Source organism: Paenibacillus swuensis (genome assembly GCF_001644605.1).
GTDB classification, from domain to species: domain Bacteria; phylum Bacillota; class Bacilli; order Paenibacillales; family DY6; genus Paenibacillus_N; species Paenibacillus_N swuensis.
Window position 1 is genome coordinate 1,101,544 of sequence record NZ_CP011388.1, and the last position, 115,343, is coordinate 1,216,886.

The 115,343-nt window shown below is 50.1% G+C and carries 79 protein-coding genes, 2 pseudogenes and 1 riboswitch (1 of these 82 running past the window's edge); of the genes and pseudogenes, 47 read left to right on the top strand and 34 right to left on the bottom strand.

Annotated features, from left to right (window positions below):
• Window positions 1-72: 72 nt before the first annotated feature.
• The 4 genes from SY83_RS04695 (at window position 73) to SY83_RS23625 (ending at window position 8,058) form a co-directional block, all read left to right on the top strand.
• Complete coding sequence (locus SY83_RS04695) at window positions 73-2,472, top strand: ArnT family glycosyltransferase (protein WP_082882725.1); 2,400 nt, start codon at window positions 73-75, stop codon at window positions 2,470-2,472.
• 22 nt (window positions 2,473-2,494) lie between these two features.
• The gene (locus SY83_RS04700; protein WP_068604710.1) at window positions 2,495-3,499 is read left to right on the top strand and encodes a glycosyltransferase family 2 protein; all 1,005 of its coding nucleotides are present in this window, start codon (window positions 2,495-2,497) and stop codon (window positions 3,497-3,499) included.
• Entirely contained in the window at window positions 3,492-3,872 is a 381-nt protein-coding gene (locus SY83_RS04705; RefSeq protein WP_068604712.1) for a GtrA family protein, read from the top strand. The genes SY83_RS04700 and SY83_RS04705 overlap by 8 nt, the downstream gene beginning before the upstream one ends.
• 241 nt (window positions 3,873-4,113) lie before the next feature.
• On the top strand, window positions 4,114-8,058 hold the full coding sequence (locus tag SY83_RS23625; protein WP_068604713.1) for a S8 family serine peptidase: 3,945 nt from the start codon (window positions 4,114-4,116) through the stop codon (window positions 8,056-8,058).
• Window positions 8,059-8,365: 307 nt separating this feature from the next.
• Here SY83_RS23625 and SY83_RS04715 read toward each other — a convergent pair whose 3' ends face one another.
• Window positions 8,366-9,274: a transposase gene (locus SY83_RS04715; protein WP_082882325.1), complete on the bottom strand. Its 909-nt coding sequence runs from the start codon at window positions 9,272-9,274 to the stop codon at window positions 8,366-8,368.
• A gap of 284 nt (window positions 9,275-9,558) precedes the next feature.
• On the opposite strand from SY83_RS04715, the gene SY83_RS04720 reads away from it, so the two are divergent.
• From SY83_RS04720 to SY83_RS04730, 3 genes are all read left to right on the top strand, one after another.
• Complete coding sequence (locus SY83_RS04720) at window positions 9,559-11,322, top strand: sensor histidine kinase (RefSeq protein ID WP_068604717.1); 1,764 nt, start codon at window positions 9,559-9,561, stop codon at window positions 11,320-11,322.
• The gene (locus SY83_RS04725; RefSeq protein WP_068604719.1) at window positions 11,322-12,959 is read left to right on the top strand and encodes a response regulator transcription factor; all 1,638 of its coding nucleotides are present in this window, start codon (window positions 11,322-11,324) and stop codon (window positions 12,957-12,959) included. Before SY83_RS04720 ends, SY83_RS04725 begins: the two co-directional genes overlap by 1 nt.
• Before the next feature lie 104 nt (window positions 12,960-13,063).
• The gene (locus SY83_RS04730) at window positions 13,064-14,776 is read left to right on the top strand and encodes an extracellular solute-binding protein (protein ID WP_068604721.1); all 1,713 of its coding nucleotides are present in this window, start codon (window positions 13,064-13,066) and stop codon (window positions 14,774-14,776) included.
• A gap of 62 nt (window positions 14,777-14,838) precedes the next feature.
• Here SY83_RS04730 and SY83_RS04735 read toward each other — a convergent pair whose 3' ends face one another.
• A complete protein-coding gene (locus tag SY83_RS04735) occupies window positions 14,839-15,717 on the bottom strand; it encodes a carbohydrate ABC transporter permease (RefSeq protein ID WP_068604723.1) in 879 nt (292 codons plus the stop codon).
• Between the two features lie 18 nt (window positions 15,718-15,735).
• Window positions 15,736-16,644 (bottom strand): ABC transporter permease, encoded by a 909-nt coding sequence (locus SY83_RS04740; RefSeq protein ID WP_068604724.1) that lies wholly within the window; start codon window positions 16,642-16,644, stop codon window positions 15,736-15,738.
• 272 nt (window positions 16,645-16,916) lie between these two features.
• On the opposite strand from SY83_RS04740, the gene SY83_RS04745 reads away from it, so the two are divergent.
• Complete coding sequence (locus SY83_RS04745) at window positions 16,917-17,684, top strand: stalk domain-containing protein (protein ID WP_068604727.1); 768 nt, start codon at window positions 16,917-16,919, stop codon at window positions 17,682-17,684.
• Window positions 17,685-17,858: 174 nt separating this feature from the next.
• On the opposite strand, the gene SY83_RS23010 is transcribed toward SY83_RS04745, so the two are convergent.
• From SY83_RS23010 to SY83_RS04765, 5 genes are all read right to left on the bottom strand, one after another.
• Window positions 17,859-18,008 carry a hypothetical protein gene (locus tag SY83_RS23010; RefSeq protein WP_157279786.1) on the bottom strand — a complete coding sequence of 50 codons (150 nt, stop codon included), beginning with the start codon at window positions 18,006-18,008 and terminating at the stop codon, window positions 17,859-17,861.
• Between the two features lie 167 nt (window positions 18,009-18,175).
• Entirely contained in the window at window positions 18,176-20,407 is a 2,232-nt protein-coding gene (locus SY83_RS04750; RefSeq protein WP_068604729.1) for a hypothetical protein, read from the bottom strand.
• A gap of 134 nt (window positions 20,408-20,541) precedes the next feature.
• The gene (locus SY83_RS04755; protein WP_068604731.1) at window positions 20,542-21,360 is read right to left on the bottom strand and encodes a carbohydrate ABC transporter permease; all 819 of its coding nucleotides are present in this window, start codon (window positions 21,358-21,360) and stop codon (window positions 20,542-20,544) included.
• Window positions 21,360-22,241, bottom strand: coding sequence for a carbohydrate ABC transporter permease (locus SY83_RS04760; RefSeq protein WP_068604733.1), 882 nt, complete (start codon window positions 22,239-22,241; stop codon window positions 21,360-21,362). The genes SY83_RS04755 and SY83_RS04760 overlap by 1 nt, the downstream gene beginning before the upstream one ends.
• A 76-nt stretch (window positions 22,242-22,317) precedes the next feature.
• On the bottom strand, window positions 22,318-23,673 hold the full coding sequence (locus tag SY83_RS04765; RefSeq protein ID WP_068604736.1) for an ABC transporter substrate-binding protein: 1,356 nt from the start codon (window positions 23,671-23,673) through the stop codon (window positions 22,318-22,320).
• 189 nt (window positions 23,674-23,862) lie between these two features.
• Here SY83_RS04765 and SY83_RS04770 point away from each other — a divergent pair, with 189 nt between their 5' ends.
• Both SY83_RS04770 and SY83_RS04775 read left to right on the top strand, forming a co-directional pair.
• The gene (locus tag SY83_RS04770; protein ID WP_068604738.1) at window positions 23,863-25,680 is read left to right on the top strand and encodes a sensor histidine kinase; all 1,818 of its coding nucleotides are present in this window, start codon (window positions 23,863-23,865) and stop codon (window positions 25,678-25,680) included.
• A 15-nt stretch (window positions 25,681-25,695) separates the two neighbouring features.
• Window positions 25,696-27,306 carry a response regulator gene (locus tag SY83_RS04775; RefSeq protein WP_068604740.1) on the top strand — a complete coding sequence of 537 codons (1,611 nt, stop codon included), beginning with the start codon at window positions 25,696-25,698 and terminating at the stop codon, window positions 27,304-27,306.
• A 55-nt stretch (window positions 27,307-27,361) separates the two neighbouring features.
• On the opposite strand, the gene SY83_RS04780 is transcribed toward SY83_RS04775, so the two are convergent.
• Window positions 27,362-29,827 (bottom strand): beta-mannosidase, encoded by a 2,466-nt coding sequence (locus SY83_RS04780; protein WP_068604742.1) that lies wholly within the window; start codon window positions 29,825-29,827, stop codon window positions 27,362-27,364.
• Window positions 29,828-29,969: 142 nt separating this feature from the next.
• On the opposite strand from SY83_RS04780, the gene SY83_RS04785 reads away from it, so the two are divergent.
• The 5 genes and pseudogenes from SY83_RS04785 to SY83_RS04800 all read left to right on the top strand — a co-directional run bounded on the left by SY83_RS04785 (window position 29,970) and on the right by SY83_RS04800 (window position 36,806).
• Window positions 29,970-30,863, top strand: a complete 894-nt coding sequence (locus SY83_RS04785; protein WP_068604745.1) for a helix-turn-helix domain-containing protein — start codon at window positions 29,970-29,972, stop codon at window positions 30,861-30,863.
• Between the two features lie 187 nt (window positions 30,864-31,050).
• A riboswitch (cyclic di-GMP riboswitch) is annotated at window positions 31,051-31,144 on the top strand.
• An 83-nt stretch (window positions 31,145-31,227) separates the two neighbouring features.
• Window positions 31,228-31,401: pseudogene (locus SY83_RS23755) on the top strand (hypothetical protein); the annotation flags it as partial.
• A gap of 51 nt (window positions 31,402-31,452) precedes the next feature.
• Window positions 31,453-34,401, top strand: coding sequence for an S-layer homology domain-containing protein (locus tag SY83_RS04790; protein ID WP_231891379.1), 2,949 nt, complete (start codon window positions 31,453-31,455; stop codon window positions 34,399-34,401).
• A gap of 124 nt (window positions 34,402-34,525) precedes the next feature.
• The gene (locus SY83_RS04795; protein ID WP_197479975.1) at window positions 34,526-36,367 is read left to right on the top strand and encodes a stalk domain-containing protein; all 1,842 of its coding nucleotides are present in this window, start codon (window positions 34,526-34,528) and stop codon (window positions 36,365-36,367) included.
• 223 nt (window positions 36,368-36,590) lie between these two features.
• The gene (locus SY83_RS04800) at window positions 36,591-36,806 is read left to right on the top strand and encodes a hypothetical protein (RefSeq protein WP_068604751.1); all 216 of its coding nucleotides are present in this window, start codon (window positions 36,591-36,593) and stop codon (window positions 36,804-36,806) included.
• Window positions 36,807-36,926: 120 nt separating this feature from the next.
• On the opposite strand, the gene SY83_RS04805 is transcribed toward SY83_RS04800, so the two are convergent.
• From SY83_RS04805 to SY83_RS04815, 3 genes are all read right to left on the bottom strand, one after another.
• Window positions 36,927-37,247 carry a hypothetical protein gene (locus SY83_RS04805; protein WP_068604753.1) on the bottom strand — a complete coding sequence of 107 codons (321 nt, stop codon included), beginning with the start codon at window positions 37,245-37,247 and terminating at the stop codon, window positions 36,927-36,929.
• Between the two features lie 100 nt (window positions 37,248-37,347).
• Window positions 37,348-39,054: a proline--tRNA ligase gene (locus tag SY83_RS04810; protein ID WP_068604755.1), complete on the bottom strand. Its 1,707-nt coding sequence runs from the start codon at window positions 39,052-39,054 to the stop codon at window positions 37,348-37,350.
• Between the two features lie 322 nt (window positions 39,055-39,376).
• Entirely contained in the window at window positions 39,377-39,658 is a 282-nt protein-coding gene (locus tag SY83_RS04815) for a hypothetical protein (protein ID WP_068604757.1), read from the bottom strand.
• 292 nt (window positions 39,659-39,950) lie between these two features.
• On the opposite strand from SY83_RS04815, the gene SY83_RS04820 reads away from it, so the two are divergent.
• The gene (locus SY83_RS04820; protein WP_068604759.1) at window positions 39,951-40,979 is read left to right on the top strand and encodes a glycoside hydrolase family protein; all 1,029 of its coding nucleotides are present in this window, start codon (window positions 39,951-39,953) and stop codon (window positions 40,977-40,979) included.
• Window positions 40,980-41,059: 80 nt separating this feature from the next.
• Here the strand turns inward: SY83_RS04820 and SY83_RS04825 are convergent, their stop codons facing one another.
• Both SY83_RS04825 and SY83_RS04830 read right to left on the bottom strand, forming a co-directional pair.
• Window positions 41,060-42,769: a cache domain-containing sensor histidine kinase gene (locus SY83_RS04825; protein WP_197479976.1), complete on the bottom strand. Its 1,710-nt coding sequence runs from the start codon at window positions 42,767-42,769 to the stop codon at window positions 41,060-41,062.
• A gap of 101 nt (window positions 42,770-42,870) precedes the next feature.
• Window positions 42,871-44,490 carry a response regulator gene (locus SY83_RS04830; RefSeq protein ID WP_082882330.1) on the bottom strand — a complete coding sequence of 540 codons (1,620 nt, stop codon included), beginning with the start codon at window positions 44,488-44,490 and terminating at the stop codon, window positions 42,871-42,873.
• A 292-nt stretch (window positions 44,491-44,782) separates the two neighbouring features.
• Here SY83_RS04830 and SY83_RS04835 point away from each other — a divergent pair, with 292 nt between their 5' ends.
• The 3 genes from SY83_RS04835 to SY83_RS04845 are packed head-to-tail and all read left to right on the top strand — an operon-like array spanning window position 44,783 to window position 48,188.
• Window positions 44,783-45,673: an ABC transporter permease gene (locus SY83_RS04835; protein ID WP_231891380.1), complete on the top strand. Its 891-nt coding sequence runs from the start codon at window positions 44,783-44,785 to the stop codon at window positions 45,671-45,673.
• 9 nt (window positions 45,674-45,682) lie between these two features.
• Window positions 45,683-46,552 carry a carbohydrate ABC transporter permease gene (locus tag SY83_RS04840; protein ID WP_068604764.1) on the top strand — a complete coding sequence of 290 codons (870 nt, stop codon included), beginning with the start codon at window positions 45,683-45,685 and terminating at the stop codon, window positions 46,550-46,552.
• A 49-nt stretch (window positions 46,553-46,601) separates the two neighbouring features.
• Window positions 46,602-48,188, top strand: coding sequence for an extracellular solute-binding protein (locus SY83_RS04845; RefSeq protein WP_068604766.1), 1,587 nt, complete (start codon window positions 46,602-46,604; stop codon window positions 48,186-48,188).
• 103 nt (window positions 48,189-48,291) lie between these two features.
• On the opposite strand, the gene SY83_RS04850 is transcribed toward SY83_RS04845, so the two are convergent.
• Complete coding sequence (locus tag SY83_RS04850; protein ID WP_068604768.1) at window positions 48,292-48,975, bottom strand: hypothetical protein; 684 nt, start codon at window positions 48,973-48,975, stop codon at window positions 48,292-48,294.
• Window positions 48,976-49,136: 161 nt separating this feature from the next.
• Between SY83_RS04850 and SY83_RS04855 the strand changes: the two genes are divergently transcribed.
• Window positions 49,137-49,565, top strand: a complete 429-nt coding sequence (locus tag SY83_RS04855) for a hypothetical protein (RefSeq protein ID WP_068604770.1) — start codon at window positions 49,137-49,139, stop codon at window positions 49,563-49,565.
• 50 nt (window positions 49,566-49,615) lie between these two features.
• On the opposite strand, the gene SY83_RS04860 is transcribed toward SY83_RS04855, so the two are convergent.
• The gene (locus SY83_RS04860; protein ID WP_068604772.1) at window positions 49,616-52,300 is read right to left on the bottom strand and encodes an RICIN domain-containing protein; all 2,685 of its coding nucleotides are present in this window, start codon (window positions 52,298-52,300) and stop codon (window positions 49,616-49,618) included.
• A gap of 308 nt (window positions 52,301-52,608) precedes the next feature.
• Between SY83_RS04860 and SY83_RS04865 the strand changes: the two genes are divergently transcribed.
• The 11 genes from SY83_RS04865 to SY83_RS04915 all read left to right on the top strand — a co-directional run bounded on the left by SY83_RS04865 (window position 52,609) and on the right by SY83_RS04915 (window position 71,222).
• Window positions 52,609-53,700 carry an SGNH/GDSL hydrolase family protein gene (locus SY83_RS04865; RefSeq protein ID WP_068604773.1) on the top strand — a complete coding sequence of 364 codons (1,092 nt, stop codon included), beginning with the start codon at window positions 52,609-52,611 and terminating at the stop codon, window positions 53,698-53,700.
• Between the two features lie 32 nt (window positions 53,701-53,732).
• Window positions 53,733-55,898 carry a cadherin-like beta sandwich domain-containing protein gene (locus tag SY83_RS04870; RefSeq protein WP_068604775.1) on the top strand — a complete coding sequence of 722 codons (2,166 nt, stop codon included), beginning with the start codon at window positions 53,733-53,735 and terminating at the stop codon, window positions 55,896-55,898.
• Between the two features lie 49 nt (window positions 55,899-55,947).
• Window positions 55,948-60,417 carry an S-layer homology domain-containing protein gene (locus tag SY83_RS04875; RefSeq protein ID WP_068604778.1) on the top strand — a complete coding sequence of 1,490 codons (4,470 nt, stop codon included), beginning with the start codon at window positions 55,948-55,950 and terminating at the stop codon, window positions 60,415-60,417.
• Window positions 60,418-60,552: 135 nt separating this feature from the next.
• The gene (locus SY83_RS04880) at window positions 60,553-62,316 is read left to right on the top strand and encodes a sensor histidine kinase (RefSeq protein ID WP_068604781.1); all 1,764 of its coding nucleotides are present in this window, start codon (window positions 60,553-60,555) and stop codon (window positions 62,314-62,316) included.
• Window positions 62,291-63,721, top strand: a complete 1,431-nt coding sequence (locus SY83_RS04885) for a response regulator transcription factor (protein WP_068604783.1) — start codon at window positions 62,291-62,293, stop codon at window positions 63,719-63,721. The genes SY83_RS04880 and SY83_RS04885 overlap by 26 nt, the downstream gene beginning before the upstream one ends.
• Before the next feature lie 147 nt (window positions 63,722-63,868).
• On the top strand, window positions 63,869-65,602 hold the full coding sequence (locus SY83_RS04890) for a type 2 periplasmic-binding domain-containing protein (RefSeq protein WP_197479977.1): 1,734 nt from the start codon (window positions 63,869-63,871) through the stop codon (window positions 65,600-65,602).
• Window positions 65,603-65,703: 101 nt separating this feature from the next.
• Window positions 65,704-66,594 carry an ABC transporter permease gene (locus tag SY83_RS04895; protein WP_068610904.1) on the top strand — a complete coding sequence of 297 codons (891 nt, stop codon included), beginning with the start codon at window positions 65,704-65,706 and terminating at the stop codon, window positions 66,592-66,594.
• A 15-nt stretch (window positions 66,595-66,609) separates the two neighbouring features.
• Window positions 66,610-67,494 carry a carbohydrate ABC transporter permease gene (locus tag SY83_RS04900; RefSeq protein WP_068604787.1) on the top strand — a complete coding sequence of 295 codons (885 nt, stop codon included), beginning with the start codon at window positions 66,610-66,612 and terminating at the stop codon, window positions 67,492-67,494.
• Window positions 67,495-67,525: 31 nt separating this feature from the next.
• On the top strand, window positions 67,526-68,485 hold the full coding sequence (gene rbsK / locus SY83_RS04905; protein WP_157279787.1) for a ribokinase: 960 nt from the start codon (window positions 67,526-67,528) through the stop codon (window positions 68,483-68,485).
• Window positions 68,486-68,554: 69 nt separating this feature from the next.
• A complete protein-coding gene (gene deoC, locus SY83_RS04910; protein WP_068604790.1) occupies window positions 68,555-69,367 on the top strand; it encodes a deoxyribose-phosphate aldolase in 813 nt (270 codons plus the stop codon).
• Window positions 69,368-69,380: 13 nt separating this feature from the next.
• On the top strand, window positions 69,381-71,222 hold the full coding sequence (locus SY83_RS04915) for a cellulase N-terminal Ig-like domain-containing protein (RefSeq protein ID WP_068604792.1): 1,842 nt from the start codon (window positions 69,381-69,383) through the stop codon (window positions 71,220-71,222).
• 519 nt (window positions 71,223-71,741) lie between these two features.
• Here the strand turns inward: SY83_RS04915 and SY83_RS04920 are convergent.
• On the bottom strand, window positions 71,742-72,110 hold the full coding sequence (locus tag SY83_RS04920) for an ArsR/SmtB family transcription factor (RefSeq protein WP_068604794.1): 369 nt from the start codon (window positions 72,108-72,110) through the stop codon (window positions 71,742-71,744).
• Window positions 72,107-72,550, bottom strand: a complete 444-nt coding sequence (locus SY83_RS04925) for an SRPBCC family protein (RefSeq protein ID WP_068604796.1) — start codon at window positions 72,548-72,550, stop codon at window positions 72,107-72,109. Before SY83_RS04925 ends, SY83_RS04920 begins: the two co-directional genes overlap by 4 nt.
• 193 nt (window positions 72,551-72,743) lie before the next feature.
• Between SY83_RS04925 and SY83_RS04930 the strand changes: the two genes are divergently transcribed.
• Entirely contained in the window at window positions 72,744-74,756 is a 2,013-nt protein-coding gene (locus tag SY83_RS04930; protein ID WP_068604799.1) for a Na+/H+ antiporter, read from the top strand.
• A gap of 149 nt (window positions 74,757-74,905) precedes the next feature.
• On the opposite strand, the gene SY83_RS04935 is transcribed toward SY83_RS04930, so the two are convergent.
• Window positions 74,906-75,265 (bottom strand): GIY-YIG nuclease family protein, encoded by a 360-nt coding sequence (locus SY83_RS04935; RefSeq protein WP_068604801.1) that lies wholly within the window; start codon window positions 75,263-75,265, stop codon window positions 74,906-74,908.
• Window positions 75,266-75,304: 39 nt separating this feature from the next.
• On the bottom strand, window positions 75,305-76,060 hold the full coding sequence (locus SY83_RS04940; RefSeq protein ID WP_068604803.1) for a DUF2087 domain-containing protein: 756 nt from the start codon (window positions 76,058-76,060) through the stop codon (window positions 75,305-75,307).
• Window positions 76,061-76,318: 258 nt separating this feature from the next.
• Between SY83_RS04940 and SY83_RS04945 the strand changes: the two are divergent.
• The 5 genes and pseudogenes from SY83_RS04945 to SY83_RS04965 form a co-directional block, all read left to right on the top strand.
• Window positions 76,319-76,498: pseudogene (locus SY83_RS04945) on the top strand (dioxygenase); the annotation flags it as partial.
• 58 nt (window positions 76,499-76,556) lie between these two features.
• Window positions 76,557-77,528 (top strand): zinc-dependent alcohol dehydrogenase, encoded by a 972-nt coding sequence (locus SY83_RS04950; RefSeq protein WP_068604807.1) that lies wholly within the window; start codon window positions 76,557-76,559, stop codon window positions 77,526-77,528.
• 17 nt (window positions 77,529-77,545) lie between these two features.
• Window positions 77,546-78,427 carry a sugar phosphate isomerase/epimerase family protein gene (locus tag SY83_RS04955; protein ID WP_068604809.1) on the top strand — a complete coding sequence of 294 codons (882 nt, stop codon included), beginning with the start codon at window positions 77,546-77,548 and terminating at the stop codon, window positions 78,425-78,427.
• Between the two features lie 26 nt (window positions 78,428-78,453).
• A complete protein-coding gene (locus tag SY83_RS04960; RefSeq protein WP_068604811.1) occupies window positions 78,454-79,482 on the top strand; it encodes a zinc-dependent alcohol dehydrogenase in 1,029 nt (342 codons plus the stop codon).
• 13 nt (window positions 79,483-79,495) lie between these two features.
• The gene (locus SY83_RS04965; protein ID WP_068604813.1) at window positions 79,496-80,677 is read left to right on the top strand and encodes a glycoside hydrolase family 130 protein; all 1,182 of its coding nucleotides are present in this window, start codon (window positions 79,496-79,498) and stop codon (window positions 80,675-80,677) included.
• 47 nt (window positions 80,678-80,724) lie between these two features.
• On the opposite strand, the gene SY83_RS04970 is transcribed toward SY83_RS04965, so the two are convergent.
• Window positions 80,725-83,088: a helix-turn-helix domain-containing protein gene (locus tag SY83_RS04970; RefSeq protein ID WP_231891381.1), complete on the bottom strand. Its 2,364-nt coding sequence runs from the start codon at window positions 83,086-83,088 to the stop codon at window positions 80,725-80,727.
• A gap of 270 nt (window positions 83,089-83,358) precedes the next feature.
• Between SY83_RS04970 and SY83_RS04975 the strand changes: the two genes are divergently transcribed.
• From SY83_RS04975 to SY83_RS04990, 4 genes are all read left to right on the top strand, one after another.
• Window positions 83,359-84,327, top strand: coding sequence for an ABC transporter permease (locus SY83_RS04975; protein ID WP_068604817.1), 969 nt, complete (start codon window positions 83,359-83,361; stop codon window positions 84,325-84,327).
• Window positions 84,328-84,347: 20 nt separating this feature from the next.
• Window positions 84,348-85,229 (top strand): carbohydrate ABC transporter permease, encoded by an 882-nt coding sequence (locus SY83_RS04980; RefSeq protein ID WP_068604819.1) that lies wholly within the window; start codon window positions 84,348-84,350, stop codon window positions 85,227-85,229.
• Between the two features lie 41 nt (window positions 85,230-85,270).
• Window positions 85,271-86,842: an extracellular solute-binding protein gene (locus tag SY83_RS04985; protein ID WP_068604821.1), complete on the top strand. Its 1,572-nt coding sequence runs from the start codon at window positions 85,271-85,273 to the stop codon at window positions 86,840-86,842.
• A 72-nt stretch (window positions 86,843-86,914) separates the two neighbouring features.
• Window positions 86,915-87,331, top strand: coding sequence for a GNAT family N-acetyltransferase (locus SY83_RS04990; RefSeq protein ID WP_068604822.1), 417 nt, complete (start codon window positions 86,915-86,917; stop codon window positions 87,329-87,331).
• A 4-nt stretch (window positions 87,332-87,335) separates the two neighbouring features.
• Here SY83_RS04990 and SY83_RS04995 read toward each other — a convergent pair whose 3' ends face one another.
• Window positions 87,336-89,180, bottom strand: coding sequence for an ABC transporter ATP-binding protein (locus SY83_RS04995; protein ID WP_068604823.1), 1,845 nt, complete (start codon window positions 89,178-89,180; stop codon window positions 87,336-87,338).
• 6 nt (window positions 89,181-89,186) lie between these two features.
• A complete protein-coding gene (locus SY83_RS05000) occupies window positions 89,187-90,965 on the bottom strand; it encodes an ABC transporter ATP-binding protein (RefSeq protein WP_068604824.1) in 1,779 nt (592 codons plus the stop codon).
• A 237-nt stretch (window positions 90,966-91,202) separates the two neighbouring features.
• On the opposite strand from SY83_RS05000, the gene SY83_RS05005 reads away from it, so the two are divergent.
• Entirely contained in the window at window positions 91,203-91,667 is a 465-nt protein-coding gene (locus tag SY83_RS05005) for a hypothetical protein (RefSeq protein ID WP_197479978.1), read from the top strand.
• Between the two features lie 81 nt (window positions 91,668-91,748).
• Here the strand turns inward: SY83_RS05005 and SY83_RS05010 are convergent, their stop codons facing one another.
• The 3 genes from SY83_RS05010 to SY83_RS05020 all read right to left on the bottom strand — a co-directional run bounded on the left by SY83_RS05010 (window position 91,749) and on the right by SY83_RS05020 (window position 100,047).
• Window positions 91,749-93,077 carry an MFS transporter gene (locus tag SY83_RS05010; protein ID WP_082882335.1) on the bottom strand — a complete coding sequence of 443 codons (1,329 nt, stop codon included), beginning with the start codon at window positions 93,075-93,077 and terminating at the stop codon, window positions 91,749-91,751.
• Between the two features lie 571 nt (window positions 93,078-93,648).
• Complete coding sequence (locus SY83_RS05015) at window positions 93,649-97,041, bottom strand: CBM96 family carbohydrate-binding protein (RefSeq protein WP_197479979.1); 3,393 nt, start codon at window positions 97,039-97,041, stop codon at window positions 93,649-93,651.
• 63 nt (window positions 97,042-97,104) lie between these two features.
• Window positions 97,105-100,047 carry a polysaccharide lyase 8 family protein gene (locus SY83_RS05020; RefSeq protein WP_068604830.1) on the bottom strand — a complete coding sequence of 981 codons (2,943 nt, stop codon included), beginning with the start codon at window positions 100,045-100,047 and terminating at the stop codon, window positions 97,105-97,107.
• Window positions 100,048-100,335: 288 nt separating this feature from the next.
• On the opposite strand from SY83_RS05020, the gene SY83_RS05025 reads away from it, so the two are divergent.
• Window positions 100,336-100,878, top strand: a complete 543-nt coding sequence (locus SY83_RS05025) for a general stress protein (RefSeq protein ID WP_068604831.1) — start codon at window positions 100,336-100,338, stop codon at window positions 100,876-100,878.
• Between the two features lie 597 nt (window positions 100,879-101,475).
• Here SY83_RS05025 and SY83_RS05030 read toward each other — a convergent pair.
• The gene (locus SY83_RS05030; protein WP_068604190.1) at window positions 101,476-102,756 is read right to left on the bottom strand and encodes an IS110 family RNA-guided transposase; all 1,281 of its coding nucleotides are present in this window, start codon (window positions 102,754-102,756) and stop codon (window positions 101,476-101,478) included.
• Between the two features lie 800 nt (window positions 102,757-103,556).
• Window positions 103,557-104,276, bottom strand: coding sequence for a 3-ketoacyl-ACP reductase (locus SY83_RS05035; RefSeq protein ID WP_068604835.1), 720 nt, complete (start codon window positions 104,274-104,276; stop codon window positions 103,557-103,559).
• Window positions 104,277-104,412: 136 nt separating this feature from the next.
• Here SY83_RS05035 and SY83_RS05040 point away from each other — a divergent pair, with 136 nt between their 5' ends.
• From SY83_RS05040 to SY83_RS22605, 3 genes are all read left to right on the top strand, one after another.
• Complete coding sequence (locus tag SY83_RS05040; protein ID WP_068604836.1) at window positions 104,413-105,162, top strand: EcsC family protein; 750 nt, start codon at window positions 104,413-104,415, stop codon at window positions 105,160-105,162.
• 86 nt (window positions 105,163-105,248) lie between these two features.
• Complete coding sequence (locus tag SY83_RS05045) at window positions 105,249-105,584, top strand: ArsR/SmtB family transcription factor (RefSeq protein ID WP_068604837.1); 336 nt, start codon at window positions 105,249-105,251, stop codon at window positions 105,582-105,584.
• Window positions 105,585-105,674: 90 nt separating this feature from the next.
• Entirely contained in the window at window positions 105,675-106,625 is a 951-nt protein-coding gene (locus tag SY83_RS22605; RefSeq protein ID WP_082882336.1) for an SRPBCC family protein, read from the top strand.
• 468 nt (window positions 106,626-107,093) lie between these two features.
• Here SY83_RS22605 and SY83_RS05055 read toward each other — a convergent pair whose 3' ends face one another.
• On the bottom strand, window positions 107,094-109,220 hold the full coding sequence (locus tag SY83_RS05055; protein ID WP_068604839.1) for an alpha-galactosidase: 2,127 nt from the start codon (window positions 109,218-109,220) through the stop codon (window positions 107,094-107,096).
• Between the two features lie 111 nt (window positions 109,221-109,331).
• Between SY83_RS05055 and SY83_RS05060 the strand changes: the two genes are divergently transcribed.
• Window positions 109,332-110,192, top strand: coding sequence for an AraC family transcriptional regulator (locus SY83_RS05060; protein WP_231891431.1), 861 nt, complete (start codon window positions 109,332-109,334; stop codon window positions 110,190-110,192).
• Between the two features lie 42 nt (window positions 110,193-110,234).
• Here the strand turns inward: SY83_RS05060 and eutC are convergent, their stop codons facing one another.
• The 5 genes from eutC to SY83_RS05085 all read right to left on the bottom strand — a co-directional run.
• Entirely contained in the window at window positions 110,235-110,927 is a 693-nt protein-coding gene (eutC, locus tag SY83_RS05065; RefSeq protein ID WP_231891382.1) for an ethanolamine ammonia-lyase subunit EutC, read from the bottom strand.
• Window positions 110,911-112,302, bottom strand: a complete 1,392-nt coding sequence (locus tag SY83_RS05070) for an ethanolamine ammonia-lyase subunit EutB (RefSeq protein ID WP_068604846.1) — start codon at window positions 112,300-112,302, stop codon at window positions 110,911-110,913. The genes eutC and SY83_RS05070 overlap by 17 nt, the downstream gene beginning before the upstream one ends.
• Before the next feature lie 26 nt (window positions 112,303-112,328).
• Window positions 112,329-114,086, bottom strand: coding sequence for a sensor histidine kinase (locus tag SY83_RS05075; protein WP_068604848.1), 1,758 nt, complete (start codon window positions 114,084-114,086; stop codon window positions 112,329-112,331).
• Window positions 114,087-114,090: 4 nt separating this feature from the next.
• Window positions 114,091-114,915 (bottom strand): response regulator transcription factor, encoded by an 825-nt coding sequence (locus SY83_RS05080; RefSeq protein WP_068604849.1) that lies wholly within the window; start codon window positions 114,913-114,915, stop codon window positions 114,091-114,093.
• An 84-nt stretch (window positions 114,916-114,999) separates the two neighbouring features.
• Window positions 115,000-115,343, bottom strand: partial view of an extracellular solute-binding protein gene (locus SY83_RS05085; RefSeq protein WP_407944614.1) — the 3' end only. The gene runs 1,303 nt beyond the window's last position; 344 of the gene's 1,647 nt are visible here — the last part of the coding sequence; its start codon lies off the right edge, out of view — the gene reads right to left on this strand; the stop codon is at window positions 115,000-115,002.

Sequence of the window (115,343 nt, forward strand, 5' to 3'; positions counted from 1 at the left end):
GTTCAGGGAGAGGGCGCACAATAGGTCCATCGCAAACTTGTTCCAATTAAAGGAGTGTATATTCGAGTGAAACTGATTCTTTTCCAAAATATTCGCATAGACCGTTGGCTAGCAGGCATCGCCTTACTGGCGTTGTTCCTGAACGGCTACAACATCTGGGCGGAACAATACGCCAATGCTTATTACACGATGACGGTCGGAAGCATGCTGCAAAGCTGGAGCAACTTCTTCTTCGGCGCGTTGGATTCCGCGGGTTCCGTTACCGTGGATAAGCCTCCGCTCACGTTCTGGATTCAAGGGGCTTTCGCGAAGGTGTTTGGGTTGTATGGGTGGAGTGTTATTTTGCCCCAGGCGCTGGCGGGTGTCGGTTCGGTACTGTTGATTTATGGGTTGGTCAAGCCCGGCTTTGGCGTAAAGGCTGCAAGAATCGGTTCGCTGGTGTTCGCGCTGACGCCGATTGCCGTTGCGGTTGCCCGGACGAATAACATTGACAGCATGCTCGTGTTTACGCTGTTGCTTGCGACCTGGCTGTTGTTCCGGGGAGCGCGGGAAGGCCGGGCGGGTCTGTTGATAGCGGCGTTCGGCGTGGTCGGGCTGGCGTTTAATATGAAAATGCTGCAAGCGTATATGGTGTTGCCGGCGTTCTACGGATTTTATTTACTTGCGGTGCGGATGCAGTGGCGTAAAAAGCTTGGCGTGTTGGCAGGCGCAACGGCCATGTTAGCCGTGGTTTCATTGTCTTGGGCCGTTGTGGTGGATTCCATCCCGGCGGACAACCGTCCTTATATCGGGAGCAGCGAAACGAACTCTGTGCTCGAGTTGGCATTCGGCTATAACGGGTTATCCCGGTTAACGGGAGATCAAGGACCGGGGAACGGACCGGTCGGGGGGCCAATGAACGGTCAGCGGATGGACGGGCAGGTGGGAACGGTTGCAGGTACGGGTGCGGGAACAGCAATGCCCGATGCCGCTGCACAAGAAGCACCCAGCGCGGTCGGCAACGGCACACTCCCCGAACTTAACGGGGTGCTCCCGGGCGCCTTACCCGGAGGGTTTGGAGGCGAAGGGTTCCCAGGCGGAGCCGGGGGCATGGGAGGCATGTTCGGTACAGGTGAGAAGGGACCTCTGAGATTGTTCCAGTCCGCTCTGTCCGGTCAGGCCAGCTGGCTCATTCCGTTCGCGCTGACCGCAAGTGTGATCTTGCTTGCCGGTATGCGCAGACGCCGTTTGACGCAGCAACATATCGAAACCCTGTTCTGGTTGGCTTGGTTGTTGCCGTGCGCGGCATTCTTCAGTATCGCAGGCTTCTTTCATCATTATTACCTGATTATGTTGGCACCGCCGATCGCCGTGTTAACCGGCGCGGGATGGACTCGACTTTACGAAACTTACCGCGCGGAAGGCCGCGGATGGCAAACCTGGTTGTTGCCTGGAGCCGTAGCCGGCACCGCCGTGTTTCAGTGGTATGTGATGCAGCCGTTTAATAAAACAATTGGCCAAGGTTGGTCCATTGGGGTGCTGTTGACAGGGATAATCACAGCCGTGATGCTGGCGGGCTTCAAGCAGCAAGAAGAGAAATGGATGAAGACCGCCGCATGGGCAGGATTATTGGTGCTGTTGGTTGGTCCTCTATATTGGGCGGCAACCCCGATCACATACGGACAGAACAGCATGCTGCCCCAAGCGGGTCCCGGCGGTGCCGAGATGAGTTTTGGCGGAGGCCGCGGCGGTGCTATGCCAGCTATGGGAATGAGCGGCGGCACCGCGGGCCAGGGGGGATCCTCGAACGGAGACTTGCCGGCCTTCCCCGAAGGCATGGATGCCGGCGATTTGCCGGCACAGCCCAATGGCAAGATATCGGGCGATCTGCCCGCATTGCCCAACGGCTCGAAGCCGGACAACATGCCGGCATTGCCCAACGGCATGACACCGGACAATCTGCCTCCCTTACCTGAGGGGATAACGCCTCAAGAAATGATGGAGATGTTCCGGAACGGTGCAGGCATGGGCGGTATGCCTGGCGGCATGCCGGGCATGAATCAAGAAGGCGTCGACGAGAAGACGCTTGCTTTCTTGCAGGAGAGCAATACGGGTGAAACGTACCTTTTTGCAACAACAGACTATACCACAGCTGCGCCGTACATCATCGATGAGAATGAGAAAGTCATCTCGATGGGCGGGTTTTCCGGTCAGGATCCCGTCTATACCCCGGAGAAGCTTGAAGCGATGGTGAAGGCGGGCGAGTTGAAATATTTCCTCCTTGGCGGAGGCGGTATGCGGGGAGGAAGCGGCGAGGTGACCGCGTGGATTCAGAAGCATGGCAAGGTAGTGCCTACGGGGGCATGGAAGAGCGGAGAATCCGCGGCGGACAACACATCCAATACGTCCAGCACATTCAACCGTCTACAAGACGCTCCATTAATGAACCGGATGTTTGGGGAAGCGATACTATATGAAGTGATTTTGCCATAGATAAAGACTGGAGGAGAGAACGATGAGGGAAGGTGTGCAATATTCGGTCATTATTCCCATGTACAACGAAGAGGCAGTCATCGAGGAAACGTACCGCCGATTGGCGCAAGTGATGAGGGAGACCGGTGAAAGGCATGAACTGATTTTCGTCAATGACGGCAGCCGCGATCGCTGTGCGGAGCAGATCCGGTCGATTTCCGAAAGGGACAGCAACGTGAAACTGATTGAGTTTTCCCGGAATTTCGGGCATCAGATTGCAATTACCGCAGGAATGGACTACGCGGAGGGGGATGCGGTTATTATTATCGACGCCGATCTGCAGGACCCGCCGGAAATCATCCACGAGATGATTGCGAAGTGGCAGGAGGGCTACGAGGTAATTTATGCCCAGCGGGTGCAGCGAAACGGAGAAACCTGGTTCAAAAAAATATCCGCGGCCTGTTTTTACCGCATATTAAAACTTTCGACAGATATCGACATCCCCGTGGATACGGGGGACTTTCGCTTAATGGACCGCAAGGTGGTAAGCCAGATGAAACGCATTACAGAAAATAATCGTTACGTGCGAGGCTTGGTCAGTTGGGTAGGCTTTAGTCAGACGGCTGTCTATTATGTGCGGGACGAACGGCTAGCCGGCGAAACGAAATACCCGTTGAAGCGGATGTTGAAGTTATGTATGGACGGCATTCTGTCGTTCTCTTACAAACCTTTGAAACTAGCCGTGTATGCGGGGGCGCTATTGTCCGGTTCGGGTTTCATCTACCTGATGTACGTACTGTTTATGACCCTCTTCACGGATTCGACCAGCCCCGGATGGCCTTCCATCATGTCCGTAAACTTGATATTCAACGGGTTTATCTTGCTCATTCTTGGCATTTTGGGTGAGTATGTAGGCCGGATCTATGATGAGTCCAAGGGGCGTCCGTTATATATCGTGCGGGATACGCTTGGGTTGAATACCGAACAGTCCGCACGCTCCGCGCACTCCGCGCACTCGGGCAGCACCAGAGAGATTGTTTATGACTAACCGTTGGACGCCTTTGCTGAAGTTCGGACTGGTAGGTGTACTAAATACAGCGGTGGACTTCCTTGTGTTCGCGGGACTCTCCGCAGCTGGGGTTGGCGTCTTGCCGGCACAATGGATCTCTTATGGCAGCGGTGTGGCGAACAGTTACATTTGGAACCGAAAGTGGACGTTTAGAGAGCAGGTAAGCGGAAGCGTAAGTGAGTTCGTGAAATTTATTTTGCTCAATCTAATGACATTGGTGATCGTAAGTTTATTGCTCTGGGGGATGATTCATGGGATGGGCTTCAGCCTTTATTTGGCCAAAATCCTTGCAACCCTTTTAAGTGTGATAATTAATTATATAGGCAGCCGAACCTTTATATTTCGAGCCTAAGGATTAGTGTGAAGCGTTCAGGACCTTCGTCCCTCGGCGACAGTCTGTCTAAAGTCCCTGAAGTATCAATAATTTTCCTAAAATCAGCAGAATTCGACATAGATCAGCCCTTAATATGCTTAGGCGTGTAAGGGCCTTTTTGCTCATTCAAATCGCTAGCAATTATAGTACATTATGGAATAACTCTGATAGATTTATAGACTTTGTAAAGGTGTTCACTTTAGCTTAGGAGGGACTATTGTTGAGAAATCGTAAACGGTTAAGCAGAACAGTATTGCCAGGCATGTTATCGCTCAGCGTCATGTTCTCGGGTATAAGCGTGGGGGCGGCGGCCGAGCCTTTGGATGTCAAAGCTTTGGAATCACGGTTACCTTCAAGCGCAACACTCCTGAAATCCTTGCAAAGTCCCAATCTCCAGCAAAACAGCAAGCCTGCGGCAAGCGCGAAGAAGTCGGCGGCGGGAAGTGCGAGTCCGTTTAAAGTACGGTCTGTCGGCGGAGAAGCCGTAGAGGCGTCTCCAGCGTTGACCGGTGTTCAAAATTATGTGCCGAAATCCGGGAGCGCATCGACCATTACGGTTATCGTTGAACTTCAAGCGAGACCGCTGGCTGTGCAAGACGCTCTGGTGAAGCAGGGCCGCGCCTTGCAGAAGAGCAATCATAAAGCGGTCATCGATAAGGAACAGGCGTTATTCAAGGCTTCCGCCGCGAAGACGCTTGGTATTAAGACCAGACATACATATTCGCGGGTGTTTAACGGGTTCTCGGTGACCCTGCCCGCCAATCAGGTAGAACAGCTGACGACGCTTCCGGGCGTTAAAGCGGTCTATCCTTCAAGGACAATGAAGGTCGACCCGATCGATACGGTCGATCCGCTGATGAATGACAGCGCGCCGCACATCGGTGTCGGCAGCTACTATAACACCGGCTTCGACGGCAGCGGTGTGAAGGTCGGTGTCATCGACACCGGTATCGACTATCGCCATCCGAGCCTGAAAGACGCGTACCGCGGCGGCTTCGACTTTGTCGACGAGGACAGCGATCCGATGGAGACGCCGCCCGATCCGAACGATCCGGAGGCGGCGACCTCCCACGGCACGCACGTATCCGGCACGGTGCTCGGGCGGGGCAACCCGGAGAACCCGAACGGTGCGACCGGTTGGGTTCGCGGCGTAGCACCGGGCGCGGATTTGTACGCGTACCGGGTGCTGGGTCCGGGCGGCTCGGGGTCGGAGGAAGACGTCATCGCGGCCGTGGAACAATCGGTTGCGGACGGCCTGGACGTCATCAACCTGTCGCTAGGCTCCGACGCGAACGACCAGAACGCGGCGGATTCCATCGCGCTGAACAACGCGGTGCTCGCGGGGTTGGTTGTCGTGACGTCGAACGGGAACAACGGTCCGGGCGACTTTACGACAGGCTCGCCGGCGGCTTCGGAGCTGGCGATTTCCGTAGGCGCATCGACGCCGCCGGGTAATGTGGGATTGGCTACCGGCGCGTCGACGGTGACATCCAACACATATTATGACTTGCGCGTGATGGCTTATAATTCGGCGGGTGACTATAAAGAGTTGGAAGGCACGCCGCTTGAGCTCGTTTATGCCGGGCTCGGCACAACCGCGGAGTTTCAGGGCAAGGATGTCACCGGCAAAATCGCGTTCATTAAACGAGGCGATATCGCCTTCGTGGACAAAATCGCGAACGCCAAAGCAGCCGGCGCTGCAGCCGCAATCATCTTCAACCGGGATGACCTAAACGGACACGCGGGAGTGTTGCTGGAGGATTCCCTGAACTTCATTCCGACGTTCGACATGAAGGGAACGGACGGACGGGCGTTGCTTGCCGCTTTGGAAGCTTCTGGCAGCGGCACCTTCTCCTTGACCGGCTTCAGCTCTTATGCGGATCCGGGCGATCTGATGGCGGACTTCTCCTCCCGCGGGCCTTCCTTGCCGGGCTTGGAAATCAAGCCGGATATCTCTGCGCCGGGGGTATCGATTCGTTCATCCATTCCTTCCTATGACGGAAACTATACCTATGCCTATGAATACTTACAAGGCACTTCGATGGCTGCTCCGCATATCGCGGGGGCTGCGGCGCTTGCGCTGGACAAGCAGCCGGAGCTGTTGCCGGATGAGATTAAATCACTGCTGATGAATACAGCGAACAAGCTCGTAGATGGTTCGGGTACACGTTACAGCCACATGGTACAGGGCGCGGGACGCGTGAACCTGAACACAGCAATTGAAGCGTCTGCCATCGCCATGGTACGGGAAGCCAACAACGCGGTGCGCGGCGGCGAGCTTACGCCGTACCACACGGGAAGTATTTCGTTCGGCAAAGTCGGGGTGGGGGATAGCGTATATCGGACCATCGATGTGAAGAATATCTCTGGTACCCCAGCCAGCTACAACGTAACCACGAAGTGGTACGACAAGGAAGCAGGCGTACTGTCGAGCAGCAAGTCAACCGTTGCTGTGGCAGCCGGCGAGACGGCCTCGTTCGATGTGGCTTTGGCCGTGGATGCGGCAACAGCGACGGGCCGGTATGAAGGCGAGGTTACATTGACCGGCGCGAATGGAACGCTGAATGTACCCGTGGCGGTATATGTTGGCGAAGTCGACTTGCCGGACACCGTGTCTGATCTATCGCTGACGCCGGATGTGTTCTCTCCGAATAAAGACGGGGCGATCGATACTTCGGATGTGGCATTTAAGGTGAATTTGCGGAACACCTATGTATCCCTTGATGTGTTTGACTACGTGAGCGGACAATGGCAAGGATATATTACCGAAGAAGCGGGAGGCATTCCGCCGGGCAGTTATATCGTTCCGGATTGGGACGGCACCATCTCGGATTACACGGATGTGTTTACGGTAAATGACGGATTGTACGCGTTGGCGCCATTTTACAGCGACGAAGGCGGCGATTACCTGTTAGAGGATCAAGCGGTACCTTTCGTCACGGATACGCATGTGCCTAAATCCACCCTGGAGGAAGGGCTGGAGGTTGAAGACGGTATCGGAACGATCAAGGGCGCCGTTCAGGAAGACTTGCTGGTTGATGTGTTCGGGGATTACTCGGGCATCGGCGTAGCAGCTCTGTATGAGAAAGACGGCGACTGGGTGCAGGCGGACGGAACGATTGCGGCAAACGGCGCGTTTACGATTAAAGTGCCGGTAGGCTTGAATTCGACGCCGATCGAAGTTTACGTTTACGATTCGGCAGGCAACGGTACGATTTCGCCGGCTTATGTGGTGGATAACGTGAGCACGCAGAAGACCAGCCTGACTGTAGCGCCATCCAAACCGGAAGTAGCGGTGAAGGAAGGGTTTGACGTTAGTGTTGATTTTGCTCAGGTAAAAGATTTGTATTCCGCGCAGTTCAGCCTGACGTACAGCTCGGCGTTGACCAAAGGCGCCGTGGCGAACAGCGTGACCCTGTCCACGTATCAGCAAGCGAATCACCCGGCATCGGGACTGATCGTGCGTGAGAAAGTCGTGAAGCTGGCGGGCGGATTGGTGCGGTCCGATTATATCGTGTCGCTGTCCGGGGATATCGGCGGCTTTAGCGGCAGCGGGTCTCTGGCATCCTATCCGTTCAGTGCAACGAAGACGGGTAAATACGATTTGGCTTTGTCGAATGTGCGGTTGCTGAACAGCAACGGTCAGGAGATTGAAGCAGGCACCCTAACGGGCGGTACGGTGAATGTGGTAACCAAGAAATACGTGGTTTCCGGCAAGCTGACGGCGGAAGCCTTCGGTTTCGGCGTAGCTTACGATAAGGTATGGTACCAGGGTGCGGACGGCGTAGTGGCTTCGAAAGTGGAAGCATGGGACGCCCAAGGCAAACTGGCAGGAACCGGGATCGTGAACGCGGACGGGACGTATAGCATCTCGTTGGCAGCGGGAACCTACACAATCAAGGCTTCGGTACCGGGGCATATCGCCAAGAGCATGAAGGTTGGGGTGAGCGCGGCGAAGACCCTCCATTTCGGCGTATTGACGGCGGGGGATGTGAACGGGGACAGCATCGTGGACCTCAAGGACCTCAACCAAGCCAACAAGGCGATGGGCAAAATAGCTCCATGGACCACCTACCAAGCAGCGTCCGCGGATATCAATCGCGACAACAAGGTGGATGCGGTGGATACGAACTACATTTTGGACAACTACGGCAGTGTGAAGTAAAAAATTAGCAGTAGGAAGAGCCGCGTTTGCGTGGCTCTTTTTGCTTTTAGACCGAAACTTTCATGACGAATAGGCGTCTAAAAAATAGGTGTTCGTGATACTTATTTGAACTGGAATGCTGGGTTATCCCGAAGGCTCAGTGGTGTAATCGAAGACTGGAATGCTGGGTTATCCCGAACGCTCAGTGGCGTGGTGTGGTGCGGTGATGTGGTGTGATCGAAGAAGGCAATGAAATGATATATTCGAAAAATAAGGGTTGATGTATTTAGAGAAGTAAAGATGAAATTCAAAAATGTTTGTCCGTGGGTCAGGCGACCTGTACATGTAAGCACATCGGTTTGCGTGAAATGAGTTGTTTATAGGTAACAGCAGGTGTACCGATGAACAGCTTAAATAATTTCGATACCGCACGGTTCGGTTTAAATGAATGATTGATACGATAGGAGATTTCATCCAGATACGATTGCAAATGCTTGTCGCTTACCCCGTAATATCGCTCGTTTATTCGAACAGGAACAGAATCACAGATGATATTTAATGTGTCGCAAGCGTTCTCCTTTCTTGAACCATAATGAATAAAAGGAACTCGGACAGAATGACTGACATGATTCTCAATGAAGTTGGAATAATCCCAATAACTAAGTTCTTTGTTAGGATGATGTTTCGGTATAAAAACATGCTTCAGCTTAATATAGGCAACTTCACCAAAGTTAAGAGTGGCCCCTCCAACAAATGGCTGCTCATTGCGCATCGTCTTAAAGCCTTTAATATGGAAATTGCACGGATTGTACGCAGCTGAAATCACTTCGACAAGTCCGCTGAGCAGCTGCTCTGCATCTCCTTGCTGAATGGCATGGCGAAGTTTATGAAGGATCAACCAAGCCGTCTTATAAGTGACTTCAATAATGGTTGATAGCTGCACCGCGTTGATTGAAGCTGAAGGGTTAGCAATGAGAAACAAAGCCTGAAACCACTTATGCAGCAAAGTACGGCTTCCTTGCATAATCGTTCCCACGAGAAGGGAAGCTTGATACTTGCAGTTTCGGCATTCATACAGGGGTAGACGACGCGTAGTAATGACATGAGCATCAGGGGAATCGCAGCGCGGACAACGGTAACCGTTAGGCCACTTGGTGGAGATCAGGATAGAAAGACAAGAAGCCTCATCATGATACTTATGTCTAAATTGATCGAAAGTTACTTCATTAGTAGACATAATCCTCACTTCACTCCCCCTCACCAATATAAGAACAAATGTTCTTTATATGTAATATAATACCAAATAAATATTATTACCTCAAGTGTTATTTTTAAAAAGAACGGATAAAAAATTTACCTGATTCTTCGGGATAACCCAGCATCGGCGCTGAATTTCATTTAATACTTGGCAGTTGAGCATGCAACATGATACGCGGTCACCCATCCTGAAAGGCATAAATAGAGGTTATTTTAATGAGAAAAAAGTATAAATTTAGAGGAACGAAACGGGGGGAGTTACATATGGGTTCCAGAATTACGATTTTCACTAAAGTGATCGTGTTACTGCTCGTGCTGCTGGTTCCGATTGTATGTCTGTACGGCTATTCTCACAAGGTCAGCATCAAGGTCATCCAGGAAGAAATAGAGTCATCCAGCGTCAATAAGTTATCGTTTCTTGTCAGCCAGGTGGAGACCTCCATGGATCAGTTGTCCAGCTCCTCGCTGTTGTTAATCGAAGATCCTGATGTAAGAGTTTTTCAGACGATGTATCTGGATAACAAGCTGCTTAATCTCGATACGATAACGGTAATGAATCGGCTGAAAGATAAATTAAGCATGGTTAGTTCCTCCAGCAGCTGGAATAATACGATGTCGGTCTATTCCACCTCAATGAAGCAAGTCATATCAACCGATGCGGGCCAAACATTTGATTCGGACTATATCCGGAAATATACGAAACCAGATTGGCAGGTACAGACAGCGAAGATAAACGGCTCAACCCAATATAAGTTCGCCTGGCGCACAGTTGAGCCTGTATCACCCATTCCCCGAACAGGGAAAGTAAAGTTTATGTTTGAAGTGAAATTTTCCGGGGAAAATCTGATTCGGCTGCTGGATCAATACAAGGAGGGTGGTAAAGGCGACCCGTTCTTCTTCAACCCCCGGGACGGCGTTATTTCCAACAGTAGCAGCGACCAGGACTTAATCGTTCAATTGACTCGGAAATGGCGGGAAGATCAGAAGCTCGCTTCCGGTAAGCAAGTGATGTTATTGGATGGACAGCGATATCTGGTCTCCTTTGTCAAATCGGATAAAATGGGTTGGTATTTGATTGATTATGTGCCGTTGCAGGAGATTTTGTCCCCGATTACCAAATCAAAGGATTTGTTTATTTATTCCACGATTCTGCTGTTAACGTTAAGCGTTCTTGCGACTTTTCTTTTGTACAGTCAAGTGCAGGTTCCGATCCGTTCGCTTATGCGCGGTGTGCAGCAATTAAAGAAAGGGAACTACGCAGTCCGCATTCGGACTAGGCATGGAAATGAGTTCGGATTCCTGGTGGAACGGTTTAATGAGCTGGCGGAACAAATCCAAGAGCTGATCGAGAAAGTGTATGAAGAGAAAATAAGGTCGCGTGAAGCGGTTCTGAAGCAGCTTCAGTCGCAAATCAACCCTCACTTTCTGTATAACTGTCTTGCGTACATCCACAGTATGGCTAAATTAAACGAGAACGCTGCTATTTCCGCCATGGTTCATCATTTAGGCAAGTATTACCGTTATACAACTCGGTTAGAGAAGGATGAGGCGGGACTGGAGGAGGAAATCCAGCTTGTGCTCAACTATCTGGAAATTCAAAAGCTGAGGATGCCGAGGATACAGTATACACTGGAACTGCCGGAAGGCATGAAGCCTCTTCTGGTACCGCGCCTGCTTATTCAGCCGTTGATTGAAAACGCTGTCATTCACGGTATCGAACTTAACCCGGCAGGAGGTAGAATCAGGATTTCAGGTACTTTGGATGCCCATGAATATACACTCGTTGTGGAAGATGACGGAATCGAATTGTCTCAGGAGCAATTATTACGGTTAAGAAACAGGCTGAACCGGCCGCTGGATGACCAGATGGGCTGCGGGGTGTGGAATGTGCATCAACGACTTTTATACCGTTACGGTGCCCCTTCAGGTTTAGAGTTCGACAACTCCTCTTTAGGCGGCCTAAAAACGACGATTCGTTGGAACCGGGTTCCCATGCAGGAAATATTCAGGTTAGAGGGGGTCATGTAATGTACTCGTTGTTAATTGTAGATGATGAAGTCCATCTGGTAGACAGTCTGGCCGATACCGTGCATTGGGAGAAAATTAATGTTACGAAAGTGTATAAAGCTTATTCCGCTTATGAAGCCATGGAACGGTTACATCATACTCCGATCGACGTCGTTCTCACGGACATCCGCATGCCCGGAATGAACGGACTGGAACTAGCGGAGCAAATCCAATCCAGATGGAACACAACGAAATGCATTCTGCTCACGGGTCACGCGGATTTCGATTATGCCCAACAGGCTGTGCAGCATCAGGCTGCGGAGTACCTTCTGAAGCCGGTAAGCGATGAAGAAGCTTTGGATTCCGTTCAAAGAGTCCTAACTCGTCTGAAGCTGCAATGGGAGGAGATTTCCTCTTATCATAATGCCATGCAAACATTGAGGGATCATCTTCCTGTTCTTCGTGCGGGACTGCTGAATGAATTGCTGCAAGGGAGGAAGATGAACGGGCAGTCATTAGCCGGAAAGCTCCGTATGTATGATTTAAAAATCCAACCAGGGGAGAACGCCATTCTTATGTTGGTTCGATTGGAAGAGGAGTTTGTGAACTATGACTATTCAAGTGTTTCCTTAGTTCAGTATGCGGTAGGAAATATAGCGGAAGAACAATTCGGCTCTGAGTATCGATTATGGATGTGCAAAGATCCGCATGATTATTTAGTCTGTCTGGTAACCTCTGCTAACTCGGAATCCATTTCAATAGATCAGCTGCAATCAGCCGTGCAAAGCCACGCCGTTGCAGTGCAGAACCATATTAAAACTTATCTGAAAGGCTTCGCTACCTTACATGTAAGCCGTGTGCTTTCATTTCCGGAAGAGCTGAGCCATACTTACGATTTATCGGTTTCCGCGATCCGGCGGAAAGCAGGCAGCGCTTCCGACTTATTTATCGCAGGCTCCGCCCGGGAAGAAAGAGCGCCGTTTACGCTAAAGATCCTGTATGAGCCTCCGACACTGCACCATCTGCTGGAAATGGGACGATGGAATGACCTGCAAACGAAATTAAACAAGATTTATGAAGAGCTTGAGCAATGCTGTTCGCATTCACAGGATCATTTGCTGGAAGCACTGTTCTGCATTTCTAATAGTTTTGCTTATATTGTACATAAGAATGGGCAGAAGTTGTCTGAATATATCGGCCAAGATTTTGAAACGCTGCTGGACCACAGTTCCTTTCGCTCCGTCTCCCAGATGAGGGATTGGTCTGCCCGGGTATTGGAAAGGCTGAAGCTGGAAACAGAGGACGAAACCAAGTGGAACCGGATGTCCGTTGTTAAACAAGTGCAGCGGTTTGTTGAAGAACAATTGTCCCATGATGTGTCTTTACAGACGATTGCGGAACATGTATTTCTTCACCCTGTTTATTTATCTAAAGTGTATAAACTGGAGACCGGCGAAAGTGTAAGTGATTATATTTACAGAGTAAGAATGGAGAAGGCTGCTTATCTGCTGATTCACAGTGATAAGAAAATATATGAAATCACCGCTGAGATGGGTTATCAGAACCCGCAGTATTTCATCAAGCTGTTTCGGAAGCAGTACGGATCGACCCCTCAGGAGTACCGCGAAATGCAATTACCGCGTCTTCCGTCACAATAAGCTATAAGAATGCCATTCATCTTCAGGAGATGACATTCCCGCATTGGATTGTTATCGCTTACAATTTTAGTGAAGTCATCCATCACCTAATAGGGGGAAAGCCAATGCGGTATCATAACAGATTCGTACTTACGATGATTGCGGTCATTCTGTTGCTGGTTTCAGTCATCGGATGCTCGCAATCCAGCGAGGAAGTGAAAGACGGCAAAGCAGGCACCAATGAAACGGCGGGAAACAATAACTCAACCGGGAAAGAAACAGACGGGCTTCCCATGAGTAACGGCAAGTACGACCCTCCCGTTACCATCACAACTGTTCGTGGAGTAGGCGGGGATTTGACGTTTAAAAACGGGGAGAAAATAGAGAACAACGTGCATCTGAAGTGGGCTAAGGAGAAGCTTGGCATCGATATTAAATACTTATGGACCGTAACAGACACGAATGATGCCTTTAAGACGAAGCTCCGGCTGTCCCTATCCGCTAATCAGAAAATGCCGGATATTGTAGCGCTGCGCTCGGACGTAGATAAAGATATGATTGATTCCGGTAAATTCATGGAGGTGGGCGAGCTCTTTGACCGATATGCTTCCCAAACCTGGAAAGACGCTATGAACGAGGATCCGAGCGTATGGTATCCATATATGCGTGACGGCAAGCGGTACGGGATCCCGATTCTGGATTATGCTTACAACGCAGATCCGGTGCTTTGGATTCGGGAAGACTGGTTGAAGAAATTAAACCTGACTGCGCCGAAGACGATTGAGGATATGGAGCGCATTATGGAAGCTTTCACAAACCAGGATCCGGACGGTAACGGAGTAAAGGATACGGTTGGACTTACAATCGGATTTAAAAATTGGGTCAACACGTGGATGAGCGACGCGGGGTGGGTATTTGGCGCCTATGGTGCGATGCCGAACCAGTGGAATGAAAAGCCGGATGGAACGCTGGAATACGGTTCGGTCAGCACCGAGGCTAAAGCCGGTTTAGCCAAGCTGCGTGAATGGATGGAAAAAGGTCTTATTCCGAAAGAAGCGGGTCTATTCGATGAAACCAAAGCGACTGAGCTGTTCACGGCAGGGAAGGCAGGTATGGTTGCCGGTCCGCACTGGATGCCTTGGTGGCCCTTGGAAGATGTGAAGAAGAACGTGAAAGGCGCGGAATACAAAGCTTATCCGATTCCTTCGGGACCGGATGGAAAAGCAGGAAGGCACGATACGGCCAGCCGAAACGGTGTAGTCTTGATCAATAAGGATATGAAAAATCCTGAAGTGTTCTTTACCTACCAGAACTACCTGTTTGAGCATTACGCCAATCCTGCAGCCGGCTCCGAATTTGAGAATGGGATGGCCAAAGGATACGATTGGGACGAAGTCAACGGAAAAGTGGTTGTAGGCGGCGAGGTTCCGGGAGGTGCGGTTCCCGTTAATAAATACACGCTTACCTTTGACGGCGCCCGAATTCCTTCCCTGTCCATGAAGACATTGGCGAAGCTGGCCAACGGAGAAGAAGCGGTAACCCCTTATGAAAAAACAACCAAGGCAGCTTCACCTGCCACCGTATTGGAGGCTGCCAGAATTGTCCTGGATCAGAAGGCCATTGTCATGCCTCAGAAGTTTGTAGGGGCACCTACGGAAACGATGATGGCCAAAAACGAGCTCCTTCAAAAAATGGAGAAGGAAACGTTCAGTAAAATCATCTACGGCAAAGTTCCATTAGAGGAATTCGATAAGTTCGTCAAAGAATGGAACTCCGCAGGCGGAGAGAAAGTGACGAAAGAAGTAAATGATTGGTATGCAACTGTAACCAGTAAATAAAATGGGAAAGCAGAAAAGAAGCCCGGGCCATAACGCCCGGGCTTAAGTTTGCTCAGCATCCGTTATTCTTTAACGGCACCCAATACCATTCCTTTAACGAAGTATTTCTGAAGAAACGGATACACGAGAAGCACGGGCAGGGCGCCGATAAATATTTGAGCCGCTCTTACGGTCCGTTGAGCGATATTCTCCAAATCGGAAGGATCCACGTTTACTTTGCTGAAATCCTGCTGCACAATGATCGTCTGCAGGAATGTGGCCAACGGATAGTTTTGATAGTCGGTCATATAGAGCATTCCTGAAAACCAGTCGTTCCAGTGGCCCACCATCGTAAACAAAGACAAGGTTGCGATGGCCGGCATAGAAATGGGCAGATAGATCATAAACAAGGTGCGAAATTGGGTAGCTCCGTCGATTAAAGCGGCTTCCTCCAGCTCTTTCGGTACATTACGAAAGAAATTCAGCATAAGGATCATATTCCACACGTTCACAAGGCCGGGAAGAATCAATGCCCACAACGAATTCATCAACCCAAGTTTCTGAATGAGAATGTAGGATGGGACCATACCGCCCGCAAACAGCATCGTAAAGACGAAAAACCAAGAGTATATGCTCCGGCCGCGGAACGAGGATTCGTCCTTGGAGAGCGGGTATGCTGCCAGAAAGATAACAATCATTCCAAGCGCCGTACCGAGCACCGTACGTTTGACGGATATCCATAAAGCCGTAATGAAATTGTCGTTGCCCAATGTTTTGACATAAGCTTCAAACGTGAAATTTACGGGCCATAAACTAACCAGATTCGCGCTTGCCGCAGCTTTTCCGCTTAGAGAAACGGCAAGGACGTGGATTAGAGGCAGGATACACAACAGCGCCAAAATTCCGAGAAAGATATAATTGAACACACTGAAAATACGGTAGGGCAATGTTTTATGATACATCGAATATTCCTCCTCCGGTTAGAAAATACGGTAATTCGCCATTTTATAAGCTAATCTGTAAGAAAGGATAATGAGGCCCATGCCGATTACCGATTTGAACAAACCGACAGCAGCGCCAAAACTCATTTCTCCGTTTAAAATAGCCATGCGGTACACATACGTATCAATAATATCGCCCTTATCATAAACAAGTGAATTATAGAGATTGAAAATCTGATCGAATCCTGCGTTCAGAATATTGCCCAGCGACAACGTCCCAACCACCACGATTATCGGGAGCAGGGAAGGCAGAGTGATATGGAGCGTTTGTTTTAATCGCGCCGCGCCGTCCACTTCAGCCGCTTCATAGAGAGAAGGATTAATGCCCGCCAGGGAGGCCAGAAAAATGATGGTGGAGAAGCCAAATTCCTTCCAGACATCGCTCACAACGACCGTAATTCTGAACCAGTTGCCGTCCCCTAGGAAAAATATAGGCTCCACCCCGAACAAGAAGCCAAGCGCTTTGTTGACGATTCCGCCATCCGGAGAAAGCATGTCGAGCAGGATGCCTCCCAGAATGACCCAGGATAAAAAATGCGGCAAATAGACCAGGGTCTGCAGTACTTTCTTATAAGCTAGCTTACGCACTTCATTTAGCAGGATGGCGAACACTAAGGGAATAACTAAACCTGAGGCAATTTTGAGAGCGGCAATGATGACGGTGTTCAGGATGACCTGCTTGCTGTCCGGTCTTTCAAACATGTATTGAAAGTGATCCAGACCGACCCACGGCGAATTCGAGAAACCGGTCCACGGCTTGTACTCCTGAAAAGCCATAATGATACCGCCCATCGGCAAATAGGCGAAGATCAGCGTCATGATGACAGCGGGCAGCAGCATTACGTGGAACGGCCAGGTTTTTTTGAGATTCCATGTGCGTTTGTACATCGATTACGACCTCCTTTATATCTATTTTGATTCATTATAAAATGCAGCTCCGTCCTAGGGGTATGGCGGGTTGAAAAGGGCGATGGCATTTTTATAGCTTCCTGACTTTTAACAGCTGCGTCTGCTACTCTTGTGAGGAATTCCTTGGAACTAATACCGGCATAACAAAAAGAGCCACGCATTGCATGGCTCTTTTTTGCTTCTAGACCGAAACTTTCATGATGAATAGGCGTCTAAAAAATAACTACAAGATTAGGCGGTGTTTTGCTACTATGGCAAGAAAACTCAAGGTAAAGTGGATCGTAATGATAATCATCTCTGTTTTGTCACTAATGCTGTTAAGTATTAATGTTATGAACGGAGCCAGTTACTTAAAACAGATTCAAGCACATATCATTAACGTCAAATATGTTATAAATGGAGAAGAGAGAACCATGGGGGATGAATATACTTCTCTTACCTACAATAACCGTTTATACGTTCCCATTCGTTTTGTTGCTGATACCCTGGGGGCTAGGACCTTATATGATAACACTACTAAAGAGGTTAAGATTGCTAACATCCATACTCAACAAATATTCAATACAACGAATCGAAAGCATGCGAGTTCTAACCATTTTGAAATAGGCTTATTTAGTGGCAAAAACCAATATACACGCGATGAGATCCCATCCATATGGTCAGAAGTTGAATATGTGGGTAGCGGCGAGATCAAGATTGAACACGGGTATCCGCTGCTGTCTTATTACATTAAGGATAAAGATGGAGCTATACAACATGAATTTACAGCACCTATGAAGATGACATCTACCTTTAAACAGAGAGATAAGCAACTACGGTTTTTTCCTGAATCTTTAATCAAGAACTATCTGATAAATAGAGATTTGCTGTTAAATCGTTCTTCAACTCAACAAGAGGTAAGCGATTTTAGACTTGATCCAGGTCATTATGTCGTCGGAGCAGAAGCTGATTTTATCATAAGCGGTTCAAAAGAAACCACAACACTTCAAACTGAAATAAACATAACAGTTGTTGAGTAGGTTTCGTTTACAAATAAAAGAGACAGTATAATACTGTCCCTCGCTTAGTTCGATGTATCTAGTTCAAGTTTATCTACACGTTCATTTAGTTGATCATAATCAACTTCCAATAAACGCAGTCTACGGTCAACCTTGTTGAAGTTGTTATTAGTTTCTCTGCGGAAATCGTAAAATTCATTTTTTAAGATCGTCAACGGACGTCTTTAACTCGTTTATATCCTTTTTTATGTGAAGTACTGCGTCTTGAGTCGTCGTAGCCTTTGCGTCAAGAGTTTCAAGCGCCTTTAATACAGCACTCATGAATTCACGTTCGTTCATTTCCATTCGATCAACCTCCTGATTATATTATAATATCATGCTAAGCGCCCAGACGGTGGCTCAATCCTTCTAAATAATGAATAAAAATTGCTCCCCTCGCGGCAACAGTTTTATAATCTCAACTGTCTACCGTATGGGGAGTCTATCAGTCATCAGCCCGGAGCGCGCTCTTATTACGGAGTTACCTTCACACTCGTAGCAGAGCTTATCGACTTATTTAACCACAGCAACAATTGTCCGTTACTCACGACAGCTTCGTAATCCACGCCTGCCGTCAGGGCTACGTTGTTGAGTGACACTGCAGCGCTGCCCGCGTTCCAGTTGGTAATCTTGAAAGCGGGGTTCTTCTGCGTCTGACCGGCAACCGGCGTGATCGTGAAATTCGTTTCCGTTGCGCCGGTGCGGTTGAACTCGATGGTTTTGTCCGGATAGTAAGTGCCGGTATATGCGCTGTTCCCATTGTTCATCGTGATGGTGCCTGGCTTCAGCCAAGCGCTGGTATGATTGCGCATCGCCGCATAATCATTGGAAGCGGAGAGACCGATTAAGGACGTATACTCCCGATATTTCCTGCCATTGCCGTCCGTCTTGTAGTTGGAGGACCAGTTCGTCCCTGAATTGTACTGCCCCAAGCCGAACATGGATGTATGAGCCGGAACGCCGGGGAACACAGCGAATGTGCTGTTATAGTCCGGGCTTCCGTCCGCTCGCTTCGCCCACCATATTTCCTTGTTGATCGGGAAGTGGCCGAACTTCCATTTCATATCATGCCATGACATCTCCACATCCAGGTTGAGTCCGGCGGATACGCCTTTATCCACATAGTCCGACGTATGCTCGTTATTCCAAACCGCATACGCATCCAGATTGTTCAGATGTCCCACGGTGATCCATTGCTTCCAGTTATGCAGCGTTGGCAAGTACTGCGAGTCGAACGTCTTCGTGCCGCTCGCCTGATACGTATTGTTGAAGCCGCTCATTGTCGACTTCGTGAAGTTCAATAAATTACCTTCCAAGTTAGTGAAGGAGGAGACAGTATCTGCAATATACGTTTCCGGGTACTGCGCGCCTTTACCGTTCGTAATCACCATCGGTTCCGACAGCTCGAAGCCCTTGTTGCTCCAGTTTCCGTCCAGCTTCGGCTTGAAGTAAATATGCCGCGTTCCGGTTCCGTCCGGATAGATGGTCCAGTACTCATCGACTTCCGGATACTGTCCGTTGTTGTTCCCCACAGAGCTTAAGTCCGAAGGATTCGCGGAAGATCCCAGAACTTCATAGTTGGGATTAATCAGGGTGTATTTCCAGTGAATTTTTTTGCGAACCGCCGTGTCCTCCAGAATATTCACCGTGGTCCAGCGCCGCGTCCGATCCGACATCGGCTCGAAGCACCCCAGCAAGCCGTTCGTTGCCCAAGATTCCACGAATTCATAGCTGAACGCCGTCTTGTCATCCAACTGCCACATCGGCACATAATTCGCCTGATCCCAGAATACTAGCTTCCGATCCTGATTGCGGTAAGCGAACTTGTCCCCGAACGTTACTACAACGGCTTCGCCCGCATAACCGCCCCAATTGTATTCGCGTTTCGTTGCTTTGAAGCCTGTGCCCACATCGCTCTGATCGTCGTGCGGCTTGTTCACCGCACGCAGGTTATCGTACTTAACGGTAACGCCGTTGCCATCCCGGACCAGAGGCATTACATAGAATTCGGAGCCTGCGGCGTTCCAATCCTTCGACGGAGCCAGTTCCACCCAGTCTTCTACATACTGACCGCTGATGGTGGCGCCGATTCGCAGGTAATAATGGAAGAAGCCCGTATTGTTATTACGTATAATGCGCAGCTTCTTGGCATGATTCTTCGTGGGCAGCGAATATTTGCCGTCCAGCGCCACGTCATAGCGGTCACTGTTGTTTAACGTGTAGCCGGGATCGGTCGGATTCGCCGTAAGCCCGGTGTTGTCGCGGACGTTATTGACCCCGTTCTGGCGATCCAGCACTTCGGCATGAATCGAGCCGTTCCAGTTATAGATGTTGATTGCGGTCCAATTGTTGTAATCCGGGGCATTGTTCGTCTTCTTCACGAGCGCAAGTCCGATAGGAACTTCCAGGTTCGCATCCACCTCCGCATAAAAGTGGCCGGATACCGCTTTGGTGTTATAGACACCGAACGTGGAGTTGCTGTTCGTATTCGTAATATTGAGGCCGCCGTTCGACACATTAAACGAACCGCCGGAATTCCCGTACAAGTAAAAGCTCTGGTAAGATCCCGTGGTGTTGAAAGCATCATTCAGTTGAACCGTCCCGTTCTCCGCGGAAGCTGGCGATCCCTGCCAAACCAAGACAGCGCTTACACAAAACAGAGCCACAAATGCGTTTCTAAGGCTCCATGCATACTTCTTCTTCATTAATTCATCCTCCTAATCATTAACTACATTTATAATCGCCTTGCAAACAACCAAGCACCCCCTTGAATTAGTATAAAAAAAGAGACACAGAAACGTATATGCAGCTCTTGTGTCTCCCCATTGCGTAAGTTTGCTTATCCCTTTACGGCACCGGCCATAATGCCCTTCGTAATCTGCTCGGAGAAGAGCAGGTAGATCGCGACGGACGGAATACTGATTAACGTCAGCACGGCGAATTGAGCGCCATAATTGCTGGAGTATTGTCCTTGAAATTGAATAATCGAGAACGGAAGTGTCTTCAGCGACTCCGATGAGATAAAAGTCAGCGGATTAATATAATCGCTCCAGCTGGCTAGAAACACCATGACGCTAATCGCGGCAATTGCCGGTTTACACAACGGGATGACGACCTTCATGACCAGACCGAAGATGTTCAAGCCGTCGATAACAGCCACTTCTTCCATCTCGCGGGGCAGGCTGACCAGGAAGCCGGTCAGGATGAACGTGGAAATAGGGATGTTGAACGCGATACCCGGTAAGATGAGGGACCAGTAGGTGTCGAGTAAGCCGATATTTTTGAAAATAAGAAAATTCGCCAGTAACGTCGTTTGCACCGGAATAATCATCCCGATCAGGATGATGCCGAGCACGACGCCTCTCCACTTCCAATACATGCGTGTGAAGGCGTAAGCCATGAAGATCGAGATCAGTGTAGTCATAACGATGGTAACCGCGGTGACAAGAACGCTGTTCAGGAAGAATTGCGGCACTTTCCCATGGGTCAACGCGTCGCTGTAATTCTTCCAATGGAACGGATCCGGCCACTTCAGAATGCTGGAACCGAAGAATTCGCTGCTGGGCAGGAAAGAGAAGTTAAACAGCCACAGTAAGGGGAAGATCTGAAGGACCGCGATGATGGCGATGGTGCCCCATATTCCTAGTTTTCGCAGCATCACGCTTCACCCTCTTCCGATTTCATCATTTTGTTCATGGCAAAAGTAACCAACAGACAGATAACAACGAAGGTAATCGAAACCGCGTTCCCGTATCCGTACCGATTCAAGCTGAACGCTTCCTCATACATGTAAGTCAGAGGCATATGGGTAGACTTGAACGGACCGCCGTTCGTCATAAGCTTTGTAATATCGAACATCTTCAAGCTCGCGATGACGGCAAGAATCACATTCACTTTAATAATAGGCTTCAGCATAGGCAGGTCAATCAGCGTATGAATCTGGAAATTGCTTGCGCCGTCCAGCTTGGCCGCTTCATGCAGATCCGCGGGAATGCCCTTGAGGCCGGTGTAATACAGCAGGAATGCGTAACCGAAGCCGCACCACATGGAGACGAGAATAATACACCAGATGGCGGTCTTGGGGTCGCCCAGCCAATCATGCTGCCAGGATTCCAGACCGACGATATCGAGCAGATGGTTCAACAATCCGAATTGTGTGGAGAAGATGCTGCTCCATACCATGGAACCGACAACGACGCCGATAATTGTAGGCAGGAAGTAGACGGCGCGGATCGCTTTCTCGCCGCGGCCAAGATATTGGGCGAACATGCCCGCCGCAATCGCGATGGGATGCTGTATGAAGATCAAGGCGAGCATCATGAGCAGCGCGTTCCATAAGGAATGATAGAAATCGCCGTCGCGAATGAGTTCCTTGTAATTATCCAAACCGATGAACGTATAAGGCTGTAACAAATCATAATTGGTGAAGGAATAGAATGCGCTATAAATCAGCGGAATTAAGATAAAACAGGCGAAGAACAGCAAGCCCGGCATGATGAATAACGTAATGATCAGCTTGTTGGAAAGCATCTTGGTCATCTCTACAACTCCTAACCCCGATAAGGAACGGGATTCTCCTGTAACCAGGAGAGTCCCGCGCTATCGTTCTTTATATTTATTTGGCCGCGTTCTTCTCGGCTGCTTGATCTAACGCTTTCTGGAACTCTTCCGGTGTCGAAGCTCCCGCAAGAAGCTTCATCAGCGCATTGTAGTAATCCTTCTGGTTATCTCCTGCCAACGTGTTCTGGATAATATCGCTGGTGGACGTCGCCGAGGAGAAGATGGTTGTAAAATCCTTCTGAAGGTTGTTCTCTTTCCCCGTGAAGAACTGATCATACTTCTGCGTAGGAATCGCCGTGCCTTGCTGCCAGGCCGTCTTCGCCCAATTGTCAGGCAGGAATACCCATTTCAGGAACGCTTTCGCTTCTTCGAGATGCTTGGACTTGTTGGAGATGGAATAGCCGCCTCCGAACCATAGCGCTGTATCGGTCGCTTTCGCTTTAGCCGAACCCGGGAACGCGAAGGCTCCGAACGAATCGCGCATTTCTTGCGGAATATTCTCATCCACCGCCATACCCATTTCCCATTCGCCGATTAGGAACATCGCGGCCTTGCCCTGCGCGAACATATTCTTAGCTGTGTCGTAATCGTTGTTCAGGAAGCCGGCGCCGAAGTATTCTTTCTTGGCCATCTCCTGGTACGTCTTCGCCGCTTCAATAACGGATGGATCCATGAATGTTCCTGTACGATCCAGACCTTTCTTGGCCACATCGAATGTGCCTGCCGCGCGCTGCAGCATCAGGTCGAACGTGATGGCCGGTTCCCATTGCTCTTTGCCCGCCATGGCGATCGGCACAATCTTCTTCGCTTTCAGCTTGTCCGCTACAACTGTCAGTTCATCCAGCGTTGTAGGAACCGTCAAACCGTTGTCTTCAAAAATCTTCTTGTTGTACATCACCGCCCAGAAATCAGCGTTCTTCGGAATGCCGTACAACTTGCCCCCACGGGTGAAGCGCTCCAGCGCGCCCGGTACGAAGCCGCCGTCCTTGTAGTCGTTCAAATCCAGCTCCGCCAAGGAGTTGTTGTTGATCATCGGCTCCATGAAAGCGTTGTCGCCCCACGAGTTGAAAATATCCGGCAACGTGTTGGATGCGTTGTAGAGCTTAATTTTGTCCCGATAAGGATCGGTTTGCGCGGTTTCTACCACAATCTTGATGTGCGGATTCTCTTTCATATACTGATCAATAATCGTTTGCTCCAGAAGTCCCAGCCCGCTTGTGCGATCCGGTGTGTTGCTGAAGAACTTGAGGGTAACGTCTTCCTTGGTCGCTTCTGTCGTCGTGTTGTTCTTGTTCGTATTCGGCTCTGCGCCCTTGTTGTTCGCCCCTGTATTGCTGTTTGAATTACATGCTGTAAAGAGTAAGACGGAAGCCATCGCTACGGAAAGTAGAGCCCCTTTATTCCACTTCATGAACGGCATCTCCTTAACATTCTATATTTGTATTTTCTAAGTCTGTCTTAACTGTAATGCTTAATGCGTCTGGTGATAAGGTGGCAAAACAACGAAAAGGTGTTTATTCCTCCAATCCCCATTGTGAGAAACGGTGATGAAGTTTATGATGCTAAATATAGACATCCTTAAGGAAATGAGCTGGATTTATTGAAGAGATTCTATGAGAAGCTCTCCGTTCGTTATAAGTTGCTGGTCCTGATCGCGGGACTGTGTTTCCTGATTATAAGCGCATTCGGCTACTGGGCTTACCGCATCGCCACCAGCGAGGTCATCCGGAACAATGAGCAGACGGACGCCAATCTGCTGGAACAGACGATGATTCATCTGGACTTCGTCGCGCAGGATGTCATTAACGCCTCGAATTTCTTCATCTTGTCCAAAGATCTGCACAAGAACCTGACTAGCGGAACGAAAGGCCAAGAGGACATTAATTACTTGCATCATCGGAACAATCTGTCCGAATCCATCATGCAGATGTTGAATTCGAGACACTATATTAAATCGTTGATTATATATTCGGATGCTATACAGCCGATCACCTACAGTAACTATTCGATGAACCCGATTATGCCCTATGAACAGTTTAAAGAGACGGATTACTATCGGCAAGCGAAATCCCAGCCCGGGAACATGTTCTGGGGCACATATGAAAGCGCTGTCGGCGTGTTTCCCGACCGGCGCAACGGCGAGCTCTTGTTGATGGGGATGTTAATGAACGGCTTTACGGGTCTTAGCGACGGCTTTATCGTCTTCGGTCTGGACGTCAGAGAACTGATTCCGGAACGGACGATGAACGGGATGAAGATTTACATAGCCAACGAATACGGGGAAATTTTGTCGGATTCCGAAGGGAAAGAGACGGGGAACGAGATGAGTTCTTTGCCTTATTTTGCCGATAAGAGTCTTGAGGAGTTGAACCGGAACGGGTGGAAGCCAGGGGCGAAAGATTGGATCATTTCCCATGCGCAATCGTCGTTCTCGGGATGGCATCTGGTCATTGTGCAGCCGCATGCGAACCTGGTATCCAAGTTGGGACACATTAAGACGATTACGGTGCTGACCATTGCCATCGCGCTCACGCTGAGCCTGCTTATATCGTGGTACATCTCCAGCTTCACTACACAACCGATTCTGCGGATTCTGAATTCCATTCGCCACTTTCAGCGGGGGGACTTTGAACAGAGTGTGGAAGTCCGCGGCAATGATGAATTCGCGCAGCTCGGCAGCGGCTACAATACGATGGTCGGCAACATCCGGACGCTGATTCATGAGCAGTATGACAGCAGGCTGAAGCTGAAGGAATCGGAACTGGCGCTGCTTCAATCGCAGATCAACCCTCATTTCCTCTATAATACGCTGAATACGATGAGCTATATGGCGCAGAGCGAGGGCAGTCCCAAGATTGCGGAGATGCTTTACTCGCTAAGCTCCTTATTCCGCATCAGCCTGAGCGACGGCGCTGAATGGATCTCATTGGAGAAGGAATTCGAATTAATGAGCAGTTACCTGTTTCTTCAACAAGAGCGATTTCCCGATCAATTCCAGTATGAAGTGCGTTTATCACCGGAAGCGGCTGGAATTCTCATTCCTAAACTGGTGTTGCAGCCTTTTGTCGAAAACGCGTTGATTCACGGCATTCAGCCTTCCGAGCACTCCGGTTTCATCCAGATTCATGCGGAGTTGGACGGGGAAAAGGTGCGCGTGCAGATTACGGATAACGGGGTCGGTATGGATTCGTCCAGACTTAATGGCGAGGTCGACGAGGTTGGTGGGAAGTTGGGGAATGCAGGCGCCGGGAATGCTGGAGGGCACCCTCCGCGCACCGGTTATGCGATTCGGAATGTGAGACAGCGGCTGGCTCTGTATTACGGTGATCAAGCCAAGATTCATCTGATGAGCAGGGAACATCAAGGGACACAGGTAACCGTTGAATTTCCGGCAAATTCACAAAGACTGAATTCTTAATGGAGGTGAAGATTCATGTACACCATACTCATCGTTGAAGACGAACCGCATATTCGTAAAGGAATTATCTCCATGGTGGACTGGTCTTCCTTGCAGGTAACGGTAATCGGGGAGGCCGGTAACGGAGCGGATGCGCTGGCTCTGATGGAGCAGCAAGCTCCGGATCTGTTGTTGACCGACATTGAGATGCCCCGGATGAACGGACTGGAGTTAATCCGGACAACACAGGAACGGGGATGGAACATTACGCCGCTTATTCTGTCGGGACACGATCAGTTTCACTACACGAAGCAAGCGCTGAAACTTGGAATTTCCGATTATATATTGAAGCCGTGCCGACCCGGGGAAATTCAGGAGGTCATCTCCAATGCCATCTTGAACAGACAACAGCGCTCTAATGAACAGGAGAATATCTCTCTCCTCAAGAAGAACTGGGTTCAGGGCCTGCCCTACATGAAAAACCAGGTGTTATCGCGATGGTTCCAGCATGCGAGCAACCCTGTTGAGGATCGCCCCAGGCAGGCTGCGCAATTGGAGATGAAGCTGCGGAGCGAGAAGTTGACCCTGTTCCTCCTCCGCTTCGATTCCAGCTCGTTCGCCAATCCGAACTATTCCGAATCCGATGCCGAGTTGATTCGGTTTGCGGCTTGTAACATTTTGCAGGAGGTTGTCCCGGCTGAATTTATGCCTTATTGCGAGATTGTTCGTGTTGGCGATGATATTGCGATTGTCGGCAACGTGGAGTCTGTGTCCGGTAATGTCCTATCGATGGCGTTTCTGCAAGAAAAGCTCGAGTCGCTGCAAAAGCTGTTGCAATCGTACTTGAAGGTCTCCCTGTCCATCGGCATAAGCGCATCCGTACATCCTCTGGACACATTGCATATCGCATTCCAGGAAGCTTGCGAAGCTCTGCGGCAGAAGTTCTTTCGGGGAAGCGGCGGGATCTATTTCTGGGAGCAACATAAGGATACGCCTGTGCAGGTCGCGCCGAATCGGAAGACGGAGCTTGCCTTGCATGAGAATAAGCTGCTGGAACAGCTGCGGGCGGGAAAGTTCAGCGAGGCCATAGACGAGATGGATGAATGGCTGGCCTTGCTCCAACAGCTGGAGGACACTTCCGCGGTGCAGCTGCATACGATGTCTCTACTTACGAAGATGAGCGATATTGTGGACCAGCCGGAGCATCAAGCGGAGTGGGGGAATACATCCGCGGCGTTAATCAGCCGTTATTCCGCGCTGGAGAGCTTCGATGATGTAGCCAAGCTGATCTCCGAGATGATCAGGCAGTTGGTGGATATGCTGCACATGGGCAAGCCTCTGCATAAATCCGTTGTGCTGGCGAAGCAATATATGGAGGCGAATTACCGGCATAACCTCACGGTCGAGTCTGTCAGCAAAGAAATCTTCGTGTCGCCGAATTATCTGAGCACCTTATTCAAGCAGGAGATGGGCATTCGGTTTCTGGATTATCTGCATCAATACCGGATTCAACAAGCGAAGGCGCTGCTGCTCGATACGGATATGAAGATCTATCATGTCGCGAAGTCATGCGGCTATAACGATGAGAAACATTTTACGAAGATGTTCAAAAAGTGGACGGGCGTCAATCCCTCGGAGTTTAAATAAACGCAAAGAAGAGCAGGGCGCATGCCCTGCTCTTCTTGCTTTCAATTGCACTATTTTAGTAGCTGTCTTCCAAACTGCGAAGCTTTAGCTGGGCCTTGAACATGTCCAGCGTGAGCGGCTCGGACAGGGTAGATTTTAATGCCACAACCTTGCGGCATACGCCCCCGGTCAGATGGAAGTAGTTATCGCTGAACACAGCATCGGACTTCTCCATCTCGAGCTCCACGAACATCGCGAACACGTCGGATAGAACCGTGACCTCGAAGGCGTCCGCGGTCTCTTCCACGGTCGCTTGCAGGCTGGCAGGCAACAGCTCGAAGTGCTTCGCCGGCAGGAAAATCGTACATCCGTCGCTGACATACCCCTCGTCCGTAACCAGCGTGTACTCCAGATAATGTCTGCGCTTCTTCTCGTCGGAATCCAGCTCCGCCGCGAAGTCCAGCTCTGCCAAGGATACAGTGGTTAAGGCTGGAACGTCCGCCGCCGCCTGACCTTCGCGAATGACCTTCGACGCTCGGTCCTTCAGACTCCAGTGGACCTTACCCTTGAACGGGTTCAACGACTCGTTGCTGACATGAAGCGATGCGGTAACGCCTTCTTCCCATGCGGAGAGCAACACGGGCGCGAAGAACTTGCGAGCCGCATAGTGTAACGCCTTCCAACGGCCGTAAGAATCGATACTAGCCCAGGAAGTCACCGGCCAGGAGTCATTCAACTGCCAGTACACGGCCCCCATGCAACGTCCTCTGTGTCTTCTCCAGTGTTCCACGCCGTAACGCACGCCTTCGGCCTGAATGAGCTGAGATACGTAAGGGAACGATTGGAAATCCTTAGGAAACTTGAAGTATTGAGACAAGTAATACACCGTCGGTTCAATGCCGGAAGGATGCTTCTGATGATCTTCCATGACGTAGGAATACACATTGTGATCCTCCGGAAGGGCAAAGGTATCGATCGTCTTCATGCTCGGGAACGCCTGCAATCCGAACTCCGACATGAACCTCGGGAACCGGTTACGGAAATCGGTGAACGGTTTGCGTCCATGCCAGATGCTCCAGTCATGCATATCGCCGTAATTCTCATCATTCGGCTTCTCGAAGCTGCCAAAGGAAGAGGGGGAAGCAAGCCAGTAGAATGTATTCGGGTCAATTTCCCTAGCAAGCTCTGGAAGAACGACCTCGAACTGCTTGATATAATCCGCCTTGAGCTTCAGACTCTGGTTAATATCCCAATCTACCCATGCCCATTCCATCTCATTGTTTCCGCACCACAGACCCAACGAGGCATGGTGGCGGATGCGCTTCATATTCTGAATCGTCTCTTGAACGATGTTCTCCTTGAATTCTTCCGTGAAGTCGTACACCGCGCACGCATACAGATGATCTTGCCATACGATTAAGCCGTACTCGTCGCACAGATCATAGAAGTAATCCTCGGCGTAATAGCCGCCGCCCCAGACGCGAATGCAGTTGTTGTTGGCGGCAACGCAATCCTGGATCAGGCGCTCGGTCTTCTCCCGATTCGTGCGGGCGATAATCTGATCTTCGGGAATATAATTGCCGCCCATGGCGAAAATATCATGCCCGTTCACACAGATGGAGAAGGAACGGCCCCACTGATCATCCTGTTGGGTTACGGTCATCGTGCGAAGTCCGATACGCATATGCCTGCGGCCAAGCTCCAGTTCCCCGCTCATCAGCACCACCTCCAGCTCATACAGCGGCTGCGCGCCGAAGCCGTTCGGCCACCATAGCTCCGGCTTCGTTACCTGTAGCCCGATATGTTCGGTCGCTTGCGCGTCTTCCTGACGGGCCATCAATATCTCCCCGGCTGGGGTGCGCAATGTAACGTTTAACGTGTAATCTTCCTTGGTCCAAGCATCGATACCGACGCGGATATCCAGGTCCACGGCATCTTCCCCATGCTTCTGCGTAACGTATACTTCGTCCAACGCCGCGATACTTTGGCCGATCAGACTGACATTGCGCCAGATGCCCATATCCGGCAGACAAGGACCCCAGTCCCAACCGAACATATAATGCGCTTTACGAATGTACTGGAAGCCCTCAATCCCGTTTACGGACCAGATCGGGTTCTCTTTATATTTACGCCGAACGTACTCTGTAGGGGAACGGAATACGATAAGAAGGTCGTTCTCGCCAGCTGCGACAAAATCTTTCACATCGAACTCATACGTTCTGTGCATGTTGTCTGTCTTCGCCAGAAGTCGGCCGTTCAGGTGAAGCTCGGCAAGCGTGTCCAAGCCCTCGAAACGAAGAAACACCCGATCATGCTTCAACAGTTCACTGTTTACTTCAAAAATCCGGCTATATTCATAATCGTAATCCGACAGCTTGGCCGCACGGATGTCATTATCTCGGTAATAAGGATCCTCCATTAAGCCGGCGTTCAAAAGATCATAATAGACGGAACCCGGCACGGTCGCGGGTATCCAGGCGTCTTCACATACTCTTCGCATTTTCCATGTGCCTTTCAAATCGATGGTTGTTACAGCAGTCATGTTTGTACCTCGCTCACTTATGTGTAATTTAAATATCTATAAGTTATTGTATAGAACAAAATGAGAGAATACTTGTGTTTATACGTCATCGATTATGTGGTATTTTGACATTAGTATGGAGTGTATGGAGGAGGATGTTGCTTTGGAGATCTATAAGTTTGTGGCGGACACGCAGCTTGGAGTGGGGGTGGAATCGCTCTTCTTCACCGTGCAATCCTTACATCATGCGTCGCCGTTGCATTGCCATGATTATTATGAAATCTTCCTGGTGATTGAAGGGGAAGCGATTCACTGTGTGAACGGGGCGAGGGAGCCGATTAGCCAAGGCGCGATGGTGTTCATGCGGCCCGAAGATATACACGCCTATGACTGGGCTGGCGAGCAGGATTGCCGTTTCATTAATATCATCTTCAGACAGGAAGCGATGGAGAACGCGTTCGCTTTTCTGGGGAAGGCGTTTAACCGGGAACTGCTGCTGAATTGCACAGTGCCGCCGACCGTATATGTGACGCTATTGGAGCAGGAGCATATTACGGGCCGGTTGGACCGGATGGGGGTATATCGGGGAAGGGACGAGAAGGCGCTAGAAGTATTGCTCCGAGGGTTATTGATTGATTTGTTGGTTACCCATTTCGGAAAATTCCAGATCGGTCCGGATGAGAGGCTGCCGAGCTGGCTGGAAGCACTGTTGGTTCAAATGCAACGCGAAGATAACTTTACGGCGGGGCTGCCCCGCATGTACGAGTTGTCCAACCGAAGTCCCGGCCACCTCAATCGTGTATTTCGACAGCTGCTCCACACGACACCGGTTGAATATATTAATCAGCTGAAACTTAACTACACGAAGCATCTCCTTGCGACCACATCCCTGAGCGTGACAGATATCGCGCTGACCGCCGGATTTAATAACCTCAGCCACTACCATCATCTGTTCCGCAGAGTGTTCCATCGCACGCCCATGGAATTCCGCGCTGAGCAGCCGGAGGCTGAACGAGTGCGGGTGGATATGAATAGGGACGACAATGTCGTCACATGAGACTTTTGTATTACCTATATGTCGGAGTATATCTAGTTAATAGAATTTAGGTATATTCATCCCTGCTAATAGTCTTGATATAGCAAGAATATCATCGGAATGTGTCAAAACTTGAGACTTTTTTCCTTGTTTATCACGTAGGTCTATGCTATATTTTGGATGTAATATATAACTATTTTCCTTATACATACGAAAAAGGCAAACCTGTCGAAAGGCGGGGACGCAAAGCCGCGGGTCTACAGCTCAAAAATCATTTGAGTCATGACAGCCGGGTTGCCAGAGTGTATTTTAGGTGCATTCGGCATTCGCCTATGGCGTAATGTCTTTTTTTATGGCTAAGGGGACAGAAAAAGGGAGGACCATCATGGTCTGGAGAAAAAGCAGCAAGAAAGTAATCTTTACTTTGTTCCTAATTCTATCTCTAGTAATTTCTAATGTAGGGATCGTTTACGGACAGAGCGCACAAGGAGCAACCGATGTATCCAACAGCTGGGCTAAAGATTCACTGTCCCGTTGGTTAGATCAAGGGTTAATTACCGCGGATGCAAGCAAGAAGGTGAGGCCCGACAGCAAGGTAACCAGGGCGGAAATGGCAGCCTTGATTAACAGGGCGTATGGATTTACAGAACAGTCTCAAGAAGATTTCAAGGACGTTTCTCCAAAGAAATGGTATTATGCCGAGATTGCCAAAGCGAAATCAGCTGGATACCTATCGGGTAATCAGGACGGCTCATTCAAGCCCGATTCTGTTGTTACAAGACAAGAAGCGGCTAAGATGATAAGCGATCTGATGAAGTTGGATGTTGCGAAAGCAGAGGGCGCTTTAAACGGTTTTAAAGATGCGGACCGGATTCCTAATTGGAGCAAGCCTGCTTTACAAGCAGTTAAATCAGCAGGTTATATGAGCGGTTATACCGACCAAACGATTCGACCAGCCACCCCAATTACACGTGCCGAAGCCGTGGTGATGTTAGATAAAGCTGTCGGTACGATCATATCTTCCAATGGAGTTACAGGCCCGGAAACGGAAAAAACCATTAAAGGGAATGTAACCATTACCAAAGCAGGGACCACGCTACAAAACACGGTCATTGAAGGGGATTTGAACTTAACTGCCGGTATCGGACAGGGCGAAGTTTCGCTTGATCATGTTACAGTGAAAGGCAGAACCATTATAGCCGGCGGTGGAGAGAATAGTATCATTGTTACTGATTCTTCCTTGAATGTGGCGATCGTAGATAAGTTTAGAGGTAAAGTCAGATTGTTAGCTAAAGGCAACACCGTTATTCAAAATACGATCGTAAATTCTGCGGTTAAGTTGGAATCTGAAGTAAAAGACAATAGCAAGGGCTTTGTTAATGTCGAATTCAGGAATAAAGTGAAGGGAGAAAGTGTTCAGCTTCAGGGGTATTTTACTAAAGTTACTGTAGTAACGAAGGTGACCGTCGAGGTTCTTGAAAGAACGGAAATCGGTAACCTTGAACTGGCATCCGGTGCGGGGGAAAGTACTGTAACGGTCAAGGAAAGTGCGACATTAATGAAAGTAGTATTGAACGCGGCCGTAACTATTAAGGGCAGCGGTACAATTAAATTTGTTCTTGTTCATGTTAACGGAACAACTATTGAGCAAAAGGTAGAGGCTTATGAGTTGGGTAGCGCAACCATTACGATTACTATTAATGGTACTGTAGTTGTTAAAACTCCGGGAGCTCCAGGAACTCCTATAACACCGGGAACTCCGGGAACAAGCGTGCCGCCTCAAACTACGATCCCGAACCCGAACCCGAACCCGAACCCGAATCCGAACCCGGACCCGGAAGAAGAACTGACGGATTTGCCGGAAGCTGAAGGTATATTTATAGTCGGGGATAATGCTTACTCCTATATCGGTGAGGAAACGAATTACTCTGATCTTCAAATTTTCCTTTATGACGCTGTAACTGATAGTGTGTATGAGACCACTTACTCAACTGCTTACGGCCCTATCGGGGAGTTTCCAATTAATGAAGGTTCGATCCCGAATGCGGAATACATAGCCAGTCTGGAGAACGAAGACTATTATGCTCTGTATGATGTTCCTATGCTGGGAAGCGTATCGGTAAATGATGTTGTGTATGGTCATGTATTCTATGGCGGATTGGAAAAGTTAAGCTATAAAATTAATGATTACAACGTTAACGATTTGTCAGCTCAACAGTCTGCCAGCGCAAAACCTTTGGCTCATGGAGATCAAATGACCATGTTCTTCGGAGAGAACTTAACGTTAGTAGCATTATGGAATGCATCTGAAAACAAATGGGAATTACATTCCATCAGCAGTGGAAGTGTAAGCGCACCACTGAATGTGAAGGCGTTAACCGTAACCGACACTGATATTAATGTAACTTGGAATGCCGTACCTGATGCGGATTATTACTATATTTATTACAGTAATGCATTGAACGGTACCTATGCACCTGTACTAGACAAGCAAGGTGAGAAGGCAAGAATTACAGGAACTAGTTATCTGGACACAAGCAATCTTCCTAATACTCAACGATATTATAAGGTAACAGCTGTGATAGATGCTCTTCATCTCGAATCTGCAGAGAGCAAAGTCGCTTTTGCGACCACATATCATAACAAGCACACAGCTCTAAATTTCACTGTAACTGACAGTGTGCAGGATCCTATTCTTCCAGTAATCTATATGACGGATCGAGCGGGTCAGAAGGTATACTCTTTAAATTACGAAACGAAAGAACTAAAATCACTTGCAGTTAGCCTGCCGCCGGAAAGCATTACTTACGCTAACGGTGAGCTGTTTGTGGCACTGCTGAAAATGCCGCACTCTTACGTAGCATCGGTGGAAAGCGGCGCCATTGCAATTATCAATGCAGGAAACTTAACGGTTACTAAAACCATTGATATTAATTTGGATCCATATGACCTGGCGGTAGATCGTAACGGTTATATTTATGTATCATCTGGTTCGGATCAATGGACGGATCTGAAATCATATTCAAGAGTAGGGTTTGGGGTAGGAACAAGCGGAATCCGCCATCAAAGTTATATCCTGATGCATCCGACATTAGATAAGATTTATGCCATTAATACCGATACGTCTCCTCGTGATATCAGAGCATACAACCTTAACACAGACGGCACATTTGTAGAGCCGGCGTATCCGGGCGGCTATGATTCTCCTTATCACGGAGATCATACCATGACGGTATTCATGAAACTCTCTCCGGACGGAAAGTATTTGTTCAACGGAGCAGGAACTATTTTCCAAACCGTTAGCAGCAAGGCAGATGACATGAAATTTGTAACGAAGCTAACCGCTGGGTTTAGCGATGTTGCTTTCGATATCCCGAATAATCAATTTTTCACTATCAGCAACACCAACGTGGGTGTATATAATTACAACGAATTGAAGCAAACCGGAATCTATCACACAGATGGAATGGGTAGCGGATTATTCGAGGCGAAGAGTCAGTTGATCGCCATTACCACCCTTGGTGGAAAGACAATCGTAGAGTATATCAATAAGAAATAGATTGGGTATGTAGTACAATTAGGCACATTGGGTAAGGACCCGATGTGCCGTTTTTTATAAAATTAAGAAGGGTGCGATATTCACTATGAAGAAATGGCTTATGCTTCTATTGTTAGTAGCATTCATGACGCCCGTTACATCCGTGTTAGCGGAGACAAACCAGCGGGTTTACAGCTTCAAAGACGAGATTACAACAGTAAATATTCCTATGAAAAGTATATCTTCATATCGTTTACTGGACAATTATATTGCTTATGAGAAAATGGAAGATAATACGACCCACATCTATGTGACCAATTTAAATACCGGAGAAATCAATAAGCTTACTTCAGTCAAGAGTTTTAAGGGTATTCCGGTATTATCGCAAACACCTCAAGGAATTATGGTCTTATGGTCTGAACAGAGGGGCAGCGAACAAGGAAATTTATTTGCTTATGACATTAAGAGTCAGACAACTAAATCTCTGCTTAAAGGAACTTTTTCACAGCTCACGGCGGATGGTTCATTGATTGCCTGGACGAATATGGATACTGGCAATATTCATACTTATGACATAGTGTCCGGGGTTAATGAAACCATAGCGAAAGGTTCATACCCACAGATTAAAAAAGGAATTATCGTATACAGAAATGACCAAGGGCAACTGACAGTTTACCTATCGCAAACGAAAGAGACAAAGTTGATCATGAGTAGTCATATTGAGTCTTTTGCATTCACGGGCAGATATATTTTGGTTAGAGAGCGTATTAACCAAACAAATTCATTTCAACTTTATGATTTACAAGATTTTAGACAATTCGGAAATAACTTAAATGCAGATGAGAAAGTTCATAAAACTTATCTTTATGCAGATGACAGTTTCGGGGTGTGGGTTAAGGAAACGGCTTCCGGCAATGCCGAAGTTACCGGAGCGGATCTGATATTTAGGGGAGTTTTCCCTATCGCTATGAAACCCACTCCTGCCAGAAATATACTAGGTATACAAAAGGATGTGCTGTATTTCCTTGATGCTAAAGATAATTTAGTTAAGAGAACGATCATGCCTCCCTCCAACCGTACCGTCAGGGATGCGGAACCTATCAGTGTAATGATTAACGGTAAGATCGCTGACCTACATCATCCTTCATTGCTCATTAACGAAAATTATTACGTTGATGCTGCCGCAGTACTTGAGCAATTAGGATACAAGGTTAACTGGGATAAAGGAATCAATCAGCTTCGCGCTGAAGGGAACGGAAAATCAGTTGTTATTACAGCGGACCAGAATTCAATTATGGCGGGCAGTGATCGGATACCGCTAGAATCTTCACCTGTGGTCCGTTCTGAAGTATTGTACATTCCAATTGAAGTCATAAACCGGATGGGCGATAAGAAAGTTAGCGTAAACAAAGATAAAAGTACGAAGGTGAATACAATTTATATTCGTCCATATGATACAGCAGATACTCTGTATTTCGAAAACGGCAGGATTAAGTATAAAGGTCAGCTTGCAAACGGAATAAGACAAGGCACAGGTGCCTCGTATAACGAGGAGAACGGCGGCAGGGATTATAACGGAGAGTGGCTTGCCGATAAAATGCATGGAGAGGGAATCATGTACAGCTGGTCAGGTAAATCAATTTTTTTCAAAGGCAAAATGGAGAATGGACTTCAGTTGGAAGGGATCGAATACTATCCAGGCACCCAAACTCCTCGTTTTGAAGGTAAGTACAGAAGAGGACTTCCGTGGGAAGGAAGGGGGCTGAATTTATTTCCAGATGGCACAGCCTTTGCTTATCATTTAAAGAGCGGTGCAAAGAATGGCAATGCTGTACTTTACAATTCCGACGGAACGATCAATCGGTTGTTAGTTTATAAGAATGACATCGCAATTCAGGGTACATTCTATAAAAATGGTAAAGTTGTGTATAAAGGTATAACGGACGAATATGGTGAACCGATCAGTAAGGTAAATGTGAAGAAATAACGAGTCTGTAAAATACTTTGTGTAAACTCCCAAATCTATAAGATATGTAGATTTGGGAGAGCGCAATGGAATGAAGACAGAGAAGAACGCTCAAGACTTTTAAAGTGTTAATGACATGTTCCATAAAGACCTTTACTCCCAACAACAGGAAAAAAGCTTGCTTTATAAGCAAACTTAATATATCCTAATTATGGAAGTAAACAACCCTAAGGAGGTGAATCGAATGGAACAGATGTGTATGAACATGATGATGAACATGTGTATGGAAGACACCATGAGCAAGATGAAATGCATGAAAATGATGATGGACAACATGCAAGAAATGAACATGATGGACAGCATGGACATGGAGATGATGATGTCCAAGATGCAACAGTGTGATGAAATGATGACGCAAATGATGACGATGATGAATGGAATGAAGCAATCCACAATGTAAAGTCGGAAGCTTTACATCGGGCTGCATAACAGTTCACTGAGTGCAGGAATTGAGCTTTAGAACTTAATTTATACGTCCTTATTGGCGGGTCAAGCAGTCCACTGCATACCGGCCTTTTTTTTATTTATACTGTGCCAGTTTCTTCCCTACATTAACCCTCTGTACTTTCAAGGCCAGCCATTGTTCCTGTAACTGACGTCCGTGATCTACACTTTTGGGTTGTTTCATATCTTGGAACAGCTCCAACATTTGTTGGTTAATCCGTGCGTAGGACTCCTGCAGAGCAGCAAGCACCTGACTGACTCTCACTTCGAGCAATATGCTATCGGCATGGTTCAACTTCTCCAGCAAACTGTGCTGCCAGACCGTATCCCCGATCGACCCTGCAAAATTATATAAGTCCAAGTAGTCGTTTACCCAAGCCTGCTTCAAGTGATCCATACAAGCCACTCCTGTCCATCCAACAATTCGATTTATCTTTATACCAAGTATTATACTCGGAATAGTGAGTTAATCAATACTTTTTTTGTTTTTTGTGAATTTAATTTTCAAATACGCTCAAAACTTCTTCCACAGACAAACGCCTCTTCACCCCGTCGGCGCGCTCGACAAGCTCCACAAATCCTTCGCCCGCATCCTTGCCCACAATGATCCGATATGGCAATCCGATGAGATCGGAATCTTTAAATTTGACACCAGGCCGCTCATCTCGGTCATCCATCAGAACTTCAATGCCCTTGTCTTGCAAAAGCAGGTATAGATGCTCGGCAAGCTGCATCTGGGTCGTGTCTTTGACGGATATCGGGATGATATGGACCTGATACGGAGCTACGGACGAGGGCCATTTCATGCCCTGATCGTCATGATGTTGCTCAACCAAGGCTGATAACATCCGCGAAACACCTATGCCGTAACAGCCCATGATCATGACTTGTTCTTTTCCCTGTGGATCCAGGAAGGTGGCCTGTAACTTTTCACTGTACTTTTTGCCCAACTTAAAAATATGACCGATCTCTATCCCCCGATGAAACACAAGCGTCCCATCATTACATACCGGGCAAAGGTCACCTTCCGAAACGTTTCGGAAATCGCCTGTATCCATCATAGTGAAGTCTCGGCCCGGCACGATATGCTTCAAGTGGGTATCCGCCTGGTTCGCCCCCGTAATGCCCGTACGCATATTGGCCACTTGCTCATCCACCAGCACACGAATCTGCAACTGATAGGGTCCGGCAAATCCGACAGGGGCACCGGTTACCTGCTTAACCGTCTGCGCATCGGCCATTTGAAACGTCACCGCGTTAAGATAGTTAATGACCTTAATTTCGTTTAAGTCCTGATCTCCCCGGATCAAAATAGCTACAGGCTGCTCATCTTCCAGATAGATTAAGGTTTTGATGATATCCGTTGCTTGTATATGCAAGTGATTCGTTAAATCCTGGATCGTGCGAATACCCGGCGTATGAATGTGTTCAGGTGTCGGAAGTGTATCGGTTGCGGATTGGGAGTTTTCCATTCTAACAGGTGCTTTGGAGACGGCTTTTTCCAGATTAGCCGCATAGTCACAGCAAGTGCACGATGCAATGGTATCCTCGCCAATATCCGCAAGAGCCATAAATTCATGCGTCCCGCCTTCGCCGCCAATCGTGCCCGCATCGGCTTCCACAGCACGGAATCGGAGTCCGCAGCGTTGGAATATACGTTGGTAGGTTTCAAACATTGTATTATAGGTACGATTTAATCCATCCCAGTCGGTGTCAAAAGAATAAGCATCCTTCATCAAAAACTCCCGGCCGCGTAACAACCCGAAGCGTGGGCGACGTTCATACCTGAACTTGGTTTGAATTTGATAAAGATTCACTGGAAGTTTTCGATAGGAGTTGATTTCTTGCCGGATCAATGTCGTAATGACCTCTTCATGGGTTGGCCCCAAGGTAAACTCGCGCTGGTGTCGGTCTTGCAGACGAACCAATTCGGGTCCATACAGATCGTATCGTCCGGATTCTTTCCACAGCTCCGCAGGTTGCATGGCGGGCATAAGTAACTCCTGCGCACCGGATCGATCCATTTCTTCTCGTACAATCTGTTCCAATTTTCGTAGAACTCGCAAACCTAACGGCAAATACGTATAAATTCCTGCAGCTAGTTGTCGGATGAAGCCTGCACGTAATAATAATTGATGGCTGACCGTATCTGCTTCGGCCGGTATTTCACGTAAAGTGGGCAATAGGAGCGTGCTTTGTCGCATGGGTCAACCTCACCTTCTTCTAATGTTCTGTAAATAACGCAAAAAACGCACTCGTAGGGACGAATGCGTCGTGGTACCACCCTGATTCAGATCTGCACATAACAAATGCGGCAAATCGCTTATTAGATAACGGAGTTCATCCGACAGAGGTGTGCTCTGCAGCTCGCAAGGTAGGGGCTCCATTCATAAGGTTGAGAAACCTTGCAACCATGGGTTTCTTCTCTGGGCAACCTGTTGTTGAATAAAGCGGCCTTGGTCTTTGCTTCCGATATGAGGTTCCCATTAATTTACACCAAAGGTGGGTTCCAGTCAATCATGGCTTTTATTTCTCAACTTTAGCACGTAGCCTACTTAAATCCTCCCGAACCAGCTGAAACTCCTCTTGAATTTCACGGAATACTTTCAACAGCGTGTAACCGAGTCCAATTAATATCAACCCTATGAGGGGAAACACGGTTTGTTTTGCAATGATTCTCATAAACACACTCAAATCTGTATCCGATGAAACGTTGCGCGGAACGAATTGATACAAGCCATAAAGCAGTAACACCACACCAATGAATATAATGATAAAGGACAACACCCGAGATTTCTCCAAAACCATAACAAGCCTCCCCCTCGGTCGAACTGGTTACACATATCTATTATGCAACTGATTATGCAAGAGGCATCCCGCAAAGGTTTGTAACATACAGGCGGTGTACCATCTAGAAAGCTTTCTCCAATTACGACGAGATTGAGATGGATTGGGGAGCTTGCGGCTACAATAACAGGAATTTTTAGTTTCCGCAAGACTAAAATCATCCTAATTCTCCCGTACTTCTGAATCTTGTTGCTGTATACTCCTGGAGCTATGATCAGAGTAAGTTCGAATAACAGAAAGTGAGGGTACATCTATGTCCAATCCAATTTTTAAGAACATTCAACCAGCACCCAGAGATGGCGGCTTTCGCATGGAGAACTATTATATTTGGTGCGGGTCCGTCATACAAGGCGAAGACGGCAAGTATCATATGTTCGCTTCCCGATGGGCCAAGGAGCTTGGCTTCGACTGGCAGTGGCTATTTAACTGTGAGATTGTAAGGGCTGTCAGCGATACACCTGAAGGACCCTATGAATTCGCTGAAGTGGTGCTCGGCAGACGCGATAAGCGGTTATTTGACGGTATGAATCAGCATAATCCATCTATTAAGTATTGGAATGGCACGTACTATCTGTATTATTTTGGAACCACTTATGGGGGGCCAGTACCTGAAGCGGGAGAGCCTATCTCAATAGAACGAGCTACCGAGGTTTGGAATCGAAAGCGTATCGGGCTTGCGACGAGCAAGTCTGTGTTCGGTCCCTGGACTCGCATGGATACACCGCTTCTTGAACCCAGAATGCCAGGGTATTGGGACTGTACAATTACGACGAATCCGTCTGCAGCTATTTTGCCGGACGGAACGACGTATATGATTTATAAATCTCGCGAATATGTGGGCTCAACTCTCCAATTAGGTATTGTGAAAGCGCCGCATCCTGCAGGTCCGTTTGAGAGAATCAGTGATCAGCCCATCTTTAGATTTGAAAATCCAGACTTTCACGTTGAGGATCCATTCCTCTGGGTGGAAGACGGACGTTTCCATGTCATCATGAAAGATGATTACAAGAATAACAGCGGCGGTATTACGGGGGAATGGGGGGCAGGCGTGTACGCTACGAGTGAAGACTGCCTAACGTGGCATATTCATCCGGAGCCTATCTCTTATACACGAAACGTCGCTTGGGACGACGGCAAGACCAGCTCACAGAGCAATCTGGAGCGGCCTAATTTGCTATTCCATGAGGGAAAGCCGACGCATCTCTTTGTGGCAACGGGTAATGGAGGCGAGCCATGGGAATTCGACGGGGTGACGTGGAACATGGTTATTCCGTTAAAATAAACGTGTGGAGTAAGCAGTTGTAAATTGCGGCAATAGAAAAGCCAAAGAAATTCCTCCTTGAGGAGTTTCTTTGGCTTTGTTTAATTTATTTGTCTCCCTTTCATATGAAGCGTAATCGCGGTGCCTTCACCAAGTTCCGACTGAACGCTGAGTCCATAGGGTTCTCCGCAATACAGGCGGATGCGTTCATGTACATTGAACAATCCGTATCCGCCAGCTTCTTCATCACCGGAAGGCTGCGGCGTAGGCATAAGCCGCCATTGTACATCGCTTGGAATGCCGGGACCATTATCCGCGATGGTGATGAACAAATCGCCGTCACTCCCGTGCCTGATGGCCAGCTTGATCCAGCCGGGTGAAGGATCGCGCCGTTTGCGGATGCCATGCATAAGCGCATTTTCGATAATGGGCTGAAGCGTCAGCTTCGGAATGAGCATAGCTTCCGCACCCTCTTCCACTTCAAGCTGAAACTCAAAGGCATTCTCGAATCGGGAGCGTTGAATGTCGAGGTATGCCACGGACAGCTTGACTTCATCCCTTATGGATACGAAATCTTTGCCTTTATTCAGGGTTAAGCGGAAATAGGTGGTGAGCGCCTTGATCATGGCACTGATATCTTTCGATCCGCTGCGGATCGCCATCCAGTTGATCGTTTCCAGCGTATTATACAGAAAGTGCGGGTTGATTTGCGCTTGGAGCGCTTTTAGCTGAGCCTCGCGCTCCTGGATGCGGCTCCGATAGGTTTCCTCCGCCATCGTATTGGTCGTTTGCACAAGCTCCAGAATGTTCTGCTCGAGCAGACGGAAATCGCGGAAGCCGAAGCGAATGCGGTCGTTTAATCGTTCCACGCCATCCCGGCGGATGATACGAATCAGATCTTTGACTCTGCGGCTGATGCTTTCGGCGATTAAACCGAGGCTCAGCACAATGAGCAGCAGAAATACGATGAACGTTGCAGCCATGACAATAATGGCGGAAGTGCGGGTCAGATTGCGGCTTTCGGCATTGATTCCCGAGACGGGAACCTCCGAAACAATTGTCCAGCCGGTACCGGTGATTTTGGCAAACTGAACGTAATAGTCTTGATTGTTTATCTCTTTTTTGAAGAAGCCTTCGTTTTTCCCGGCCGTTTCCTCCTTAAACTCCTTATCCATTCGCTGTTGACCCAAGCGCCTCAAATCCTTATCCCCAATGATGGCCCCTTCTTCATTCAGTACGTAAGTGGTGCCCCCCATATCATCCTGCAGGTGGGAAATGCTGTCCTGAAGGGTCTGTTGGTTCAAGTCCACCATCAAGACCCCGACAATGTTGTCATAATCCAATGGATCGCGAATAATACGGGCGGCGGTAATCACATCCGTGGTAAGGGTATCTGCCGTCGTTTGCGGATACGCGCTTTTCCAAAGAATGTCCCCGTTCTTCCGGACCACCTCATCATACCAAGGCTGATGCTGCAACCTATTCAGTGAGAAGAAATGGATGTTCTCGTTGGAAAACGGTAGCTGCGGATCGATAAAGATCCGGATCCGAGCAATGTCGGGATATTCCGAGAAACTGTTAATATAGTCGACTAAATGAATGAAATCTTGCAGATGTTGGTACGCTTCGTAATCCTTATGCAGCTTTAAATACTCGTGCAGCCTTGGTTTGGCGAAGAAACTATCCGACGCGCGCGCTGCATTGTTAACGTAATAGGAGATATTGACGGCAGCTTGATGCAGCGTGCGAAGGTTGGATTCGTTCATTTCCTGCTCATTGACTTGCACGGATTTGTTGTAATAAACCACCATCGTAATCACACCCGGAATGAAGATTAGGAGGAGGTAAAACAGAATTAACCGGGTTAGGATGCCTCTTTTCCGAAAAGGATTAAACAGGTTTCTCCACATCGTTATCTAATCGACTCGCGGTATTCGGATGGAGTCACTCCTGTGTATTTTTTGAACAGCTTCGTAAAATAACTGCTGTCAGCGTAGCCGATGGCGCTGCTAACCTCGTAAAGCTTGTTGCGCGGATCGCCGAGAAGCTCCTTGGCTTTCTCCATCTTCACTCTGCTCGTATAATCGTGAATGGTCTCTCCGGTTTCTTGTTTAAACAGCAGGCAAATATACGTCGAGGTCAGATAGATGCGGGAAGCCAAGTCATTTAACGAAATCATCATATGCATATTATCCTGAATGATGGATTTCACATGCTCAACGACATTGCTCGACTTCGTCTCGCGTTTCTGACGAATTTGCTCTGTCAATTCTTCCAGGCAAGTCATGAGATAAATTTGCATCTCACTTACGGTTTCGAGCTGTAGCAGTTTCTCCCACAACCGGTTGCCGCGCTCGCCCGAGAAACCGGATCCTTCGATTTCCAACTGCGAAGCGACCTGTCCGCCGATGATCGCGATCTGCAGACAAATGCGGTGGCATTGCGGAAGGTCATACGTTTGGTTGTTGGAGATCATATCGAATAGCTGACGAAGCCAGTCCCTGATCTTGTTGGGGTCCGCCGCTTTCAGCATGGAACTTAACTTCTCCGATTCCGCAGCATCCATCCATAAATCGGGCAAGCTCGTCCGTTCCAGACTCTCCATCGTTATAATCTGGTTCTTGCCCAGGTACAGTTTGAGATTAGCTGCATCCGAAGCAAGCTGATAGGAATGGGGCACTTGCCGCAATCCTTGCACAATACTGCCGACACCGATCGTTAAGCTAAGCTTTAGCAGCTCAAGAACGGTTGACTTTAACGTTTCGATGACGTGGAACAGCGTCTCTTCTTCCATCTCGGACCGCACATGGAGTAAACAGACGAATTGCCCGGTTTGAGCTTCGAACACATAACCTCCTAATGTCTTGTCCACAATTTCCTGACATATATTGAGCACGGCAAAGGTACTTAACTGTTTGTCGCGTTCCGATCTGCCCGAATAGTAAGTATCGTAGTCATCAATATGCAAGGCAAGTAGACAGTAGGATGCGTTGAGCGGCAAATTCATTTCCAGAAATGCCAGCTGCTGCGCAATCGCTTCAGCATTAGGGAATCCGCTTCTTATAAGGGTGTAAAGGAATTTCTCCCGAAGCAGAGGAAAGCTCTGCCGTAATTTCACATTCATTTGCTGAAATAATTCAACCTGCGCTCTTTCACTTTCTACCTGGGACGTAATCTTATAGAGAACTTGGGTCAATTCGTCAAAATCGATGGGTTTCAAAAGGTAATCGATGGCCTCCAGTTTCATGGCCGATTTCAAATAATCAATATCGTCAAATCCGCTGAAAAATACAATTTTGATCTTCTTGTCGAATTTTTTAATCTCTTCGGCAAGCGTAATTCCGTCCATAAACGGCATTTTTACATCGGTCAGCACGATATCCGGATGCAATTCGAGGATCATTGGGAGAGCGCTTTCACCGTCATTGGCCAGTCCGATTACTTCTATCTGATGCGTCTGCCAATCGAAAAACTCTTTCAACCCCAAACGTGTAGAAGACTCATCATCAACAATCATTAACTTTAACTTCACGCTCGATTCCTCCTGAAGAATGTATAGAAAAACACCGGGAATTAGAAGATTTTCACTCTAACGGAAAGCGTTTGGCCCATCTATAATCGAATTCAAGGGGAAAGTTGATCACATTATAGCACATGGCCTATCAACCGGGGAGGGAAAATAGATGAACACGACGGGGGAGCAGAAAATAAGTGTGAAAGTAAAACACGTGTAAGTAATTAGCTGATGAAGGAGCTGAATGCACTTGCAAGGTTACACGATTGCCGCAAAAGGAACTAAAACTCAGAGCCGAATGCGTTCATTCATGAAATATGTCAATCGAAAAAAGTATTTATACTTGCTGCTTGTTCCCGTTCTCGCATATTACGCCGTTTTCCACTACGCTCCCATGTATGGGATCGTCATGGCTTTCCAGAATTACAACATGTTCCAAGGTGTATTCGGGAGCGAGTGGGTGGGTTTGTCGGTTATCGAAGAAGTCATCCATTCGAATGGGTTCTGGCTGTCGGTGCGAAATACGCTGTTTCTTAATCTGACCTCATTAATCATTGTGTTTCCGGCTCCGATCATTCTCGCGATTCTCCTCAATGAAGTGATTCGCGAGCGTTGGAAAAGGGTCATCCAGTCGGCCGTTTATTTGCCGCATTTCATATCATGGATTGTCCTCAGCGGCATCTTAATTCTGATGTTGTCTGAGAAAGGAATGATTAATCAATTTCTGGGGATTTTCGGAATCCCGGCTACTTCCTACTTATCGCACTCGTCGTCCTGGATTGTCGTCTATGTATTATCGGATATCTGGAAAGAGATCGGTTGGAGCTCGATCATTTACTTAGCCGCCATCGCAAGTTTGGACCCGTCGATCTATGAGGCTGCCAAAGTGGACGGCGCGAGTAAATGGAAACAAGTCTGGCATATCACGTTGCCGGGCATCAAGCCGACGATCATCTTGTTACTCATTCTGAATATCGGGCAGATGGTGTCGATCGGTTTTGAAAAGCCCTTCATGCTGGGCAACGCGATGGTATCCAATGTCGCGGACGTGATCAGTACGCACGTCTACACGAACGGGGTCACCAATACGAGGTACAGTTACTCCACCGCTGTCGGCATGTTTCAATCGGTTATTAATCTCATATTAATCGTTTCAGCGAATCAACTCAGCAAGAAGCTGACTAAAGAATCAATATGGTAGGTGAATCTTATGAAATTAAGCCGGTCTGATCAAGTGTATCAAGGTATTGTTCTAGTTCTTCTGTCTCTGCTGGCCCTTGTTTGTGTCATTCCCTTCATCCATGTCACAGCACTGTCCTTTAGCGGCATGGAAGCCATTGTGGACGGCAAAGTCTCATTCCTGCCGGTAGATTTTCAGCTGGATACGTACAAGCTCGTCTTGCAGGACCAAGCGATGCTTCGCTCCATTGGATTTACGGCCTTTGTGACGGTTCTCGGAACAGCGATCTCTTTATTTGTAACCATTTGCGCGGCCTATCCGCTGTCCAAATCCGACTTAAAGGGGAGAACGGTTTTCCTGCAGATCATCATATTCACGATGATGTTCAGCGGAGGGATGATTCCCACTTACTTGATCGTTAAATCGCTCGGACTCATCGATTCGGTGTGGGCGCTGATCCTGCCGGGACTCATTAATACCTTCTTCATGCTGATTGTGAAAACCTATTTCACCTCAACGATCCCGGATAGCGTGGAAGAGTCAGCCATGATTGACGGTTGTAATGAAATTCGAATGTTAATCAGCATCATTCTGCCGATGTCGATGCCGATTATTGCCACAATTGGCTTGTACTACGCGGTTCAATACTGGAATATGTTTTTCGCCGCGCTGCTTTACATTAATGATCCCGATAAGTTTACGCTGCAATTAAAGCTGAGACAGCTGCTCATCTTGGATCAGAACAGCGCCTCCATGAATCCGGAGGAACTGGGCCGTCAAGTGAGTGAATCCATCAAGTCGGCGACCATTATTATTACGGCCGTTCCCATTCTGCTTGTGTACCCGTGGCTGCAAAAACATTTTGTCAAAGGGGTGATGCTTGGCGCAGTGAAAGGTTAGGAAGGTTCAAGGGGAAATGGTGTACTATGAAATGAAGGGGAGATCGTATATGAAAAAAATGATGCGTTTGACGGTTCTATCACTTGTTACTTTACTCTCTTTAAGCGGTTTGATCGGCTGTTCGTCCAATTCCGCGGAAACGACAACTTCGAATAAACAGGAAACGGCAAAGGAAAGCACGGAAAAGACGACAAAGACGTCAAAGCTAAGGGTTGAGCTTCTTGATTTCGGCGATCTTCCGGCTTCGGAGGGAACGATCGATAATAACCGTTGGACGAAGTATGTAAAGGAAGAAGCTCTGAAATTCGGTGTGGATGTCGAGTTTCTAGTCGTACCCCGCAATCAGGAATCAGATAAAATTAATGTTCTTATGGCGAGCGGATCAGCTCCTGATCTGATTATGACTTACGACCGCAACCTGTTTCTAAATTATGCGAAGATGGGCGGATTGACCGACCTGACGCCTTATATGGACAAGGAAGGCGCGAATATTAAGAAGTATTTCGGGGATGAGTTCCTGAAATACGGTCAAGTGGATGGCAAGCAATTTTCCATTCCGGCAAGACGCGCTTCTTATGCCACCAACGGAGCGTTTATCCGCAAGGACTGGCTGGACCAATTAAAGCTGCCGGTGCCGCAAACGATTGAGGAATTTTACAATACACTGAAAGCGTTTAAAGATAATGCGGAGGCGCTGGGCACCAAGGATGTCATACCTATGGGGATGATTCCGCTGGGCGGCACCTATAATGGGATGAATGTCGCGCTTGAAGCGTTCGCGAAAACGCCGACGGATGAGGAAATTGCTTCTGTGCCGATCTTCCTGCGCGAAGGTGCGCTTGACGGCCTCAAGTTCATGAATAAGCTGTATCACGAAGGACTATTGAATAAGGAATTCGGTCTGGACAGTAACGGGCAGAAAATTAAAGAGCAGTATGCAAACAACCAGGTGGGGTTTGTCGCGAACCATTCTTCCTACCCATGGCTGGATCTTAGCATAAGCACACTTCGCAGTAAGGCGCCTGAAGCTGATTATGTGGCATTCCCTGGCGTCAAGAACAAGAGCGGCGAGATCGTGATGCAGCAGGGTCTTGAAATCGGTTTCTACAACATGGTTCCAAAAACATCCAAAAACCCGGAAGCCGCAGTCAAATATTTGGACTGGTTCGTGAATGAAGGCGGCAGCAAGCTGTTTTACGGATTTGAAGGTGAACACTATGAGATGAAAGACGGCAAAATGGTCGTTATAGATCCTGCTCACAATGCGAAAACGTTGAAGTTGGGCGGTTGGTTAGCGACGGTTTATAATATGACAGCGGACAAAGATCCGGCAAAACAGCGTGAATTGCTCAAAAATCGGATTACCGGCAAGGACGGCGAGTCCTACCTCGCAGGCATCCAGACTTTTGAGAAAGCGGGCAAGCGGCAAGTTGTCTTTAACGCTGTTCCTGACATGCAGATCAAATATGGAACAGCGCTTACCAAACTTACCAATGACTCGTTGACCCAGATCATGATGGCTACCCCTGATAAAGTGGAAAGCCAGTATAAGAAATTCGTGGACGAATATATGAGCGCGGGCGGGAAAGACGTGATGGACGAAGCGAAAAGGCTGTATGCTGAGATGAAGAAATAAGCAGATGCAAGGCGGGCGGATGAATGTATCCGCCCGTGTTTTTTGCTTTTTTTGACTAAAGTTTAGAACCCGGTGTCGGCGGCGAATGCCAAGTAACAGATTTCTAGATCGTCCACTGATCATGGACCACGCCCGTCAAATACCACACACCTTCACGCTGCTGATAGAATAACCGCAAGCTGCCCCAATCCATCCCGTCCACCTTCGGATCAAACCCGTTGAAATGATACTCCACCATAATCGCATCCGCGTAGATGCCGGGTTCACGGGAGTTATCCAAGGTGTTGCCTTTGCCGATGACTTGGTTATATCCCGTTGTCTCAGCTTGAGCGTAGTCGTGCGGGTAGATAAATTTCTCTGCATATTGTGCAAAAGAAAGCATAATCGGCTCCCCGGAACCGTCATGTGTGCCCCAAGTCAACTTGGCGGGATCTTTGAATTGTTTCTCCAGTTGGTCCGGCTTCAGGACCACATCCTTGGCAGTGTCGATATGAGCGTAAGGAGAGAAGCGTACTCCGGTTTCTGGATGAACAAAGGCTGCGATAGCTTTCCAATCTTGATCGCGAATGGCCTCGATGACTTTGGTTGTTTGCTCGCCAATGGTTTCTTGGGCCTCTGCCGGCGTCAGCGCAGCACCGTTAATTGGCGAGGAACCTTCAGACACCGCGTTGTTGTCGGGTGGAGCGCTTGTGTCCGCCGATTTATTTTGACCGCAGCCTGTAAGGAAACTAATCGTAATCACCAATGAGACCAAGAACAAACCTAATGTTGCCGACCGAATCTTCATCACACTTCACTCCTCAGGTGACATTGATACTGTTAGAGACGGCGTATATGGTAAAAAGTTGCAGATTAAGGATGGGTTAAAGTACCAAAGTGGTCAACTCAACTACTTGCTATAATGTTAGGGCTATATCATTTTGTGCGAAAAGGGAGCGTTTCACTTCAATGGTTACAGTTAAAGATGCGGAACAGTACTTAAGAAAACAAATAGGTGAACATACGGATGACATCCAGTTCATATGGGAGGCTTTCAAAGCATTCGGCAAACAGCCGGTTGAAGGGGAAGAAGAGATTGCCTTGTTAGTGGAGTGCGGTGTATATGATTTTACAGGGAAAGCGCAGTTTCACTTCAATTTTACGAGACAATTTACCGTTTATGAGGGTGAGGAGTATGTGGGGATGGAGCAGTTGCATGCTTTGTTTCTTTTTGAAGCTAAGGAAACGCTGGAGTCTCTGAAGATGTGTAAATGGTTTTTTAGTAATGAGGGGACCGATGTGGAGGAATTCTACACGGAGATTGAGAATGCGGAGGAATTTAAATTGGCGATGAAAGGGCAGCCGATCTCATTCCAGCTTTATCAAGATGAGGTGTGATAATAATATAAAGCTGTACCCGGCACGGTGTCCGAGTACAGCCCTACTCCTCAATTCTGCTTCGTCAAAATCCACCGTTGCCAAGGATGACCGAAGTCTGTCCATTGCTGCGCATCGACATCATCGGACAAAGAGCCGTCGCCGATTTCCAATGATCGTTGGGTGTATTTGTTTGTTATTTTGTAGCTGCCATCCGATTGTTCATCTATAAACCAAGCTTGGTTCGATTGATTGTTGCCGTATCCCCAAAGGGTGACGGGCGCGCCGTCAATCGCATCCCATGTGCCGTCGAGCGACTTATTGTTGTAAACGTTGATTATCTTATAGCTGCCATCCGGCAATTTGGTAATTGTCCATTGCTGATTAGACTGTCCGGGTACATACGTCCATTGTTTCACAGGTACGCCGTCCGTAAAATCCCAACCGACATCGAGCGCTTTGTTGCTGTTCTTATTCTGGATCGCATAGACGCCGTCTTCAAGCGGTCCGCCGCCTGAACCGCCTGTGCCGTTCGGCTGGCCGTAAACGAATCCGTTGCCGGCGAATCCGATGAATATGCGTCCAAACATATCTTTATCCGCTTCCATAGCCGTAACAGCATCATAGAGTCCTAACGGATAGGTTGCAAGCTTCTCCCAGTTCGCGGCTTGGTCCGTGGAACGCCACACACCGAAATCCCCGTTCACTTTACCCGTAATGTAGAAAGCAGGATAACCTCCGGCTGAAGCCGCTTTCCCGAAGGCGAAATTAGCCACATCTTTGAGCTCGCTGAGTTCAGTCCAATTTAACCCGCCGTCCGTGGAACGCCACATGGAGAACTCCGCTCCGTCCTGATGCCCGAACGTTAAGTACAAATGTCCTGCTTTGCCGGGAACAGCTTTCAACTGAGCGTTGAAATATCCCAATGCCCAGCCTTTAGGAATGGTTGAATTAATCAAAGTCCAATTTTCGCCGCCGTTGGTGCTTCGGTAGATTCCTTGGCTCTGGTGATAAAGATAGAACGTGTTATCGTTGACGGAATCCGCAGCCAATACCTGCCTGTGCAGATAGTTGGCAAAATGGGAACCGCCGTTATACTTCCCTTCGTTATCCACCATGCTTTCGGTGCCGGGCAGGATGACTTGTGTCCAGGATTGCCCTTTATTTTTGCTGAAATGAAGGGCTCTGTTGTAAGTAGGCAACCATACAAGATTGTTAATATTGTTAGAAGCTACGGCAATATTCCCGAATTTCAGATCGGCCGGATGCGTGCCGCTTGTAATGGAGCCGAATAAACTCCAGGTTGACCCGCCGTCTTCGGAATAACCGCTCTGATTGGATAATCCGTCTTCTGTACAACAATACCGGTGGTCATTGGCTGCCGTAACGATAAAGCTCGGCGTGTCATAGGCATAATCCAGATCCCAGCCGGAATTAAACCGTGAAGTCGGCTTATGAACGGATGGATACTGATCCAGCTGTTCATGACGGAATATGGCGCGGTCCCAGAAAGCAGATACCGGTTTACCGCCCGCAGGGGCGACCATATCGTTCGAGACCAGTTCCTCGATGCCGTTGTTAACCGACGTCCAGTTTAAATCGCCGTCATTAATATCGGTCGTCGTCCATACCCCGATGCCTTGTGCAAACCATAGGCGATCCGGAACTACAGGATCGAAGACAATGGATCCGACGGACATATAGTTTTCCTCGGTCCATCCAAGCCACGGTATGTCAGATGCCGTTCGCGATTTACTTGGATAAGACCAGGAACCCGAAGCTCCACCGTTCGTGGAGCGGGCGGTGTCCGCACCGGAGGTGAACGCGAATATCTTGTTGGAGTTGGCCGGTTGAACGGCAACATCCACATAATAGCTTCCGTTCGGGGAGACGTTGGTCCACACCCCCGCTTTAAACTTCCACACACTTCCGGCCGCTAGATACAAGGTGCCGTCATTCGCGATGGACAAGTCCTCGAACACGCTGGTGTCCGCCGGTCCGGTGCCGCCGGTAATCTTGCTCCAATTGGCTCCGGCATCGATGCTGCGGTAGAACCCTTTTTTGTACACAGTCGCGTAGATCACTTTAGTTTTCACCACGCTGCCTGACGATAATGTGCCGCCGCTTGGATCGAATATAACTTGACCCGCGCCGTAATCACTCTCACCCGAGCGGGGTACAGCCGTCACCTCGGACCACGCGTTACCGCCGTCCTCTGTCCTCAGCAGTCCGTTCGCAATGGAACCGTAGTAAACGATATTAGCGTTGGCCGGATCGACAGCCAGTCGTTCTCCCTGCTGCCTGCCGTTGCCGTTAGGATTGGAAGCCGCCGTCAGGTTGCCGCGATACCAGTTCTCCCCACGGTCCCATGATTTATAGACACTGTTGTTGTACGCCATATACGCCGTATTGTCATTTCCCGGAGCTCCCACAATACTTAGGACGCCCGTCATACCGTAGGGGCTCTCATCTTGCATAGATTCCGAGGTTACAACCTGTTTCCAGGAAGTGCGGTCCGCGTTTAACCGATAGGCTCCGCCCACATCTGTTCTTACATAGACCACGTTACCCCAAGGGTGCGCATCCACGCCTGTTACCCAGCCGCCTGCGCCTGTTTTTAGCGTTTTCCAATCATATTGCGATGAAATATCCGTAGTAGCTGCAGAAGCGGAAGGATTTCCAGGAGCCCACAGCGCGGCGAGCATTATCAAGACAACAGCCAGCCAAATTCGGTTTGCATACTTCATAATCGACATCAGTTACCTCCCGTATAGTGGAATGTGAAGTCAAGACAGGGGTTAAAGCGTTTTCATTTCAATTGTCAAAATCATTCATTCTCCCCTCTCCGCCCCGGAATGATCTCGGTTTCACTTCGACCCTAGGTTAGCATGACCGGTAACCTGTTGGGAACTTGGAAAAGCGTCAGAAACGACATGAATCTAATCATATGCAGGAGAGGCAAGAGATGACGCAAGCAAGGGGTACTCATGACAGACTTGCATGGTTGCGGACTTGTAAACGCTTTACACTATTACCAAACCTAGATTAGGAGGATCGGAAAGCGATGAATGTCATAGAGCAACGCAGCCGGTTACAGGCGACCTTAAGGGGTCTCCGGGAAGGTAAGCTGAAAGTGGGATTTCTGGGCACATCCATTACGGATGCCCGCGTCAATCATAATTGGCCGGAAGCCGTGATGCGATGGTTCAGCACTGCATATCCCCATGTGAAATTCCAGATCGAGAATGCGGCAATCGCCGGTACGGGAAGCGAGCTTGCCGTGTTTCGGGCGAAGAGAGATATCACGGATCAGGCGTGCGATCTAGTATTTGTGGAGTACGCGGTGAATGACCCTGCGGATTCCGGCGAACGACGAATTAAAGTCAGGGAAAGCTTGTTGCGTCAGCTCATGAAATCAGATTGCGACATTGTTCTTGTCTACACGTTCCATCAATCCATGTATGGCGATATGGCCAAAGGGAATGTTCCGGATACGGTGGCTGAATTTGAGAGGCTTGCCGAACATTACCGGTTGAATACGGTGTGGATGTCTCTGCATGCGATCCAGCAAGTAAAATTCGGACTCATGCGATGGGAAGAATGGCTGCCTGACGGGCTGCATCCGACGGAACGAGGGAGCTTGGCTTATGCGGAAAGCGTCATTGAATTCCTGAAACAGGCGCTGCGGTCCGAGGAATCGTACAGGCTTCCCGCCGCTCGCGAAGGTAAGACCACGGAGCCTTTAATTCCGGGCGTGTGGGAAGAGATTCACCTGCTGCCGCTTGAACAGCTTTCCACGGAAGGCCCATGGCTGCTGCGGAACTGGCCGCAGCTGCCCTGGATCCATGAGCTTCTGGAAACTTCGGCGATCGGCGCTAAGGTTACGATCCCTTTTGAAGGGAGGGGAATTGCACTCGGATTCGACTTTGGCTTCTATTCTGCGGAGTTCAGGTATGCGCTGGATGGCGGGGAATGGCTTTACAGTAACCGGGAACGTCCATATTGGTACCCGGACACCGGACTGTTTATCGTAAACACGTTGTTCGACGATCTGCCGGTTGGTCCGCATGAATTGTCTGTTGAAGTGATCCACGGCGACAGCGAGAACTGTAAAGGAACCCGGTTCCGATTGGCCTTTGCAGCCGAAATCCGATAGGAACTATGAAATTTGAAGGAGGAGTTGAGAAGATGCACAAAAGGATTTTGAAAGCGTTACCTAAGTGGATGGTATTTACTTTGCTTGTCACAACCCTAGTTGGCGGATTTTCTTTAGGCGCAGTACAACCTGCTCTTGCGAACGCGTTGTCCGTCGACAGCGCTGACTTGTGGACCGTCAACAACGGTGCGGACATCTCCGCATCGAACGGATGGCAGAAGATCACTATACCTAATCCCGATCTGGATTGGCAGACCCAATTGGGCTTCAATGCGCGTACGATTGAAGCGGGCAAGACCTATAAACTCTCGTTTGAAGCCTATGCGGATCAGGAAAAGGCCGTGGTGCTCCAATCATACAAAGGGTATGAGTGGAAGGGCTACAATCCGTTCACAGTGACTGCGCAACCCACTACTTATCATATTGACCTTTCCTATCCGGAGGCTGTGGGCGAATTGACACTGAAGCTCCAGATCGGACATCTGAACACCTTGTATATTCGCAATGTTCAACTTACGGACCCTTCTTCTCAGCCGCCGTTATCCTCGAATGCGGACCTGACGGATATTCAGTTGGACGGCGTTAATCTGCAGGGATTTGAGCCAAGTAAAGTCAATTACCGGTTTACAATGCCGGAAGGGGTCACCACCGTTCCTGCCGTAACGGGCAATGTTTATGATTCGAAGGCTTCTGCGGAGATTGAGCAGGCACCGGCTATCCCGGGTACTGCCAAGATTAAAGTAACGGCTGAAGACGGCGTGACGGTAAAACGTTATGAAGTCCGGTTCGAGGAAGCTACGACATACCTGGTCAATAGTACATTTGACGATGAGCCAGCCGGCACCGAACCAGATGGTTGGGAGAACTTGGGCGGTGGTTCGGTATCCGTTTACGAAAGTGCCGATGCGAATATTTACAATCGCGGTGATGCCGGGAACAAGGTGCTGAAGACATTCCATAGCGGATGGGGTGCCAACGGGATGAAGAAGGTGTTCGCACCCCAATCCGGTACGGTCACGCTGGAATACAAGTTCATGGATACGAAGCCCGGCGCGGCATCCGTGCTGCGTGTGAAGGACAGTGTCACAGGCAAGGAAGCGCTGAACGTGATGCAGTTCTTCAATCTCAAGTTTAATATGGACGCCGAGAATGTGGATGCTGTGTTTCTATCCGGGTACACACCGGAAAGCTGGGTGACCGTGAAGCTGGTGATGCAAGTTCAAACCAAGAAATTTAATTTGTATTTGAATGATGCGTTAAAGCTGGAGAACCAGACATTCAAGGATCCTACGGTATCCGCAGTGGATACGCTCACCTTCGAGCACGTGTCATGGGCGAATTCAGAGGATGCGACCTCCGTCGCTCATCAGGCCCATACCTATCTGGACGATATTCTGCTGAATGCGGGTCCTGTTCCGGCGACCGCGCTAGCTAACGGTGACTTTAGCGGGACTGATCTCGCTCCATGGATACCCGGAGGGGGTATTGTGGCGGAGAACATCGGAGGGCATGCTTCCATTCGGGTTGCGGCAAACGCCGCCGATGGCCGATTGGAGCAGGCAGGGTTGAAACTCAAGGCGGACGTTGACTACAACCTGCGCTTCCAGATGCGCTCTTCCACTGCCGGCGCAATGACGGTTAAGCTGCTGAATGGCAGCGGTGCCGTGCTTGATTCGGAGACGATTCATGCGGGATCTGCCGCGCCAACGGTGTACACGCTGCCGTTCAAGGCGGAAGGGAATGCGACAGCCCTCGGTAACGCAAAGCTCGTATTTGAATTTCAGGCTGCGGATGACACACCGGACGACTACGTCCTCGGAAATATTAGCTTGTTGCCTGCGGAAGCCGCGCCACCGGAACTTAACAAGACGGCCTATTTCTCGGTATCGGATGCGAAAGCAGAACCCTTGAAATCGAATCGGATTTCTGTAAAGAAGGTTCGCATTCGCGCCGCGATGAACAATGAGTCATTCGTTACCCGCAGCGGTGTCATGGTCATCGGCCTGTATAACGCGCAGAATCAACTCATTCGCCAAGTGTATGGCGGTAAATCCCTCACTTCGGGAGCCGGCACCCGCTTATCCGCCGTCTTCACGATGCCTGCGGATGCCCATGGATATTCGGTGCGAATCGGGGTGTGGGATACGTATTCCAGCAAGAATGAACTGTCTTCTGTTAGGCGGATTTCAATAGATTAAACAACGCTTTGAACATGTCAAAGCCAGAACCGGAAAGGATTGTGACAATATGAGCAGAAGCTTCAAATGGACCAGAGTATGGCTCTCGGTCGCTGTAATTACTTCCATGCTGTGCACGGGCTTGACCGCTCCTGTACCCGGAGGCGCATCAGGTATAGCCCAGGCAGCAACGGGGGGCGCGGCTACAACAGCCGAAGCGGCAAAGCCATGGATTTGGAACAATATCGACTTTCAGGGCATGGGCTGGGTGACAGGGGTTGCGGTACAGGAGTATCCCCCTTATTCGCTCTATGTCCGTACGGATGTAGGGGGAGCGTTTCGGTATGACCGGGACAAAGAAGAATGGATTTCCATTACGGATATGTTCGGCATGGACGACCGCGGTCACTATGAAGTGGAAAGTATAAACGTGGGTCCGGACCCGGCTAATCCGGGTGTAGTCTATATGGCTTCCTCGGGTACCGAACAGGAAGGCATCATCTACAAGTCGTCCGATTTCGGTGCCACATGGACCAACCTGGATGTGCCCGAGCACGTTCATATCGGGGGGAATCAGATGTACAGGATGAACACGGGCGAGCGGCTGACCGTGGATCCGAACAACAGCGATGTCATTTATTACGCATCCCGTGAAGACGGCGTCTGGAAGAGAGCCGCAGACGGAACGTGGAGCCAGCTGGGAGGCGGCTTGCCAACGAACACGGATACGGCTGCAGAGGATATCGGCACAACCTTTGTTGTGATGGATAAGAACGGAGGTGTTACGCCTCAAGGATTGACGAGTATATTCTACGTTGGTGTTTACGATGACGGTGTATACAAGACGACCGACGGCGGCAAAACGTTTGTGAAGCTTACGGCCGGAACCGCATTCTATGAGAAACAGCCGATGCAGGCGATTACACATGAAGACGGCACGCTGTTTGTCAACAGCGGTCTGCTCCAGAACGGCACGAATACGACCCATGGATTGATTCAGACCGCAGCGCGGAAAGAAACGGCGTTAAGAATTGCCTACGATACGGCGACGAATGATTTCGCCTTAAAGCAAATTCGCGGACTGGACATCGACCCATCGAATCCCGACAAGATCGTTGCCCAGACGGACGCCAATGATGAGACAGGGCTGCTGTTGATCAGTGAAGACAAAGGAGTTACCTGGACAACGAAGCGTGAAGTGATTGACTTTACGAAGGATCCGGCCTTTATCCCTTCCTGGTGGTCACACGGATCACGCGGACCGCTGGTGATTGACCCTGCAAACCCCAATGCGGTGTGGACCTTAAACGGATTCGGCGTGTTCCGGATTGAAGATATTACCGCACCGCAGCCTAAATTCGGATTTGTCATGAAGGGGCTGGAGGAGCTCGTCAGTAATTTTCTGCGTGTCGCTCCTTACTATGGCGGATATGATGTGCACGGCAGTGTGATGGATATGGGGGGCTTCTCGATTCGGGACCGCAAGGCGAATGTGCCGAGCCGGTTAGTTAATCAGAAATACGCCGGACCTCCTACCTGGGGAATTACATTGAATCAGATTTCAGGGATGGATTACAGCTATCAGAAACCGGAGAACATGGTTTATGTCGGATGGCACCAATTCAGTTATTATATGCAAAAAGATCTCTACTTCGGCACCACATCCGACGGCGGTCGCACTTGGACGGAGAGCCGTTTACCAAACTACGGTCTTAGCGGCGGACCGATCGCGATGTCTGCAACCGACCCCGACCGTCTTGTCTGGTCTCCGTCCGAGGGTTACGTGAAATACAGCACGGACCGCGGAGCGACGTGGCAGGATGCCTCTTCCGCATTCACCGCGGGGAATCAGATGGGTAAGTTGTATGAACGCATCACGCCTTGGTGGAGCCAGACTCAGAACCTTGCTTCGGACAAGGTGAACGGTTCCAAGTTCTATCTGTTCACGGAACGCAATGCGAGCACGGCAGAATTATTCATGAGCAGCGACTACGGACAAACGTGGCAGAAGACGTATACAGGTTTCGTGTCGACGGCCACGCTGCCAAGCGGGGAAATCGACATTACCGAGCCGAATCCGGACAACAAGGTAAACGCGGGGGCTTTGCCGTTTACGAATGTACGGGTGAACCCGGTGAGGGAAGGCGACGTGTTTCTTGCGGTGAAGCCGATGGATTCGCATGATGAGAGAGCCCACATCTACCGGCCGTTATGGCGTTCCACGGATGCAACCGTCAGTGATTTCAAGACGGTGCCGAACGTTCAAGCCGCCATTGATGTGAGTTTCGGCAAGGGAGATTCGCCGGATATGCCTTATATCTATATTTTTGGTAAAGCGAACGGAGATGAGGATTCCGGTGTTTACGTGTCCAAAGATGACGGTAATACCTGGACGCGTCTGACCAATCCCGAAACGCAGCAGTTCGGAATCACTTCAGGTATTGAAGCGGATATGCGCTACAAGAACAGAGTCTACCTGTCGACAGACGGCCGCGGTGTTTTCTATGGTGAGCCTGAAGGGCTTCCGCAGATTGACATCACAGCAATTCAATCGGAGCAGGTGAAAACCGGCACCGCTTATGAAGGATTGGTATTGGAACCGGGTGCGAATGTAAGCATTCAAGCTGAAGCTAACGCCGCAGCGGGGTCTACGATAGAAGGCGTGGAATTCTATAACGGCTCGCAGCGAATCGGCGAGGATGTAACGGCACCTTGGTCATTGGATATGACCAATGCGGCAGCCGGCGACTACCGAATTACAGCGCGGGCTCTGGATCAGGAAGGCAGAGAACAACATTCCTCAGCCCGCTATTTCAGGGTTATCCAAGATATCGAGACCGGTTCCGTAACGTTCTCGAACGGGGAAGCCGCGCCATTGACGGCATTACCGGCAGGCGAATGGCTGGGTGCGGAAGCCGATATTAAGAACAATGCTTCCGTAAACCGCGAGATTACGATGGAAATGGTGTTGGAAGATGCGAAGGGGAAGGAAGTGGACGAGGTTTCCCTGACACAGTCTGTGGAACCGGGCCAAAGCGCGCCGTACGGGACGGGGCTGGAGTTGCCTGAAGTAACGGCAGGCCACAAGGTTCGCGTGTACGTATGGTCAGGCGAGGAGCGTCCTCAGGGATTGGCGCCGGCCGCAACAATCGCTTCAGCGGTTGTGCCGGAAGGACCAAAGGAGCCGAAGCCGGAAGAGCCAAAACCGGAGCAGCCAAAGCCGGAAGAGCCGAAACCGGAGCAGCCGAAACCGGAGCAGCCGAAGCCGGAAGAGCCAAAGCCGGAGCAGCCAAAGCCGGAAGAGCCGAAAACGGGCGGGTCCGGAGGTAACGGAACGGTCGGTCCGGTGACGGGCACAACCCCGTCAAGCGGAGAAACGCTTAACGGAACAGTTATCCAAGCAGCGACACCTGTCGTGACAGGCAAGGCAGCCGAAGTCGAGTTGACAGCCGATATCATGCTGAAAGCGATCGAGGAAGCCGCAAAAGCAGCGGACGGTTCAATTACCATTCGAATTCCTGCTGTGGCTAACGCGAATTCCGTCCTTCTCTCCATCCCGGAGCAGGTGTGGGTCAAGGCACTGGAGAACAACATTGCCCGGATCCGCATTGAAACGCAATGGGCGGTCATGAGTATCCGCACAGACGCGATTCAGGTCGACGGGAAGGGCGGATCAGAACCCATTCGGTTCTCCGTCGGTGTCACAGACTCAGCAGGTAAAGCCGCAGAGGCGGCCCAAGGCCGCACACTCTATGCCTTTACAGCAGAAGCCGATGGCCGCAATATTACACAATTCAATGGCTTCAAACCGGTTATAATTACCCTGAATGAAAGCTTGAAACCGGGAGATTCGGCGGATAAAGCTGTAGTGCTCTATGTGAAGGAGAACGGCGAAACTGAAATTATGAAAAGCACGATTGTGAATGCATCCAAAGGCACCGTGCAATTCGCTGTATCCCACTTCAGCGCGTTCACGTTGGCGATTCAACCTGTTTCCTTTACGGATGTATCAGACACACACTGGGCAATCCGTAATATTAACCGATTGACAGTCAGGGGAATTACTGCGGGAACCGGGAACGCGGCATTCCAGCCGAACCAAGCCGTTACCCGATATGAATTCGTACGCATGTTAACCGAAGCTTTAGAATTGAAAGGGAAGCAAACAACAGCTTCCTTCCCGGATGTGAAAACAGGCGCGTGGTACTCGGAATCGGTATCCGCTGCTGCGTCACTCGGTTTAATCTCCGGATACTCTGACGGCACATTCCGCGGAGAAGACCCGGTAACCCGGGAAGAGATGGCCGCATTCCTATGGAGATCCGTTGACTCGGCGGAGCGCAAGCTTCCTTCCGCAAGCACGGACCAAGCGTACAAAGACACAACGGACATCAGCCGGTTTGCCGAGACGGCCGTTAGCGGGCTGTCGAAAGCCGGAATTCTGAGCGGAGATGCGAACAGTCTGTTCCATCCGAAGAAATCCGCATCCAGAGCGGAAGCGACAGCGATCATCGACCGTCTCATGCAGATCGAAGACTAAAGGATTACACAGGCAAGGGAGTATAAACTGCGGTTTATGCTCCTTTTTTGTCATTGCGGTTCAGGCGGGGCTGCTATATACTTTTTCCATAATCTTGTTATTAAACGCTTTCATATCAACAGGCGGAGGAAAGCCATGACAGAGCCCCAACTTAAGTCGGGAATGCTGCATTCACTGAAAACCAGATTGATCGGAATTCTGGTGCTCAGCACGTTAATACCGGTGTTGCTCATCGGGTCTGTCTCTTACTACTCTATCTACTATTTGTTGCAAAATAAAGTCGAAAAAGGCATCCGTTATAACCTCCAACAGGAGAAGGAAAGTCTGGTTTCTATACTGGAAAATCTGGATTACGCGTCCAGGCAGCTTGCTTTTGAAGGGCAGATCGGCACTGATTTAAGAAGCTTTCTTGTGACCACGGACCCTTCCGAGAAGCTGGGACTGACCCGGAATATCGAGAAATATATGGATCTGGTCGGCTATACGAATCCTAATCTTGGCTTTATAGCGTATTACCTGCCCCGGGAGCAGACGTTTCTGTTTGACAATCAATTTGTGAAAGAAGCCGTTGATTTTCAAGCTGTTTCCAAGCTGTCCGCCAAAAATGACATTACTTATTACGGTCCGCACCCTTCCCTAATCGGAAAGTCGCATCCCGTATTGTCGATTTTGCGTCCGATTAAAGATTTTGAACCCGAATCCAGTATAGGCATCTATGTTGAGACGAACTTCAAGTTTCTCACATCCATGTTTAAGGGCACGCCCTACGGAATGCCTGTTTCCCATATCGTTGTGAATGCGGAAGGGCGAACGGTCTATACGGAAAATGATCAAGTCTACCCGTTGGGGGAAACGGTGAGCAGCATGCCGGAAAGCCACTATACCAAGTACAAGGATTACTATGTATTCGGCTCGAATAACGAACAGGGCTGGAAGCTGTTGATAACCGTAGATCCCGCTCATTATTCTTCCGAAATCCGTTCCTGGCTCCTTCGGTATATATTGCTGGCGCTCCTCTCCCTCTTGTGCACGCTGGTGCTTGGCTGGTTCTATTGGAGGGCAATTTACCGGCCGCTGCTGAAAGTAAAGAAAGAGATGCAAGGCATTGGCTTGAACAGTCTCGATAACAAAATACAGTTTACACAAATCCGCGAATTTGACGATTTGCTGCTTAAATTTGACCTGATGCGAGGACGGATCGCGGAATTGCTGCAGGAAGTGGAGAATAAAGAGCGGAACAAGCGCTTGCTGGAAGTGGAGAAGCTTCTGTACCAGATGAATCCTCATTTCATTCACAACACCATCAATACGGCCCAATGGCTTGCGATGATTAACGGGCAGGATGAGATAGTGAAATTGCTGGCGACGTTCTCGAGGCTGCTTAACTACAATATGGGCAAAGAGGGCGGGTTGGTTCCGGTGCGCGATGAAATCCATGCCCTGAAGGATTATGTGACACTGCAACAGATCCGGTATGATCATAAATTTAAAGTGGAATTCAGTATTAATGAACTTATGGAGGATGTACAGATCCCCCGATTCTTACTGCAGCCCCTGGTAGAAAATGCGATGTATCACGGGTTCAGGCATTCGGACGGCACCATCCGGGTTATCGTGCAGCCTCTCGGGGAAAATCGGGTGGAGCTGAAAGTGGAAGACAACGGAGCGGGGATGACGCAGGAGGAAATTCAACGGCTTTTTGAGAATAATGATCAGAAACGCAAGTCCGGTCTCGGTATCGGATTAAGCTTCGTAAACAATATCGTCCAGGTCACCTACGGAACTACCTATAAACTGGAAGTCAAGAGCAAGCTGGGTGAAGGAACCGAGATGAAACTGGTATTGCCGGTACGTGTCAAAGAGGAGGAGCCGTATGTTAAAAGTATTGGTGGTCGATGATGAACACCTTGTGCGTAAAGGGCTGATTCACATTATGCCGTGGGAGAAGTTCGGGTTAGCTGTAATCGGGGAATGCGATAACGGCGAGTCTGCCCTTGAATTCATGGAGCAGCAGGAACCGGATCTGTTATTCACGGATCTGACGATGCCGGTTATGGACGGCTTTGAATTGTTGAATGAAGTTGGACTACGGTATCCGAGGGTGCGGACCGTGGTTCTGACGTGTCATGCCGATTTCCAGTTCGTTCAGCAGGCGCTCCGTTTAGGGGCGATTGATTATGTGTTGAAGACGCAGCTGGAGAAAGACGCGCAAGAGGAGGTGCTTCGGCGCATCCGTCAGCGTATCGGACAGGACCAGCAGACGGAGAGCATCCGTGTTACCGCCGGAGCGCCCGGCGAACATTCCGCATGGGGTTTGCTGTTATGCCGTATGGGCAATCAGCAGCATCCTCCCGGTCGTCCGGAAGCTGCGGTTCCGGCGTCGGAATTTCCATGGGACGAGGGAGCCGCATATATAGAACTCACACCTGGGCATTTCTTCGCCGCCTTTTCCGGGGATGCGGATTCAAATCTATTGTTAAAGCGCGTGAATCCCCAGCATTGGATCGCCGTACTTGTGAGGGATATCGCGGGTTTCCAGGTAAATGGTCTTCATAAGTGGCTTCTTCGGTATGCGGAAACCCGGCTATTCTACGATTATTCCTCATCGGAACGAGCTGTGAAGTGCTCCCCGGAACACGACGGCGCCATGCCGGCCGCCAGGGAAGAAGAGTGGCTGACATTGGAGCAGCGGTGGCGTTCTTACCGATGGCTGGAGCATGAGGGGGAATTTCAGGCCTGGATCTCCGCCGTGGGCGAGGTAAAGCCTCCCCAAGAACGATTGCGCAAGTGTATAGGCGAATCTTTCAATGCATGGAATCATATCCGGGAGCTTCGGGAATCCCCTTCGCTGCAAACGGAGAATACAAAGTGGACCTTCTGGGAAGGCATGAGAAAGAGCTTAAGCGAAATCCGGGATATTCTGAGCACAAGCCGCCGAAGAACGGACTGTTCGCCGGATGTCTTCGTCAGTATTCTGAAATCACTGGAGATCATTAGTAAGGATTTGTGCAGAACGATGGACCAGAGTGAAGTGGCGGGAAGGGTTGGCCTCAGCCGAGGGTATTTCAGTAAAGTGTTTAAAGAGGTTGTCGGACTTCCCTTTCAGGAAGTGCTCCGGCTTGAACGGATTCGGAGAGCTAAGGAATTGTTGATGCACCCGGATCAATGGCCGATTTATAAAATCGCGGAAGAAACAGGGTTTCAGGATGACGCCTATTTCAGCCGGTTATTCCGCAACGAAACCGGCATGCTGCCGACCGAGTATCGCACACAAATCATAGCGGAAAAGCGATCCGCACCATAGATTGAAGAGGAGACCTGAATTCTGTCATCTGAGGCTGAAAGCCATGATGGAATTCAGGTCTTTTGCAGACGAACGATAATGTTCAGCGATGGTTCCCTGGCTTACAATGAAGACGTAAACCAATAGATGGAGAAAGAAGGGGAAAGCATGAAAAGTACGAAAACAGCCGCGGCTGCTGCTTTACTGGTCGCAGCGATGTTAACCGTTACAGCATGTTCAGACAATAGCAACACTACCAATGAAGCGAAGAACGCCGCGTCAACCAATACACAAACGAATGAGAATGCTCCGAAGAAAGCAGTCGAGGAACAGCCGGCGGATCCGTTGGGCGCCTATGCGGAAGCCCTGACGATTTCAACCATTGCCGAGACGAACCCGGAAGATAAGTTCCCGGAAGGCGACAGCTATGAAGATAACGCCTACAAGCGGTTTTTGGAAAAGACTTTGAACGTAAAGGTGAACTACAAATGGACGGCTCCGGTAGGCGATTCCTATAACAATAAGTTTAACCTGATGATTCAGAGTAATGACCTGCCCGATGTATTCGTCGTCCGGGCTCAAGGCTCCACACCGGCGAAGGTGTTCTTGAACCGGTTGGCGGAGAACGGCATGCTCGAGGACTTGTCCTCCGTATATGAGAGCTATGCGGCAGAAGGCGTGAAGGATGTGTACAATTCCACGAACGGCGAAGCGTTAAAGGAAGCCACATATGATGGGAAATTGCTTGCATTGCCATTGGTCGGGGAAACGGACAGCGCGGCTCCCGTCATATGGGTGCGTCAGGATTGGCTGGATAAGCTGAAATTACCAGCGCCAACGACACTCGCGGATTTGGAGACCGTAGCCAAAGCGTTTATGGAGCAAGATCCGAACGGCAACGGCAAGCCGGACGAAGTAGGGTTGCCTACATCCGGTAAAGAAATGTTGTCCGACGGGCAGCCGATGGGGCTGGACACCTTCTTCTGGAATGAGAAGTCCTACCCTAAGTATTGGGTAGAAGGTGCGGACGGCGCGTTGGTTTACGGAGGCGTGCAACCCGAGACGAAAGTAGCGCTAGGTAAATTGGCAGCGATGTATAAAGCCAAGATCATCGACAAAGAGTTCGCGTTACGGGATCGTAACATGGCGTCCGAGAATCTGATCGGCGGCACGGCGGGACTGATGCTGGGTCAATGGTGGGCGCCGTTCTGGCCGCTTGGCGACGCAATGAAGAGCGATGCCAATTCGAATTGGAAGGCTTACACCTTGAAGGATGCCGAAGGAATTACTAAAGCGGGCTCGAGCTACCAGACTCAAGGTTACCTTGTCGTGCGTAAAGGATATGAGCATCCTGAGGTCATTCTGAAAGCTATGAATATCATTGATAAATCCAGTTCAGGGGAATACGAAGAAATCAACCAGCTGGACATGGGTACTTACAAAGACGGCTTTAAACGGGATGTATACGGAATCGGCGGCGATATCGGGTACAAAGATACCGTGATGAGAACCGTGAAGAAGTTCAGAGAGATTATGGCGGGCAAGGCCGGTAAAGATCTTCTGGATCCGGAAGAAACCAAGATCTATGAACAGATTGAACGGGATACCGCGGCGCCGAAGAAGGATATGAACGATTATATTCAAAAGGTTGCTTGGCTTGACGGGATCGGCGCAATCGCCGACGCAAAGCTGGATATGCAATTTAACAAGTTCGGGGACAGTACGCCGACCATGGATCAGAAGTGGACCTCGCTGAATGATTTGCAGACACAGGCTTTCCTGAAAATCATTATGGGCAAGGAGCAAGTCGATTACTTCGATACGTTCGTTAAAGACTGGATGGCTAAGGGCGGCGAACAGATTACGAAGGAAGTAAACGAGAAATACGCATCGATGAAATAATGAGTTCTATAGATGACCGGTGCCGAACCTTGCGCTTGGCCCGGTTTTTCTATCTCCAGGAGTAAAGTGAAAGAAAGGAGGGACCGGCTGTGTTATCAAGAATGGCCCGATCCCATACGTTCCATTATGTTCTAATGCTGATGCCCGCACTAATTCTTGTCACCTTGTTCAATATTTATCCGATGTCAGGCATCGTGCTCGCTTTTAAACATTTTAACCCGACAGAAGGAATTTGGGGCTCGCCTTGGGCAGGCTTGGATCACTTTGAGTCGATTGTCCAAAGCTCGGAGAGTAAACAAATTCTGAAGAATACCCTGGTCATTTCCGTACTCAAAATGATCACCATGCTCATCGTTCCTGTTGTATTCGCCTTGTTGCTGAATGAGGTGCGTATTCACTGGCTCAAGCGTTCCGTGCAAACCATCGTCTACTTGCCTCACTTTCTGTCGTGGGTTGTCATCGCGGGAATTATGCGGGAAGCGTTGGGGCTGGACGGTGTCGTCAACAGCATGCTGCAAGCCTGGTTCGGTCTGGAGGCGCAGATGTTCCTCGGTAGCAATGTGTGGTTCCGCCCGATTCTGATCCTCAGTAATGTATGGAAAGAGTTCGGTTTCTCGACCATTATCTATTTAGCGGCATTAACAAGTATTAATCCAGCTCTATATGAGGCCGCTGATATCGACGGTGCCAACCGGTTTCAGAAGATGAAACACATTACCATTCCTGGGATTTCCATGACGATTGTATTGTTAGCTACGTTAAGTCTGCAAGGCATTCTGAATGCCGGGTTTGATCAGGTGTTTAACCTGTACAACGTGCTTGTGTACGAGACGGCGGATATTATCGATACTTATATTTACAGATCGGGACTGGTTTCCTTTCAATATGAAGCGGCAACCGCCATCGGATTTATTAATTCCGTCATTTCCATGCTATTGATTATCATTACGTACTGGTTGGCTTACCGATTTGCCAAATACCGTATTTTTTAAGGAGGGAGATTCCCCATGGTACGTTCCCATACTTTAGGCTCCCGCATGTTTGACGGGTCGTTAATCTTCTTCATGATACTCATTAGTGTATTATCTATTGCTCCGTTGCTTCACACAATGGCGCTTTCCTTTAGCGAGCCTGTTAAAGCCAGCAGCGGTAATGTCGGACTGTGGCCGCAAGGACTTCATTTCGGCGCGTACGGCAAAGTGTTCGAAGACAAGCAGTTTTTCGTATCCCTGTGGGTTTCGATTCAACGCGTGGTCGTCTCTACGGCGCTTGCTCTGGTGGTCACACTCATGATGGCTTATCCTCTTTCCAGGGAATCAAGGGAATTTAAAGGCCGCAACGTGTTCATGTGGATCTTTCTGTTCGTGATGATGTTTAACGGAGGGTTAATTCCGAACTATCTGGCGATCAAATCCCTTAACCTACTGGATCAATTCTGGGTATTGATTCTGCCGGGGTTGGCGAATGTGTTCAATGCGATTCTGGTCATGAACTTTCTGCGTAATTTGCCCAAAGAACTGGATGAATGCTCCAACATTGACGGAGCCGGTCCGTGGCGCAAATTATTCTGGATTTATACACCGTTATGCCTGCCTGTACTTGCGACTATCACGTTATTTAACATCGTAGGTACGTGGAATGAATATTTCTCCGCCATGATCTATATTTCCAGCAAGGAGTTACTGCCTCTGCAAACCTACTTGCAGCAGATGGTGGTCCAGATTGACCCAACCCGGATGGATGCCGCGACCATGGGGCGCATTGCGGATTACCAAGGCGTTACCCTGGAGTCGGCCAAAATTATCGTATCCATTATTCCCATCATTGCAGTCTATCCTTTCATGCAAAAATATTTCATATCCGGCATCACACTCGGTTCGGTGAAGGAATGATATTAGCGGAATTTGAAGGGAGGATGAGGATTTGGCTCGTATATGTGTTATCGGCAGCTTGAACGTGGATATATTCATGGGCGTGGAACAATTTCCAAGGGCCGGGGAGAACGTCGTGGCCTCCTCCTTCCAGGTATTTACCGGGGGAGGGAAGGGCGCCAATCAGGCTTACGCATTGGGCAGGCTGGGAGCGGAAGTCACGATGGTCGGTAAGGTGGGGGATCAATTTTACGGGCTGAACTATCTTCAAGTGTTAAAAGAATCCCGGATCAATTGCGATTACATCGGCATTGAGCCCGATATGTATTCAGGAATCGGTGTTGTAGCGGTCAACCAATCAGGTGAAAACAGCATCTACGTGTACCCGGGAGCGAACGGGAAAGTGGACATAGCGTATCTGGAGGGTTGCTGGGACGCGATCGAAGAACACGAGTTGTTCCTCTTTCAACTCGAGATTCCGCTGGAAGCAACGCTCTACGCGATGGAGAAGCTGCGGGGAAGCGGGAAGCGCATTATCTTTGATCCGGCGCCGGCGGGACCCTTGCCTGACGCTATTTACGCCCGCGTAGATTACATTACTCCCAATCAGTCGGAACTAGAAGCTCTGTCGGGGATGTTGATCCAGGAGGAGAAGGATTTTGCCGTTGCGGCTAATATCCTGTTGGCTAAGGGCGCAACAACCGTCATTGCTAAAGCAGGTGCGCGGGGCGCTTATATTGTGACGGGGGAAGAAGTGACCCATGTTCCCGGGTTCCGGGTCAACACGGTTGATACTACCGCGGCGGGCGATTCATTTAATGCCGGGTTGGCTTACGCCTTGGCCGAAGGCATGGATTTAACGCAGAGCGTAAGGTTTGCTAATGCAGTAGCAGCGTTGGCTACAACCGCGATGGGTGCGCAGCAAGCGATGCCTTTGTTGCACGAAGTTGAGGAATTAATGAGTGAAAGTGAAACGGACTCAAGTAGGAGCAGGGTTGGGCATAGGTTATAGGTTGAATGAGATATTATGAACATAGGTAATAGGTAGGATCAATTATTTTGAACATTGGAGGTTGTGTCCGTGAATAGATACTTGGATCATGCTGTGTTGAAACCTGAAATGACCTTTAGCAAAGCGAGGGAAGCAATTCAGTCCGGGATTGATCATAAGGTGAAAACGGTGTGTGTAAGACCTTGTGATTTGGAATTGGCCGTATCCATGTGTGAAGGAACGGAGACACAAGTATGTGTGGTGCTTGGCTTCCCCCACGGAACCGGCTTATCCGCTGTAAAAGCGCTTGAGGCTGAACTCTACGCGAATCAGGGCGCTCATGAAATCGATATGGTCATCAATTACGGACAGGTCCGGTCAGGGCTTTGGGATTTCGTGGAGAGTGATGTGCGGGCGGTTTCGGATGTTACGCGGGCAAGAGGCCTTGTGCTCAAAGTGATTCTGGAAACCGCTGTGTTGACGCCGGCTGAAATTCTTACGGCAACTGAACTTTGTGCCGCGAGCGGGGCGGATTATGTGAAAACTTCTACCGGATTTAACGGGGGAGGGGCTACAGAAGAAGCCATCAATCTCATGTTGAAAGCTTCTCGCGGCAGGATTAAGGTGAAAGCCTCCGGTGGAATTCGCGATGCGGAGACGGCGTCCAAATATATTGAACTGGGCTGTGAACGGCTTGGTGTGAACTATACGTCTACTCCGGCGATCTGCGGCAGGGAATCTTCGGCTGCAACGACTTGCGATGGTGAAGCATCTGCTAAGGAGACTAGTGGTGGAGAGGCATTTGCTGAGACGGGTGATGGTGAAGCATGTGTTACGGTGACTTGCGGTGAAGACGCATCCGCAGCGGCGGCCGTAAGTACGCCGAAGTCATCAGAGTACTAGTGAGGTGTGTCATATGAGTGCTGCTGGCCTGTTGTATTCCCAGATCGGATATGACCTGTATGATCCGAAACGCGCGCTCGTTCGAAGCGGCGATCGAAATCAACTTTCCGAACACAAGCGGTTTCGGCTAAAGTTAGCCGAATCGAATTACCTTGCGCTGGAAGGCCCTGTCCGCTATTGGGGAGAGTTATGGGGAAGTCATTGGTGGGAGATTGATTTCACCTCTATTAATACCCCCGGGGAGTATATACTTGATGTTGGCGGCGGACGGACAGAAGGTAGTCGAGGGACACGGGAGATGCAAGAGACTCAAGAGATTCGAGAGATTCAAGGGACCCGAGAGATTCGAGAGAATGGAGAGATTCGAGAGATTCCTGGGATTCAAGATATCCAAGCGACTCAAGGGACCCGAGAGACTCATCCCGTATTATGGAGCAGTGAGCCTTTCTCCATAGGGGATCACGTCTTATGGGATGCCTCCGTCGTTACCGTAGGGATTGAGCAGATGGAAGCCAGGGCATTGCTTGCGCGCAACGGTATCGGCTGGAAAGACTGCGGCTCCGAGTTTCGCGAAAGTAATTCTCACGCTGCCACCATCATCGGACTGTGCGATTTGTTAAGCAACGGCTATACGTGGATGTCGGGAGATGAGACGCGCAGGCTTAAACAACAACTGGTTCAAGGCTGCGATTATCTTGCTATATGTCAGGATAAGGCCGAGCAACTGGGGCTTGGGGAAGGGGCCGTGGTGCATGAGCTGCCAAATCATATGATGGTGATTCCCGGTTCGGTCATTCAATGCTCCATTGCTTTTAGCTATACCTCCAGATTGTTAAGCGATACCGATCCGGAACGAAGCGGCTTGTATTTGGAACGTGCGCGCCGCGCCTACCGATACATACGTGAGGAAGCTAAACCGTTTACCGGCGGAGGGTTCTCCTCGTGGAATCACGGGGCTGAGGAAGGATTTATTCCGCCTGATGAGTGGATGACGCGTGATTTACTGTTGATGATGTGGGCAGGTGTGGAGCTGTGGATGAACGGGGGTTCACCGGCATATCAAGAGGACGTTGCCGGATGGGCGCGCCAAGTGATGGAGCGTCAAATTACTCCAGATTGCGCTGAGGGAGGACTGTACGGGCATTTCCGGACTTTCACATCAGCCTCCTTCACAGAAAAAACATTCATCCACCACCATGTCGGTCATGACACCGGCGGGGTATTTCCACTATACATCACTCCTTTTCTCGACATCTCGGTCAAATGGTATTATCATACCGATGCGGCGCTCTGGAAAGAAACCATACGCCGGTTCGCCTACGGCTATTTCCTGCCCGCTTGCAAACAAAATCCGTTTCATATCCTCCCCATGGGATATTTTCACGGGGAAGGCTTGTTGAACTTTGCGGGACCTTGGCATGGATTTAACGTATCCTTAGCCTTTGCGGCAACATTGGCCGTTCGGTTGGAAATGAACTTGGGCGATGTGCGGTTCCGGGAGATTGCCGTGGGCAATGTGCAATGGATTGCCGGATTAAACGCCGGGTTAACTTCAGAATCATTCGGTAGCTGCGTGCGGTGGAAGGATGACATTGAACCGGGCTTGGCCGTGCCGTACAGCCAGATTTACGGTGTGGGCCGGCGCTATACGGGGGTGTGGGCGGATATCAAAGGCTCCATCCCGAACGGTTTCAGCGTCAATCCGCAATTTAGGCTTGAAGTGAAGCCCAGCCAGGCGACGGACGGCCCTCATCAATTCACCGATGAAGACTGGATCCCGCATGGCGCCGGCTGGGTGAGCGCGGTGACTTACCTTCGATACGTTAAGTTTTTTCATTCGTATGCTCCTGTGTAAAAGAAAAGAGATTTCATGCATTCGGGCAAAATAAAAACGAATTTCCCTCAAAGGCAGCCGAGACGCTAGCGTCACAAAACCTATGAGGGAAATTCGTTTTTTATATCTGTAGTTACTTAATAAGTGCCATGTTTAGCGAATATGAGCATCATAGAGTTATACGGTGAATGAGCTCGTGCTGAGTGAACGGGATAACCCCGCATTGCCGGGTGAGGGGATATATCATGTGCATCACGGCTGAGTGAACGGGATAACCCCGCATTGCCGGGTGAGGGGTTATCCTGTGTGCAACCCAGCTGATTGAAGGGGATAACCCCGCATTGCCGGGCGAGAGGATAGCCGATGTGTAGCGCAACTGAGTGAACGGGATAACCCGGCATAGCCGGGCGAGAGGATAGCCCGAGTGCATCACGGCTGAGTGAACGGGATAACCCCGCATTGCCAGGTGAGGGGATAACCCTCGAGCATCACGGCTGAGTGAACGGGATAACCACCCCTCGGCCGCGCCGGCACGTAGGCTCAATCGACCGCCCGCGGGCCGCGCGGCTCCAAGACATCTTCGTCCGCATCGTCGGACTCGACCAACTGCCGCAGCACGCTCAGGCGGTTCGTCCAGAAGCGCTCGTAGTAATCGAGCCAGCGCCTCAGCTCTTGCAACGGCTCCGCCTCGAGCCGGTAGCGCGTCTCGCGCCCCGCTTTGCGTTCGCGCACAAGCCCGGCCTCCGACAGCACCCGCAGGTGCTTCGACACGGCCGTGCGGCTCATCGCGAACGGCGCGCTTAGCGCTGACACGGTCAGCTCGTCCGACTCGGCGAGCAGACTCAGCAGTTGGCGCCGCGTCGGGTCGGCCACCGCCTGAAACACATCGTGTTTCGGCGCCGCGCTCACGCCTCGCCCTCAACCAACTTCCTCAAAGCCGGCAACACACTGGAACTCCAGCCGCCGTTCATCCGCTCGCGAATGGCCGCATGAGTCATGCCGTGCTGCTCAACCACATCTTCGCTCCAACCCGAGTGAATCAACGTAAACTCGGTTAATTCCGAATCTGCTCCGGTCATCTTTTTCAATTCAAACGTAACGGTCCAGTACTCTCCCCAAGTGAAAGCCAATCGGCTAGGCGGATCCAGCTCTGTTACCTTGCACTGGGAAACTTCAAAAGGGGAATGCAATACAAACGCATGTCCCAATTCCGGCTTAAAATCGTTGGGCATAAACCACGCTTCAATGCCTTCCGAGGTAGAAACCGCCTCCCAAACCTTAGCAATTGGCGCTTTATAAACCTCAACAATTTTAATATCCGGTATAGTTAAGTTTTGTGATTCTGACATGGTTAATCTCCTCCAAATTAGCTCCTGTGGCAAGCAAGTTTTCACTATTATATGAAACCATTTGGTTTCATGTCAAGAGAACTTCACCCTGCTATGACTAACTTTCCCCAAAACGTTTAAAACTGTAGAGATAAGATTAATAAACCCTACAGTTAAACGCAGGTTCTGAGCCTGATGAAAGAGGTTGCCGCAGATGGAGTTATTTCTTGCCGTATTGTTGTTGCTGACGTTGGTCGGCGTTTCGAATATTTTGAACCGGTTGGTACCGTTCGTTCCCGTGCCCTTATTTCAGATCGCGCTGGGGATGTTCGTTGCGGTTATTCCCTCGGGGATGCATGAACTGGAGCTGGATCCGCATCTGTTCTTTGTGCTCTTTGTAGCGCCTCTTCTCTTCAAGGATGGCAAAAGAACCCCCCGCGACGAGCTCTGGAAACTGCGTTCCCCGATTCTGTTCCTCTCGCTCGGGCTCGTGCTGGCGACGGTCATCATCGGCGGCTACGCCATCCACGCCATGATTCCGTCGATTCCGCTGCCGGCGGCCTTCGCCTTGGCCGCGATCCTGTCCCCGACCGACCCCGTCGCCGTGGGCGCCTTGGCCGGCCGCATCCATCTCCCTAAGCGCATCCTGCGGTTGCTTGAGGGAGAAGCGCTGATGAACGACGCCTCGGGTCTCGTCGCGTTCAAATTCGCCGTCGCGGCGACGGTGACCGGCGTGTTCTCCGCATCCAATGCGGCGTTCAGCTTCCTGGTCATTGCCGCGGGCGGGCTGCTCAGCGGGGTGATTCTGTCCTTCCTCATCATCTGGTTGCGCGTGTTCATCCGCCATTGGGGGATGGAAGACGTGACGATGCATATGCTGATTCAGATTCTCACCCCGTTCGCGATCTTCCTGATCTCCGAGCATTTTGGCGTGTCGGGTATCCTGGCCGTGGTGGCCGGGGGGATTGTGCACGCCGTGGAGCGGGATCGGACGGAGTCGGCGCAGGTGAAGCTGCAGATTGTGTCAGCCTCCACCTGGGCGGTCATGCTGTTCCTGCTGAACGGCTTGGTCTTCGTCATCCTGGGGCTGCAGATTCCCGCGGTGGCGGAAGTGATTTTTGAAGCGGAGCAATTTAATAATGTGCAGGTTATCGGTTATATTTTGGCCATATCCGCGGGCTTGATTCTCTTGAGGTTCGTGTGGGTGTATCTGTACGCGCTTGTTGCGGATCGGGAGGACACCAAAAACCGGCTGCACTCTTCTGTCCTCGTTTCCCTGTCCGGGGTGAGGGGGGCGGTAACGTTGGCGGGCGCCTTCTCCATTCCTTTCATTCTGCAAGACGGTTCGCCGTTTCCGGAACGGGAGTTGCTGATCTTTCTGGCGGCGGGCGTCATTCTGGTTTCATTGCTGGTGGCGAGTATCGTGTTACCGTTGGTTGCACACAAAGCGCCCTCGGGCGGGTTAACGCCGGAAGAGCGTGAGAAGCAGGGCAAGCTGACCATCATGAGGGCTGCGGCCGAAACGATCCGGCTGGAGATGAATGAAGGAAACCGGGCTGCGACGCGTTCGGTCGTATCGAGCTATCACCGGCAGCTGTTGGAGGTGGAATCCGAAGGCGGCGGTCTCGATCAAGGCAAAGAGCTAAGGGACATGACCCGAAAAGTGCACCTGCTGGGGATCAAAATAGAGCGCAAAGCTCTCGTAGACGCCTTCACCGAAGGGAAGATCAGCGCGGAAGGGATGAAACGGTACCAGTTCGTGCTGGACCAGACGCAGTGGGTGTTATCGAACCGGTGGCGGTTTCTTTCGGGGGCGGCGCGGTACACGTGGAACCGGATTCGGGATGTGCTGTTCAGCAAAGGGACCGGCGGCGGACTGGGCGCACAGGATGTGAGCGAGATGAATCAACTCCGAATCCTAACGGCCAAGGCGGCCATCGCGGAGCTCAAAAAAATCGTCAGCGACCAGAACAAAGACGCCGCGCATACCGTGATTTCGCATTACCAGGACGTGTTGGAGCGGCTGAAAGTGGCCGGTGGGCCGAGAGAGGAAGATACGATTCTGCGGCAAAAGAAAGAGATCCAACTTCGCGCCATCCAAGTCGAGCGCGATGAAATCCAGCGATTGTACGAGGAGGGCACGTTCAATCGGAGTTTGGCCAACAAGCTGCGCTCCTATGTGAACTTCCGCGAAGCGGCGGTGTTCGAGGAGGAGGACTTGTTGTGAGGAGGGCCGGATGCCGGCTGTTGACGGCGAAATAGTGTCCCGAGGGACACTAAAAGGCCGAATCCCGGCCGCCGGCGGCGCACCAGTGTCCCCAGGGACACTGGTGTGCAGCCCCTCGGATCCTCGCCCCCTAGCCCCGGCCGGTGCGACTACGCCTTCATCTCATGGTACCCGCGCTCACCGTAAGGCTGCAGCTCGGTCACCCATTTCTCCTCCAGCTTCTTTAACGCGTCCTTCTCATCCCAGAACGGATCGGGCTTCTTCTCCAACGTCTCCAGCACTTCAATGTCAAATGCTTCTTCACCATGCGCTTTAATATCCGCCTGCAACGCTTTGTTCATGTGCACACCGAGACTCAGCTGCAATTTCACGCCGTTCAACGAGCGCAAATTGCGCGTAGAAGCCACAAACAACCGGCCGCTAGCGCGATGCCGTATGCCGTATACTCCGGCTTCCGTCTTCATTTCCTTGTACTGTTGCTGCAATTCTGCTCTGCGTGTTGTTTTCATATCGCGTTCCTCCTCATTTTTTTTGCATATAACCACCATCTAAACCTTCAACCAATACCGGCTGCCGTCGGATTCCCGATCCATGAAACCATACTCAATCAGGTATCGCCGCACCTTCACATAATCCGCATAAGCACCCTTTAGCACCTCATTCACCTCTTTCTCCGTATAGTCGCGCCCGGCCTCAAACCGCTTGGCAATCTGCCGGAGCACAATCCACTTATGCTTTTCTTGCATCGTAAATTTCGTTATTTCCCCATCCGTCCCACCGGCAAAATACTTCCTCAACACCGCATCATTCTCTTGCTCCGTCACATGATAACGATCATCAATCATCTTCGCCGTCTTGGGCGGGTTGATCATTGCGGGAGCATGCCGGTCTGTATCCTTCAGAAGATCCATCAACGCCAGGAAAATCTTCGCTTGCCGCTCCTTCTCTTTCAAGGCAAAACGGTGATTTCGGATCGTAGAAGCACTCCCGATCTCCAGCGTTTGCTGCACTTCGGCGTCACTGCGGCCTTCATAGAACAGCTTCATCAAGCTCCGCTGATGGTCGGTCAGCCCGGTCAGTTTCTTATCCAGTCCGATCAAATGGTGAAACACCGGCTCATGCGCCTTCGCCAGATGCACGCGCACATATTTAAACGCCTCATAAAAGCGATCCCCATCGGGGTAAATGATGCCTTGTTCAAAAGCTTCGCCGCACAACAAGCAGATGAATTGTTCGCCCTGTTGAATGTACCCCTGTTTGAGTTCGTCGGGGGTAGCGTTCCAGAATAGTTCATGGATGTCCATGTATAAACACTCCTTGATTTAATCTAACTTATAATAGACATAATATTGTTTTGTCTATAAAAAGTCAATGTAGTTTGATGTTTATATGTATAGGAATGATGACCATAAACAAAGTTTATGCGGGTGCTGGTTTTAAGGGGATCGTGTTGACAGCTGAAGATTTGGCAAGTATACTAACTAATATATAGTTAATTACATTTATGTAGTGTTCGGGTAGGGGACTTTTTTATTTAACATATTTTTTAGGAGGAAATGAAGATGATATCACCACTATTTATAGCGCACGGCTCGCCCATGATGGCCATTGAGGACAATGCTTGCGCCTTGTTCCTGCAAGAGTACGGGAGGACGTTGAAGCCTAAAGCGATTGTGCTTTTTTCAGCGCATTGGGAGAGCGGCGTGACGACCATCTCATCTTCGGATGAGGTTTACGAGACGAAATAAAATTATAGCACAACTGATAAATACAAATCATGTGAAAGGAGATTGGAGTTTCATGAAAGCTCAGATTCTACACCGTCCCGGCGTTCTTGAATACATGGAAGTTCCCCTGCCTTCATTCGGTTCGGACGAAGTCCTGATTCGCTTGACTCGCTCCTGTATCTGTAACGGCTCCGATCCGGCCATATGGGCCGGGGCTCACTGGGAGCAATTCCCGATCGTATTCGGGCACGAAGCCGCCGGTGAAATCGTTGCTTGCGGGGATGCCGTAACCGGTTTCTTGCCTGGGGACCGAATCGCGTGGTGGTTTACGGTCGGAGCGTTTGCCGAATACGTTGCCGTTGCGCCTGGCCAAGTAGCTATGGTGAAGCTGCCTGACGATGTAACCGATGATGAAGCGCCGCTCTTCGAACTTGTGGCCGCCGCCGCCCGGGCTGTGGATGCCGCGGAAATTGTTCCGGGAAGCAAGGTGCTGATTGTCGGGCTCGGCCCCAGCGGATTAATCATGTCGCAGCTCGCCAAGATCATGGGAGCCGAAATGGTTATCGGCTGGGACCTGTATCCGAACCGCAGAGAGCTCGGATTATCCCTCGGCTGCGATCGAGTGTATGACAATGGCGTTGCCGGATTTGTGGAGTCCATGTTGGAAGTGGAAGCTGGCGATCCGGCAGATGTAGTCATTGACGCATACGCGGATGATTTATTACCGGGGTCGTCTACACTAAACGATGCTATCCGGGCAGTACGTCCGGGAGGTCTGATTATATCTTACGGTCACCCGCAACAAGGAAGAATGATCGACATCTTTGAGTTGCAGAAGAAAGGGGTCACGATGCGCGGACCTGTAAATGATATGATTCAGATCCGAATATACATGGAACGCGCTGTAGGCTATGTCTTGGATGGCCGTTTAAATCTTAAAGCGTTAATTAGCGGAAGAGTTTCGTTGGATCGGGTTGGCGACGGTCTGGAACTTGTTATGAAACAACCTGAACGTTATTTAAAAATTCTTGTGGATATCCCTTAAATCGGAGGCTGCACACTATGAAGCTTGCTGTATCGGGTCAAGTGTTCGCAGGTTCGCTTACCCTTGATCAGACATTGGAAACGATTCGGAAGTATCGCGTGACCTCCATCGAAATTTGGCCGGGCAATATTAGCCCCTTGGAGGGAGCAAGCGTTTCACCTGATGCCTATGAGGGCCGTAATATCATGGAGGCTAAGGCAGTACTGGATCGGCACGGGTTTGAAGTGGCATGTGTGTCCATGTCTGCCGCCTTCGACTATGAAATCGCATCGGATCCGGCCAAGTACGGCGCCGCATTGGAGTATGCCATTGAGGTAGCGGCAATGCTTGGCGCCGAGCGTGTTAATCACTACTGCTACAACTTATGCCTCGATCCGGAACCGGATATGGATGGGTTGAAGCGGATTATGAAACCGGCGATTCGACGGGCCGAGGCTGCGGGAATTATGCTCTGTTTGGAGAATGAGGCGCATGACGCGACAAGAACTGCCGAGGGGGTGTTGAAGATCGTTGAGGGGATGGACTCAAGCCACTTTAAGACGAATTTCGATGCCGCCAATTATGTTCATGCCGGCCAGGAAGGCTTCCCCCGAGCCTATAATCTTCTTCAAGAGCACATTGCCTACGTTCATTTAAAGAACGGTTGTATTTATGACTCAAACTCGGGTCATGATCCGCGCAGCAAAGGGGGGAATATGACCGGCGCTTTCGCCCCCAATGATATTTATTATCCTCCTCTGCCGGATGGAAGCGTTAATATTGACGGACTGTTACAGAGGCTCCGCCGCGATGGTTATCAAGGCTATTGCACGATTGAACCCCATACGAAACCGGAGCTTGCCGAGCATTATCTTGAGATTGAAACCGCTTATGTCCGAGAACGAGGATACTTCTTGTAATATTTCAATTCGGAGGTGTGCAGCAAGTGACAGGAACGATGAAAGCGGCTGTTGTTGAACAACCGGGCGTATTGACCCTTAAAGAAATTGATATTCCAGCTATTCAAAATCACGAGGTTCTGCTTAAAGTACAGGTCGCCTCCATCTGCAATTCCACGGACAACCATATCTTCCATGGTCAATTCGAAGGCTTTCATGACTTCTACCCTCAGATTCTCGGACATGAAGTAGCGGGAGAAGTTATTGAAGTAGGCAGCCAAGTTAAAGGTATTGCTTTAGGGGAAGTGATTGCTCTCTATACTCCTCGCGGAGCCTTCTGCGAATATACCGTGGTGGATCCTTCCGCCGACCTGTGGGTTCGCATTCCAGAGTCCATTCCTCTCCAAACCCGCTCGCTTGTGGAGATGTTTCACGGAGCCTATGTTTCAGCCGTTCATCCCGCGCTGATCAAACCGCATGAAACGGTGCTGATTGTCGGACAGGGACCGCTTGGACTAACCGCAGCGGCAACGGCTAAACTGACGGCACATCAGGTGCTTACGGTCGATGTTCATGACCTGCGCGTTCAGAAGTCATTGGAGATTGGAGCGAATGCATCTTATAACCGCGCCCGGATGACAGCGGATGAGATTGTCGAGGCGGTAAGAGAAGAAACGGGCGGACAAGGGGCCGATGTCGTCATCATGTGCATCTCGAAGGACCTCAGCGAAGAAAGAGACGCCTTTGACATGGCTTTGAAAGCGCTCAGGAAACATGGCCGGATGACCGGTCTGCATGTCGATGTGAAAGGAATCGCACAGAACCATCGGGTGAATCCGCAACTGTTGCTCCGTAAAGAAGCAACCTTCGCTCACACCCTAAACAAAGTTTATGAAACCCAGGATGATGAACTTAAAGCTTTTCAATATGCCGTGAATCAAGTTGCGGAAGGCAAGATCCCGTTTGAATCATTCATCACGCATGAAATCGGATTTAGCGAATTGGAACACGGCCTGGACTTGTGCCTGAATCATTTGAATGACGCTGTTAAAGTTGTCGTTTACCCCAATCGATAGGAGAGTGAAAACTATGTCCAAAGACATTTTTCAACAAAGACTGGAAGCATTAAACACTGAATTTCAACAACTAGTTCAACGAGAGAACACCATTGACGGAATCGGCAACGGCATCGTTGACCGGTATACAAATCCAGTAATTACAGGGCAGCATGTGCCTTTAGCATGGCGATATGATTTCAATCCGGAAACCAATCCTTACTTGCAGGAACGTCTGGGCATCAATTGCGCCTTAAATCCAGGCGCTATGGAATTGAATGGGAAGAATTATCTTGTAGTCCGCCTGGAGGGCATAGACCGTAAATCCTTCTTTGCCATCGCGGAGAGCCCAACAGGCGTCGATCAGTTTACATTCTGGGACCGACCTCTCGTGATGCCGGAAACGGAGGATCCGGACACCAATGTGTACGATATGCGGCTGGTTCAGCATGAGGACGGATGGATATACGGTTTATTCTGTACGGAACGCAAAAATCCGGACGCTCCCGCGGGAGACACTTCCAGCGCCATCGCCCAATGCGGCATTGCCCGGACGCGGGATCTGCGCGATTGGGAACGCCTTCCCGACTTGATTACATCCTCGGCGCAGCAACGTAATGTTGTGCTTCATCCTGAATTCGTAGACGGCAAGTATGCATTGTATACCCGTCCTTCCGACGGCTTCATGGATGTGGGCATGGCGGGAGGGATCGGATGGGGCTTGTGCGACCGCATGGACAAGGCCGTATTGTCGCAACCGGAAACCATTATGGAACCCAAAGTGTACCATACGATTAAAGAATCCAAGAACGGCATGGGTCCCGCACCCATCCGGACTTCAGAGGGCTGGCTCACGATCGCCCATGGCGTAAGGAATACAGCAGCGGGTTTACGTTACGTGTTGTATGCATTCCTCTCCAAACTGGATGAGCCTTGGGTGGTCACGCACCGTCCGGGAGGCTATTTCATGGCACCCGAAGGGGACGAGCGAATCGGAGACGTATCCAACGTGCTGTTCTGTAATGGACTCATCACTAAGGCTGACGGCAGCGTATTTATCTACTACGCTTCATCGGATACGCGTTGCCATGTGGCAACGACTACCGTGGATAAGCTGTTGGATTATGTTCTGCATACCCCGGAGGATGCCGGACGTTCCTATGCGTGTGTGCAACAACGGATTGAACTAATTGAACGAAACCTCGTACTGAAATAACCAACAAGAAAGCGGGCAGTTCCCTAATGGGACTGCCCGCTTTCCATTTATTCTCCCCTGTGCTGATTTCTGTACTGCGTAGGCGTGATTCCCTCTGACTTCTTGAATAACCGGTTAAACCACGAATGCTGATATCCGACTTGTTCCGCGATATCGTTGATCTTCAGATCCGTTTCCAGCAACAGATGCTTCGACTTATCAATTCGCAGCTGCGTAATATAATCGACGTAATTGATCCCTGTCGTTTGCTTAAAGGCTCTGCTCAGCGAAGAGATATTCGCCGCTCCCGCTAAATCCGCATACTCTTCGAAGGACATATCCTTCATATAATTTTCATTGATTAAATCTATGACCTTCTTTACAGCCTGCTTAAGCTGCGTATTATAGGACGAGTTAATTTCGTGGATATACGGAATTACGATTTTCTTTTTGAACCACTGCAGAATCTCACTGGTCTGTCTCAATTGCGATAACTGGTCGTACAGATTTTCCCCTTTATAAATTGCATACACATGGAATCCCGCCTGGAGAAGCGTCTGATGAATATTCCCCAGAAGCTGCGCCATCGCCTGATGAACGTAAAACTCGATCTCCAGCCGGTGCTCGAACTCCTTTATGAACACTTCCAGTTTCTCCAATGATTCTTCCTCTTGCCCCAACCGAATTGCATGCAACAAGTCTTTCTCCGCTTCAAAAGGATACTGGAAACGGTAATCGCCATGTACCGTCAGTTCGTCCATCTCGATAATCTGGTTCGACCCCGTGAAATTACGATACTTTAACGTTTGGTACGCTTCTTCCAGTTGAATCGGCATGTCCTCCAGATGCTCGCTGAGTTGACCGATACACACGGTGACCTGCAGCTTGAGCATAATGGACAACGTATCGGCCAATTCCTGAGACAACGAAACCAGCTCCGTCTTGGCGAGAGCCGTCCGTTCGGAAGGAATGCCCGCGATCATGCCAAGGGACATGTTCTGAAAGTTGATGACATGAACTTGCTGCAGCCGGTTCGCGGCCATTTCTTCGGCTATATTCGCCGCCGCGAAGCTGGCCAGCAGCTGCTCATCTTCTTTAAATTTTCCCGCATCATTCTTTAGACCAGACAGCTGCGCTACAATCACTACAAACCGGTAACCGGATGTTTCCCAGCCGTAGTAAGCCATGCGTTCCTTCAATTCGTTTTCCTTTAGATAATACAGATGGCCTTGAATTAACTGCAGCATGAAGCTTTCTCTTAAGCTCGGAAGCTGTTCGTCAATTTTCGCTTCCAATGAGCGGCTCATGCTGGACAGACTCTGCCAACGTTTCTCAATAAACTCCAATTCATCCCGATGCGTTCCTTCGTCATCGTCTTCCGTTTTACCGGAGGATACGGTGCGAAAGAGCTGAGCTACCGGGCGATAAATTCGGTGGGAAGTCACCCAGGATAACACAAAAGAGGCTACCACACCCACGATACTGACCAGAATGATTAACCTCGACATCATAAGGACTGGCTCGGAAATCTTGGAGACATCGGTTGCCGAGGCGAAGATCCACTCGGTTCCGCTGCGGGTGAAGGTCCGGTACGACACGGAATAACGCTTCTCCTTGCCCGTATAGATGAACGGCTTGCTATCCCCCCGCAGAACGTGGGCTTTCACCTCATCCCGGAGATTACGCTCAATCTGATGGGCTCCGCCCGGCTCCAGGGCATTCATGATCAGCCAGTCCCCATTGCTGTCCATGAGCAAGGGAATGCCCGATGTTCCCAACGTTTGGAGTTGGGATTTCAATTTGCCGGTGTTGATCTGTACAATTAAAGCCCCGAAACGTTCATTGTTAGTATCGCTCAGACGATGAACTAACGCATATTTAAATTTGTTGTTATTTAAAGGCGCGGGACCTCCGAAGTATGGAGAGTCCACCAGATCCTTCGACCAATACAAATCCCTTTCACCTTCCATCAGCTTCTCCATCAAGGCTTGGCCGCCGGAATCGGTAACGGTTTCATATCCGTTGATATCCGACACCAGCAATCCGGTTTTGTTCAGATATAAAGTAACCTCCTGAATCAGAGGATTCGTTTCTTTCATAATAGAAAGCGTTTTATATAAATTCCGCGTTAAAGTAAACTCTTCCCCTAAATCAACATCCGCAAGCGATTTGCCCAATACCGGATTGAATGCCCATTGAGACATGCTGACTTCCAGCTGCATCAACTGCTCATCCATCTGGGAAGTGCTCCGCGCCAGCTGTTGCTGATGCGTACGATTTAGTTCTTGCTCGATGCGCGGGACACCGATGAAATGCAAACTTAGTCCGATCATCACCGTGGGCAGGCAGGTAATCAACAGAACCATAATTAAGCTTTTTCTGAAAAATGAGGATCGAAAGATGACTCCTCCAAACTTGGTGTCGCTTAACATGTGAATCATCTCCCCAGCCTGATCATCTAGTTAATATTGCTAACCTTTAATATAGCGAAGTCTATGCTTTCCTACAATAAACTTTACCCCTTCATCGGCATTTCCTCATTAAGATTCTTTTTGCTTACCAGGTATAAACAGACTATAACCCAGCTGGAATCCGCAGTTTCACGGGTCAAAACACTCTTATTGCGGAAAAAGCCGCACCCCTGTAAATTAAAGCCACAAAGGTTTACGCTGGCTGAATTTGAACACAAGAGGGAGATGCGCATGAGTGTTATGGAAGAAAGAGCTGGAATCGGCAACACCCCGTACAAACCATTAAAATCCAGACGGAGAAGCGTATGGGCCTCCATCAAGAGAGACCGATATCTGTACTTGCTCGGATTGCCCGGCTTGATCTGTCTGATATTGTTCAAATATGTACCGATGTGGGGCGTCATTATCGCCTTTCAGAATTATTCACCTTTCCTTGGTTTCGGAGCCAGTGAATGGGTCGGCATGGAGCATTTCCAACGTTTATTCGCGAATCCCGATTTCGCGGTATTGTTCAGAAACACATTGGCCATTAACCTGATGGGATTATTCCTGTTCTTCCCGGTTCCTATTATTCTAGCGTTAATGATGAATGAAGTGCGGCAACAAGTATTTAAACGTGTCGTTCAATCGATTGTCTATCTGCCTCACTTCCTATCCTGGGTTATCATCGCGGGACTGACCTTTACGATGTTTGCTACCGGGGAAGGGTTAGTGAATAAAGTTCTTGAGCAATGGGGACTCAGCCGTGTAGAATGGCTGACGACTCCCGGTTACTTCTGGGCATTCCTCACAGGGCAGAGCATCTGGAAGGAAGCCGGATGGGGCACGATTATTTTCCTGGCAGCCATTGCCGGTGTCGATCCGCAGCAATATGAAGCCGCCCGGATGGACGGCGCAAGCCGATTACGTCAAATTTGGCACATTACGCTGCCGGCCATACGCAATGTCGTTGTCATCTTATTGATTCTCCGCATGGGGAATATGATGGATGTCGGTTTCGAGCAAGTGTTCCTGATGCAGAACAGCCTAGTTTCCAGCGTATCCGAAGTGTTCGATACTTATGTATACCGCGTGGGTATCCAGCAGTCTGAATTCAGTTATAGCACGGCCGTAGGATTATTTAAATCCGTAGTCGGCTTAATCTTGGTCATGGGTTCCAATTATCTGGCCAAGAAGTTTGGGAATGAAGGGTTCTTTTGAACCAACAAGGAGGTTAATCAATGAAAGAGTCATTCAGCGAGAAACTATTTAACTATACGAATCTGGGATTACTCCTTCTGATCGGGCTGGTTTCTCTGTTCCCGTTCTACTATATCATCGTCGTCTCCTTTACGGATTCCAAATCGTTTATATCAAACAGCTTGACCCTATATCCGAAGAACTTCACCCTGGACGCCTACAGATATATTTTCTCAACAAAAACCTTTACGAATTCTCTGGGTGTGAGCGCTTATCTTGCCGTTGTGGGTACCGCCTTGAGTCTGATTGTTTCCGCGGCCTTTGGTTATATGGTTTCCCGAAAACGCCTATATGGCCGTAAGTTCTTTATGATCGCCCTGGTCATTACGCTTCTGTTTAATCCCGGGATCATCCCCCACTATTTATTGATTAAAGAAATGGGGCTTATGAATAGCACTTGGTCCATCATCCTGCCCGGACTTCTAAGTGCCTGGAATGCCATATTGCTCAAAACGTTCTTTGACGGTATTCCGGAAAGCCTTGAAGAATCCGCCTTCATCGACGGAGCGAATGATATCCGCATCTTCTTTCAGATCATCTTACCGCTGTCTCTTCCCGCGCTCGCAGCTTTCGGTCTGTTCTTTGCCGTCGGGTATTGGAACACCTTCTTCCAGGCGGTTATGTACATTACGGACAGCACCAAATGGCCACTGCAAGTTCTTCTGCAAGCCATGCTGGTAGAATCGTCTACGGGTATAGCCGATGCCGGAGTAGCCTCTCAGATGGCATCCGAACAGCAGGTTACGCCTGAAATCATTAAGATGGCCGCGATTGTTGTCGCCACCGTACCCATTTTGTTGGTGTACCCGTTCCTGCAGAAGCATTTTGCCAAAGGTGTCATGTTGGGCTCTGTCAAGGGATGATCACATGTTATAGAATGTACTTAGAAAAGGGAGGCAGTATCATGAAGAACAGAAAATCTGTATTGCTTGCTTTAACCGCTTTCATGGCTTTATCCGCCGTATTATCCGGGTGCGGGAATGCCGCAAACGACCCAGAGACGGGTGCAGCCAATGCCGGGAACAAAAATGAACCAAAAGTAAAAGAGCCTACGGAATTCAGCATGATGAGCATAACCTATGAATCCGAGCTGCCGCAGAATGACAATCCGGTTGAACTGGAAATGGAGAAACGCACGAACACCAAGATGGACGTAACCTTCGTCCCTGCTAACAACTATGGCGATAAGATCAAGGTGACGTTAGCTTCCGGCGACATCCCGGATGTTATGCTGACGACCTGGATTTATGATTCCGTTGTGCTTAGCGCGATCAAGCAAGGCGCTTTCTGGGATTTGACTCCTTATCTGAAAGACTATCCTAACCTTCTAAAGACTTATCCGAAAGAAAGTATTGATAACACGAAAGTAAACGGTAAGGTGTACGGCCTTCCGCGTCCGCGTCCTCTTGTTGGCGGTCAGGGTTTCCCTGCCCTCCGGAAGGATTGGTTGGATAAAGTCGGACTGCAAGTGCCGCAAACCATGGACGAATTATACACCGTGTTGAAAGCATTTACAGAACAGGATCCGGATGGAAACGGAAAGAAAGATACGTACGGATTTATCGGTAGTGTAACGGAATCTTGGGTAGATAAACTGGTTTTTGTTGAAGATGTATTCGCGGGTTATAACGGCATTTACTATCCTAAAGACGGCAAGATGCTTTACAGAGACCTGCTTCCTTCCACAAGAGAAGCACTTGTATGGTTGAATAAAGCTTACAAAGAAGGTGTTCTTGCGCCGGATTTCGCGGTCATTAAGAACTCCCAAGTGCTAGATTACGCCAAGCAGGGGAAAGTTGGTATGATCCCTACCGCCATGGATGCTAACGTTATTGGAGATTGGTTGACGGCGGTCCAGCCTAACGCGCCTAAAGCGGAAATTGTTCATGTTCCGACATTGGTTTCACCGGCTACAGGAAACAAATACTATCCTAAAGAAGGCGGACACTTCGGAAACTATATGATTTCCAAGAAGGTATCGGAAGAGAAACTGAAAGACATTCTGGCATTCTTCGATTACGGCGCTTCCCAGGAAGGTATGGATCTGGCTAACTTCGGCTTCGACCCATCCCACTATAAGGAAAATGCGGAAGGTCAGAAGGAAATTACCGATGAGTTCAAGAAAATCGGCGGCAGCTCTTATAAGAATATCTGGACGCTTGTAAATCCTTATTCCCGTCTGACACCGAAACCAGGTTACCCGAAAGAATACTACGCGCGTGACGTAAAAGTCGTTGAGGAAAGACTCTCAGTCGGCACTTACCTGAACACGAACGGCGTTGAATCGGAGACGGAAGTGAAGTATGGTCCGGAAATTGGCAAAAAGATTCATGATATGAAGATGAAGGTCATTGTCGGCAAAGAATCCCTTGAGAATTGGGATAAATTTGTCGCAACGATGGAAAAGGATCCGAACTTAACTAAAATGCTTGAAGAGAAATATGCAAGCTATGTAAAGTTATACGGGGACAAGTAAGAACTTGAAGAGGCCATGCGAAATCATCGCATGGCTTCTTTATGCTATTCTATATGCAGAAGGAGTGATGATATGAAAATTATTGAATTAACTTATGAGGATAATCAACAGCAAATTTCAAATTTACTGGAAAAACACAGCAAGTCCAGCGATCCGAATATCCCGCCTTATGTACGTGAGACCATCTCGCTGGCCGCTTATGAAGACGATATTTATATAGGCGGAGTCACGGGGGACATGGTCTGGAACATCCTTAATGTCCACCTGCTCGCCGTCGATCTTAATTATAGAGGAAATGGACTAGGAGCCGCCCTGCTGAAAGAAATCGAAGCTCGAGCTCGTCTTGCCGGCTGTAAGGTTAGCGAATTAACTACGATGAGCTGGCAAGCTCCTCACTTCTACCAGAAACAGGGATATGCTATTTTTGGTGAGATCAAAAATTGCCCTGTTGAAGGCGAAACCAAATTTTATCTTAAGAAAATTCTTTAATATGCTATAACAATTCGGCGTATGCTCCCCGCTTTTGCAATAAATCCTCATGACTCCCCTGCTCCACAATGCGGCCCCGGTCAATATACATAATCGTATCTGCATCGCGAATCGTATTCAAGCGGTGGGCGATGATGAAGGAAGTTCTTCCTTCCATCACCCGAAGCAGAGCCTCCTGGATGTGGAGTTCTGTACGGGTATCAATGGAGCTTGTGGCTTCATCCAGGATGAGGATCGCCGGCTCCGCCAGGATCACGCGCGCGATGGCCAACAGCTGCCGTTGCCCCTGACTCAGATTGCCGCCGTTCTCGGACAGCATCGTGTCGTACCCCTGAGGGAGCCGCCGGATGAAACGATCCGCATTAGCCAGGGTGCTGGCTTCCCGCATCGACGTCTCTGAGGCATCCGGGTTGCCGTACAAGATATTCTCCCGGATCGTCCCGGAGAATAAGTAGGTGTCCTGCAGCACGATGCCAAAGCATCGTCTTAAGCTCTCCCGCGTATACTCGCGGATGTCTCTGCCGTCCAGCAGGATGCGTCCTTCGGTCACGTCGTAGAAACGAGTGATCAGGTTGACTATAGTCGTCTTCCCCGACCCGGTTGGGCCGATAAGCGCGGTTGAGCTTCCAGCCGGCGCATCGAAGCTCACTCCTTGCAGAATGGGCACATCGGATCGGTAGCTGAAGCTGACGTTCTCGAATGTCACCCGGCCGCGAGGGTTGGAGACTGGCGTTGCGCCCGGCGTATCCGCCGACTCCTCCGGCTCATCCAGAATTTCAAAAACCCGTTCCGCGCCGGCCACCCCGGATTGCAGAACGTTGTACATGTTCGCGAGTTCATTCAACGGCCGGACGAATTGCCTTGAGTAACTGAGAAAACTGGCGATTACACCTACCGTAATGTTTCCCTGTACCGCGAGAATCCCGCCTGCGATAGCCACGGCCGCAAACCCGATATTATTGATGACGCCTAAGAGCGGCATGAGAAAGCCGGAATAGATTTGCGCCTTCAAACCCACTTCTTGCATCCGATCGTTAACGGCGTTAAATTCCTCCATCGACTTCCGTTCCCGGTTGAACGCTTTCACGACTTCCATGCCGGTGATTGTCTCCTCAATGTGGCCGTTTAGTTTCCCCAACTGCGCCTGTTGCTCCTTGAATAACACACGTGTCTTTCGTGTAATGGAGCGGGCCAGCACATACACCAACGGAACGGTAATTAACGTAGCTAACGTCAGCAGCGGACTTAACACCAACATCATTATGAGCGAGCCTGTGATGGAGATAACACCGGCCATAAGTTGTACGGTGGCCAGCGAGAGCGATTGACTTACGTTATCGATGTCATTGGACAGACGACTCATCAGTTCCCCATGGCGCCTCCCGTCAAAAAAACCCAGCGGCAGCTTCTGCAGCTTGCCGAACAGCGTGCGGCGCAAGCTGCCGATGATGCGCTGCGATACCCCGGCCATAAGCCAGCTCTGCAGCAAGTTCAGCACCGCATCGGCCAGATAAGCCGCGGCCAACACAAGTATAATCATCTCCAGCAGCCGGAGATTGACCTTCCCGTTGTCCGCGGTCATGGCGTTTACGGCCTCGCCGATCAAATACGGGCCCGCCAACGTCAGTAGGGAACTCGTAAGCAGGAACAGGAAAATCAGAAGGAGTCCCTTGCGTTCGTTTCCCACAAAGTTCATAAACCGCCGAATCGTACCCGTGAAATGCTTCGGCTTAGCACCTGGCCCTGAACCGCGGGCCCAGGCGCCGCCGCGGGGACTGTTCAGCACAGGGACTTCCCGCGAAGATCCGGCATCCCCGGTTCCCCCAGTATTGCGTTTCAAGTCAGACATACGGGCTCACGCCTCCTTCCCCAGCTGAGATCGGTAAATCTCCTGATACACACGGCAGGTGCGCAGCAAATGTTCATGGGTGCCCTGACCGGCAATGGCGCCTTCGTCCATCACAATAATGTGATCGGCATCCGCCACCGATGAGATGCGCTGCGCGATGAGCAAGCAGGTCACCCCGCCCGCATACGCCTTCAATGCCGTCTTGATCCGCCCCTCTGTCGCCACATCCACCGCGCTGGTACAGTCATCCAGGATCAAGATATCGGGTTTCCGGATGAGCGCGCGGGCAATGGACACCCGCTGCTTCTGGCCTCCCGATAGATTGACTCCGCGTTGCCCGACCACCGTGTCATAACCTTCAGGAAAGGACGTAATAAAGCCGTCCGCTTCCGCCATCCTGGCATAGTGCGCCGCCTCTGCCTCATCCGCCTTTTCATTGCCCCAGCGGATATTCTCCATGAACGTCCCTGTGAACAGCATCGTCTTCTGCGGGACGATCGCGATCCGCTCCCTCAACGCTTGCGGATCCTGCGCATTCACATCCACGCCGCCAATCTTAACCCTACCCGAGGTTACGTCGTAGAACCGGGGGATTAGCGAGACCAGCGTGCTTTTGCCTGAACCCGTGGAACCGATCATGCCCACCGTCTGCCCCGGCAAGCAGGTAAAGCTGATTTGGCGCAGTACAGGCTCTCCTGAAGCCCCTGGATAAGAGAAGCTGACCTCCTCGAAGTCGATTCTTCCCCTCTCGTAACCAGCCTCAAGCGATCCGGCTTTCCCTTGTTCTGAAACTTGCTCTGGTTCTCGCTTCAATTCTCGTTCCGGTTCGCTACTTTCCATCGGGTCCGCTTGAGCAAATACCTCGCTAATTCTGACGGCGGAAGCACGGGCACGGATAAACAAGTTAACCACCATGGATATGAGCATCAAGGTGAACAAAATCTGGGTCGTATAATTGATGAACGCCATCACGACCCCAACCTGTTGATCTCCCGCTTGGACACCGAGCCCGCCAAGCCATAACACGGCAATAATCCCTAAGTTTACGGTCAACGCGCTTGCGGGATTAAACACCGATGTCGCCCGCATCGCATGTATAGAGCCGGCTTGGTACTCCAGATTCGCGTTGTTGAACTTCTCTTGCTCATAATCAAACCGGTTAAACGCTTTTACGACGCGGACACCGGATAAATACTCACGCATGACGCTGTTCATGCGGTCGAGCGCCTTTTGGACCAGCGTAAACCGGGTGAACCCGATCTTCATATTCAGCGCGAGAAATAAGGCCACGACAGGCACAATGATATACAGAATGCGGGCCAAACCCGGGTCCAGCCGCGCCGCAAGAATAATACTTCCGATACAGATCAGGGGCGCTTTCACGAACACACGCATCAACCCGTTGATGAAATTCTGGACCTGGGTCACATCATTGGTCATTCGGGTAATCAGGGAAGCCCGCTCAAACCGGTCCAGGCTTGTGAACGACATTTGCCCGATCCGGGCAAATAAATCCGAGCGCAGCTCCGTTCCGAAGGCTTGGGACACACGGCTCGCGAGAATATTCCGGACCGAAGCGGCTATGGCCCCGACTGCGGTAATTAACAGCATAAAACCACCCATCCGCAGCACATAACTCAGATCCCGGTTCGCCACCCCCACGTCGATAATGAGCGCCATCAATGTCGGTAAAGCCAGCTCGCACAACGACTCTGCCGTCAGGAACAACACCGCCACGGTGAAATTCTTCCAATACTTCGGTATGTATTTCTTCAGAAAATGCATCTGCCGTCCCCCTTTGCGCGAAATCTCCTAATTTAAGGATACTCCTCTCGTAAGAAAATGTCATCCTGATGCTAAATTGGACTGAAACACGCTTTACAACAATGTAAATACCACTATTTACCATATACTAAGGGACTGAAACTGAGATCTCATACGAAGTCTTTAACATAGTGAAGTTTTCCATAGTAAGGATGTGACGAATTGTTGCAAAATAGGCCTTTAGTTACCTTAGAGGAAATGGTTACGGAATCCGAGCTCTTCCAATCGGTATATCCGGATTTAATCGGGGAGATGGAGCGCATTGAGAATGCCCGCGGGAAGCTGAACGACTTTCAGCTGATGCTCGCCGTGGCTCACGCGAAGAACGGATTAGGCGTCCTTAGCTATGAGCGCAGGCAAATTATTAACGCGATTTTTGATTCGTTCATTAATTTATATCGCAAGAACGGCCGTATGTCGGCTGAAAGGTGGGCCAAGGAGACGTTCGGCTGCTACATTGAATCCGAGCTGGAAGATGTCTCGGATGTGGTGGTGCGGATTGAAGAGCTGCATCACCTCATTCATGATCGGGAGACCGAGCTGCTGCAGATGTATCGAGAGCTGTATATGCTGGAGAATTACACGCAAAAGGATGAACCCGCTCCTGCCGTTGATTCTCCATCGGGCGAACCCAATGCTTCAAATGATGGGGGACGCTCCTAAAACAAAACCTCTTGCCCCCGTGCTCAACATGAGCATTTATGGCAAGAGGTTTTTTGTTGCATGCCTCCATATTCAACCCGTTCAGGTCTCCGCGGCGGACTTCGGCTTGTCCAGAATCGGGCGGATCCGCACCATGTAGAATACGAAGCCGATTAGAATGGTCACACCCGACCAAACGAACGGCAGGGTGTAATTGGAGCCCGCCAGGATCCATCCCGCGGCGTAAGCCGCTATGGCGGTACCCCCGCTGCGCGCGATGGTGCGCAGGCCCGCATAAAGATTGCGGTCCTCCTCCGGAACCGCGGACATGAGCTCGCTGTCCAACTGGTTGTTCCACATAATGAACAACCCGCCTCGCAGCAGGAGCAGCACCGTGAACAGCATCGGCGGCAGCGCCCATGCGAGCAGCAACACGACGGCCGCGTTACCGATGAACAGCAGGCCGAATGCCTGATGCGTGCCTACCCGCTCCAATAACATCGGCGCCAGGAGCGAGCCGGCGAACAGGAATACGCCGGCGATGGACAATACGATGGAGATGCTGCTGTCCGGCCAATCTAAACGGTATTTAAGAATGATATTTAAATAATTGTTCAAGAATCCAAGCGCCAATCCTGACAGAAAGATCATTGCCGACAACGAAGCTAACATGGAGATTCTCGATCCCGCCCCCGACTTCGCTTGCCTGCGCTCAGCTGCTGCCCCGGACTTGGCCTGCTCAAGCGCTGCCGCTGCATGCACAGCTGCTCCTTCCGCCGCAGCTTGCTCAGGACTTACCGCTGCCGCTGCGGTTTGCTCACGTTCGCTTGCGCTCGTTACGCTTGGCAGCAGCAGCGCCCTAAGGACGCCGCCCAAGGCGAGCGAACCCGCGGCCGCATAGAACACCGGCTCATATGGCGTCACGCCGCCTTGCAGCCAACGCGGCAGCAAGCCGCCCAGCAATGTGCCGGCGCCCGTGAATAGCGTGAACGCCGCGAAGAGCACCGCATAGGCGCGGCGTTCCTCTTGCTTGTCGCGGCAATACTGGAACACCAGTTGTATTTCCGATACGACGATGGCCGTCATTCCGACGGACCACAGCAACTGGGACACATACATTGCCCAAGGCGCCGTCACCGCGCCGAAACCGGCCATCCCCAGCGCCACGCACAGCATCCCGGATGCCAGCATTCCCTTGCGGCCGACAACCCGAACCGCCAGCCCCGCCGGCAAGCTTAATAGTCCCATCGCAAGCGATCCGATGGATGTGAGACGGCCGATGAAGCCCTCGTCGTAGCCCAGATCCAGCAAATGCAGATTCAACACCAGCGAGAACAACCCGATACCCACTCCGAACAAACACTCCGTCATGACAAAGATGCGGACGCCCGGAGACAATCCGCCCATTAACTGCTGTAGATAAGTTTTCACTGTCTGTGTGCCGCTCCTTCATGTTGTATCCTTGCATTATAGCATATGGATCTCCACCGATGACGATCAGCACCGACCACCCGTGCCTCATGTAACATTGCTGATACTGCTTGTTACCAATGGTTCCCACAGGTAGCTGTTCTCGCTAAACTATGCTATTTTTAAGTCATTTCTATTGCACGGTTTCCAACCTGACGAACTTCTTCCCGACATATGCCACTCTAACGAACCCTGGAAACTCTTAGCCGCACTAATTATCCATTTCACAAAATTAACGAACTCCAGAAGCGCTTAGATATCATATGGTATTGATTTTACGGGGTATGTATAACCTAAGCGTCGGCTGAGTTCGTTAGATTTCTACATGTGCTCATTTTTAGTGCTAAGCGCCCACTAGGTTCGTTAGAATTCCCCTATACAAGATTACTCCCTATCAAGCCAGCATTCCCGTTAACGATTCCAACCTCGGCTAATGTGACTATAACGCTAATCAAAAAAAGCCAACTCCATTAGGAGAAGGCTTTTCTAGTTCTTACTTTATTTGATCTTATTGATCTTATTTGATCTCAACTTACCTCATCTTAACCCGCAGATAGGGCTTATAAAGCGCGTCCTCCCTGCTTTTGATATTCAGCGATAATCCTTGGTTGGCCAGCACTTGAGCAATGTTCAGCGATACCGTCCGATCACCCGCGGCCTGATCGCGGACGTAGCTTGTCAGGTCCACCGTCCGCCATCCGCCAACATGATCCGAATGGAACGTACCCAGCTGCTCCCCGCGTGCCGGTCTGTTGTTCCACGTTAGCTCGTTCTCTTTCCAGGCGTCATCGCTCAGACCGAATACGGCCGTTTCCACTTCCGTGCCTCCGTTATCATTAACGTTAGTATACAGGTGCAGAACGGCTGACTCCACCTCCCCGGCCAGCGACTGCAGATCGAATTTCATATAGGCTTCCCGTTCAAAATTCATATTGGAATCCTTAACCACCAAAGTAGCCGCGGTTCCGTTGTTTTTCGCAGGCGTTCCGTCATGGACGAAGGTATCCGCTTGAGCGGTGATGTTGGATACACCCTGCAGCACAACCTGAATTTCTTTACGGGCATATCTTAAGAAACGATCCTTCACGTAAATCGCATCTACCGCGCCCGCGCCTTCACTTAGGCCTGTCAGCTTCCCGTCCGCATCCACCCGCAGCACCGAGTCATTGCTTGAGATGAACTTCACCTCATCCGCCGGAATCGGGAACGTCTTTCCGTTATTCAGATGTCCGTACACTGACAGCTGGACACTGCGACCCACAGCCACACTGTTGTATGTTCCGGAAGTTACCGAAATACGTTCCAGTTGTACCATGGAATCCACAAACTGCCTGGCCTTTTCATCCGTTTCAAAAAGATCCACTTCCGATATACTGTTAAACCGGTTTACGGTGTTGCCGTGACCCAGCAGCTTCACATACCTTGCCGTTGTATCCTGTAAATTGTACAATTCCGGGTTCGCCGTAACCCCGCTGCTTTGCCCTGCATATACATTTCGCCAGACGGAGCCGTCCGAGGATACCTGTAAATCGAATTTGGAGCTTCGCGCATTCCCGTTATACCAAGCGACAGACGCGCCGGCGACCGGCATCTCCTGTCCTAAATCATACTGAATCCACTGTTCCCCCTCGGCGGACCACCTGGTAGCCAAACTGTTATCCACCGTATTCTGCGGTATATTGCCGTCATGACTGCTGGCGGTTACCGAGGATACCGGAAGCCCGTCCGGTTCACGGGGAAGCGGTTTCCCGCTTACAAAATGAATTTTGTACGTCGTACTCTGTTTCAAGTTGTCCAGGTAGGTAGTCTTGATGACCGCCGTCCCTGCAACACCTATGGCTTGGGTCGTATCGGTTCTTGAGTTATTCCTTCCGTACCCTTTCACGACAGGCACACCCGGGAGCTCATCAGAAGGAACATAGTACGTGTATTTGTGGGGATCAAATCCCGTTAACGGCACACCGTTCACATCGATTCCCTTCAGCGTTTGAAAAGGACCTTTCGCGAGCTTCCACTCCGCCACAGGCTGCAAAGGAGCGAACTTTACAGGCACAGCTTCGCTCTCCGTAAGCGGAGTGAATAACACCGAAATCCGGCTGTTTCCGGCTTCCTTCAGTCGAATGGCCAGCTTCTGAACACCGCTGTTCACGATCTGTTTCGCCGGTGCCGGGGAAGACCACAGCGGTTTCGAATCCATTACGAGAAACTGTGCGGGGTCGGGCGAAAGAATCTGCGCATGCATCCGTTTACGCCCCATCTGCAGCATGGCCGATTTACCGTCTGCCGCAATTTTGATCTCCGCCTTGGTATGCATAAACCACCAGATATCCGAAGGCTGCTTCGGCTCAATCTCATCCTGGACCAGCAAACCTCTCCGCTGATCCATAAACCTTACACCCCGCGCAGCCTTCGTCACATGCGGCCCGTAAGCCGCCGTTAAATCCGCCACAGCAAAGGCGTCCTGGGCATTAGCTTCAAACCGGGTCAGCGGCGCCTTGGCCAACGGGTCCTGGTCCGGCAGCTTGGACGGGTTCATGACGATCGTATTCTGGCCTTCAGCGCGCTTCCGGTAATAATTCCAACGCTCACCGAGCGCCCCCGCATTCCAGTAGCCCGGCACATTGTAATCCTCGACGCCGAATTCTTCCGCCCATCGCTCACCCATTGCATCGATGATGAACGTGCCCAGATCCAGATCGTTATGTCCCGCCTGGTTATCCCCGCCCTTAAACCCTACGAACAGAGCGTTGGAGTCATTCCATGCGCTGCGAAACGTTACATCTTGGTTGACGCCAAACTTCTGATCCAACGGAGCGGCAGAGGCGCCCTCCTCCATGCCGGGTTCGTACCAGAGCAAGTCCAGCGCATCGCCTGATGCCATCCCCTTCATGTAGGAAGAATACAGCGGATTATTAAATCGTTTTGCCAAATAAAACAGATGAGACCCTTTGGATTTGGCAGAATCCGCATCGCCGTAATTAAAGCTGTAGCGCGGTCCCGACAGATAGACAGGAAAAGCTCCCGTAATCGGAAACCCGTTCAGCTCCGAAATCCCGTAATCCGAGCCCAGAGCGTTTTGTAAGCCGGCCATATAGGAGACGGCATACCTTGTCGCGTAGCTCCAGTAGGTTACACCTTCCGCGTAGGAACCGTCGGTTCGATATCCCTGCATTCCGTTCTGAATGTTGTCAAAAGCATACTTTAGAATCTCCTCGGCAAGCTCGGGTTGTTCATCAGCAACCGCAAGCGCCCCGAGGGAAATGCCCCCGTTCACGACCAGACTCCAGTTATTGGTGGTGTTCAGCCAGAACCATTGATTCGCGGGGCCGATCTTTTCCCCTTTGTACGTAGGCAGCGCCGTATTGAGGCCTTTCTGAACAATGGCGCCCGAGATTACGGCCTTCTGTTCGGGAGACCAAGCGCTATAGAACCAATCATATCCGATGGCAAAAGCATGCGTCATCTCCGCCGTATCCAGGTAATGCGCCGGATTCCAGTCTTTAAAGCCCGCGGCGGCGTTTAGCTCCGCCCAAGCTCTGGCGGCGTACTTGGGATCGCCGTCCAATTGATGCAGCATCCCGAGCGTGTAGATCCGGCTCAACACTTTGCGGCTGACTTCCAGCAGCCGCACGCCGTCCGGCAGCTCATACTTGGATGGCGCCTGGGTCAGAATCTCTTCGCCTTTCCCCTTCAAGTTGCTGTACCATTGAGCCGATAGCGAGTCCGTTGCGATCTTCGTTTTTACGGCGGCGAAGTCCTCGGCACTCGCAAGAATTCTCGGATGTCCTGTCTTTAACGTGCTTAACAAACTTTCCGGAACCGGAATGCGGGAGACCGGAAGTTCGGCCGAAGCCGCAGCCGTTTCGCCCGTGCCCGCAGCAGAAACCTTTACTGCGGGTAGGGACGGGTTGAATACGTTAACCATAGAAACTATCATGATTCCCAACAACGTTCTTTTGACCGTATGAATCACACCACCACTGCCTTCCTATTTATGAGTTTTCAACTTGACTGTGAAGCTCTTGCCTTGCGCATTCTTCACATCGACGGTGATCTGTACGGAGTCCTTCATCACCTTTACCTGCACACCCGCTCCGGCTTCAATCAGCTTCGCGTTCTTCGTCGTGTATTCGATAACCAGTTGTTCTTGCTTCTGTGTAGGATCCGACAGGGCAATCTCCGTTTCCTTGCCGGTTTCCTTCAGCATGACAGAGGAAGGGGTCAGACTCTTGACTCCTTCGACTGCGCGGCTTCCTTCTTTCCAGAAATGGACACCAAGCAAGCCTTGCTTGGTGTCTTTCACAGCCTGAAGCTCGGAGGAGTTCTCCAGCACGGTAATTTCAGGCTTGGCGCTGTACGCTTTCACTTGCTCGGATGTCATGTTCGGGAGCAGGACATAAGCGTAGGCGGCTTGCTCCGGCTGTACCCCGTGATTAAACCACAGCGTCATATAGTTGCGGGTAAACGGTGTTCTTCCCAAAATACGTCCGTCAATATCGCTCCAACTGCCTGTTCTTGATTCTCTAAGCGTATGAAGGGTTGCTGCCTGTGGGAAATAATATCCGATATCGGCCCCCGGAACACTCCCTTGCAGATGCGCCCACTTCACATTGTTCAGCTCTTCTTTAGCGCCAAGTCCGCTTTCCTTCCGCACCCCGTCAACTGTAAGCACATTGTCTCCTGCTGTATTCAGCTTGCGGTTCTCCACAATCGTTTCCACCGTTCGTCCTTCCGGTGCGGATATACCCGCTCCCAAAGCGACAATCTCGTTATCCAGGAGAAACCAGGCTTTCTTGGCGGTCATCACAGGTTCCATTACAGGAGTGAGGCTCGTTGCAACACCATTTACATAATGGTTTTCCAACTTGATGTCCACTTTCTGTATATTGCTTCGCCACACGAACATTTTGCCAATATCATTAATCTCAGACGCCCCGGTTCTATAGCTGTAATTGTTCGTAATCTTCGTCTCCGCGCCCGATTCATCGGTGATCCATACGTCATACTTCTGTGTTTGCGTGTTGGATACCATCCGAACGTGATACGTCTTTCCTTTCTCGTAAGGAATTTTAACCGTTGCTTCGTAGTTCGCGCCGTTTCTTACATCGAACGTCCCTTGCTGTGACATCCGAATCAGCATATTAGACTTGGCCAGTTCCGCTACCGGGTTCGAGGAATCCACATAACCGACAATGGCGTTGTTCTGGGGATCATTCCTGTCGAAAAGCGGGGTTACATCGAATTCGGCCGTTACTTCCCCGGTGTTCTCGCCAAGACTGTAAATTCGGTCACTTAACAGATTGCCGAAGTCCTGTAAGTCCATAGCCACGGCACTGTATTCCTTGTTAATCTGGACGCCGCCCACATGAGATTTCGGACTCAAGAATCCGTTCCCAAGCGCATCGGCTCGCTTCACGGTATCCACCGTCGTTCCCGGAAGTCTGTAAGGATTAACTGTAGGCCAGAACCCGTCGCTGAACTGAGACAAATCGTTATTATACAAGTAGCTCATGCCGTGAGCCGTATACCAACCTTTCAAATTCTCAATGTTTATGGTTTCATGCGTACCGATCCGGTTGGAGAACATACTGATGCCGAGCGCATACCCAGGACGGTAATGCGTAACTCTGTCCATAGCGGAGAACACCTTCGTTCCTACGGGTTCTTTCATGGGTAAGATTGCGCTGTCCTTCAGAATTCGATCCGCCAGTACAATCATCTCCACGGAGGAACTGGAATTGAATTTCTTATACGTGTCCTGTTCGATCCAATACTTCGCCATGGACCGGAACGCCGCCGCCTCGTCCTGCGGAGCAATCTGCGACAAACGAAGCACCGCGCGAATGACGCTGTGACCCGACTCATGGTCTTGATTGTAGTCACGCGAGATCTCCCTGCCCCGCACCATATCCATCATCGCTCCCTTGTACATCAGAGGCATGAAGGAATCGTGAACCCACCGAAACATATTAGCGGCTTTCGGATCGGTAACTTGCCATGGGGAATCACTTAACAGATAGACGAAGTTACCGACGTCCCGAAGAAGACTTACACCGTATCCGCCTGTGTAGGCATATTTCTCATGCTGGATGAATGAACCGTCTTCGTAGAAACCGTCAAGGTGCGTGACATAATCGAATACGGGACTGATCTGGTCCCTGGCTTGTGCCACCTTGGCCTCGTTCTTGCCCAAGATGCCTCTTAACGCGATAGCTGTGCATCTCCATGTTTTATTAGCACCCCAGTATTCCAATGAGGTGCCGTCCGCGGTAGGCGTAAACTTGTCAATCGGTGCCAAATACTTATGAATGCTGGCTTCATCCAGTTCATCGTACATCAGAACCAAGATGTCGTTTAACGCTACGGGGATACCGATATCCCACGGATACCAGTTGCCGAATTTCGTGCTGTTCTCGTTATACCGATGCTTATAGAGCCATTCCAGAGCGGCCAGAATTTCACTTTTTGTAGTTGGATCCTCGTACAAAGCAGACCCCTTGGTGGCATAGGCCAAAGCCATGGAGCGCAGGCGGCTGTAGTTCGTTGTAATGTGATCCGAGTTGGAAGTCCCCGGTATATCGGACCATAACACCGTTCGGGCATCGCCTTGGGCCATCGAGCTTCGGAATGACTGGGCTAACTCGGTGATGGAGCGAATCCGCTCCGCAATATCGGGATGCGCAGGGTCATAAGCTTCTCCCCCTGTCAGCATTTCCTTCCATTTCCCGCGCAGGCTGTCCCAGGTCTCCTCCGTAATTGCGGTCGCGGTCGCAGTTGCGTCCGTTGTTGAGGTTAACGCTGATGGGACACTTTCGGATCCAGTTGCCAACACCAAACCATTCAAGGGCACAACACCAACCATAATTGTTGACACCATCAGTGCCGTTAACATCTTCACTTTGGCCTCAATTTTTCGCGTATACAATGTCATTACAATCTCCTCTCATCATCCATAACTAGAATGCTTTACCTCATCCACTCCGTAAGAACATCGGCCCTCCCTTTTCCTTGTAAGCGCTTAATATTTCTTGGGGGTACTATACACTTGCCTAGCCTGCCCGGTAAATCCTCAAAATTTCGGATGATCATCAGAATTATGAATGAGACCGGACAAACCCTTGAAAATAAACAGTTTGTCCTCATAAAAGGACAGGCTTAGAGACGGTTTCACGTGGTTATTAACTAGCAAGCAACGAAAACCTTTAAGGAGATGATTGAAATGAGAAACCACGTAATCGGTGTATTTTCAACAGAGCAGGAGACGGTAAGCGCGATTGAGAAGCTAAGAGGATTAGGCTACAAGGCAGATGAAATTTCCGTCGTCGGACGTCATGCCAATGTTAAGGACGAAGAAGGATCCAAAGCGCCGGAAGGCGTGGCCGCGGGTGTATCCACGGGCAGTATTATCGGGGGCATCACGGGGTTGTTGGTCGGGCTTGGCGTGTTGATCATTCCCGGAATCGGCCCGATCCTGGCGGCAGGTCCAATCGCAACCACCTTGGCAGGGATCGCCGTCGGCGCGGGTACGGGCGGACTCGTAGGCACCCTGATCGGTCTGGGTATTCCGGAAAAAGACGCGGAGCTTTACAATACGTATCTGCAAGATGAGAAGCTTATTGTCATTATTGAAGCCTTCGACGAGCATCGGGATCGCATTTACGATATATTCCGCCAGGCCGGTTCGTTGAATCAGGACACTTACATCTACAGTAACCCGCGCAACAACGATCGCATGAACGTAACCATCAACGCCCGCCACTAGGCGTAATAATAATGGCCCCGCTCAGAGTTTCAGAGCGGGGCCATTTGCTGTTCAATTGCTTGATATAAGATGCCCGTGCTTCGCTACAGCTACTTTTTATTTCTAACGAACTTCAGTGTTCTTATTACGCGCATTTCACTCACTTTTCCACGCTAACGAACCACAGACACGCTATTTCGCAAAATACTCCCTTCCCATCATCACTTTAAACACTTTAGCGTTACTGGGGTTCTTCCCTCGTATTTAAGGGGTTTTCTCATAAATCCTCACTCATTCGCAGGATATCATCGCTTTGAACAAACCAACATTGTAGGAATATGGGGCGATCAGCCTCGAAACATGAACTTGGGCATGCAGGAATAGAAGTCACGAATAGTGTTTCCATATAGTGCACACTCCACTTGTCCCTTGGAGGCTTACCCTCCCATGTCTCAACGGGTCACTGCCCTTACATTCCTTCGTTATGCCTGTCCAAGGCGTGGAGACCAGTCGCGTTTAGAAGATGGGTCAAAGCCCTTACGAATCCCACACTTGGTTCTCTATGCATTGTAAGATCCTGCGAATGAGTCAATATTCATAGTGTTGCGTGTTCGTGAATTAGGCTACTGCTTGGAAATGTAAATCCGAACGGTACGACTCACCGCGCTGAATCATGCCCACGATCATACGGGCAAGCTTGCCAATGAGTTTAAACACCGACACCATTTTCTTCATCCCTTTGACTTTAACATTGTGTTCATGAAACCTTTTAAAGTCCGGGTGCTGTCGGATCAGGCATAGCACTGCTAAAAAGAAATGTTTTCTTAAGGTTGCGTCTCCGCGTTTGGAAAGTTTAATTTGACCCTTATGCCTGCCGGATGTTGACTCCGCTAAATTAAGACCGGCTCGCCGCAGGAGTTGCTGTCCATGAGCATAAAGGCGAAGATCGCCCGCGCAGCCTATTATTGTTGCAATGGTCATGGAACCAAGCCCGTGAATGCTCTGGAGCTGTTCCGTAAGGGGCAGAGACTCTAGCAACGTCTCCATGTGGAGTTCTATGGCATCAAGCGCGGCTACAGCTTCATCATACGCTTTCAACAAGCATTTTATTTCTAGGCGAGCTTCTTCAGGGACATTCGCTTTACCAATACTTCTCTGAGCAACGGACAGGAGTTCTGTCGCCTTGGCTACGCCACTTACACCTCCGACTCGCTTCATTCCTTGCTCGCGCCATGTATCTAATATCTGATCCGCCGAAATGTTTACCAGGTCAGAAGGCAAGGGATAAATACGGAGCGTGGCCAGTGAACGGAGGCGAGTCCAGTCGGGAAACACTTGACTGAACTCCGGGAAGTACAGGTCGATCCAACGCGTGATGCGATTTTTGTAAGTGACGGATTGCTTTACCCAGAACTCTCGCTGACTTACCATAGCCTTCATTTGTTCAAACGTGTCAGCTTGCGGGTTGTACTCCGTATAGTATCCTCTGCTGACCACATCGGCGATGACCAATGCGTCTTTAGGGTCGTTCTTGGAAGGGCTGTTGTCGCGGTTTTCCTTGTTGCGATGAGTCGTTACAGGATTGACCAGAACGACTTTCACACCTTGCTCACGAAGCCAATGGGCGAGATTAAACCAGTAATGTCCTGTAGGTTCCAACCCGACAACAACATAGGAGAGCCCTTTCTTGGCCTGGACATCCTTGACCCACCGAAGCAATCTCTCATACCCCTCCTGGGTATTGGTAAAAGCAAGATGACGAGGGGTAAGTGCCCGACCGCGGTAGTCCGTAATTTGAGCAGCGTGTGCATCTTTAGCAATGTCGATTCCAACGACAGCATGTTTCATGGTGATTCGTTCAATCCGTTGATTTGTTTGATCTTTTTTAGTAAAATTCATTATGGAGCGCCTCCTGATGGGTTTTCTTAAGGGCTATGACCCCGTACACCCCCATCATACAAGGCGCTCCTGTTTTTTGTCCAAGCTCATTTCTTAGCTCATACAGGAATGTTTAGAATCTAGAAGGCGATCATTTACCGCCAATAGCGTTGCTGGGGTTCCTTAGAGTTTTGTAGTGTTAGGATATTCGTTCCATGGTGCTCGGATGTCCGTGCTTCGCTACAGCTACTTTAAATTGTCCAACGAACTCCAGTGTTCTTATTACGCACATTTCGCTCACTTTTCCACGCTAACGAACCACAGACACGCTATTTCGCAAAATACACCCTTCCCATCATCACTTTAAACACTTTAGCGTTGCTGGAGTTCCTTAGAATCTAGAAGGTGGTCATTTACCGCCAATAGCGTTACTGGGGTTCTTTAGAGTTTTGTAGTGTTAGGATATTCGTTCCATGGTGCTCGGATGTCCGTGCTTCGCTACAGCTACTTTTTATTTCTAACGAACTCCAGTGTTCTTATTACGCACATTTCGCTCACTTTTCCACGCTAACGAACCTCAGACACGCTAATTCGCAAAATACACCCTTCCCATCATCACTTTAAACACTTTAGCGTTGCTGGGATTCCTTAGAATCTATAAGGTGGTCTATTTACCGCCAATAGCGTTACTGGGGTTCTTTAGAGTTTTCCAACAAATATAAAATCATCTTGATCTAGATTTTCTTAGGATGAGTGACTGCGTTTATTGTGATTGGGGTATTATGCAATAACGGATCACTTTTCCCCGGTATATCAAGGGTTTATTGAGGGTTCGTCGTCCAGATGCCGGCCGATTTCAGAAACACCCGCTGCGGCAGCTTCAACGTAACCAGGATAAGCTCTGCCACATCTTCCGGCTGCATCATCCGGTCCTCGTCGCCGATCTTCAAGCCGGCATTCACCGCGAGCTCCGTATTCACCGTACTCGGCGTGAGCGCGGTCACGCGGATGTTGGATTTGCGAACCTCCTGCATGAGCGATTCCGTAAAGCCCATCACGGCAAACTTGGAAGCACTGTAAGCCGAAGTGGTAGCCGCTCCCCGTTCTCCGGCCGTTGAAGCGATGTTAATAATGCTCCCGCTTTCCTGTTCCAGCATCGTCGGCAATACCGCGCGTGTCATATAGTAAGTTCCCAACAAATTCGTCTGAATAATCTGTTCCCATTGCTCCGGCTCCATATCCATCACCTTACCGAATTGGGCCATCCCCGCATTGTTGATAAGAATATCCAATCCGCCCAGCCGATCCCTTAACGCGGCTACGGCGTTGTCCACCTCTGCGCGAACCGATACATCCGCGGTTTCATAGTGAACTTGAACCTGATACTCGGCTTTCAAAGCTTCAGCGAGGCTTTCCAGGTCAGATTGGCTTCTTGCCAGCAATCCCAGATGTACGCCTTCCTTGGCTAACGCTATAGCGGAAGCTTTACCGATGCCTTTGCCTGCACCCGTGATAATGGCGACTTTTCCTTTGAGTTCCATGAACATTCCTCCTAGAATCGTATTCCGTTAAGCCGGCTGCATAGCCTGCACTTAGTATAAACCTCCTTCCCCGCGCAACCAAACATGCCTGAAATACGTAGGTCTGAGTAATACTATGATGTAAAGGGGGAATCCCATGCTATACGAGGATCAAGTACGTGAAGAAGTTTCTCTTTGGGCCAAAAAACTATTCAAGCAGCCGGGCATGTTGGAGCAAGCGTCGAAGAAGCTCGGTATGAAAGTCAACAGCCTGATTCCGCAGAAAGCGCATGATGCCATAACCGCCGCTGTGCGAACCATTGTGAAGACCACCCTGTTCGGCGCGGAATACACGCCCAAGCGTAAAGTGACCTTTACAACATTGGAGGAAGCCGACCGGCAAGCGAAGGATGCCATTTCCCTTTATCGCAAAATTGCCGCCGCCGAAGGCGCAGGTACAGGGGCCGGCGGGATTCTCATGAACGTCGTGGACTTCCCGGCTCTGATCGCCATCAAGATGAAATTTCTGTTCGAGCTCTCCCACATTTACGGATACAGCACAACGCCGTTCTCCGAGCGCATCTTCATCTTATCCGTGTTCCAGCTGGCCTACTCCGGCCCCACAGAGCGTCAGCGTATGTTCCAGCGGATTCGCAACTGGGAGACCGAGAAGCAGCAATGGTCTTCCGATGTAAACTATCACAAGAACATGGATTGGGAAACATTCCAGAAAGAGTACCGGGACGCCATCGATTTCCGCAAAATGTTACAAATGATCCCCGGCATCGGCGCCGTCGCAGGCGCTTGGGCGAATTACAACATCCTTGAAGAGCTCGGCGAGACGGCTATGAACAGCTATCGGTTGCGGCGTTTGGCGGAAGCAACACAAAGACGGCCTGTTGAATGAGGGGCCGTCTTTGTTTATCAATGTATGAAATAACATTCACACTATATTCCTTGACAAGAATATTCAATATGAGGTATATTTAGTCTATGAATACGACACTCACCGCTTTAGCTGAACCCAACCGCTTGCAGATCGTCGAACTCTTGCGCGACGAACCTCTGTCCGTCGGGGAAATTGCCGAACGGCTCAACCTTCGCCAGCCGCAAGCTTCCAAGCATCTGAAGGTGCTCATGGAGGCCGGGCTCGTTGAAGTTCACCCCGTAGCCAATCGGCGGATCTACAAGCTTCGGCCCCAGCCTTTTCAAGAGCTGGATACATGGCTGGATGCCTTTCGCCGGACTTGGGAAGAGAGGTTCGACCGCCTGGACGACTACCTGCGGGAACTGCAAGAGAAAGATTCGAAGCCCGACACCCAAGATTAACTTTGCCGCAATACCATGCGGTAACTCCGCATCCTGACAGGAGAGGAGGATCTCTGCCGATTAATTTATTTATGAAGAGGAGGATTTATTTTGACCACTGAATTTGCTAATGAGAGTCATGCTGTCATGGAAGACAAGGCATTCGTCATGGAACGCCTGTTTAACGCCCCGCTCGAGCTGGTGTTTAAGGCCTTCACGGAACCGGAACATCTGGCGCGCTGGTGGGCGCCGCCGGGCTATTTCATTCCGTTATGCACTATTGATCTTGCTGCTCAAGGTATATGGCGTTACTCCATGCGTCCGGTGAACGGAACCCCCGAAGATGATCACTACGTTGAGGCCGTTTATCAGGAGGTTAAGCCGCTGGAATGTCTGGAGTACACAAACACGTTCGTGGATAAAGAAGGAAACACCGTTGCGGGGATGCCGACAATGCTCGTAACCGCAACATTCACGGAAATGGACGGCCAGACAAAGCTCATCAACCGGGTGTCATTTGAAACCGATGCCGAGTTCCAAACAACAGTAGGTATGGGTATGATTCAAGGGACGACGCAAGCGTGGAGTAACTTGGACCAGCTTTTGCAAGAGATGCCTAGGGAAGTTGTCATTATGCGTAGGTTCCAAGCGCCTCGTGAGCTCGTGTTTAAAGCTTGGACAGATCCTGAGAATATAGGCAAATGGTGGGGTCCGACAGGCTTTACCACCACTACGCACCATAGGGATGTAAGAACCGGCGGCAGTTGGCGCTATGTGATGCATGGTCCCGATGGCGTGGATTATGACAATTTAATCGAATATGTCGAGATTGCGAGTCCGAATCGACTCGTTTACAAGCACGGCACCGGCGCAGAGAACGATCCGCACCAGTTCCACGTCACGGTCACTTTTGCCGAAGTGGATGGTCAAACCAACCTTACGTTACGGACGTTGTTTAACACCGCTGAGCAACGGAAGATGGTCGTGGAACAATTTGGCGCCATTGAAGGCGGCAAGCAGACATTGAACCGCTTGGCCGAATATTTGGAGCACAACGCTTGATCAACAACACCACCCGAGAGGAATTCGCGGGTGGTGTTGTTTTTTGGAGTGGAGTCAGCCAGCTCCAGTAGTAGCGTTACCGCATCTAATGTGGGGAATGACCCTCCGCCGACATGCATTTGTAGCGATATCGCGCCTATTGCGGCTGGGTGCTAGGTTTGCAGCCTCAATCTGTTCCATTAGTAGCGATTTCGCACCTATGCTGTAATCTCCGCTCCGTAATCGAGCATTTGTAGCGATATCGCGCCTATGTTGCTTGGATCAGGGGGTCATAGCAACGGCAATGGCAACGGCTGAGTCAACGGCTGAGTCAACGGGATATCCGGCATACAGGGGCTGAGGAGGAGTTTGAACTCCCCTTCAAGCTCCGCATTCTTCCTTGGAATGCGTTCTTGAAAGTCCCCCTGCCGGAAATTTCCCAGCACGACCCATTGCTTAGGACCGAGAGCAGCAGAGTAGCTGTCTGACTTAACCCGTTACGCTACCTGGTGAAATTGAATATCGATAGAGGGCGAAGGAGATTGGCTCCGTCAACTGGAAGGTTCCCCTTCCTTCTTCGGCAATTAAATCCTCAAATTTAGCATCGCGACCCGCCTCCAACTGCCCTGTCGGCCCCTCCTGCTTCAACAAACATTGGAGCTTAAGACGTATGCGGCCCCCTGGCAGATCCCAAAGTTGCATCTGTGCAGCAGCCTTATCCGTACGCTCCCTGAAGAGGAGCAGATACCCCTCCTGGTCATTCAGCACAGACTGGAATCCTGTCCAACCCGTTCCGCTTGGCTCTTCACCGATGGGCATAATTCTTCCCGAATGGATTCTCTCCTGATGCAACCGATAGGAGTTGATTGCCTGTTCCAACAGCTGTCGGCTCCCGCTGCCAAGTCCTCTCAATTCCATCCATGCCAGAGGATTAGCGAACATCGTCACTGCGAAGGAGTAGAGGATCCCGCAACTTGCCGGGGCAAGCGAATCGTCCCCGTACACTTCCTTATTGCGATCTACATTAAGAAACTCCATCTGAAACAGCTGTGCAGGGACATACCTCGCCAGCATCCACAAGTTGCGCAAGGTGAAGTGAGGATAGTACACTCCCCAGTCGGTATAGCGATTCTCTAGGAACAGTCCGCCGTACTGAGTCTGACCGAAGTAGCCAAGTCTCACCTCATTCGTCGTATCCTGGTTAAAATACACATTCCCGCTCGTAGCCGTCAGCACGGTCTGCATCATGCTGAGCAGATTCCTCTCGCCCGTCTTCGACCTCAGTTGTATGCCATCCAGCTTGAAGTGTTCAATGCCGTAATCTCGATAAAGCGAGATCAACGTCTCCGCATCCGTTTCCCAAAGGCGATAGTCATCCCCCGCATCCGGGGAAAACCATAAGCCCAACCGTATTCCAAGCTCGCGGGCCTTCGCTGCGACAGGGTCAAGACCCCGTGGAAACCGCTCTTGGTGAACCGACCAGAAGTCCTCCTCATCCTCTGAATTGTAATAGCTTCCCCATCGTCCGCCAGGGTTCACGGAATTCATGGTTGTCCCTTGTTGCCAGCCGTCATCAATCTGCAAATGCGTGATACCAAGACTTGCTGCAATTTCCAACTCCTGCAGGATGAACAGCTCGTTCACCGCGCTGTCTCTGTTTCGGTCTCCCCAGGTATTGCTCATAATGAAGCAGTCCCGGTGGGGGATAAAGCTTCGGCGGAGCAGGTGATAATCACCTGTGACCTGCAGCCCTCCAAGCTCCGAACCATCATAGACTGCCAAGGCGGTCGAATAGCAGGAGATATACTGATCATCACCATCATTCTCCATTGTCAGGTTCGCATATTCCGCTTCACTAAGCCCTGACCCAGCCACGAACAGTTCTCTACCCCGCCATTCAAAGTCCGCTCCGGGGCTGCCCAGCTGGGCTTCAGAGGGAGGGCTCTCCTTGATGATGAGCAAGCCGGAATTCCTTAAGCTGCTCCTGAGATACAACAGATTGCCTCGCAGCTTGCGCCGATCGTTCGGATATATTAGCCCTCGTTGTTCGCTAACGAGATTATTATTCGTATCTGTCCGGTCGGTTATCGCTATGCAATGCCAAGCCGTATGAATATCCTTTAATGAAATATAGTCCACATAATGCGCAGGCAAGGCATGCCTCTCCGTGTTGTTAGTATCCAGCATAACTCCTCGGGTCTCGGAATTGTTCGTCTGACGGTCTAACCCTTCAGACTGCGCACGAGTACCACCCTTCTGTCTGCGCATGCGGAGCTCTTGCCGGATTATAGGGGTAGTAGGCGCAATGCGCACGAGCAACTGCCAAGCCTTCTCTCCACTGAAAAAAGATACCGTAACCGTAAGCTGACGTTCGCCTATACCCATGTCGTCCCAAGTGTCGCCTTGCACATGGACAGAACCGTCAGAAGCATAGGCATCCGAGATGCTGGTTACTAGGAGCTCTCCATCCACCCATTCATTCCCATCGTTCTTGTTGGTTATGGACTGGGTATACCAATGACCGCCTTCAAGCCGCCATATTCGTTCCACTAGAGAATTGCCTACCGTAAGTAAACTTCCGTCCCATTCCCAATAGCAGTCTTCCAGTTTCATCATCGGACACATCTCCCATGCTATAATATTGTTGCTAGATATAACTGTAATGGCTAGTGAGACCATATACAATCTGATAATATCGCGCTAAGGAGGTAAAATATTGTGCTCCGAATGAATGCACATCAGCTGCTTTACCCTAATCCTACTCCCGCTTATCTATGCCAGATTCATAGTCTGGGGAGCCAGACGGTTGAAGACGAGAACTATCGTTGGGATGGGAATTCCCGCGAGGGAGGCGGGTTTATCTTTCAGTACACACTAGCGGGGGAAGGAAGCTTCACGCTGGACAATCAGACGCTTCCTGTACGTCAGAACCAGGCCTTTCTTGTGCATGTGCCCGGCAATCATTCCTACCGCTACGATAAGCGGACGGGCGAGCCTTGGTCCTTCCTGTGGATTCGAATAGAATATGAACAATCTCAGCCCTATTATGAGCATCTGCTTGCGCTGACTGGTCATGTCTTTCCTATTCAAGCCGAGTCTGAGCCCATTCGCAAGCTGAAGCAGCTATGTCTGGAGTTAAACAAGAAGAAGGACAAATATGAAATCGCCTTGCAAGCGTATGAATGGATGCTGTGTTTCACGCGCTGGGCTTCGGGGGACGAACGGTTGCCCCATTGGCCTGAGCCTTATATACGGGTCGCTGCGCGGATAGATCAACAATATGGCGAGCCGCTCAGTCTGGAGGAACTTGCTGCTGAAGCCGGTTTGTCCAAGCATTACTTCTGCAAGGCTTTTCGCAAGCTGACTGGGCTGACTCCCATGCAGTACCTGCGCAATAAGCGGATTGAACAGGCGGCTTATCTGCTCAGTAGCACAGACATTTCAATCGCTGAAATTGCTGTACAGACGGGATTTGATAACACCAGTTACTTCGGCAAGGTATTCCGAAGCCTGGTCGGCCGCACACCGACGGACTATCGCGAGGACCGTATGCAAGCCCTCTCTGGCAGACTGCGGGTCATGCCTTGACCGCTAGTGAGCGCAATCGCGCCAATGGTGTTCGACTCAAACCTACACCAGATTCATGCCGCTGGTCTTCTGCACAATCATTCGCTCCACCATGCCAGCGATGACCTCGCCCGCATCCTGTGGCGGCGTTCCGCCGCGGTGGATGTTGGAGATGACCTTGCGGTCGGCATCCGTTCTACCCGAACGTGGCAGGTAGCCCACATAAGCACTTAGCGATTCCGCCGTCACCAAGCCCGGGCGCTCTCCGATCAGTAACACAATTACTTCCGGCTGCAGCAAATCCCCGATCGCATTCATCAATCCGACCCTGCCTCCCTCGACATAGAAGGTCGTTCCCGTCAGCAGCTGACGGCGATGCAAGGCCTCCGTCAATGCCGGGAGCAGCACCGGAACGTTCGCTTCCACGCTCTCCGCGCTAAGTCCGTCCGACACGACAATCTGCACTTGCGCTCCTGCGACGCAGGAGGAGACTAAGCGAGCCGTGTCGTCGGGGTGCAGAAGCCGGCCAAGTTCCGGCCGCTTCAAATAAAGCTCCTTGTCCCCGGACTGCGTGCGCACAGTGAACAATCCCACCCCCGCCAGGGTCTCCGCCGAGACCCTGCCGTAAACCGAATCGATGGCGGCCGCATGGTCCAGCCTCATCTTCAACATCGTGTGCGTCAGCGGCCGCGTACCCGCGCGACCCACACCGATCCGCGCCGGTGTGGAACGTTGCAGATCAGCTAGTTCGTCCAAGCTTGCTCCCTCCCCCGGTCCACAAAGCGGGATTCCCCGCCAGCGAAGTCAGCCGTCCGCCGCTCATCAGCCCGCGGGACTCCAACCAAGCCGCAAACTCCGCGGCAGGGCCAAGCCGCAGCAGCTCCCGCAGCGTGGCAATATCGTGATAGCTAAGTGACTGATAGTTCAGCATGCAATCATCAGCCATCGGCACACCAATCACGAAGTTTACACCCGCGGCGGCTAACAGCACACCCATGTTATCCATATCATTCTGGTCTGCTCTCATATGGTTCGTGTAGCAGATATCCACGCCCATGGGTAAGCCGTGCATTTTGCCCATAAAGTGATCTTCCAAGCCTGCTCTTGTAATTTGCTTCCCGTCATACAGGTATTCCGGGCCGATAAAGCCGACCACCGTATTGACCAGAAATGGTTTATATTTGAGAATAAAACCATAGCACCGCGACTCCAGCGTCACCTGATCAATCCCGTGATGAGCATCGGAAGAGAGCTCTGAGCCTTGCCCTGTTTCGAAATACCACCGGTTCGGTCCTGACGCCGTGCCGCTAGCCCGGATCAAGGCATCCGCCTCATCCAGCAACGCTTCGCTGATGCCGAACGCCCGATTCCCGGCTTCCGTGCCCGCAATGCTCTGGAACAACATATCGGCGGGAGCGCCGGAGCGAATCGCTTGCATCTGTGTCGTCACATGAGACAGCACGCAATTCTGGGTCGGCACCTGCATGTTATTCATCACATCTTTCGCCGCGCGCAACAGAATTTCCGTATTCTCCGCTGTGTCCATCACCGGATTAATGCCGATGACGGCGTCCCCGATGCCGTAGCTTAGCGCCTCATACAGGGAAGCCTTCATTCCTTCGGGGGAATCGGCCGGGTGATTGGGCTGCGCCCGGGAAGCCAGCGTCCCCTTGCGCCCGATTTCCGTGTTGCAGCGGGTGATAACCTCGATTTTCGCAGCCGCTTGAATCAGATCCAGATTGGACATGAGCTTGGTCACAGCCGCGATCATCTCACTGGTGAGACCCCGGGATAAGCGCAGCATGTCACTTCCGGACGTTGCAGAACTTAACAAGGACTCCCTCAACTCAGCAACAGACCACCCGCTCAACTCACGATAAACCTCTTCATCCACACTTGCCTCAATGACACGGGACACTTCATCCTGGTCCGGATCCAGCACGGGCTCGTTCCGAAGAACAGATAGATTCAACTCCGCCAACACATACTTGGCCGCTACCCGCTCCCGCTCGTCCGCCGCGGCGATTCCCGCTAACCTGTCGCCGGAACGGGCTTCATTCGCTTTCGCAAGCACCTCTTTAACACTGTGGAATCGATACGCCTGTCCCCCAATGACGGTTATAAGATTCACGAGGCACCCCTCCTGGAAAAATGTACTTATTCCTTATTCCCCGAACTCCGCGGAAACTGAATCCTGACCGTTGTCCCGATTCCCGGCCGGCTATAAATCGCCACCCCGTAGTCCTCCCCATAATGAAGCCGGATGCGTTGATGCACATTGCGAATGCCATAACCGACATCTACACTTTCTATAGGATGCAAAATCCGCCGGACGACACTCGGATGTATGCCGATGCCGTCATCAATGATTTTGAACACCACATCCGCCCCCGCAAGCTCCCCCACGATCCGAATATGGACACGGTCTTCAAACCGGGCATGTTCAAACACATTTTCGACAAAAGGCTGAAGAATGAGTTTAATCGTATTATATTGATCCAGCTCCGGTTCGATGTCATAACGGACGGCCACGCTGTCGCCATATTTGGTTCGTTGAATGTTGATGTAAGCCTCCACCTGCTCCAGCTCGCTGCGGATGGGAATCACGGTGCGGCCTTCGTTCAGCGATAACCGGTAGAATTTGGCCAGGTCAAGCACCATCTGTTGCTGCTTATCCAGTTGACCGAATTGTGCCAATCGGCTGATCGACGACAAGGTGTTATACAGGAAATGAGGGTTAATCTGGGCTTGAAGGGATTCCAATTCCGCTTCCTTCTTCTGAATCTTCGTAATATAGACTTCACGGATGAGATCCCCGATATTTTGCCCCATCTCGTTTAAGGATTCGGAGATTTCGGTGAACTCGTCCCGCCCTTTGAAATGTATCCGTTTCTGAAAATCCCCCTGCTGAAAAAGGTCCAGCACCGTCACAATTTTATTCACCTTCTTGGCAAATAAACGCGAAACGAGGTACCCTGCGAACGAAAACAGCAGAATGGAGGCGAAACAGACGGCAAAGGTCCAGAATCGGACTTTGTCGGTGGCGCGCTCGGTCAGATTTTTCGGGACCCATGCCACGAGGTACCAATCTAGCCTTGGAATTTCCTCTCGTATTTCCAGCACATCCTCCGTCCCTCCAGGCAGCCTATCCCCCGCCAGCCATTTCGTTTGCCCCGAGGACGACATGATGGTCCCTTTGGCATCGGTTATAAAGAGCGCCGTACCTTCCCCGATCTTGTCATAATCCACACTTTCCAGTAATGTCGTCAGACTTGTGCTGATCCGGATAAAACCGCGCTCCTCCAGACGTATAGGCGAATTCGTGTCTACGATCCTCCTTAACAGCGAGATTCTTCCGTACCTCGCATCATCTTCGATCTGCTTCCATTCCATGGTCTCGCCGTACTTTTCCTTTGGAAATCGCTTGTACCAGCTCTTATCCTGAATGCGCCTGATGTTGTACAGATCAAAGACAGATCGGCCAGCCCTTAACGGATCGGTATGATTGTGGTCCAGATAAATTTCCGGGAGCGCGGCATTATGCAGGTAAACGGACAACCAGATACTGTCATTAGCCGCTTCGATCGTCGTGTTCAGCTTAGGCAGCAAATATTTCGTTGTCACTTCATAGCTGGCCCAACCCTCCTCATAATGGCGCAGGTGCTTGGACAACGTGTCGTCGAGATAAATCATGTTGGATATTCGGACGAGGTCATCGACTTTATACGTAATATTGTCTCTCATTTGTTGAATCGTGCCGGTATTGATTTCACGTGTCCGATCTTGAATGGAACCGACGAAAACCGCGTTCAACGCGTATCCCCCAAGCAAAATAAGTACGATAATAAACACGCTGTAGGAAAGCATAAGTCTGTAGCTGAAGGGTAGATAGTTGCGTGCGCCCGCTCTCCTCATGATTTTATTGCCTCCGGTATTCCAGAGGTGTCATACCATAAGCTTCCTTAAACTGCCTGCTGAAATAAGGGAGATAGCGGTACCCGACCCGATCGGCCACCTCATATATTTTGAGATTCGTATCTATAAGCAATTCACAGGCCTTTTCCAACCGCAATGCAATTAAATATTCGCTAAAATGTTTCCCGGTTTCCACTTTGAAGAGCTGACCCAGATAGTTGGGGGAGAATGAATATTCCTTGGCAACGTCCCGCAACGTAACATTGTCTTGCAGCCTCTCGCGTAAATCATCCACGATATTATGAATGAGCTTCCAATTCTTCGTATGCTTTCCGGCAGGCAGCAACTCAGAATCGCCATAGGATTGTCGGATATCGCCTTCCGGGATGCGCAGCATCGCTTCGTTTCTTGCCAAGGGCATTATCTGCCCAAACGCCGCTTCACGTTTCCTTTCCTCATCGAGCGCATTCCGCACTTTAGCCAGGGAATCGATCAACTCCTGATCATCCATCGGCTTCAGGACGTACCCGGAAGCGTTCAGGGACAAGGCTTGTTTGGCATAATGAAAATCCTGATAGCCGCTCACGAATATAATCTTAATATCCTTCCACCGTTCCAAAGCTTTGCCGGCGAGCTCCAATCCGGTCATGTTGGGCATCCGGACGTCTGTGACCAGAATGTCGATCTTCTCCGTCTCCAGCACTTTGCAAGCGGCAAATCCGTTGGTTACCCCGCCGACGACTTCCATCCCGAGCTCTTTCCAGGGAACGAAGGCTTTCATACCTTCTAAATCGAGCATTTCATCGTCCGCAAGCAACACTTTGTACATGGAATCCACTCCTCTTTATGCCAAAATATCCTTCAGGGGTATACATAAAGTATACGCCCGAAGGACAGTAAGGGAAATGTCAGTTTAGGAATTGCCTGCGAGTTTCTTCACGTTATCCTGCCACTTCTGTGTCTTGAATGCGAGCAGCTTCTCGTACCCCGCGGTTTGCGCGTCTTTCTCCGCTTTGTCGAGAAGGGAAATGACTTCTTCATCCGTCTTCGCAAACAGCACTTTGGCTCTTGTCTCAAGATATATATCTTCTATACGTTGACGGATAATCCCCTCTTCACTCTCAGGCATCGGATCCAGGTTAATAAATTCGGTTCCGTCGGATTGCGTTTTCCACGTAATCTCATTCTGCCATCGGGTAGCCCAATTCTGTTTCTCCGGCGGGAGTGTGCTCTCGAATTTCGCTTTCGTCTTGTCAA

What these genes read in the sequence shown, in the direction of transcription:
- SY83_RS04790 (WP_231891379.1), top strand. Translation starts at nt 31,453, where the DNA reads ATGGCAGCCTTGATTAACAGGGCGTATGGATTTACAGAACAGTCTCAA.
- SY83_RS05005 (WP_197479978.1), top strand. Translation starts at nt 91,203, where the DNA reads ATGGTTACGGAATCCGAGCTCTTCCAATCGGTATATCCGGATTTAATC.
- SY83_RS04780 (WP_068604742.1), bottom strand. Translation starts at nt 29,827, where the DNA reads ATGACTGCTGTAACAACCATCGATTTGAAAGGCACATGGAAAATGCGA.
- SY83_RS04865 (WP_068604773.1), top strand. Translation starts at nt 52,609, where the DNA reads ATGAATGTCATAGAGCAACGCAGCCGGTTACAGGCGACCTTAAGGGGT.
- SY83_RS04980 (WP_068604819.1), top strand. Translation starts at nt 84,348, where the DNA reads ATGAAAGAGTCATTCAGCGAGAAACTATTTAACTATACGAATCTGGGA.
- SY83_RS04975 (WP_068604817.1), top strand. Translation starts at nt 83,359, where the DNA reads ATGAGTGTTATGGAAGAAAGAGCTGGAATCGGCAACACCCCGTACAAA.
- SY83_RS05035 (WP_068604835.1), bottom strand. Translation starts at nt 104,276, where the DNA reads ATGGAACTCAAAGGAAAAGTCGCCATTATCACGGGTGCAGGCAAAGGC.
- SY83_RS04915 (WP_068604792.1), top strand. Translation starts at nt 69,381, where the DNA reads ATGAGTGCTGCTGGCCTGTTGTATTCCCAGATCGGATATGACCTGTAT.
- SY83_RS04820 (WP_068604759.1), top strand. Translation starts at nt 39,951, where the DNA reads ATGTCCAATCCAATTTTTAAGAACATTCAACCAGCACCCAGAGATGGC.
- SY83_RS04990 (WP_068604822.1), top strand. Translation starts at nt 86,915, where the DNA reads ATGAAAATTATTGAATTAACTTATGAGGATAATCAACAGCAAATTTCA.
- SY83_RS04940 (WP_068604803.1), bottom strand. Translation starts at nt 76,060, where the DNA reads ATGGACATCCATGAACTATTCTGGAACGCTACCCCCGACGAACTCAAA.
- SY83_RS04725 (WP_068604719.1), top strand. Translation starts at nt 11,322, where the DNA reads ATGTACTCGTTGTTAATTGTAGATGATGAAGTCCATCTGGTAGACAGT.
- SY83_RS05075 (WP_068604848.1), bottom strand. Translation starts at nt 114,086, where the DNA reads ATGAGGAGAGCGGGCGCACGCAACTATCTACCCTTCAGCTACAGACTT.
- SY83_RS05040 (WP_068604836.1), top strand. Translation starts at nt 104,413, where the DNA reads ATGCTATACGAGGATCAAGTACGTGAAGAAGTTTCTCTTTGGGCCAAA.
- SY83_RS23010 (WP_157279786.1), bottom strand. Translation starts at nt 18,008, where the DNA reads ATGGAAATGAACGAACGTGAATTCATGAGTGCTGTATTAAAGGCGCTT.
- SY83_RS04870 (WP_068604775.1), top strand. Translation starts at nt 53,733, where the DNA reads ATGCACAAAAGGATTTTGAAAGCGTTACCTAAGTGGATGGTATTTACT.
- SY83_RS04995 (WP_068604823.1), bottom strand. Translation starts at nt 89,180, where the DNA reads ATGTCTGACTTGAAACGCAATACTGGGGGAACCGGGGATGCCGGATCT.
- SY83_RS04935 (WP_068604801.1), bottom strand. Translation starts at nt 75,265, where the DNA reads ATGAAAACAACACGCAGAGCAGAATTGCAGCAACAGTACAAGGAAATG.
- SY83_RS04850 (WP_068604768.1), bottom strand. Translation starts at nt 48,975, where the DNA reads ATGAAGATTCGGTCGGCAACATTAGGTTTGTTCTTGGTCTCATTGGTG.
- SY83_RS04730 (WP_068604721.1), top strand. Translation starts at nt 13,064, where the DNA reads ATGCGGTATCATAACAGATTCGTACTTACGATGATTGCGGTCATTCTG.
- SY83_RS04925 (WP_068604796.1), bottom strand. Translation starts at nt 72,550, where the DNA reads ATGTCAGAATCACAAAACTTAACTATACCGGATATTAAAATTGTTGAG.
- SY83_RS05025 (WP_068604831.1), top strand. Translation starts at nt 100,336, where the DNA reads ATGAGAAACCACGTAATCGGTGTATTTTCAACAGAGCAGGAGACGGTA.
- SY83_RS04895 (WP_068610904.1), top strand. Translation starts at nt 65,704, where the DNA reads ATGGCCCGATCCCATACGTTCCATTATGTTCTAATGCTGATGCCCGCA.
- SY83_RS05055 (WP_068604839.1), bottom strand. Translation starts at nt 109,220, where the DNA reads ATGATGAAACTGGAAGACTGCTATTGGGAATGGGACGGAAGTTTACTT.
- SY83_RS04705 (WP_068604712.1), top strand. Translation starts at nt 3,492, where the DNA reads ATGACTAACCGTTGGACGCCTTTGCTGAAGTTCGGACTGGTAGGTGTA.
- SY83_RS04955 (WP_068604809.1), top strand. Translation starts at nt 77,546, where the DNA reads ATGAAGCTTGCTGTATCGGGTCAAGTGTTCGCAGGTTCGCTTACCCTT.
- SY83_RS05000 (WP_068604824.1), bottom strand. Translation starts at nt 90,965, where the DNA reads ATGCATTTTCTGAAGAAATACATACCGAAGTATTGGAAGAATTTCACC.
- SY83_RS04840 (WP_068604764.1), top strand. Translation starts at nt 45,683, where the DNA reads ATGAAATTAAGCCGGTCTGATCAAGTGTATCAAGGTATTGTTCTAGTT.
- SY83_RS04740 (WP_068604724.1), bottom strand. Translation starts at nt 16,644, where the DNA reads ATGTACAAACGCACATGGAATCTCAAAAAAACCTGGCCGTTCCACGTA.
- SY83_RS05080 (WP_068604849.1), bottom strand. Translation starts at nt 114,915, where the DNA reads ATGTACAAAGTGTTGCTTGCGGACGATGAAATGCTCGATTTAGAAGGT.
- SY83_RS04985 (WP_068604821.1), top strand. Translation starts at nt 85,271, where the DNA reads ATGAAGAACAGAAAATCTGTATTGCTTGCTTTAACCGCTTTCATGGCT.
- SY83_RS04795 (WP_197479975.1), top strand. Translation starts at nt 34,526, where the DNA reads ATGACGCCCGTTACATCCGTGTTAGCGGAGACAAACCAGCGGGTTTAC.
- SY83_RS04950 (WP_068604807.1), top strand. Translation starts at nt 76,557, where the DNA reads ATGAAAGCTCAGATTCTACACCGTCCCGGCGTTCTTGAATACATGGAA.
- SY83_RS04855 (WP_068604770.1), top strand. Translation starts at nt 49,137, where the DNA reads ATGGTTACAGTTAAAGATGCGGAACAGTACTTAAGAAAACAAATAGGT.
- SY83_RS05015 (WP_197479979.1), bottom strand. Translation starts at nt 97,041, where the DNA reads ATGGTTAACGTATTCAACCCGTCCCTACCCGCAGTAAAGGTTTCTGCT.
- SY83_RS04755 (WP_068604731.1), bottom strand. Translation starts at nt 21,360, where the DNA reads ATGCTGCGAAAACTAGGAATATGGGGCACCATCGCCATCATCGCGGTC.
- SY83_RS04860 (WP_068604772.1), bottom strand. Translation starts at nt 52,300, where the DNA reads ATGTCGATTATGAAGTATGCAAACCGAATTTGGCTGGCTGTTGTCTTG.
- SY83_RS04965 (WP_068604813.1), top strand. Translation starts at nt 79,496, where the DNA reads ATGTCCAAAGACATTTTTCAACAAAGACTGGAAGCATTAAACACTGAA.
- SY83_RS05060 (WP_231891431.1), top strand. Translation starts at nt 109,332, where the DNA reads ATGAATGCACATCAGCTGCTTTACCCTAATCCTACTCCCGCTTATCTA.
- SY83_RS04845 (WP_068604766.1), top strand. Translation starts at nt 46,602, where the DNA reads ATGAAAAAAATGATGCGTTTGACGGTTCTATCACTTGTTACTTTACTC.
- SY83_RS04885 (WP_068604783.1), top strand. Translation starts at nt 62,291, where the DNA reads ATGTTAAAAGTATTGGTGGTCGATGATGAACACCTTGTGCGTAAAGGG.
- SY83_RS04700 (WP_068604710.1), top strand. Translation starts at nt 2,495, where the DNA reads ATGAGGGAAGGTGTGCAATATTCGGTCATTATTCCCATGTACAACGAA.
- SY83_RS04930 (WP_068604799.1), top strand. Translation starts at nt 72,744, where the DNA reads ATGGAGTTATTTCTTGCCGTATTGTTGTTGCTGACGTTGGTCGGCGTT.
- SY83_RS04735 (WP_068604723.1), bottom strand. Translation starts at nt 15,717, where the DNA reads ATGTATCATAAAACATTGCCCTACCGTATTTTCAGTGTGTTCAATTAT.
- SY83_RS04815 (WP_068604757.1), bottom strand. Translation starts at nt 39,658, where the DNA reads ATGGTTTTGGAGAAATCTCGGGTGTTGTCCTTTATCATTATATTCATT.
- SY83_RS05045 (WP_068604837.1), top strand. Translation starts at nt 105,249, where the DNA reads ATGAATACGACACTCACCGCTTTAGCTGAACCCAACCGCTTGCAGATC.
- SY83_RS04760 (WP_068604733.1), bottom strand. Translation starts at nt 22,241, where the DNA reads ATGACCAAGATGCTTTCCAACAAGCTGATCATTACGTTATTCATCATG.
- SY83_RS04810 (WP_068604755.1), bottom strand. Translation starts at nt 39,054, where the DNA reads ATGCGACAAAGCACGCTCCTATTGCCCACTTTACGTGAAATACCGGCC.
- SY83_RS04970 (WP_231891381.1), bottom strand. Translation starts at nt 83,088, where the DNA reads ATGTTAAGCGACACCAAGTTTGGAGGAGTCATCTTTCGATCCTCATTT.
- SY83_RS05030 (WP_068604190.1), bottom strand. Translation starts at nt 102,756, where the DNA reads ATGAATTTTACTAAAAAAGATCAAACAAATCAACGGATTGAACGAATC.
- SY83_RS04715 (WP_082882325.1), bottom strand. Translation starts at nt 9,274, where the DNA reads ATGTCTACTAATGAAGTAACTTTCGATCAATTTAGACATAAGTATCAT.
- SY83_RS04750 (WP_068604729.1), bottom strand. Translation starts at nt 20,407, where the DNA reads ATGAAGAAGAAGTATGCATGGAGCCTTAGAAACGCATTTGTGGCTCTG.
- SY83_RS05020 (WP_068604830.1), bottom strand. Translation starts at nt 100,047, where the DNA reads ATGACATTGTATACGCGAAAAATTGAGGCCAAAGTGAAGATGTTAACG.
- SY83_RS04745 (WP_068604727.1), top strand. Translation starts at nt 16,917, where the DNA reads ATGGCAAGAAAACTCAAGGTAAAGTGGATCGTAATGATAATCATCTCT.
- SY83_RS04805 (WP_068604753.1), bottom strand. Translation starts at nt 37,247, where the DNA reads ATGGATCACTTGAAGCAGGCTTGGGTAAACGACTACTTGGACTTATAT.
- SY83_RS04720 (WP_068604717.1), top strand. Translation starts at nt 9,559, where the DNA reads ATGGGTTCCAGAATTACGATTTTCACTAAAGTGATCGTGTTACTGCTC.
- SY83_RS04825 (WP_197479976.1), bottom strand. Translation starts at nt 42,769, where the DNA reads ATGGTGGTTTATTACAACAAATCCGTGCAAGTCAATGAGCAGGAAATG.
- SY83_RS04890 (WP_197479977.1), top strand. Translation starts at nt 63,869, where the DNA reads ATGAAAAGTACGAAAACAGCCGCGGCTGCTGCTTTACTGGTCGCAGCG.
- SY83_RS04765 (WP_068604736.1), bottom strand. Translation starts at nt 23,673, where the DNA reads ATGAAGTGGAATAAAGGGGCTCTACTTTCCGTAGCGATGGCTTCCGTC.
- SY83_RS04775 (WP_068604740.1), top strand. Translation starts at nt 25,696, where the DNA reads ATGTACACCATACTCATCGTTGAAGACGAACCGCATATTCGTAAAGGA.
- SY83_RS04880 (WP_068604781.1), top strand. Translation starts at nt 60,553, where the DNA reads ATGACAGAGCCCCAACTTAAGTCGGGAATGCTGCATTCACTGAAAACC.
- SY83_RS04875 (WP_068604778.1), top strand. Translation starts at nt 55,948, where the DNA reads ATGAGCAGAAGCTTCAAATGGACCAGAGTATGGCTCTCGGTCGCTGTA.
- SY83_RS04835 (WP_231891380.1), top strand. Translation starts at nt 44,783, where the DNA reads ATGAAATATGTCAATCGAAAAAAGTATTTATACTTGCTGCTTGTTCCC.
- SY83_RS04900 (WP_068604787.1), top strand. Translation starts at nt 66,610, where the DNA reads ATGGTACGTTCCCATACTTTAGGCTCCCGCATGTTTGACGGGTCGTTA.
- SY83_RS04800 (WP_068604751.1), top strand. Translation starts at nt 36,591, where the DNA reads ATGGAACAGATGTGTATGAACATGATGATGAACATGTGTATGGAAGAC.